The 110,568-nt window shown below is 66.3% G+C and carries 115 protein-coding genes, 3 tRNA genes and 1 riboswitch (2 of these 119 only partly in view); of the genes, 60 read left to right on the top strand and 58 right to left on the bottom strand.

Going from position 1 to position 110,568, the window contains the following annotated elements:
* On the bottom strand, positions 1-1,472 hold the 5' portion of the coding sequence (locus BXU08_RS01575; protein WP_150125603.1) for a potassium transporter Kup. The gene continues 454 nt to the left of window position 1, outside the view; 1,472 of the gene's 1,926 nt are visible here — the first part of the coding sequence; the start codon lies at positions 1,470-1,472; its stop codon lies off the left edge, out of view.
* Positions 1,473-1,867: 395 nt separating this feature from the next.
* Positions 1,868-2,338 (bottom strand): Lrp/AsnC family transcriptional regulator, encoded by a 471-nt coding sequence (locus BXU08_RS01570; RefSeq protein WP_077508073.1) that lies wholly within the window; start codon positions 2,336-2,338, stop codon positions 1,868-1,870.
* Between the two features lie 138 nt (positions 2,339-2,476).
* On the opposite strand from BXU08_RS01570, the gene ald reads away from it, so the two are divergent.
* On the top strand, positions 2,477-3,583 hold the full coding sequence (gene ald / locus BXU08_RS01565; protein WP_077508072.1) for an alanine dehydrogenase: 1,107 nt from the start codon (positions 2,477-2,479) through the stop codon (positions 3,581-3,583).
* A gap of 167 nt (positions 3,584-3,750) precedes the next feature.
* On the opposite strand, the gene BXU08_RS01560 is transcribed toward ald, so the two are convergent.
* From BXU08_RS01560 to ccmC, 8 genes are all read right to left on the bottom strand, one after another.
* Positions 3,751-4,041 (bottom strand): hypothetical protein, encoded by a 291-nt coding sequence (locus BXU08_RS01560; protein ID WP_150125378.1) that lies wholly within the window; start codon positions 4,039-4,041, stop codon positions 3,751-3,753.
* A 167-nt stretch (positions 4,042-4,208) separates the two neighbouring features.
* Positions 4,209-4,862 (bottom strand): cytochrome c biogenesis factor-like protein, encoded by a 654-nt coding sequence (locus BXU08_RS01555; RefSeq protein WP_150125377.1) that lies wholly within the window; start codon positions 4,860-4,862, stop codon positions 4,209-4,211.
* On the bottom strand, positions 4,859-5,263 hold the full coding sequence (locus BXU08_RS01550) for a cytochrome c-type biogenesis protein (protein ID WP_077508066.1): 405 nt from the start codon (positions 5,261-5,263) through the stop codon (positions 4,859-4,861). The genes BXU08_RS01555 and BXU08_RS01550 overlap by 4 nt, the downstream gene beginning before the upstream one ends.
* Before the next feature lie 116 nt (positions 5,264-5,379).
* Positions 5,380-5,904, bottom strand: a complete 525-nt coding sequence (locus tag BXU08_RS01545; protein ID WP_077508064.1) for a redoxin family protein — start codon at positions 5,902-5,904, stop codon at positions 5,380-5,382.
* Positions 5,901-7,835 carry a heme lyase CcmF/NrfE family subunit gene (locus BXU08_RS01540; RefSeq protein ID WP_077508062.1) on the bottom strand — a complete coding sequence of 645 codons (1,935 nt, stop codon included), beginning with the start codon at positions 7,833-7,835 and terminating at the stop codon, positions 5,901-5,903. Before BXU08_RS01540 ends, BXU08_RS01545 begins: the two co-directional genes overlap by 4 nt.
* Complete coding sequence (gene ccmE / locus BXU08_RS01535; RefSeq protein ID WP_077508060.1) at positions 7,832-8,266, bottom strand: cytochrome c maturation protein CcmE; 435 nt, start codon at positions 8,264-8,266, stop codon at positions 7,832-7,834. Before ccmE ends, BXU08_RS01540 begins: the two co-directional genes overlap by 4 nt.
* Entirely contained in the window at positions 8,263-8,394 is a 132-nt protein-coding gene (gene ccmD / locus BXU08_RS19445; RefSeq protein ID WP_150125376.1) for a heme exporter protein CcmD, read from the bottom strand. Before ccmD ends, ccmE begins: the two co-directional genes overlap by 4 nt.
* Positions 8,391-9,110: a heme ABC transporter permease CcmC gene (gene ccmC, locus BXU08_RS01530; RefSeq protein WP_171982382.1), complete on the bottom strand. Its 720-nt coding sequence runs from the start codon at positions 9,108-9,110 to the stop codon at positions 8,391-8,393. Before ccmC ends, ccmD begins: the two co-directional genes overlap by 4 nt.
* A gap of 210 nt (positions 9,111-9,320) precedes the next feature.
* Here ccmC and BXU08_RS01525 point away from each other — a divergent pair, with 210 nt between their 5' ends.
* Complete coding sequence (locus BXU08_RS01525) at positions 9,321-10,151, top strand: alpha/beta fold hydrolase (protein WP_171982381.1); 831 nt, start codon at positions 9,321-9,323, stop codon at positions 10,149-10,151.
* 144 nt (positions 10,152-10,295) lie between these two features.
* On the opposite strand, the gene BXU08_RS01520 is transcribed toward BXU08_RS01525, so the two are convergent.
* The 5 genes from BXU08_RS01520 to BXU08_RS01500 are packed head-to-tail and all read right to left on the bottom strand — an operon-like array spanning position 10,296 to position 12,092.
* A complete protein-coding gene (locus BXU08_RS01520) occupies positions 10,296-10,664 on the bottom strand; it encodes a DUF1801 domain-containing protein (protein WP_077508058.1) in 369 nt (122 codons plus the stop codon).
* Between the two features lie 14 nt (positions 10,665-10,678).
* A complete protein-coding gene (locus BXU08_RS01515; RefSeq protein ID WP_077511884.1) occupies positions 10,679-11,092 on the bottom strand; it encodes a DUF1801 domain-containing protein in 414 nt (137 codons plus the stop codon).
* Positions 11,092-11,307, bottom strand: a complete 216-nt coding sequence (locus tag BXU08_RS01510) for a hypothetical protein (RefSeq protein ID WP_077508055.1) — start codon at positions 11,305-11,307, stop codon at positions 11,092-11,094. Before BXU08_RS01510 ends, BXU08_RS01515 begins: the two co-directional genes overlap by 1 nt.
* Positions 11,308-11,331: 24 nt before the next feature.
* Positions 11,332-11,763 (bottom strand): SRPBCC domain-containing protein, encoded by a 432-nt coding sequence (locus BXU08_RS01505; RefSeq protein ID WP_077508052.1) that lies wholly within the window; start codon positions 11,761-11,763, stop codon positions 11,332-11,334.
* A complete protein-coding gene (locus BXU08_RS01500) occupies positions 11,760-12,092 on the bottom strand; it encodes a helix-turn-helix transcriptional regulator (RefSeq protein ID WP_077508049.1) in 333 nt (110 codons plus the stop codon). The genes BXU08_RS01505 and BXU08_RS01500 overlap by 4 nt, the downstream gene beginning before the upstream one ends.
* Before the next feature lie 143 nt (positions 12,093-12,235).
* Here BXU08_RS01500 and BXU08_RS19705 point away from each other — a divergent pair, with 143 nt between their 5' ends.
* Together BXU08_RS19705 and BXU08_RS01495 are read left to right on the top strand one after the other, a co-directional pair.
* Positions 12,236-12,412, top strand: coding sequence for a hypothetical protein (locus tag BXU08_RS19705; RefSeq protein ID WP_171982380.1), 177 nt, complete (start codon positions 12,236-12,238; stop codon positions 12,410-12,412).
* Positions 12,413-12,558: 146 nt separating this feature from the next.
* On the top strand, positions 12,559-14,496 hold the full coding sequence (locus tag BXU08_RS01495; RefSeq protein ID WP_253190467.1) for a S9 family peptidase: 1,938 nt from the start codon (positions 12,559-12,561) through the stop codon (positions 14,494-14,496).
* 110 nt (positions 14,497-14,606) lie between these two features.
* Here BXU08_RS01495 and BXU08_RS01490 read toward each other — a convergent pair whose 3' ends face one another.
* The 5 genes from BXU08_RS01490 to BXU08_RS01470 form a co-directional block, all read right to left on the bottom strand.
* Positions 14,607-15,464: a sigma-70 family RNA polymerase sigma factor gene (locus BXU08_RS01490; protein WP_077508046.1), complete on the bottom strand. Its 858-nt coding sequence runs from the start codon at positions 15,462-15,464 to the stop codon at positions 14,607-14,609.
* Positions 15,461-15,925 (bottom strand): carboxymuconolactone decarboxylase family protein, encoded by a 465-nt coding sequence (locus tag BXU08_RS01485; RefSeq protein ID WP_077508043.1) that lies wholly within the window; start codon positions 15,923-15,925, stop codon positions 15,461-15,463. Before BXU08_RS01485 ends, BXU08_RS01490 begins: the two co-directional genes overlap by 4 nt.
* A gap of 350 nt (positions 15,926-16,275) precedes the next feature.
* Positions 16,276-17,328: a Glu/Leu/Phe/Val dehydrogenase gene (locus BXU08_RS01480; protein ID WP_077511880.1), complete on the bottom strand. Its 1,053-nt coding sequence runs from the start codon at positions 17,326-17,328 to the stop codon at positions 16,276-16,278.
* Positions 17,329-17,352: 24 nt separating this feature from the next.
* Positions 17,353-17,429: transfer RNA gene (locus BXU08_RS01475), tRNA-His, on the bottom strand.
* A 17-nt stretch (positions 17,430-17,446) separates the two neighbouring features.
* Complete coding sequence (locus BXU08_RS01470; RefSeq protein WP_077508040.1) at positions 17,447-18,178, bottom strand: hypothetical protein; 732 nt, start codon at positions 18,176-18,178, stop codon at positions 17,447-17,449.
* A 110-nt stretch (positions 18,179-18,288) separates the two neighbouring features.
* On the opposite strand from BXU08_RS01470, the gene BXU08_RS01465 reads away from it, so the two are divergent.
* Positions 18,289-18,969, top strand: coding sequence for a 2OG-Fe(II) oxygenase (locus BXU08_RS01465; RefSeq protein ID WP_077508037.1), 681 nt, complete (start codon positions 18,289-18,291; stop codon positions 18,967-18,969).
* A gap of 60 nt (positions 18,970-19,029) precedes the next feature.
* Here the strand turns inward: BXU08_RS01465 and BXU08_RS01460 are convergent, their stop codons facing one another.
* The 7 genes from BXU08_RS01460 to lon form a co-directional block, all read right to left on the bottom strand.
* Positions 19,030-21,717, bottom strand: a complete 2,688-nt coding sequence (locus tag BXU08_RS01460; protein ID WP_077508035.1) for a TonB-dependent receptor domain-containing protein — start codon at positions 21,715-21,717, stop codon at positions 19,030-19,032.
* Positions 21,718-21,804: 87 nt separating this feature from the next.
* Positions 21,805-23,412, bottom strand: a complete 1,608-nt coding sequence (locus BXU08_RS01455; protein ID WP_253190466.1) for a hypothetical protein — start codon at positions 23,410-23,412, stop codon at positions 21,805-21,807.
* Positions 23,413-23,595: 183 nt separating this feature from the next.
* Entirely contained in the window at positions 23,596-25,278 is a 1,683-nt protein-coding gene (gene ybaL / locus BXU08_RS01450) for a YbaL family putative K(+) efflux transporter (RefSeq protein WP_077508032.1), read from the bottom strand.
* A 314-nt stretch (positions 25,279-25,592) separates the two neighbouring features.
* Positions 25,593-26,012: a hypothetical protein gene (locus BXU08_RS01445; protein WP_077508029.1), complete on the bottom strand. Its 420-nt coding sequence runs from the start codon at positions 26,010-26,012 to the stop codon at positions 25,593-25,595.
* Positions 26,013-26,097: 85 nt separating this feature from the next.
* Positions 26,098-26,172: transfer RNA gene (locus BXU08_RS01440), tRNA-Val, on the bottom strand.
* A 148-nt stretch (positions 26,173-26,320) separates the two neighbouring features.
* The gene (locus BXU08_RS01435) at positions 26,321-26,593 is read right to left on the bottom strand and encodes an HU family DNA-binding protein (protein ID WP_077511876.1); all 273 of its coding nucleotides are present in this window, start codon (positions 26,591-26,593) and stop codon (positions 26,321-26,323) included.
* A gap of 135 nt (positions 26,594-26,728) precedes the next feature.
* The gene (gene lon, locus BXU08_RS01430; RefSeq protein WP_077508026.1) at positions 26,729-29,125 is read right to left on the bottom strand and encodes an endopeptidase La; all 2,397 of its coding nucleotides are present in this window, start codon (positions 29,123-29,125) and stop codon (positions 26,729-26,731) included.
* A 161-nt stretch (positions 29,126-29,286) separates the two neighbouring features.
* Between lon and BXU08_RS01425 the strand changes: the two genes are divergently transcribed.
* Positions 29,287-31,005, top strand: coding sequence for a M1 family metallopeptidase (locus BXU08_RS01425; RefSeq protein ID WP_077508024.1), 1,719 nt, complete (start codon positions 29,287-29,289; stop codon positions 31,003-31,005).
* A 162-nt stretch (positions 31,006-31,167) separates the two neighbouring features.
* Here BXU08_RS01425 and BXU08_RS01420 read toward each other — a convergent pair whose 3' ends face one another.
* The 3 genes from BXU08_RS01420 to BXU08_RS01410 form a co-directional block, all read right to left on the bottom strand.
* Positions 31,168-31,767, bottom strand: coding sequence for a hypothetical protein (locus tag BXU08_RS01420; RefSeq protein ID WP_077508021.1), 600 nt, complete (start codon positions 31,765-31,767; stop codon positions 31,168-31,170).
* A gap of 124 nt (positions 31,768-31,891) precedes the next feature.
* A complete protein-coding gene (gene clpX / locus BXU08_RS01415; RefSeq protein WP_077508018.1) occupies positions 31,892-33,157 on the bottom strand; it encodes an ATP-dependent Clp protease ATP-binding subunit ClpX in 1,266 nt (421 codons plus the stop codon).
* Positions 33,158-33,303: 146 nt separating this feature from the next.
* Positions 33,304-33,957 carry an ATP-dependent Clp protease proteolytic subunit gene (locus BXU08_RS01410; RefSeq protein ID WP_077508015.1) on the bottom strand — a complete coding sequence of 218 codons (654 nt, stop codon included), beginning with the start codon at positions 33,955-33,957 and terminating at the stop codon, positions 33,304-33,306.
* Between the two features lie 397 nt (positions 33,958-34,354).
* Between BXU08_RS01410 and BXU08_RS01405 the strand changes: the two genes are divergently transcribed.
* Both BXU08_RS01405 and BXU08_RS01400 read left to right on the top strand, forming a co-directional pair.
* A complete protein-coding gene (locus BXU08_RS01405) occupies positions 34,355-35,386 on the top strand; it encodes an aldehyde reductase (protein ID WP_077508012.1) in 1,032 nt (343 codons plus the stop codon).
* A gap of 33 nt (positions 35,387-35,419) precedes the next feature.
* Positions 35,420-36,730, top strand: a complete 1,311-nt coding sequence (locus tag BXU08_RS01400) for a hypothetical protein (RefSeq protein ID WP_077508010.1) — start codon at positions 35,420-35,422, stop codon at positions 36,728-36,730.
* Here the strand turns inward: BXU08_RS01400 and BXU08_RS01395 are convergent.
* The 3 genes from BXU08_RS01395 to BXU08_RS01385 all read right to left on the bottom strand — a co-directional run bounded on the left by BXU08_RS01395 (position 36,720) and on the right by BXU08_RS01385 (position 39,793).
* Complete coding sequence (locus tag BXU08_RS01395) at positions 36,720-37,649, bottom strand: glycosyltransferase family 2 protein (protein ID WP_077508007.1); 930 nt, start codon at positions 37,647-37,649, stop codon at positions 36,720-36,722. The genes BXU08_RS01400 and BXU08_RS01395 overlap by 11 nt on opposite strands.
* Before the next feature lie 309 nt (positions 37,650-37,958).
* Positions 37,959-39,644, bottom strand: a complete 1,686-nt coding sequence (gene tig, locus BXU08_RS01390; protein WP_077508004.1) for a trigger factor — start codon at positions 39,642-39,644, stop codon at positions 37,959-37,961.
* A gap of 64 nt (positions 39,645-39,708) precedes the next feature.
* Positions 39,709-39,793, bottom strand: a tRNA-Leu gene (locus tag BXU08_RS01385).
* A gap of 109 nt (positions 39,794-39,902) precedes the next feature.
* Here BXU08_RS01385 and BXU08_RS01380 point away from each other — a divergent pair.
* The 3 genes from BXU08_RS01380 (at position 39,903) to BXU08_RS01370 (ending at position 41,103) form a co-directional block, all read left to right on the top strand.
* Entirely contained in the window at positions 39,903-40,088 is a 186-nt protein-coding gene (locus BXU08_RS01380) for a hypothetical protein (protein ID WP_077508001.1), read from the top strand.
* Positions 40,089-40,118: 30 nt separating this feature from the next.
* Positions 40,119-40,301, top strand: coding sequence for a hypothetical protein (locus tag BXU08_RS01375; RefSeq protein ID WP_077507998.1), 183 nt, complete (start codon positions 40,119-40,121; stop codon positions 40,299-40,301).
* An 82-nt stretch (positions 40,302-40,383) separates the two neighbouring features.
* Positions 40,384-41,103 carry a Crp/Fnr family transcriptional regulator gene (locus tag BXU08_RS01370; RefSeq protein WP_077511874.1) on the top strand — a complete coding sequence of 240 codons (720 nt, stop codon included), beginning with the start codon at positions 40,384-40,386 and terminating at the stop codon, positions 41,101-41,103.
* Here BXU08_RS01370 and BXU08_RS01365 read toward each other — a convergent pair.
* Genes BXU08_RS01365 through BXU08_RS01345 form a run of 6 tightly spaced genes read right to left on the bottom strand, consistent with a single transcriptional unit; the run spans position 41,100 to position 46,970 of the window.
* A complete protein-coding gene (locus BXU08_RS01365; RefSeq protein ID WP_077507995.1) occupies positions 41,100-41,708 on the bottom strand; it encodes a peptidylprolyl isomerase in 609 nt (202 codons plus the stop codon). The two genes, BXU08_RS01370 and BXU08_RS01365, sit on opposite strands and share 4 nt — an antisense overlap.
* Positions 41,709-41,731: 23 nt before the next feature.
* Positions 41,732-43,237: an Asp-tRNA(Asn)/Glu-tRNA(Gln) amidotransferase subunit GatB gene (gene gatB, locus BXU08_RS01360; protein WP_077507992.1), complete on the bottom strand. Its 1,506-nt coding sequence runs from the start codon at positions 43,235-43,237 to the stop codon at positions 41,732-41,734.
* On the bottom strand, positions 43,230-43,382 hold the full coding sequence (locus BXU08_RS19700; protein WP_171982378.1) for a hypothetical protein: 153 nt from the start codon (positions 43,380-43,382) through the stop codon (positions 43,230-43,232). Before BXU08_RS19700 ends, gatB begins: the two co-directional genes overlap by 8 nt.
* A gap of 1 nt (position 43,383) precedes the next feature.
* Positions 43,384-44,883 (bottom strand): Asp-tRNA(Asn)/Glu-tRNA(Gln) amidotransferase subunit GatA, encoded by a 1,500-nt coding sequence (gene gatA / locus BXU08_RS01355; RefSeq protein ID WP_077507989.1) that lies wholly within the window; start codon positions 44,881-44,883, stop codon positions 43,384-43,386.
* On the bottom strand, positions 44,880-45,167 hold the full coding sequence (gene gatC / locus BXU08_RS01350; RefSeq protein WP_077507986.1) for an Asp-tRNA(Asn)/Glu-tRNA(Gln) amidotransferase subunit GatC: 288 nt from the start codon (positions 45,165-45,167) through the stop codon (positions 44,880-44,882). The genes gatA and gatC overlap by 4 nt, the downstream gene beginning before the upstream one ends.
* A 42-nt stretch (positions 45,168-45,209) precedes the next feature.
* On the bottom strand, positions 45,210-46,970 hold the full coding sequence (locus BXU08_RS01345) for a DUF4153 domain-containing protein (RefSeq protein WP_077507984.1): 1,761 nt from the start codon (positions 46,968-46,970) through the stop codon (positions 45,210-45,212).
* Between the two features lie 140 nt (positions 46,971-47,110).
* Between BXU08_RS01345 and BXU08_RS01340 the strand changes: the two genes are divergently transcribed.
* The 6 genes from BXU08_RS01340 to BXU08_RS01315 all read left to right on the top strand — a co-directional run bounded on the left by BXU08_RS01340 (position 47,111) and on the right by BXU08_RS01315 (position 51,837).
* Positions 47,111-48,214, top strand: coding sequence for a DUF3089 domain-containing protein (locus BXU08_RS01340; RefSeq protein ID WP_077511872.1), 1,104 nt, complete (start codon positions 47,111-47,113; stop codon positions 48,212-48,214).
* Complete coding sequence (gene ruvX / locus BXU08_RS01335; RefSeq protein ID WP_077507981.1) at positions 48,211-48,672, top strand: Holliday junction resolvase RuvX; 462 nt, start codon at positions 48,211-48,213, stop codon at positions 48,670-48,672. The genes BXU08_RS01340 and ruvX overlap by 4 nt, the downstream gene beginning before the upstream one ends.
* Positions 48,673-48,749: 77 nt before the next feature.
* The gene (locus BXU08_RS01330) at positions 48,750-49,253 is read left to right on the top strand and encodes a hypothetical protein (protein WP_077507978.1); all 504 of its coding nucleotides are present in this window, start codon (positions 48,750-48,752) and stop codon (positions 49,251-49,253) included.
* Positions 49,246-49,578 (top strand): hypothetical protein, encoded by a 333-nt coding sequence (locus tag BXU08_RS01325; RefSeq protein ID WP_077507975.1) that lies wholly within the window; start codon positions 49,246-49,248, stop codon positions 49,576-49,578. The genes BXU08_RS01330 and BXU08_RS01325 overlap by 8 nt, the downstream gene beginning before the upstream one ends.
* A 52-nt stretch (positions 49,579-49,630) precedes the next feature.
* Positions 49,631-50,620 (top strand): aspartate carbamoyltransferase catalytic subunit, encoded by a 990-nt coding sequence (locus tag BXU08_RS01320; RefSeq protein ID WP_077507972.1) that lies wholly within the window; start codon positions 49,631-49,633, stop codon positions 50,618-50,620.
* The gene (locus tag BXU08_RS01315) at positions 50,617-51,837 is read left to right on the top strand and encodes a dihydroorotase family protein (RefSeq protein WP_077507970.1); all 1,221 of its coding nucleotides are present in this window, start codon (positions 50,617-50,619) and stop codon (positions 51,835-51,837) included. The genes BXU08_RS01320 and BXU08_RS01315 overlap by 4 nt, the downstream gene beginning before the upstream one ends.
* A 16-nt stretch (positions 51,838-51,853) precedes the next feature.
* On the opposite strand, the gene BXU08_RS01310 is transcribed toward BXU08_RS01315, so the two are convergent.
* The 4 genes from BXU08_RS01310 to BXU08_RS01295 form a co-directional block, all read right to left on the bottom strand.
* Positions 51,854-52,192: a hypothetical protein gene (locus BXU08_RS01310; RefSeq protein ID WP_077507967.1), complete on the bottom strand. Its 339-nt coding sequence runs from the start codon at positions 52,190-52,192 to the stop codon at positions 51,854-51,856.
* Between the two features lie 140 nt (positions 52,193-52,332).
* Positions 52,333-53,718 (bottom strand): SPOR domain-containing protein, encoded by a 1,386-nt coding sequence (locus BXU08_RS01305; RefSeq protein ID WP_077511870.1) that lies wholly within the window; start codon positions 53,716-53,718, stop codon positions 52,333-52,335.
* Positions 53,719-53,729: 11 nt separating this feature from the next.
* Positions 53,730-54,338, bottom strand: coding sequence for a hypothetical protein (locus tag BXU08_RS01300; RefSeq protein WP_077507964.1), 609 nt, complete (start codon positions 54,336-54,338; stop codon positions 53,730-53,732).
* An 11-nt stretch (positions 54,339-54,349) separates the two neighbouring features.
* The gene (locus BXU08_RS01295; RefSeq protein WP_077507961.1) at positions 54,350-55,063 is read right to left on the bottom strand and encodes a ParA family protein; all 714 of its coding nucleotides are present in this window, start codon (positions 55,061-55,063) and stop codon (positions 54,350-54,352) included.
* 178 nt (positions 55,064-55,241) lie between these two features.
* Here BXU08_RS01295 and BXU08_RS01290 point away from each other — a divergent pair, with 178 nt between their 5' ends.
* The 4 genes from BXU08_RS01290 (at position 55,242) to BXU08_RS01275 (ending at position 57,972) form a co-directional block, all read left to right on the top strand.
* Positions 55,242-56,195, top strand: coding sequence for an SPOR domain-containing protein (locus BXU08_RS01290; protein WP_253190465.1), 954 nt, complete (start codon positions 55,242-55,244; stop codon positions 56,193-56,195).
* 79 nt (positions 56,196-56,274) lie between these two features.
* Complete coding sequence (locus BXU08_RS01285; protein ID WP_077507955.1) at positions 56,275-57,069, top strand: MipA/OmpV family protein; 795 nt, start codon at positions 56,275-56,277, stop codon at positions 57,067-57,069.
* 18 nt (positions 57,070-57,087) lie between these two features.
* The gene (locus BXU08_RS01280; protein ID WP_077507952.1) at positions 57,088-57,522 is read left to right on the top strand and encodes a VOC family protein; all 435 of its coding nucleotides are present in this window, start codon (positions 57,088-57,090) and stop codon (positions 57,520-57,522) included.
* 48 nt (positions 57,523-57,570) lie between these two features.
* Positions 57,571-57,972 (top strand): hypothetical protein, encoded by a 402-nt coding sequence (locus BXU08_RS01275; protein WP_077507949.1) that lies wholly within the window; start codon positions 57,571-57,573, stop codon positions 57,970-57,972.
* 4 nt (positions 57,973-57,976) lie between these two features.
* On the opposite strand, the gene serB is transcribed toward BXU08_RS01275, so the two are convergent.
* The gene (gene serB / locus BXU08_RS01270) at positions 57,977-58,891 is read right to left on the bottom strand and encodes a phosphoserine phosphatase SerB (RefSeq protein ID WP_077507946.1); all 915 of its coding nucleotides are present in this window, start codon (positions 58,889-58,891) and stop codon (positions 57,977-57,979) included.
* Here serB and miaA point away from each other — a divergent pair.
* From miaA to BXU08_RS01240, 6 genes are all read left to right on the top strand, one after another.
* A complete protein-coding gene (gene miaA / locus BXU08_RS01265) occupies positions 58,884-59,810 on the top strand; it encodes a tRNA (adenosine(37)-N6)-dimethylallyltransferase MiaA (protein WP_150125371.1) in 927 nt (308 codons plus the stop codon). The two genes, serB and miaA, sit on opposite strands and share 8 nt — an antisense overlap.
* Positions 59,811-59,867: 57 nt before the next feature.
* Entirely contained in the window at positions 59,868-61,634 is a 1,767-nt protein-coding gene (locus tag BXU08_RS01260; RefSeq protein ID WP_290439635.1) for an acetolactate synthase 3 large subunit, read from the top strand.
* Positions 61,635-61,638: 4 nt separating this feature from the next.
* Positions 61,639-62,154 carry an acetolactate synthase small subunit gene (ilvN, locus tag BXU08_RS01255; protein ID WP_077507937.1) on the top strand — a complete coding sequence of 172 codons (516 nt, stop codon included), beginning with the start codon at positions 61,639-61,641 and terminating at the stop codon, positions 62,152-62,154.
* A 100-nt stretch (positions 62,155-62,254) separates the two neighbouring features.
* On the top strand, positions 62,255-63,274 hold the full coding sequence (gene ilvC, locus BXU08_RS01250; protein ID WP_077507935.1) for a ketol-acid reductoisomerase: 1,020 nt from the start codon (positions 62,255-62,257) through the stop codon (positions 63,272-63,274).
* Positions 63,275-63,415: 141 nt separating this feature from the next.
* Positions 63,416-64,057 carry a YceI family protein gene (locus BXU08_RS01245; RefSeq protein WP_077507932.1) on the top strand — a complete coding sequence of 214 codons (642 nt, stop codon included), beginning with the start codon at positions 63,416-63,418 and terminating at the stop codon, positions 64,055-64,057.
* A gap of 188 nt (positions 64,058-64,245) precedes the next feature.
* Positions 64,246-64,848: a TMEM175 family protein gene (locus BXU08_RS01240; RefSeq protein ID WP_077507929.1), complete on the top strand. Its 603-nt coding sequence runs from the start codon at positions 64,246-64,248 to the stop codon at positions 64,846-64,848.
* 83 nt (positions 64,849-64,931) lie between these two features.
* On the opposite strand, the gene BXU08_RS01235 is transcribed toward BXU08_RS01240, so the two are convergent.
* Complete coding sequence (locus BXU08_RS01235; RefSeq protein WP_077507926.1) at positions 64,932-67,562, bottom strand: TonB-dependent receptor; 2,631 nt, start codon at positions 67,560-67,562, stop codon at positions 64,932-64,934.
* 230 nt (positions 67,563-67,792) lie between these two features.
* Between BXU08_RS01235 and folE the strand changes: the two genes are divergently transcribed.
* The 5 genes from folE to BXU08_RS01210 are packed head-to-tail and all read left to right on the top strand — an operon-like array spanning position 67,793 to position 71,703.
* Entirely contained in the window at positions 67,793-68,413 is a 621-nt protein-coding gene (gene folE, locus BXU08_RS01230; protein ID WP_077507923.1) for a GTP cyclohydrolase I FolE, read from the top strand.
* On the top strand, positions 68,413-69,177 hold the full coding sequence (locus BXU08_RS01225) for an SDR family oxidoreductase (RefSeq protein ID WP_077507920.1): 765 nt from the start codon (positions 68,413-68,415) through the stop codon (positions 69,175-69,177). The genes folE and BXU08_RS01225 overlap by 1 nt, the downstream gene beginning before the upstream one ends.
* Positions 69,170-69,523, top strand: coding sequence for a dihydroneopterin aldolase (locus tag BXU08_RS01220; protein ID WP_077507918.1), 354 nt, complete (start codon positions 69,170-69,172; stop codon positions 69,521-69,523). Before BXU08_RS01225 ends, BXU08_RS01220 begins: the two co-directional genes overlap by 8 nt.
* Before the next feature lie 24 nt (positions 69,524-69,547).
* The gene (locus BXU08_RS01215) at positions 69,548-70,537 is read left to right on the top strand and encodes a glycerophosphodiester phosphodiesterase family protein (RefSeq protein ID WP_077507915.1); all 990 of its coding nucleotides are present in this window, start codon (positions 69,548-69,550) and stop codon (positions 70,535-70,537) included.
* A gap of 38 nt (positions 70,538-70,575) precedes the next feature.
* On the top strand, positions 70,576-71,703 hold the full coding sequence (locus tag BXU08_RS01210; protein WP_077511868.1) for a zinc-binding dehydrogenase: 1,128 nt from the start codon (positions 70,576-70,578) through the stop codon (positions 71,701-71,703).
* Here the strand turns inward: BXU08_RS01210 and BXU08_RS01205 are convergent.
* On the bottom strand, positions 71,700-72,227 hold the full coding sequence (locus tag BXU08_RS01205; RefSeq protein ID WP_077507912.1) for an AAA family ATPase: 528 nt from the start codon (positions 72,225-72,227) through the stop codon (positions 71,700-71,702). The genes BXU08_RS01210 and BXU08_RS01205 overlap by 4 nt on opposite strands.
* 5 nt (positions 72,228-72,232) lie before the next feature.
* Positions 72,233-73,894 carry a 2-isopropylmalate synthase gene (gene leuA, locus BXU08_RS01200; protein WP_077507909.1) on the bottom strand — a complete coding sequence of 554 codons (1,662 nt, stop codon included), beginning with the start codon at positions 73,892-73,894 and terminating at the stop codon, positions 72,233-72,235.
* A gap of 266 nt (positions 73,895-74,160) precedes the next feature.
* Here leuA and BXU08_RS01195 point away from each other — a divergent pair, with 266 nt between their 5' ends.
* Positions 74,161-74,559 carry a BLUF domain-containing protein gene (locus tag BXU08_RS01195; RefSeq protein ID WP_077507906.1) on the top strand — a complete coding sequence of 133 codons (399 nt, stop codon included), beginning with the start codon at positions 74,161-74,163 and terminating at the stop codon, positions 74,557-74,559.
* Positions 74,560-74,565: 6 nt separating this feature from the next.
* On the opposite strand, the gene BXU08_RS01190 is transcribed toward BXU08_RS01195, so the two are convergent.
* A complete protein-coding gene (locus BXU08_RS01190; RefSeq protein WP_077507903.1) occupies positions 74,566-74,820 on the bottom strand; it encodes a hypothetical protein in 255 nt (84 codons plus the stop codon).
* 198 nt (positions 74,821-75,018) lie between these two features.
* Between BXU08_RS01190 and BXU08_RS01185 the strand changes: the two genes are divergently transcribed.
* From BXU08_RS01185 to BXU08_RS01165, 5 genes are all read left to right on the top strand, one after another.
* Positions 75,019-75,225, top strand: a complete 207-nt coding sequence (locus BXU08_RS01185; protein WP_077507900.1) for a DUF2945 domain-containing protein — start codon at positions 75,019-75,021, stop codon at positions 75,223-75,225.
* Positions 75,226-75,257: 32 nt separating this feature from the next.
* Positions 75,258-75,527 carry an SWIB/MDM2 domain-containing protein gene (locus BXU08_RS01180; RefSeq protein WP_077507897.1) on the top strand — a complete coding sequence of 90 codons (270 nt, stop codon included), beginning with the start codon at positions 75,258-75,260 and terminating at the stop codon, positions 75,525-75,527.
* A 350-nt stretch (positions 75,528-75,877) separates the two neighbouring features.
* Positions 75,878-76,057 (top strand): hypothetical protein, encoded by a 180-nt coding sequence (locus tag BXU08_RS01175; RefSeq protein ID WP_077507894.1) that lies wholly within the window; start codon positions 75,878-75,880, stop codon positions 76,055-76,057.
* A gap of 134 nt (positions 76,058-76,191) precedes the next feature.
* The gene (locus BXU08_RS01170) at positions 76,192-77,355 is read left to right on the top strand and encodes an NAD(P)/FAD-dependent oxidoreductase (protein ID WP_290439634.1); all 1,164 of its coding nucleotides are present in this window, start codon (positions 76,192-76,194) and stop codon (positions 77,353-77,355) included.
* Positions 77,356-77,649: 294 nt separating this feature from the next.
* Complete coding sequence (locus tag BXU08_RS01165; RefSeq protein WP_077507889.1) at positions 77,650-79,041, top strand: methyl-accepting chemotaxis protein; 1,392 nt, start codon at positions 77,650-77,652, stop codon at positions 79,039-79,041.
* A 39-nt stretch (positions 79,042-79,080) separates the two neighbouring features.
* Here the strand turns inward: BXU08_RS01165 and BXU08_RS01160 are convergent, their stop codons facing one another.
* Entirely contained in the window at positions 79,081-79,482 is a 402-nt protein-coding gene (locus BXU08_RS01160) for a hypothetical protein (protein ID WP_171982377.1), read from the bottom strand.
* Between the two features lie 102 nt (positions 79,483-79,584).
* On the opposite strand from BXU08_RS01160, the gene BXU08_RS01155 reads away from it, so the two are divergent.
* The 3 genes from BXU08_RS01155 (at position 79,585) to BXU08_RS01145 (ending at position 82,342) form a co-directional block, all read left to right on the top strand.
* Positions 79,585-80,028 carry a VOC family protein gene (locus tag BXU08_RS01155; RefSeq protein WP_216352892.1) on the top strand — a complete coding sequence of 148 codons (444 nt, stop codon included), beginning with the start codon at positions 79,585-79,587 and terminating at the stop codon, positions 80,026-80,028.
* 80 nt (positions 80,029-80,108) lie between these two features.
* Positions 80,109-81,890, top strand: coding sequence for a DEAD/DEAH box helicase (locus tag BXU08_RS01150; protein WP_077507880.1), 1,782 nt, complete (start codon positions 80,109-80,111; stop codon positions 81,888-81,890).
* The gene (locus BXU08_RS01145; protein WP_077507877.1) at positions 81,887-82,342 is read left to right on the top strand and encodes a YaiI/YqxD family protein; all 456 of its coding nucleotides are present in this window, start codon (positions 81,887-81,889) and stop codon (positions 82,340-82,342) included. The genes BXU08_RS01150 and BXU08_RS01145 overlap by 4 nt, the downstream gene beginning before the upstream one ends.
* A gap of 64 nt (positions 82,343-82,406) precedes the next feature.
* On the opposite strand, the gene BXU08_RS01140 is transcribed toward BXU08_RS01145, so the two are convergent.
* The gene (locus tag BXU08_RS01140) at positions 82,407-84,374 is read right to left on the bottom strand and encodes an ATP-binding protein (protein WP_077507874.1); all 1,968 of its coding nucleotides are present in this window, start codon (positions 84,372-84,374) and stop codon (positions 82,407-82,409) included.
* A gap of 554 nt (positions 84,375-84,928) precedes the next feature.
* Here BXU08_RS01140 and BXU08_RS01135 point away from each other — a divergent pair.
* Positions 84,929-86,287: a M28 family metallopeptidase gene (locus BXU08_RS01135; protein ID WP_077507871.1), complete on the top strand. Its 1,359-nt coding sequence runs from the start codon at positions 84,929-84,931 to the stop codon at positions 86,285-86,287.
* Positions 86,287-86,517 carry a hypothetical protein gene (locus BXU08_RS01130; protein WP_077507868.1) on the top strand — a complete coding sequence of 77 codons (231 nt, stop codon included), beginning with the start codon at positions 86,287-86,289 and terminating at the stop codon, positions 86,515-86,517. The genes BXU08_RS01135 and BXU08_RS01130 overlap by 1 nt, the downstream gene beginning before the upstream one ends.
* Before the next feature lie 40 nt (positions 86,518-86,557).
* Here the strand turns inward: BXU08_RS01130 and metE are convergent, their stop codons facing one another.
* Entirely contained in the window at positions 86,558-88,846 is a 2,289-nt protein-coding gene (metE, locus tag BXU08_RS01125; RefSeq protein ID WP_077507865.1) for a 5-methyltetrahydropteroyltriglutamate--homocysteine S-methyltransferase, read from the bottom strand.
* 106 nt (positions 88,847-88,952) lie between these two features.
* Positions 88,953-89,155, bottom strand: a riboswitch (cobalamin riboswitch).
* A gap of 54 nt (positions 89,156-89,209) precedes the next feature.
* Positions 89,210-90,385, bottom strand: coding sequence for a mandelate racemase/muconate lactonizing enzyme family protein (locus BXU08_RS01120; RefSeq protein ID WP_077507863.1), 1,176 nt, complete (start codon positions 90,383-90,385; stop codon positions 89,210-89,212).
* Positions 90,386-90,506: 121 nt separating this feature from the next.
* Here BXU08_RS01120 and BXU08_RS01115 point away from each other — a divergent pair, with 121 nt between their 5' ends.
* A complete protein-coding gene (locus BXU08_RS01115) occupies positions 90,507-91,337 on the top strand; it encodes an IclR family transcriptional regulator (RefSeq protein ID WP_077507860.1) in 831 nt (276 codons plus the stop codon).
* 40 nt (positions 91,338-91,377) lie between these two features.
* Here BXU08_RS01115 and BXU08_RS01110 read toward each other — a convergent pair whose 3' ends face one another.
* The 5 genes from BXU08_RS01110 to BXU08_RS01090 form a co-directional block, all read right to left on the bottom strand.
* Complete coding sequence (locus BXU08_RS01110) at positions 91,378-92,277, bottom strand: dihydrodipicolinate synthase family protein (protein WP_077507857.1); 900 nt, start codon at positions 92,275-92,277, stop codon at positions 91,378-91,380.
* Positions 92,278-92,311: 34 nt separating this feature from the next.
* The gene (locus BXU08_RS01105) at positions 92,312-95,026 is read right to left on the bottom strand and encodes a TonB-dependent receptor (RefSeq protein ID WP_077507854.1); all 2,715 of its coding nucleotides are present in this window, start codon (positions 95,024-95,026) and stop codon (positions 92,312-92,314) included.
* Positions 95,027-95,186: 160 nt separating this feature from the next.
* Positions 95,187-95,921, bottom strand: coding sequence for an SDR family NAD(P)-dependent oxidoreductase (locus tag BXU08_RS01100; protein ID WP_077507851.1), 735 nt, complete (start codon positions 95,919-95,921; stop codon positions 95,187-95,189).
* Complete coding sequence (locus BXU08_RS01095) at positions 95,918-96,829, bottom strand: 2-dehydro-3-deoxygalactonokinase (RefSeq protein ID WP_077507849.1); 912 nt, start codon at positions 96,827-96,829, stop codon at positions 95,918-95,920. Before BXU08_RS01095 ends, BXU08_RS01100 begins: the two co-directional genes overlap by 4 nt.
* Positions 96,826-98,070, bottom strand: coding sequence for an MFS transporter (locus BXU08_RS01090; protein ID WP_077507846.1), 1,245 nt, complete (start codon positions 98,068-98,070; stop codon positions 96,826-96,828). The genes BXU08_RS01095 and BXU08_RS01090 overlap by 4 nt, the downstream gene beginning before the upstream one ends.
* Positions 98,071-98,158: 88 nt before the next feature.
* On the opposite strand from BXU08_RS01090, the gene BXU08_RS01085 reads away from it, so the two are divergent.
* The gene (locus BXU08_RS01085; RefSeq protein WP_171982376.1) at positions 98,159-99,043 is read left to right on the top strand and encodes an SMP-30/gluconolactonase/LRE family protein; all 885 of its coding nucleotides are present in this window, start codon (positions 98,159-98,161) and stop codon (positions 99,041-99,043) included.
* Between the two features lie 154 nt (positions 99,044-99,197).
* Here the strand turns inward: BXU08_RS01085 and BXU08_RS01080 are convergent, their stop codons facing one another.
* A complete protein-coding gene (locus tag BXU08_RS01080) occupies positions 99,198-100,157 on the bottom strand; it encodes an alpha/beta hydrolase (protein ID WP_077507841.1) in 960 nt (319 codons plus the stop codon).
* A 185-nt stretch (positions 100,158-100,342) separates the two neighbouring features.
* Here BXU08_RS01080 and BXU08_RS01075 point away from each other — a divergent pair, with 185 nt between their 5' ends.
* The 15 genes from BXU08_RS01075 to BXU08_RS01025 form a co-directional block, all read left to right on the top strand.
* Entirely contained in the window at positions 100,343-100,849 is a 507-nt protein-coding gene (locus BXU08_RS01075) for an RNA polymerase sigma factor (protein ID WP_171982375.1), read from the top strand.
* On the top strand, positions 100,839-101,453 hold the full coding sequence (locus BXU08_RS01070; protein ID WP_077507835.1) for a hypothetical protein: 615 nt from the start codon (positions 100,839-100,841) through the stop codon (positions 101,451-101,453). Before BXU08_RS01075 ends, BXU08_RS01070 begins: the two co-directional genes overlap by 11 nt.
* Before the next feature lie 242 nt (positions 101,454-101,695).
* Positions 101,696-101,836: a hypothetical protein gene (locus tag BXU08_RS19695; protein WP_171982374.1), complete on the top strand. Its 141-nt coding sequence runs from the start codon at positions 101,696-101,698 to the stop codon at positions 101,834-101,836.
* 147 nt (positions 101,837-101,983) lie between these two features.
* Complete coding sequence (locus BXU08_RS01065) at positions 101,984-102,961, top strand: hypothetical protein (protein WP_077507832.1); 978 nt, start codon at positions 101,984-101,986, stop codon at positions 102,959-102,961.
* Entirely contained in the window at positions 102,949-103,875 is a 927-nt protein-coding gene (locus BXU08_RS01060; protein ID WP_077507829.1) for a hypothetical protein, read from the top strand. The genes BXU08_RS01065 and BXU08_RS01060 overlap by 13 nt, the downstream gene beginning before the upstream one ends.
* A 12-nt stretch (positions 103,876-103,887) precedes the next feature.
* On the top strand, positions 103,888-104,382 hold the full coding sequence (locus BXU08_RS01055; RefSeq protein WP_077507826.1) for a hypothetical protein: 495 nt from the start codon (positions 103,888-103,890) through the stop codon (positions 104,380-104,382).
* A gap of 85 nt (positions 104,383-104,467) precedes the next feature.
* On the top strand, positions 104,468-104,620 hold the full coding sequence (locus tag BXU08_RS19690; protein ID WP_171982373.1) for a hypothetical protein: 153 nt from the start codon (positions 104,468-104,470) through the stop codon (positions 104,618-104,620).
* Positions 104,621-104,643: 23 nt separating this feature from the next.
* Positions 104,644-104,796 (top strand): hypothetical protein, encoded by a 153-nt coding sequence (locus BXU08_RS19685; RefSeq protein WP_171982372.1) that lies wholly within the window; start codon positions 104,644-104,646, stop codon positions 104,794-104,796.
* Positions 104,797-104,865: 69 nt separating this feature from the next.
* Positions 104,866-104,997, top strand: coding sequence for a hypothetical protein (locus BXU08_RS20435; protein ID WP_290439633.1), 132 nt, complete (start codon positions 104,866-104,868; stop codon positions 104,995-104,997).
* A 67-nt stretch (positions 104,998-105,064) separates the two neighbouring features.
* Positions 105,065-106,045, top strand: coding sequence for a HEAT repeat domain-containing protein (locus tag BXU08_RS01045; protein WP_077507820.1), 981 nt, complete (start codon positions 105,065-105,067; stop codon positions 106,043-106,045).
* 28 nt (positions 106,046-106,073) lie between these two features.
* Positions 106,074-106,991 carry a transposase gene (locus tag BXU08_RS19440; RefSeq protein WP_150125369.1) on the top strand — a complete coding sequence of 306 codons (918 nt, stop codon included), beginning with the start codon at positions 106,074-106,076 and terminating at the stop codon, positions 106,989-106,991.
* On the top strand, positions 106,988-108,781 hold the full coding sequence (locus BXU08_RS01040) for an ABC transporter ATP-binding protein (RefSeq protein ID WP_150125368.1): 1,794 nt from the start codon (positions 106,988-106,990) through the stop codon (positions 108,779-108,781). Before BXU08_RS19440 ends, BXU08_RS01040 begins: the two co-directional genes overlap by 4 nt.
* Positions 108,778-109,269, top strand: coding sequence for a hypothetical protein (locus BXU08_RS01035; protein WP_077507814.1), 492 nt, complete (start codon positions 108,778-108,780; stop codon positions 109,267-109,269). The genes BXU08_RS01040 and BXU08_RS01035 overlap by 4 nt, the downstream gene beginning before the upstream one ends.
* A complete protein-coding gene (locus BXU08_RS01030) occupies positions 109,266-110,312 on the top strand; it encodes an efflux RND transporter periplasmic adaptor subunit (RefSeq protein ID WP_077507811.1) in 1,047 nt (348 codons plus the stop codon). Before BXU08_RS01035 ends, BXU08_RS01030 begins: the two co-directional genes overlap by 4 nt.
* A 5-nt stretch (positions 110,313-110,317) precedes the next feature.
* Positions 110,318-110,568, top strand: partial view of an ABC transporter ATP-binding protein gene (locus BXU08_RS01025; protein ID WP_077511866.1) — the 5' end (the start) only. Its footprint extends 457 nt past the window's final position; only the first 251 of its 708 coding nucleotides appear in the window; it begins with the start codon at positions 110,318-110,320; its stop codon lies off the right edge, out of view.

Below are 110,568 nucleotides of genomic sequence, written 5' to 3'. Positions count from 1 at the left end.
CGGGTGGCGGCGATCGCCGCCGATTCGATGAAAATCTTGATCGGCATCGCGCTCTCGCGCAGCCGCTCGATCATCAGCTTGCGTCCCTTGGCCCAGGTGGTCAGCAGCGTGAACACGATCAGGCCCACCAGCAACGGGAACCAGCCGCCATCGGGCACCTTGGTCAGGTTCGCGGCGAAATAGGCGAGGTCGACGGTGAAGAACAAGGCGAGCAGCGGCAGCGCATAGCGCTTCTTCCAGTTCCACAGCCCGAACAGCACCACCGCGAGCAGGCAATTGTCGATCAGCATCGCGCCGGTGACGGCAATGCCATAGGCCGCGGTCAGGTTCGACGAGGTCTGGAACGACAGCACGAGCAGGATGACCATCGTCATCAGCGCCCAGTTGATCGTCGGAATATAGATTTGCCCGGCAGTCGAGGCGCTGGTGTGCTCGATCCGCAGCCGCGGCACGAAGCCCAGCTGGATCGCCTGCTGGGTCACCGAGAAGGCGCCCGAGATCACTGCCTGCGAGGCGATGATCGCCGCCATCGTCGCCAGGATCACCAGCGGCAGCTGCAGGCCCTCCGGCGCGAGCATGTAGAAGGGGCTGGTCAGCGCGCTGGCGCCTTCGCGCATAAGAAGCGCGCCCTGCCCCATGTAATTGAGGATCAGCGCGGGCAGCACGAACCACAGCCACGAGACGCGGATCGGCTTGCGGCCGAAATGCCCCATATCGGCGTACAGCGCCTCGGCACCCGTCACCGCCAGCACCACCGAGCCCAGCGCCAGGAACGCTGCCAGCGGATCGACGGCGAAGAACTGCACCGCATGCGTCGGCAGCAATGCCCACAGGATTTCCGGCGTGTGGACGAAGCTGAGCACTCCCAGCGTTGCGATCACCAGGAAATAGAGCATCATGATCGGGCCGAAAAAGGTGCCCACCCGGGCCGTGCCGGTGCGCTGGATCGAGAACAGCAGAACCAGGATCACCACCGCGATCGGAATCACCAGATTGGCGAAGCCCGGTGCGGCGATCGCAAGCCCCTCGACGGCCGACAGCACCGACACCGCCGGCGTGATCATCGAGTCGCCATAGAAGAGTGCAGTGGCGAACACGCCGAGCAACACGATCCCCTGCGTCCAGCGCTTCTGGTTCGCGCTGCGCGAGATCAGGGCGAGCAACGCCAAACTGCCGCCCTCGCCCTTGTTGTCGGCGCGCATGATCACGGTGACGTATTTGAGCGTCACCACCACCATCATCGACCAGAACATCAGGCTGATCACGCCCATGATGTGGACGGTATCGAGGTCGAGCTTGTGATGCCCGGCAAAGGTCTCGCGGAAAGCGTAGAGCGGGCTGGTGCCGATATCGCCGAAGACGATGCCGATCGCACCGATCGCAAGCTTCCACGTCGCGTCTGCGGCATGGCCGTGCGCGCCGTGCGGCTCGTCGGGCTGCGGGAGGTGTTCAGCCTGCCCGCTTGCGGAGATGTTCACTGTCGCGGCAACTGCGCTAGGAAAGAAACGGACCTGGTCATGCGACCTGTGTTCTCGTCAAGAAAAGTGGCGGGCCGTTAGCACGTGCAGCAATCGCTAGCAACGGCAGGCCGGTCCGCACAGATGGTTATGCCTGCGCAGACGCGCAAGTACGGCACCTAGTTCCCGAGGATGAGAGCCCAGCAAGCTATCGAGGCGAGGCTTTCGCAGCGGGGCGCATTGCGACCGCGAAGGTCACACCAGTGTCACACTGTCGCGCATACTTCAGCGGCGGCAGGGCCCGGCGGAAAATCGGGAAAGTTCAGCCCGACGCGAGTTCACAGCAGGCGAAATCCTACATTTCAAGCGGTTGGTCAGGCCCCCAGACGCTCTCAGTAGGGTGGAGGCCCTTAGCGCGGCGCCGCGAACAGCGCGTCGGCCTCGCTGCGAGTCGGCACTGCGCGCAGCACGAAGCTCGAATTGATCGTCACTACCCCCGGCAACCGTCCGAGATGCTCGCGGTGGAGTCGTTCATAATCGTCCAGATCCTGCGCCAGGATCTTGAGCCGATAGTCCTGCCCGCCCGAAACCAGCGCGCATTCGACCACGCCGTCAATCTCCGCCACCGCACGCTCGAACTTGGCGAGATCCTCCTCGATCTGGGTTCCCAGCGTGATGTCGACCAGTGCGGTGATCCGGAAGCCAAGCCGGCGATGCCCCAGCCGCGCGCCATAGCCGGTGATGTGCCCCGACGTTTCCAGCGCCTGGATCCGCCGCGTGCACGCCGATTGCGACAGTCCGATCTGCGCCGCGACCTGGCTCACCGGCGCGCGCGCATCCGCCGCTAGCAGCTTGAGGATGGCGCCATCGATCCTGTCCATGATGCATGATTCTCCCGCTTTGCAGTCCAATACCGCATTTCCATGCACGTCATCTACGTTTCAGCGACGTTCTTTGCAGAGATTTGCGCCGGTATCTTGCGTTACTATCCACGCAACAACAGATTCTGGAGAGCTGCCATGCGCATCGGTGTTCCCAAGGAAATCAAGAACCACGAATATCGCGTCGGCCTGACGCCCGCATCGGTCGCCGAGCTGGTCGCCGCCGGCCATGACGTGCTGGTCGAGACGCAAGCCGGTATGGGTATCGACTTCGCCGACGAGGCGTACACCAAAGTCGGTGCGAAGATTGCCGCCGACGCCGCCGCGGTGTTCGCCGGATCGGACATGATCGTGAAGGTCAAGGAGCCTCAGCCGCAGGAAATCGCGCTGCTCGAGCCGCGCCACACGCTGTTCACCTATCTTCACCTCGCCGCCGACAAGCCGCAGGCCGAGGGCCTGATGGCCTCCGGCGCGACCTGCATCGCCTATGAGACGGTGACCTCGCACTCCGGCGCGCTCCCCCTGCTCAAGCCGATGTCCGAAGTCGCCGGCCGCATGTCGGTCCAGGTCGCCTCGCACTATCTCGAAAAGGAACAGGGCGGCCGCGGCGAGCTGCTCGGCGGCGTCCCCGGCGTCGCGCCGTGCAAGGTCGCGATCCTCGGCGGCGGCGTCTCCGGGATCAACGCCGCGCAGATGGCAGTCGGCCAGCGCGCCGACGTGACGATCTACGACATCAACAACGAGCGCCTTGCCGAGCTCGACATGCATTTCGGCAGTCAGATCAAGACCGCCTATGCCAGCAAGGCGGCGATTGCCGAGGCGGTCGCGCGCTCGCAGGTCGTGATCGGCGCGGTGCTCGTCCCCGGCGCGGCGGCGCCCAAGCTGGTCAGCCGCGACATGCTCAAGACGATGATGCGCGGCTCGGTGCTGGTCGACATCGCGATCGACCAGGGCGGCTGCTTCGAGACGTCGAAGGCGACGACGCATGACGACCCCGTCTACGAAATCGACGGCGTGATCCATTATTGCGTCGCCAACATGCCCGGCGCAGTCGCGCGCACCTCGGCCTTCGCGCTCAACAACGCGACCCTGCCCTTCGTCCTGCGCATCGCCAACCACGGCGCCGAAGCCGCGATGAAGGCCGACAAGCATCTCGCCAACGGCCTCAACGTCTACAAGGGCAAGATCGCGTTCAAGGCCGTCGCCGACGACCTCGACCTGCCATACGAGGCATGGACGGGCTGACCTCTAAATCCCCCTCCCTTCCAAGGAGGGGCGAGGGGTGGGTAAGAAAGGTCGGGCTCGATGCCCGGCCTTTTCTTTATGTCCACGCAGGCGGTTGGGCTCGCCGACGCTCGCACCCACCCCCAGCCCCTCCCCTGCAGGGAGGCGAGCCAGGAAGGCTAGCCGCCTCAAGCGATCATCGAGGCCCCGCTGGCGCCGTGATTGGCGTAGCATTCGTCGACTGCGTCGTGGATCTTCGAATTGACCAGCGAGCACGGCGCCCAGAACGGCTTGTCGGTCACCTGGAGTTGCAGCACCTGGCTCGACGCGTCGTAGTTCCAGCTTACGGTAAAGCCGTGCGAACTCGTCGATCCCGAATCGCTGCCGATCTCGACGCCGTAACTGGATGCCTTGGACTTGCAGCAATTCCAGACATCCGCCGTCACATTGGCGAAGGATTGCATCCCGCATGCACTCATCGTCCCACTCCCATGTCATATGGACCACGGACCGGGCGACCTTCGAGATTTTTTCTTGAGTCCGACTACAGGCGTATCCGTCGAACGCGATTCGCTCAACGCCCTTTATCTCGGATGAGCCGAAACCTGCTCCGGATCGACTTGAATTCGTCCCAAAAGCGCGCGCCCTATTCGGCGGGAGTCTTGCGCTCCTGCGCCGCCTTCGATTCCAAAAGTCGATCGAGCAGGAACAGCCGCACTACCAGCTGGTCCCGATAGCTCGCCTTGGCCGGCGTCAGCGCAACCGCCTTCGCCCAATAGGGCCGGGCTTCGGCGAACTTGCCCTCGCGGATCAGCGCCAGGCCATAGAAGAACGGCGGCCCGGGGTGCTGCGGCGCCAGCTGGAGCGCGCGATCGAAGGCGTATTTCGCCGCCGGCGAGACCTGGTTGCCGTCATTCTCCGCCAGCTTGACCCCGAGCCATGCCCAGGCCCCGGCGTCGCCGTTCGCCTGCCGCACCGTCAGGATCATCGCACGCACCGCGGTATCCGGCGCGCCCGCCCGCGTCATCGCGTCGGCACGCGCGAACGAGGCCCAGGTGAAGTTGAACCGCCCGAACATCGCATCGCGGATCTCGACGACGTTCGGATCGATCTCGCCGGGCTTGCTGGCCGCCACCACCGGATGCCCGGCCAGCCTGGGGCTGCCTTGCCAGGCGTAGCCCGCCGCCCCCAGCATCAGCGCCGTCGCCGCCACCGTCCACAGCTTGCGCGGGAAGCCCGTCAGCCACAACAGCAGCCCCGCACCGAGCGCCAGCAGGCCAAGCATCCCCCAGCCCATCATGCCTTGCGCTTCCCGAATGCGCGCCGCGCGACCAGCCCGCCGACGATCAGCAGCACCAGCGGCGCGATCCATAACGGCGCGGTGACCCAGCTCAGCGGCGGATCGTAGGTGACATAGTCGCCATAGCGCTGGACCAGCCATTTGCGGATGTCGCCCGGGCTCTCCCCCGCCGCGACGCGCTGGCGCACCAGCGCGCGCATGTCGCCCGCCATCTCGGCGTCACTGTCGGCGATCGACTGGCCCTGGCAGACGAGGCAGCGCAGCGTGTCCATCAGCGCCTTGGCCTGCGCTTCCTGCGCGGGATCTGCGAGCTGGGTATAAGCGAGGTCGGCTGGCGGAAGTTTGGAATCGGCCAGTGCGGGAGCCGTCGTTGCAAGCACGAACCCTAAAGCTATCGTCACCCCGGCCTTGTGCCGGGGTCCACCGCGCGGCTTGGCAGCAGACAAGCGGCGAGAGGCCCTCGCCCATGACACCGTGGATCCCGGAACAAGTCCGGGATGACGCAAGGAGAAAAGGCTCACTTCGCCTTCCTCAGCTCGGCGAGCAGCATAGGCACATGCTCGGCACGGATGTCGCCGATATGCTGATAGGCGATCTGCCCTGCGGTATCGATCACGAAGGTTTCTGGCACCCCTGACGAGCCCAGCGCCAGTTGCGCCGCGCTCGCCTTGTCGTCGCCGATCCGCGCATAGGGATCGCCGTGCTGCGCCAGGAAATTCTGCACCGCCGCGGGCGTATCGCGGATCGCGATCGCGTCGATCTCGGCGCCCGCCGCCTTGAGCTTGAGCAGTTGCGGCGCCTCCGCGATGCACGGGATGCACCAGCTCGCGAATATGTTGAGCAGCCGCGGCTTGCCCTTCAATTCGGCGGTAGCGATCCCCGGCTTGCCCGGCAGCAGCGCCGGCAGCGCAAGCGCGGGCAGCGGCTTGCCGACCATCGCCGATCGGATCGTCCGGTCGCCCGGCTTGATCAGCCCGCCCGCGACGAGCGCGAACACCAGCGCGAACAGCGCCAGCGGTGCCCAGATCAGCAGCCGCCTCACGAATAGGCCTCCGTCTCGGCATCACGCCGCTCGCGCCGCACTCGGCCGATCAGCGCGAGCAATCCGCCCAGTGCGATCAGTCCGCCGCCCAGCCAGATGAAGGTCACGAACGGCTTCCACCACAGCCGGATCTGCCAGCGGCCCTGGTCGTCGCCCTGGCCGAGGATGGTGTAGAGCTGCCCGTCGAGCAGCGTGGTGATCGCGGCTTCGTTAGTGGTGGTCGGCGGGGTGCTGAAGAAGCGTTGCTGCGGCAACAGCTCGAACATCTTGCTTTCGCCGCGCCGCACCTGCAGCCGCGCCTCCAGCGCCGACCAGTTCGGCCCGATCTGCGGGCGTATCTCGGCCAGCGTCACGCGGAACGGCCCGACCGTGACGTTCTGCCCGACCTGGATCGCCGCTAGCCGCTCGACCTTGAACGCGCTGTCCGCGGCCATCCCGGCGATGCTGGTCGCGACGCCGAGATGCGCGATTACCATTCCCCAGACGTGGAGCGGCGTGCGGCGCAAATTCCGCCGCGCGACCGGCGCCACGCTCGCCGCTGCCAGCCCGACCGAGAGCGCAATCGCCACTACCGACGTGAAGTGCGCGCCGCGCGCCAGTGCGAAGAGCAATGCGAAGGCGAGACCCGCCGCGGCGGTCGGCACCAGCGCGCGCTTGGCCAACGCGTTCCAATTGTCGCGCCGCCAGCGCAGCAGCGGCCCCGCCGCAGTCGCCACGACCAGCGCAAGCGCCACTGGCACCAATGCCTTGTTGAAGAACGGCGCGCCGATCGAAAGCTGCACCCCCGCGGCCTGCGCCGCGAGGGGATAGAGCGTCCCGATGAACACCACGCCGAGAATGACCGTGAGCAACAGGTTGTTGAGCACCAGCGCGCCTTCGCGGCTCACCAGCTGGAAGGTCGAACCCTGGGTGACCGTGCCGACGCGCGCGCCGAACAATGCCAGCGCCCCGCCGATATAGATGCCGAGCAAGGCGAGGATGAAGGTGCCCCGCGTCGGATCGACCGCGAAGGCATGGACGCTCACCAGGATGCCCGATCGTACCAGGAACGTCCCGAGCATCGACATCGCGAACGCCACCAGCGCCAGCATCAGCGTCCAGGCACGCAAGCCGTCGCGCGTCGCCAGCACGGTCACCGAATGGAGCAGTGCCGTCGCCGCCAGCCAGGGCATCAGCGATGCATTCTCGACCGGGTCCCAGAACCACCAGCCGCCCCAGCCGAGCTCGTAATACGCCCAATAGGAACCCGCAGTGATCCCGATCGTCAGGAAGATCCACGCGCCGAGCACCCAGGGCCGCATCGCCTTGGCGAACGCCGGCCCGACATCGCGCATCACCAGCGCCCCCACTGCGAAGCTGAACGCCACCGACAGCCCGACATAGCCGAGGTAGAGCGTCGGCGGGTGAAAGGCCAAACCCGGATCCTGGAGCAGCGGATTGAGCCCCTGCCCGTCCGGCGCCGCCGGATTGAGCCGCACGAACGGGTTCGAGGCGAAGGCGAGGAAGGCGTAGAAGCCCAGCCCGATCGCCGCCTGCGCACCCAAGGTTGCCGCCAGCGTTCCCGCCGCCAGCCGCCGCTCGAATGCCGCCACGCCCGCGCCCGCCACCGCGAGCACGGTGACCCAGAGCAGCATCGAGCCCTCATGATTCCCCCAGGCGCCCGACACCTTGTAGATCAGGGGCTTGAGCGAATGGCTGTTGGCCGCGACCAGCTCGACCGACATGTCGCTGCGCACGAACAGCGCGATCAGCAGCGCGAACGAGAGCAGCGCCAGCAGGCCCTGCACCAAAGCGATCCGCCGCAGCGCCGTCATCAGCGTGCCGACATTGGGGTTCGCGCCATGCTTCGCCGCGCCCCAGGCGACCATCAGCTGGACGAGCGCGAACGCCGCTGCCAGCCACAAGGCCGCAAGCCCTGCCTCGGCGATCATTTGTCCAGCGTCTCGGTCTTGTGCATCTTGCCGGCGACTTGCGGCGGCATGTAGCGCTCGTCATGCTTGGCGAGCAGATTGTCGGCAGTGAAGCTGCCATCGGGGTTGAACTTGCCCTCGGCAACCACGCCCGAGCCTTCCTTGAACAGATCGGGCGCAACGCCGCGGAACGCCACCGGCACGTTCGCCTTACCGTCGGTCACCACGAAGGCGATCGAGACTCCGTCGGGCTGGCGCACGATCGAGTTCGCCGCGACCATGCCGCCCAGCCGGACCGCCTTGTCAGTCGGCACCGGCTTCCCCGCCACGTCGCCGGGCGCATAGAAAAACGCCGCCTGGTCCTCCAGCGCCGAGAGCGCGAGCCCCGCCGCGCCGGCGACTGCGCCCAGGGCGAGCAGCCCGAGCACGAGCCGTTGATGCTTGGCCTTCATCGCTCGCGCCTCAGCGAATCCGCGGCCGCCTCGGCACGCCGCATCGACAGCCAGGCCCAGCCTGCCAGCCCGCCGGTCCCCACCAGGGTCACGACATACGCCGCGGTCACGAACGCCCAGTGATTCATTGCGCCGCCATCCGCTTCATCCGCGCCTCGACCTTTTGCGTCGCGAGCATCGCGCGCATCCGCATCAGCACCACGCCCACGAAGAACAATGTCGATCCGCCGATCGTGAAGAACAGCGGCCACAACATCGTGCTGTCGATGCTGGAGCTGGTCAGCCCGATGCTCTGGCCTTGGTGCAGCGTGTTCCACCACACTACCGAATAGCGCACGATCGGCAGCAGCACCGATCCCGCTACGCCGAACAACGCAGGTATGCGCCCGTCGCCGCCGCGATCGGCGTCAGCACGGGCAAGCGCGATATAGGCGATGTAGACGAAGAACAGCAGCAGCATGCTGGTCAGCCGCCCGTCCCATTCCCACCAGGTGCCCCAGGTCGGCCGCCCCCAAATCGAACCAGTGATCAGGCAAAGTGCGGCGAACACCGCCCCGACCGGCGCCGTCGCGCGCGCGGCGATGGCAGCAAGCGGATGCCGCCAGATCAGATAGCCCAGACTCGCGAACGCCACCCCGCTCCATCCCGCCATCCCCAGCCAGGCGGCGGGGACATGGATGTAGAGGATGCGCACGCTTTCCTTCTGGAGATAGTCCGCCGGAGTCTGCGTCAGCCCGCCCCAGGCGCCGAACAACGCAAGCGCCACGCCCGCCCAGAACAGGACCGGCGTCAGCGGGCGCGCGATCTTGAGGAAGCGCGTGGGGTTGGCGAGTGCGTGGATCACGGTGCTTGGCAGCCAATAGCGGGGTTCGCGCAGGGAATCTACGCCGGGCTGCTTTCCCCGCGCGACCGGTTGCACGCTTTGCGCTTGCGCAAAGTCACCGCTGTCATGATGGTTTCGCCACCGGAACGTAAGCACGGTACGCGGCCAGGGGACGGGCTTGCGGACATATGCCTGCCTTCCCCGGTCGCACCTCTAGCAAGGATCAAGGCCATGCCTTTCATCACAACCAGCGACGGCACCGAGATTTTCTACAAGGACTGGGGCGCCAAGGACGCGACGCCGATCGTCTTCCATCACGGCTGGCCGCTTTCGGCGGACGATTGGGACGCGCAGCTGATGTTCTTCCTCGCCGAAGGCTATCGCGTGATCGCGCATGACCGCCGCGGGCATGGCCGATCAACCCAGACCGACACCGGCAACGAGATGGACACATATGCCGCGGACCTGATCGAACTCGCCGCGGCGCTCGATCTCAAGGGCGCGATCCATGTCGGCCATTCCACCGGCGGCGGCGAAGTCGCGCATTATGTCGCCCGTGCCGAGGCGGGCCGCGTCGCCAAGGCCGTGCTGATCGGCGCGGTCCCGCCGATCATGGTCCAATCCGAGTCGAACCCCGGCGGCCTGCCGATCGAAGTGTTCGACGGCTTCCGCGCCCAGACCGCCAGCAACCGCGCGCAGTTCTTCCTCGATGTCGCCAGCGGCCCGTTCTACGGCTTCAACCGCGAAGGCGCGGACGTGAAGCAGGGCGTGATCGACAATTGGGTGCGCCAGGGCATGACCGGCGGCGCCAAGGCACATTACGACTGCATCAAGGCCTTTTCCGAGACCGACTTCACAGACGATCTCAAGACGATCGACGTCCCCGTGCTGCTCCTCCACGGCGAGGATGACCAGATCGTCCCGATCGCCGATTCGGCGCTGCTCGGCATCAAACTGCTCAAGCATGGCTCGATCAAGACCTATCCCGGCCTGCCCCACGGCATGGCCACGACGCATCCCGACATCATCAACGCCGACCTGCTGGCGTTCATCAAAGGGTAAACCTCCTATAAATCCCCCCTCGCGAAGCGGGGGAGGTGGCGCCGAAGGCGACGGAGGGGGCTTGGCCGCATCTACATCGCTCGCGGAGATGCCCCCTCCACCGCTTCGCGGTCCCCCTCCCGCTGCGCGGAGGAGGATTTGGGATCATCCCGTCAGATTATGCGCCACCGCCGCCCGGAACAGCGCCTTGAGCCCCTCTTCGTCGAGCACATCGCCCTCGAAGAAATCGATCGCCCGCCGGACATTCCCGTCGAGGCTCGAATTGAACAGCCCCTTGGGATCCGCCAGAGCCGCGCCCTTGGCAAAGGTCATCTTGACCGACTTCTTGTAGCTCTCGCCGGTGAACAGCAGGCCGCCATGATACCAGGCGGGAACGCGCCACTTCCATTCCTCGGTGACTTCGGGATCGGCTTCGTGGATCAGCGCACGCAGCTTCGCCAGCGTCGCGCCCCGCCAGTCGCCCAGCTCCGCGATCCGCGCGTCGATCAATTCGGACGGCGTCTTGTCGCTCATGACATCCTCCTCGTTCAGGGAATCCAGCCCGGCAGCGCTGCCGCCTGCCGGATCCAGTCCGCCAGTCGCGCCTCATCCAGCGCGTCATCCTCATGGATATGAAAATACCGAACCTCGGGATCCTTCGACGCGACCGGCGGCAGTGGCTCCAGCCCGCCGCCATTGAAGAAGGACAGCTTGACGTATTTGTTGAAGCAATGGACGCCGAGGAACCAGCTCTTGCCGTCCACGCCATAGAGCGGCGAGTTCCACTTCACTGCCTTGCGGACCTCCGGCACCGTCCGCTCGACCAGCGCGTCGAGCTGCTCGCCCACGCCGCGCTTCCACTCGGGCATCGCTGCGATATAGGCCTGCACCGGCGCATCGCCGTCGGCCTTGGCGATCTGCGGATTGCCGCCCGACAGCAGCACCGGTTCCTTCTTCGCCATCACGCCCGCGCCTTCCGCCACCTGACCGCATAGGGCAGCACGAACAGATACAGCCCGCTCGCCAGCAACAGGATCAGCGGCACCAGTGCCAGCAGCCCCAGCCACGCCGCGGGCTGCCCGCCGGTGCTCATCGCAACGATATAGGTCATCACCCCCAGCGTGAAGGCGATCGACAGCCAGCGATGGCCCTGGCGTACCCACAGACTAAACCGCATCGCATCCTCCTCTCGAAAATCCGTTCAATCGGCCCTTCCGGTGACCTGTTCGAGCTGGTCGAAGAACTTCCTCCAGCCGGCATGCGCGCCGCCATAGGCCTGCTTCTGGCTCGGCCCGAAGCCCGCCTGTTCCATCCGCAAATGCGTGCCCGTGGGCGTCGGCGTCAGCGTGAAGGTCACCACGCTTTCCAGCGCATAGGCGGGATCGTCATTGGCGAAGTTCCAGGTGTAGGAAAGCGTCCGCAGCGGCTCGACTTCGAGCACTTCGCAATCGAGCACCCCGCCCCAATCGCCGCGCAGCTTGAACTGGTGGCCGACCACCGGCGCGAAGTCGTTCTTCATCAGCCACTCTTCCATCAGGTGCGGCTGGGTAAGCGCCCGCCACAGCCTTTCCGGCGGATGCGCGATCTCGCGCTCGACGACGACGGTGCGCTTCTCCGGCACGGCTTCGCTCATTGGTCCATCCTTTTCAGCAGATCCTCGAGATCGTCGAACCGCCGCTCCCAGAACCCGGCCATCTGCCCGGTCCAGTCGATCAGCGGTGCCAGTGCGCCGGGATGCGCGGTGTAGTGCGTCTGCCGCCCGGCATGGCGATCGGTCACCAGCCCTGCCTCGCGCAGCACCCCGAGATGCTTCGACACTGCCGGCTGCGACACGCCGGCATGCGCGGTCAGCGCCCCCACCGTCTGCTCGCCGTCCCGGCACAGCCGCTCGAACAGCGCCCGCCGAGTCGGATCGGCGAGCGTCTTGAACAGCAGATCGGGACCAAGTGGCGTCATACCCATAACTCGCTGGCTATCAATCATCTCATAACCACCGGGTTATGCATCCGTCAACCCCGACAAAGAGCGTTAACCGCGCAAACCCCGCTGGACAGCGCGACACCCCGCATCCAGCGTATGGCCAGGAGTCGAAGGAGCATCGCGACATGACCGAAGGCCAGGATCCGCGCACCGCCGCCGCGGTCACCGCCATGTCGCTCGACCTTGCCGAACTGATGGCGACGATCGAACAGGTCCGCGCCCAGCTTCAGCGGGTAAAGGCCGAGCTGATCTGTGCCCAGCTCGATGCGGCCGAAGCCGCGCCCCACGCGACTCCCCAATAACGCGAACCATTTCCGCGCCGGCGCTGAAAAACCGAAGCACACCTACTTGATGTCGAACTGAAAACAGCTAGCATTTGCCCATAGTTCTTGGGGGAATTTCGTACATGTTCGGACGTTTGGGGGCAGCCCTGCTTGCCGCATCGTGCTTGTCTACGCCTGCCCTGGCGCAATCCGATCTCGCGATACGCTTCGGCGCGCGCGAGGCGGTCCAGCAGATCAGCGTGTCGCCCGATGGCGAGCGCATCGTGTTCATCCAGCCTTCGGAAACCCGCGCCGCTGTGGCGATGGTCGCCGATCTCGCCAAGGGCCAGGTCAAGCCGGTGCTGCGCTCGACCGGCAATCCCGATCGCCTGACCAGCTGCCACTGGGCCAGTAACACCCGCCTGATCTGCAATGTCTACATGATCCAGGACATCGGCCAGAAGCTCGGCTTCACGCGGCTCGTGTCGGTCAACGCCGACGGCAGCGACATCAAGCAGCTGAGCGCACGCGGCGGCGTCCGCGCGCTCAGCCTCGCCATGTCCGGCGGAAGCATCATCGATTGGGGCCCCGAGGGTTCGGTGGGCTCGGTGCTGATGACGCGCACCTTCGTTCCCGAGGAAACGACTGGCACGCGGCTCGCCAGCTCCAAGCAGGGACTCGGCGTGGAGCTGGTCGATGCCACCAGCCTCAAGCGCCGCACGATCGAGGAGCCGCGCCTCGACGCCGTCGACTATGTCAGCGACGGTACCGGCACGGTCCGGGTCATGGGCATCCAGGCGGCGCGGACCTCGGGCTATACCGGCAACACCATCAAATACAGCTATCGCGTGCCCGGCAAGCGCGGCTGGGACGATCTCGGCGAATTGCGGTTCGAGCCGAGCGGCGCGATTTCCGGCTTCAATCCCTATGCCGTCGATCGCACCAGCAACCTGCTCTACGGCTTCGACGATCGGGACGGCCGTCGCGCGCTGTTCAGCATCGCGCTCGACGAAGCGAAGACGCGCAGCCTCGTCTTCGCGCACCCGCAGGTCGACGTCGACGGGCTCGTCCGGATCGGCCGCCAGCAGCGCGTGGTCGGCGTGAGCTACGCCACCGACAAGCGCCAGACCGAATTCTTCGATCCCGAGCTTCTTCGCCTGCGCAATGCGCTGGGCAAGGCATTGCCCGGCAAGCCGATGGTGACCTTTGTCGATGGCACCGCCGACGAAAAGAAGCTGCTGCTGTTCGCCGGCGGCGACAGCGATCCCGGCACCTATTATCTCTACGACAAGGCCAGCCGGAAGCTCGAGGAAGTCACCCCGGCCCGCCCGCAGCTGGGCGCGATCAAGCTGGCGAGCGTCAAGCCGATCGAGTTTCCCGCGGCGGACGGCACGCGCATTCCGGGCTATCTGACGCTGCCGGCCGGGAGCGACGGCAAGAACCTCCCCGCGATCGTCATACCCCATGGCGGCCCGGGCGCGCGCGACGAATGGGGCTTCGACTGGCTTGCCCAGTTCTTCGCCGCCCGCGGCTTCGCGGTGCTCCAGCCCAATTTCCGCGGCTCCACTGGCTATGGCGACGCGTGGTTCCAGAAGAACGGTTTCCAGTCGTGGAAGACCGCCGTAGGCGACGTCAACGATGCCGGACGATGGCTCGCCGGCCAGGGCATCGCCAGGCCGGGCAAGCTCGCGATCCTCGGCTGGTCCTATGGCGGCTATGCCGCGCTGCAATCCTCGGTCCTCGATCCCGATCTGTTCAAGGCCGTCGTCGCGATCGCCCCGGTCACCGATCTCGAGGCGCTCCGCGAGGAATCCCGCAACTTCACCAACTTCAAGCTGGTCGACGCCTTTATCGGCCATGGCGACCATGTCCGCACCGGCTCCCCCGCGCGCAATGTCGAGCGGATCAAGGCGCCGGTGCTGCTGTTCCACGGCGACCAGGACCTCAATGTCGGCGTCGCCGAATCGCGGCTTATGGCTCGCAAGCTCAAGGACGCCGGCGGCAAGGTCGAACTGGTCGAGTTCGCCGGGCTCGACCACCAGCTTAACGACGACAAGGCCCGCACGACGATGCTCGATCGCTCGGACCAGTTCCTGCGCACCGCTCTGGGCATCACGCCCTGATGGAGCGTTGAGGTAGATCTCCCATCCGTCGCCCCGAACGTGTTTCAGGGTGACGGATTGTGGAAGCGGCTTCCATCACTGGCGGGCACTATCGGCCGCACGCTTGGCTGCTAATGCACTGCCTCCAGATGCCGCAGCTTGTCCGGATTGCGCATGATGTAGATCCCGACGATCTTGCCGTCGTCGATCGCCAGCGCGGTGGTCTGCAGCACTCCGCCCGGTTCGCGCGTCACGAAGCCGGGCAGCCCGTTGATCATCCCCCAGCGCTCCACCCGGGACATTTCCTTCGCGAAGAAGCGCGCCAGCGAGCCGTGCAGCTTCATCACGTCCGCGATCCCCAGGATCGGCCGCAGCCCGGCGTGAACCTTGCCGCCGCCGTCCGAATAGACCGAGACATCGTCGGCGAGCAGCCCGCGCAGCGTACCCATGTCGCCGCTGCGCGAAGCCTGGAAGAACGCCGCGGCAATCTCCAGCCCGCGCGCCTTCGGCGTGTCGAATCGCGGCCGCTCCGCCCGGACATGCGTCCGCGCCCGGCTGGCGAGCTGCCGCGTCGCGGCGGTATCGCGCCCGATCGTCTCGGCGATCTCGTCGAACGGCACGCCGAACACGTCGTGGAGCAGGAATGCCGCGCGCTCGAGCGGGGTCAGCCGCTCGAGCGCCAGCATCAGCGGCAGCGTGACGTCGTCGGCTTCCTCCTCCTCTTCGACCACCGGCTCGGGCAGCCACGGCCCGACATAGGTCTCGCGCCGTGCCCGCGCCGATTTGAGCTGGTCGAGGCACAGCCGCGTCACCACCCGGCGCAGGAACGCCTCGGGCTCGCGGATCGCGGCGCGATCGGCGCCCATCCAGCGCAGGAACGCGTCCTGCACCACGTCCTCGGCATCCGCGACCGAACCGAGCATGCGATAGGCAATGCGGTTCAGCCGCGGACGCAGCGGATCGAACGATGCGGCCCCGTTGTCGCTCATGCCGCCTGTTGCGTGTGCGCGGGCCGACCCCCGTAGAACAGGTCGCACGCCACGGCGATGCGGTTCCACCCGTTGATCGCGTTGATCATCAGCGTCAGCTCCACTTGCTCCTCGGGCGTGAATTCGGCCGCCAGCGCATCATAGGTAGCCTGCGGCGCCCGCTCGCTGAATACCAGCGTCAGCGCATCGGTCCACGCCAGCGCCGCCCGTTCGCGCGGCGAGAATACCGGCGCCTCGTGCCAGGCGCTCAGCAGATAGATGCGCTGCTCGGTCTCGCCTGCCTTCCGGGCATCGGCAGTGTGCATGTTCAGGCAGTTCGCGCAGCCATTGATCTGCGAAGCGCGGATCTTGACGAGTTCGAGCAGCGAATGCTCGAGCGACGGCGCGATCTGGAGCGACATGTCGAGCCACGCCTGCATTGCGGCGGGTGCTACGGCGAAGGGGTCGAGGCGTTGAGTCATCGTCAGTCTCCTTTGGGTTCTGGAGACATGACGAGGCGGCGCCTGCGGATGTGACATGGAAGGCGAATATTCTCCGTTGTCACCCCGGCCTTGTGCCGGGGTCCACTGCGGCGCTGCTTCAGCCGCTTGTCACCTTACTTCCGCACAAGGCGGGAGTGACGTGCGGAGGGGTGACGCGCACTTCTTCAAATGTAGGATTTCACGCGGTAGCTTGAGGTTGCTCTTTGAACCGTCGAACGCAAAAGCCCCATCGCAAACGCAAGAACATTACGTCCACAAGCAACTAAATTGCCGATTCACCGTAAAAACAGTGAAACTTGGCCTACCGAATCCAACAGCGGACCCGCGAATTACCCCCGTCCGATCAGCCGCTGTGCGATCCGATCGGCGACTTCGCTCTCCGGATCGCCCGTGCGGTCGCTCTCGTCCCACACTTCGATCAGCCGCGTCGGGATCTTGTCGACCCGGCTCTGGACCTCGGCCATGTTGCCCTGCCCCAGATATTCGAGCCCGACATTGATGATGCCGCCCGCGTTAATGACGTAATCGGGCGCATAGAGGATACCGCGGTCGTGCAGCCGAGCGCCGTCCGCGCGAGTCGCCAGCTGGTTGTTCGCGCCGCCCGCGACCACCTTGGCCTTGATCTGCGGGATACTCTGCTCGGTCAGGATTGCGCCCAGCGCGTTCGGGCTGAACAGATCGGTGTCGAGCGTCAGGATCACGCCGGCATCGACTGCCTCCGCACCCAGTTCGGCCGCAAGCGCCTTGGCCCGTTCGGCATTGACGTCGGCGAGCACCAGCTTCGCGCCGTCCTTCGCCAGCAGTCGGGCAAGCCCACCGCCGACCGAGCCTACGCCCTGGATCGCGACGCGCACCCCGGCCATCGAATCGTCGCCGAGCCCGCGCTTCGCCGCTGCCTTGACGCCCAGATAGACGCCGCGCGCCGTGATTGGGCCGGGATCGCCGCCCGCGCCGCCTTCAGCCACCGGCAGCCCCGAGACGTGTCGTGTCTGAGTGGCGACGACCTTCATCCGCGCTTCGGACATGCCGACATCCTCGGCCGTGACGTATTTGCCGCTGAGCGACTCGACCGCGCGGCCGAATGCCTCGAGCTGCGCATTGGTCACGGTCGCGCCCGGCTCGCTTGCCAGGATCACGCCCTTGCCGCCGCCAAGCGGCAGGTTCGCCATCGCGTTCTTGTAGCTCATCCCGCGCGAGAGGCGCAGCGCGTCGGTGATCGCCGCATCCGAATCGGCATAGTGCCAGAAGCGCACCCCGCCTGCTGCCGGCCCGAGCGCAGTCGAGTGGACCGCGATGACCGCGCTCAACCCGCTTGCACGGTCGGTGAACAGGTGGAGACCTTCGTGGTCGTCGTAATCGGGGAAGCCCCAGTCGGTGGTCACACGCAACATCCGCTATCGGGGGAATGGGGCGACCGACGGGACTTGAACCCGCAACTTCCGGCATCACAAGCCGACGCTCTAACCAATTGAACTACGGTCGCCACGAACGAATGCGCGCTTAGCGGGGGCTTTCGCGAAGCGCAAGATCATTGCGTGAGACGCCGGCGGCATCCTCCGGCGCGATCATTCCGTCGCGCGCCAGCGCCCGCGCCGCCGAGGCGAAATTCGGGGCGGAAAGATAGGCATGCCGCGCGAGCAGCGGCGCGTCGGCACCGTCATAGATCAGCCGCCGCATCGCCGGATCGATCTCGACGCCCTCGAATATCCGCACGGGCGCGCCCTGCCCGCTTCCGCCGCATGCCTCGCAGCCCGGCGCCGACCACAGGATCGCGCCCGGATCGAGCCCGAGCAGCGCGGCACGCGATCCGAACGCCTGCACCGGCCGGCGGCAGTCGCGGCACAGCCCCGGCGCGATTCGCTGCGCGATCACCAGCCGCAGCGCGGCGGCCAGCGCGAACCGGTCATTGGCCAGCCGCCGTAATGTCAGCAGTGTGCCCACTGCGTCGCCGCTGTCGAACCAGCCGAGCACCAGTCCGTGATCCGCCGCTTCGACCACGCGATTGGCGGCGATCCGGTCGGCGATCGCCCCGCCGAGCGTTATGCCATATTGCCGGTGCAGCGCCGCCGCGGTCGCCTCGGCATCGGGTCCGGTGATGGCAATCAGACCGGTCAGCCGCCCCGCGGCACGCTCGATCGCCACCCGTAGCCGCGCAGGCACGCCGAGTCCGTCCAGCAGATCGCGCTCCGGGACCGGCGGCACTTCGGCTTCGAACTGGGTGTCGAGGACCATAGCATCCCGCCTGCCCGCGCAATGTGACGGCTTGCTTGCGCTTTTGTGACGCCCGTACGTTTGGCACGCGGCACTGGCGAAATGCGGCGCGATTTGGCAGAATCGGCACAATGCAGACTCTCGCCAACACGCCGTCCGCCGTGCCCAACTTCGGTGCCGGGCATCCGTCCGAGCCGGTGATCGAGCACATGACGCGCCAGCCCGGCATCCAGCGCGTGCCGAACCTCAAGGTCGCGATGTTCATCGGCAAGAGGTTCCTCGAGCCCGAGCTCTGCCAGCTGCTGATGCTCCAGATCGACGCCAAGCGGCGCCCGTCGACGATCGCCGACGCGAATGGCGACTATGCCTTCCGCACCAGCGAGACCTGCGACCTCGATCCGAACGATGCGATGGTGATGGAGCTCAAGCGCCGCATCACCGCGCTCACCGGGATCGATCCTGCGCATGGCGAACCGATGCAGGGCCAGCGCTACGAAGTGGGCCAGGAGTTCAAGGCGCACACCGATTATTTCGAGCCGTCGGGCGCGGACTATGAGAGATATTGCAGCGTCTCGGGCCAGCGCACCTGGACGGTGATGCTCTATCTGAACGAAGTCGAGGCCGGCGGCGTGACGCGCTTCAAGGCGATCGACAAGATGGTCGATCCCGAAGCCGGCAAGGTGCTCGCCTGGAACAACCTGCGCGCCAACGGCACGCCCAACCCCTCCACCATCCACCACGCGATGAAAGTCCGCGCGGGGACGAAATACGTCATCACCCAATGGTATCGCGAGCGGCCCTGGGGCTGGTGACGCAGAAAGGGCCCCGGCGGGCATTTGCCCTGCCGGAGCCCGCTCCCCCTTGTCCGCGGATCAGAACCGGGTGCTGAGCCCGATCGAGAAGGTACGGCCGAGATCATAGGTGTTCGTGTCGGCGATACCGGTAGTGCCACCATAATCCTGGAACTCGACGAATCGCGTGCCGGTGAGGTTGCGGCCCTCAAGCTTGAGCTCCCACTCGCCGCCCAGCACGTTGAAGCCCTGGCGCAGCACGAAGTCGAGGCGCACGCCCGGCTTCTCGACGATCGGCGGCAGGCCACCGCCCGACAACAGGCCGCGCGCGACGATACGGTCGCTGGCATAGTTGAACAGGAAGGTCAGCTGCGAAAGCTTGGTGGTGTCCTCGATGCCGAGCTGCAGGTTCACCAGATGGTCCGACTGGCCGACCAGCGGCAGGCCCGAGACGAACACCTGGTTGGCCGGGCGCGTCACCGAGGCCGGGTTGATCGGATCGCGGATCAGCTCGTTGCCGGCGAACACTTCGGAGTGGGTGTAGGTGTAGTTGGCGATGAGGACGAGGCGGCGCGTCGTGAACAGCTCGTTGTTGATGAAATCGAGCGGAACGTACTTCTGGAGCTCGATTTCGCCGCCATACAGCTGCGCTTCGGGCGCGTTGGCGAAGTTGATCTGGGTGGTGTTGCTGCCCGCCACTTGGAAGCTCACCGTCTCGATCGGATCCTCGATCTTCTTGAAGAAGCCCGCCGCGGTGATGCGCTGGTCCTTGCCGAAGAACCATTCGTAGCGCGCTTCGAGGTTGGTCAGCTTGGAGTCGGTGAGGAACGGGTTGCCGTAGAAGACGCGATCCGAGTCGAAGTCGAGATACTGCTGCGGCGCGAGCTCGCGGAACTGCGGGCGGGCGATCGTCTTCGACGCATTTAGGCGCCACTGCATGTCCGCCGCGAAGTTCCAGGTCAGCGTCGCCGCGGGCAGCCAATAGCCGTTGCTGAGCACCGTTGCGGGCAGGTTGTCGGTCGGCACCACGCTCTGGTCGGCAGTCTCGTAGCGCACGCCGGCAGTCATCCGAATACCGTCGGTAAGCTCGCCTTCGAGCTGGACATAGCCGGCATGCGTCGTCAGCGCGGCGTCATAGGCGCGCGCGCCCTGGCTGGTCGTCGACGGCCGCAGCACAATGCCGTTGGTCTGCAGCGTATAGTCCGAGAGCAGGAAGTCCGGGCGCATCTGCGAATAGGGATCGGGCAGCGCCGCGCCGCCCGGCATCACATAGTCGAACGTATAGCGGTACGACGAGCGATCGGTGTCCTGATAGGCATAGCCCGCCTGCAGGCTGAACGGCCGGCCCAGGTTGAGGTCATAGGCGAAGTCGATGCCGCCCGCCCACAGATCCTCGTTGAGGTCGCTGAACGCGACGGTGGCATAGGAGCCGCCGTTCAGCGTGTTGCGATAATCCTTGATCCCCGCGTCGTAGAGATAGCGGAACGCGCGCTCGTACGGCGACTTGCGCTTGGTGTTGGCATAGGCGCCGCGCACATCGATATCGAGATCGCCGAAATCGAACTCGCCGACGAACTGGCTGGTGAACAGCTGGCGTTCGAACCAGTTGGTGTTCTGCTCCATCACCGGCGCCTTGCCGTCGATCGGCGATTCGAAATTCTCCGCGGTGCCGGCGCCCAGGCGGCCCTGCTTGAGCGTGTCGTGGATGTAGAGGTTGGTCAGCCGGATGCGGTGCTCGCCGAATTCAGCGCCGAAGCCGAGCAGGCCGTTGACCAGCGCGCGGTGATCCGTGGTGACCCGGCGAAACGTGGTCGAGGGGATGCTGCGGACGCCTGCGACCGCATCGCGGGTGCGCCAGGTGTTGCTGATCCCGCCGCCGGCAATCACGCCGAGCCGGGCGCCGCCGACATCGGTCGACGCACCCATGCTGAGCTCGCCCGAGAAATTGGGCGGAATGTGATAATTCTCGAAGAGGACCGTCGTCTCGGCGTTGGTCAGATTGATCGCCTGGCTGGTCGGGATCGTCGTACGATCGGCGCCGGCTTGGAGGATGAAGTCGGGCGTGTTACGCGTACCAGAGTCATAGCCGAGCCAGTCGTGCTTGCCGCCGTCATAGGTGTAGCCGAGCTCGCTGGTCGTCTCCATGTCGAAGCCGACCGAGGCACCGATCGCGAGGAACGCCTTGTCCGGCACCGCCTTGGTCGTGAGGTTGATCACGCCGCCGCCGAATTCGCCGGGATAATTGGCCGAGAAGGTCTTCTGGACCAGCGACGATCCGATCACGCTGGTCGGGAAGATGTCGAGCGGCACCACGCGGCGCAGCGGCTCGGGGCTCGGCAGCGGCAGGCCGTTGAGCAGCGACAGCGAATAGCGGTCGCCCAGGCCGCGGACATAGACATAACCGTTGCCGACCACGCTGAGGCCGGTGACGCGCTGGAGCGCGCCGGCGATGTCGCCTTCGCCGGTCCGCGCAATGTCTTCGGCGGAGAGCACCGAAACCACTTGCGGCGTGCTGCGCACCACATTGGGAATGTTGCGGCCGATGACGACGATGTCGCCATATTCCTCGCCGCCGGCGCCCGGAGTCGAAATCTCGACTTCCTGCTGCTCCGGCTGGCCGGTGTCCTGCGAAGTCTCGGGTGCTGCCTGCGCCGCCGGCGGCGGGCTGGCGGCCTGGGGCGAGGCGTCAGCCGTCTGCGCGAGCGCGGCCGGCGCAACGAGGCACGTCGTAATGGCCAGGAGGCTGGCGAAGGCGAGCTGATTCTTCATCGGGGTATCCGCTGTTTGGGTATCGGCATGGAAAAAGGCCCGGGGACGACGGCCATGCCGCCGTCCCCGCTGCCCGCAGTCCCAGTCTTAGAAGGCAGTGCAGTTGCCACTGGTCGTGCCGAAGGTCGCCCGGTTGGAATTGCAGGTCCAACCCTGGAACCAGGTGTCGGTCGGGCCGCTGACCGCGCCGATGTACGCGGTGTTGATCAGGAATGCCGAACCCGACGGATTGAGCGTCGAGGCGTTGAACGGCGTCACTGCCGCGGCGCCGGTGCCGGGGTAGAAGCCGTTGGTCAGCGCGTTCGCCGCCGTGCCGTTGGTCACGTTGCCCGTGCTCGGTGCGTCGGTGAAGAGCGCAGCCTGTTCGGCGTTGGTGATCGTCTGGCCGTTGACGGCGTTCTCACGGCTCAGCGCAGTGCCGCAGGCGAAGTAGATCGAGTTGAAGCGCGGCGGGCCCTGGTCCTGCAGCGCGGCGTTAGCGGCGCGGATGGTGCCGCGGTCGGCAGTGCCGGCTTCGGTAACCAGGCAGTTGCCCGGCGTGAAGAGGATCGAGTTGACCAGCGTCAGGTCGGCCGAGCCGCGCAAGCGGATCGCCGCCAGCGGGTTGCTGGTGCTGGTGTTGGTCTGGATCAGCGTCGCGTTGGCAATGCGGCCGAAGGTGCGCGGCAGCGCGTCTTCGGGGTTGGCGCCGGTGGCCGGAGCGAAGCTCGAGTCGATTTCCAGCGAGTAGGTGTCGGTGGTGGTCAGGCCCGGCTTCTGCGCAGTGATCAGGAACTGGACGAGGCCGCGCCAACCCACATCGAAATCGAAGCCGTCGTCATCTGCGCCGGTGATGACCAGATGGCGTGCCTGCGCGGTGCCGCCGAACACTTCGATGCCGTCGTCCGAGCTGTTGTGGACCTGGACGTGATCGATCGTGGTGCCGGTGCCGACGCCGGCGAGCGTCAGGCCCTGAAGCTCGTTGTTCGGGCTGATGACGGTGCCCGAATAGCGGATCTGGACGTACTGGAAGACGCCCGACGTGTCGCCAGGCGCGTTGCCGCCGTACAATGCGTTGCCGGTGCCTTCGACGACGCTCTCGCAGGTCGTGCTGGTTCCCGCGGCGTCATTGGCGCCAGCGATGCAGTTGGCGACCGGCGAACGGCCGGCGAGGATCACGCCGCCCCACAGGCCCTGGCTCTCGTCCGTGGTGGTGCCGGCAAGGTTCTGCTGCGCGGTGAAGATGATCGGCGCGGTGGCGGTGCCTTGCGCATTGATCGTCGAGCCGCGGTTGACGATCAGGAAGTCGTTGTCGGCGTTGGTGGTGTTGGCGAACAGCACCGCGCCTGCGCCGATCGTCAGCGAGCCGGCCGAGCCGATCAGGCCCTGCGAACCGCGATCGGTGCCGACATCGACGCGGCCGTTGATCTCATAAGCGACGCCCGGAGCGGCAGCCTTGCTCGGCAGGGTCAGATTGCTGACCAGCGTCGGCAAGCGGCAGATGCGATACGCGCCGATCGTGCCGACATCGGTGAGCGCCTGGCCGGTGCCGGTCGGGCACGAAGCTGCGGGCGTTCCGGGAGTGGGCGTCGGGGTCGGGCTTACGGTCGGAGTCGGCGTGGGTGCCGGGGCCGGCGGAAACGCGCCTTCGCCGGGAGAAGCGACGCTGCTCGCGCCATCGCATGCTGCGAGGCTGAGCGCGGCGCAGCTCGTCAAGAGGACAAGGCTAAGGCGGTTAATGCTGACCATAAGATCTCCGTTCCGGCGGAATGCCGGTGTGCGCGGGTTCGAAACTTGTGCGGGATCGACTCGGCTTAACCCCCGTCGGCCGCAGCGCCGCGCTAGGCGGGCTGCGTGACGGGAGTGTTGGAGAACGGAGAATCTTTGGAGACTGTTTCGTTACGTTGGTGTGACAATGGCTCCGGGCGCGTCCGATACGTTGCTCGCGGGCGCCATCGTGGCGGAGAGCTTCATCATCCGGTTGGCGAGTTCGCGTTCGCCCATGACCACATGGTCGACGCCAACGCGCGTGAGATAATCCACTTCATCCTGCGAGTGCGCGCGCGCGATCACCGGAAGATCGGGGTTGAGGATGCGGGCGTGCTGGAGGATCGCGCCGCCTTCAAAGCCGGCGGGAATAGCGATGAGCAGCTTGCTCGCGCTGCCGATGCCCGCGGCTACCAGCGTCCGCGCCTCGAGCGCATTGCCTTCGATCACCGTTACGCCCTCTTCGCGCGCACGGCGCACCACGTCGCCCTGGTCCTCGATGACGATGAACGCCTTGCCGCGCTGCTTGAATTCGGCGCCGATCATGCTCCCGACCCGGCCATAGCCAACGAGGATGATATGTCCCGCCGGCATCTGGGCAGGGGTGATCGGCCCGCGCTCGGGCTCGTCGACGGCGCCGTGCCGGCCAGCGGTCAGCGAGAACAGGAACGGATTGAGGAAGATCGAGATCATCGCGCCCGCCAGGATCACGTCGCGAGCCGCGGCAGGGAGAATCTGCAATTCGGTGCCGAGGCTGGCGAGGATGAACGAGAATTCGCCGATCTGCGCCAGGCTCGCGGCAACCGTCAGCCCGGTCTGGCGCGGATAGCCATAGGCGTGGACGATCAGATAGGCGGCCAGCGACTTGCCGAAGATGATGATCGCCACGGTGCCGAGCAGCGCAAGCGGTTGCTGGATCACCACCGCCGGATTGAACAACATCCCCACCGAGACGAAGAACAGCACCGCGAATGCATCGCGCAGCGGCAGCGTTTCTTCGGTCGCGCGGCGGCTGAGCGAGGTCTCGCCCAGTATCATGCCGGCGAAGAACGCCCCGAGCGCGAACGACACGTCGAACGCGATCGCCGCGCCGAACGCCACGCCCAGCGCGATCGCCAGCACCGCGAGGCGGAACAGCTCGCGCGATCCCGTCGCCACCACCCATTGCAGCGCCCACGGAATGACGCGCCGCCCGACGATCAGCATCAGCGCCATGAACCCGGCGACCTTGAGGAAAGTCGCGAGCAACGGCTGGAGGATCGATGCGCTGCCCGATTCGGCGGCGCCCGACATGATCCCCGCCAGCACCGGCAGCAGCACGAGCGCGAGGACCATCACCAGGTCCTCGACGATCAGCCAGCCCACTGCGATGCGGCCGCGCTCGGTCTGGACGATGTCGCGCCCCTGCAGCGCGCGCAGCAGCACCACCGTACTGGCGACCGACAACGCCAAGCCGAATACGAACCCGGCGAGCAGTCCCCAGCCGACCAGCCATGCCAGCCCCATGCCCATCGCAGTGGCGACGGCGATCTGCACGATCGCGCCGGGCACGGCGATCCGGCGCACCGACAACAGATCGCGCAGCGAGAAATGCAACCCGACGCCAAACATCAGCAGGATCACGCCGATCTCGGCGAGTTCATTGGCCAGGCTGGCATTGGCGACGAAGCCGGGGGTGAACGGCCCGACCATCACGCCCGCCAGCAAATAGCCGGCGATCGGCGAAACCTTCAGGCGATGGGCAATGGCGCCCATCACGAAGGCCACGACTAGGCCTGCGACAATGGTGGCGATCAGCGGGGTGTGATGCAGCATCGACTCTCCAGATTGAAATGATATGGGCGCCGGAGCCGGCGGGAGGGAGAACCTGCCGGCCCCGTCGCCCGGGGGTCAGGCCGAAGCCATCCCCACCGCTGCGGCCAAGATACCGGCAGCGCCGGCGATCCCGCCCCAGACAGCGAGCGCGAACCACCAGGGTGGCCGCTTGCCCGTTTTCTTCTTCATGGCGATCTCCTTCCGGAAGCGCGCAGTCGCAGCTTCCCGTTCAGAGAGAGAACGATGCGGCGGGAAGACCGTTGCCAGTCGACGGCGGCACCGGTGAGAAGCGCTGGAATCGCGCCTCTATCGGGTCAGGCGAGCGGCGGTCCCCGCGCCCAGGGCAATGCCCGGACCGGCGCAGCAAGCCGCGCCGTGGCGGCACGCGCTATCCAATTGCCTTCGGCACGCGTCGGTGGCGCAAGCATCGCCATTGCCGCCGGAAAGACGGCCGAAGGCTGGACGACAGGCGTGTCGCCGGCATCGCGCCGCAGCAGGCGCTTGACCAGCATCCGCGCCTGCGGCGCCTTGGCCTGGAGCGCGACGCTGGTGGTAGCGGGATTGAACGCGGAGCCTTGCGCGGCGGTGTGCGGCAAACCGGCTGGAACCACCGCGCAGACGAGCACGGTGAAGACGGCCACCCACGCAACCGCCGCCAGCCGCAAGGGACGGGCAATCCGCCCGGCCAAGCTGCTGAAAACGCTGAAGCGCACGGGATCGGATGCAGTCGCCATGCCGGGACCAACCTAGCAGGCGGGGCCTTCACGGTAAACCGCAGGCAGCAAAAAGCCCGCCGATCGCAGACCGGCGGGCTCTACATGGTGGGCGCGGCAAGGATTGAACTTGCGACCCCACCCGTGTGAAGGGTGTGCTCTACCACTGAGCTACGCGCCCATTCGCCTTACGGCGGAAACGGGAAGCGGGCCTTTAAGCGGCGACAAACGCGCTGTCCAGCCCGATTTGGGACCCATGACAGGGACTTGAACCCTGCAAATGTCAGCCTTGCGGCTCCACCCCCGCCGACCGGGTCAGGGCCATAAGATCAGTTGACCGAATCCTTGAGGCCCTTGCCGGCCTTGAACTTGGGCTGGTTCGACGCCTTGATCGTCATTTCCTCGCCGGTGCGGGGATTGCGGCCCGTCGATGCCTTGCGCTTGCTCACCGAGAACGTGCCGAAGCCGACGAGGCGAACCTCATCACCCTTCTTGAGCGCAGTCGAGATCGCGTCGAACACGGCCTCGACGGCCTTGGTGGCGTCGCCCTTGCCGAGGCCCGAGGTGTCGGCGACCGTCCCGATCAGCTCTTGCTTGTTCATGCTGGTGGATTCCCCCTGAGTGAGTTCGTCGAAAAATGAGTCGCGGCGCGGCAGGCCGAGTGCGCCAGTCAGCACGCGACCGCCACCGCTGTCAAACCCCCGGCGGCGGTTTACGTGCCAAAAAGCGACGCGCGATCAATGATGAACGGCGTCGCCGATCCCCGGTACATGCACCGGCGGCTGGGCCGCAAGCTCGTCGGCATCGGTCCAATCGATCGCCGTGAGCGGCTCGGTCAGCGCGCGCCGCAGCACTTCGTCGACATGCGCGACCGGGATGATCTCGAGGCCCTCGCGGATGTTCTTGGGAATCTCGGCGAGATCCTTCTCATTCTCCTGCGGGATCAGCACGGTCTTGATGCCACCGCGCAATGCGGCGAGCAGCTTCTCCTTGAGCCCGCCGATCGGCAGCACCCTGCCCCTCAGCGTGACTTCGCCGGTCATCGCGATGTCGCGGCGCACGGGCACCCCGGTCATCGTCGAAACGATCGCGGTGACGAGGCCAATACCTGCCGACGGACCGTCCTTAGGGACGGCACCTTCGGGCAGATGGACGTGGACATCCTTCCGCGCGAACAGGCTTGGCTTGATTCCGTAGCTCGGGCTGCGCGCCTTGACGAAGCTGAACGCGGCCTCGACCGATTCCTTCATCACATCGCCCAGCTTGCCGGTGGTCTTGATCGCGCCCTTGCCCTGCACGGTCACGCTCTCGATCGTCAGCAGCTCACCGCCGACTTCGGTCCAGGCGAGGCCGGTCACCGCACCGATCTGGTTCTCCTCCTCGCCCAGGCCGTGGCGATACTTCTGCACCCCGGCGTATTCGTGGAGGTTGTCCGGCGTGATCGTGACGCTGGTTTCCTTACCCTCAAGGATTTTCCGGAGCGCCTTCCGGTTGAGCTTGGCGATCTCACGCTCGAGCGTGCGGACGCCGGCCTCTCGCGTGTACTTCTGGATCAGCGCGCGCAGGCCCTCGGTGGTGAGGGTGAACTCGCCTTCCTTCAGCCCGTGCGCCTCGATCTGCTTCTCGACCAGATGGCGCTCGGCGATCTCAACCTTCTCGTCCTCGGTATAGCCTTCGAGCCGGATGATCTCCATGCGGTCGAGCAACGGCTGGGGCAGGTTGAGCGAGTTGGCCGTGCACACGAACATCACGTCCGAAAGATCGATGTCGATCTCCAGATAATGGTCGTTGAACTTGTTGTTCTGCTCCGGATCGAGAACCTCAAGCAGCGCCGAGGCAGGATCGCCGCGGAAATCCTGACCGAGCTTGTCGATCTCATCGAGCAAAAACAGCGGGTTCGATGTGCCGGCCTTTTTGAGGTTGGTCACGATCTTGCCCGGCAGCGAGCCGATATAGGTCCGGCGATGGCCGCGGATCTCGGCCTCGTCGCGCACGCCGCCCAGCGACTGGCGGATGAACTCGCGACCGGTCGCCTTGGCGATCGACTTGCCGAGCGAGGTCTTGCCGACGCCAGGAGGGCCGACGAGGCACAGGATCGGGCCCTTGAGCTTGTTAGTGCGCGCCTGGACGGCGAGATACTCGACGATCCGGTCCTTGACCTTTTCCAGAGCATAATGGTCCTGGTCGAGCACGCCCTGCGCCTCGGCGATGTCCTTCTTGAGCTTCGACTTCTTGCCCCAGGGCAAGCCCAGCAGCACGTCGAGATAATTGCGTACAACGGTGGCCTCGGCCGACATCGGCGCCATCGTCTTGAGCTTCTTGAGCTCCGACGTCGCCTTGGTACGCGCCTCCTTGCTCAGCTTGAGCGTGGCGATCTTCTGGGTCAGCTCGGCGATCTCGTCGCCGTCGCCTTCATCGCCCTCGTTACCGAGCTCGCGCTGGATCGCCTTCAACTGCTCGTTGAGGTAATATTCGCGCTGGGTCTTCTCCATCTGGCGCTTCACGCGGCTGCGGATCTTCTTTTCGACCTGCAGCACGCCGAGCTCGCCCTCCATGAAGGCGAACACCATTTCCAGGCGCTTTTGGGGATCCTTTTCGACGAGCAGCGACTGCTTGTCGGCAACCTTGACTGCGATGTTGGCGGCAACCGCATCGGCGAGGCGCGAGGCGTCCTCCAGCTCGGCGAGCTGGACCGCGGTCTCGGCGGGCAGCTTGCGGTTGAGCTTGGCGTAATTCTCGAACTGATCGACCACCGAGCGCATCAGCGCCTGGAGCTCGGGGCCTTCGACTTCGGCCTCGGCCACCGGCGATACGGTCGCGGTGAGGAACGCGCCCGATTCGTCGACGGTCTCGAGCGCGCCGCGCTCCTTGCCGGCGACGAGCACGCGCACGGTGCCATCGGGCAGCTTGAGCAGCTGCAGCACTTCGGCCGAGACGCCGGTGTCGTAGAGGTCCTCGCGGCCGGGATCATCCTCGGCGGGATCGAGCTGGGCGACGAGGAAAATCTCCTTGTCGTCCGCCATCGCGGCTTCGAGCGCGGCGACCGACTTGTCGCGTCCCACGAAGAGCGGCACGATCATGTGCGGGAAGACGACGATGTCGCGAAGCGGCAGGACGGGATAGGACTGCTTCATGGATACTCCTGGGCCCGAGCGGCCCTTACTTTCCACTATATATGGGGCCTGCGCCAGCCGCATCAATCGTCGCATATTGATTGGTTGTGGACCAATGCCGCGGATGGCGCGGCGCACGCTTTGGCGATAACCCGTTACCATCACCTGTCTTCCAGCGCCCAATGGAGGTTCCCATCATCACGCGCTTCCTGATCGCCGCTTCCACACTCGCGCTGAGCGCCGTTCCCGCCCTCGCCCAGGTCAAGCCCGGGGAGCCGCCGATCACGGCGCTGACCGAAGCCTCTGGCGGGCCGATCGAGCCTGAACGCGCCGCGCTGCGGCTAGACCATGTCGACCTAGCGATCGAAGTGTTTCCCGAAACGCAGCGGCTCACCGGCACTGCGACGCTGACGCTGGTCACCTCGGCATCGCAGCACCGGCTGCTGATCGATCTAGACAAGAACCTTCCGGTGAGCGCGATCACTATCGACGGCACCGCCCTGCTCCGCACCAGCTGGTCCAACCCCGAGGGGAGGCTCGCGATCACGCTGGCCAAGCCGCTTGCGGCGGGCGCCCGGACGGTGGTGAAGCTCGCTTATGGCGGCACCCCACATGTCGCGGTGCGCGCGCCGTGGGACGACGGCATGGTCTGGGCAAAGACGCCCGGCGGCAGTCCGTGGATCGCCACCACTGCACAGGGCTATGGCTGCGACCTGTTCTGGCCGTGCCTCGACTTCCCGGCCGGCGAGCCTGCCAAGGTCGATCTGCATATCACTGTTCCCGTCGGGCTTTCCGCACCGTCGAACGGGGTGCTCCAGAAGATCGACAAGCTCCCCGACGGACGTTCGACCTGGCATTGGCAGGCGCGCAGCCCGAACCCCTATCTGATCGCGCTCAACATCGGGCCGTATCACGAGATCACGGGGACCTATTCCAGCCGCTTCGGCAACAAATTCCCGATGACCTATTGGCACCTCGCTGGCCGCGAGGCGAAGGCCAAGGGGCTGTTCGCCGAGTTCGCGCCGACCGTGGATTTCTTCGAGGCCAATGTCGGCCCCTATCCCTGGTCCGACGAGAAGCTGGGCGTTGTCGAGACGCCGCATCTCGGCATGGAGCACCAGACGATCAACGCGTACGGTAACAACTACAAGAAGACGCCAGACGGCTTCGACTGGCTGTTCCAGCACGAACTGGCGCACGAGTGGTTCGGCAACCAGATGTCGGCGTCCAACTGGGACGATTTCTGGCTGCACGAAGGCTATGGCCAGTACATGCAGCCACTCTACGGCCGCTGGCGCGAAGGCGAGGCGCGCTACGCCGCGATGATGGAGGTCTATCGCAACCAGATCACCAACCAGGCGCCGATCGTCTCGGGCAAGGTCAAGACCTCCGACGACGTCTATGAGGCGGACAAGGGCGGCCCGGGCGGCGACATCTATGTCAAGGGCGCCTGGGTGCTCCACACGCTGCGCAACCTGATCGGCGATGCGGCCTTCAACGAAGCGACTGCGCGGCTCGTCTATGGCCGCCCCGATCCCAAGCCGGGCAATTTTCAGCCACGCTTCGCGACGACGCCCGAATATGTCGAGATCGTCAACAAGGTGGCGGGCAAGGACCTGACCTGGTTCTTCGACGTCTATCTGCGCGAGGCGGCGCTGCCCGAGCTGATCGAGTCGCGGGCGGACGACCGGCTGACGCTGCGCTGGAAAACGCCGGGAGATCGCCCGTTCCCGCTTCCCGTCGAAGTTCAGGTCGACGGCAAGGTCGAGACGGTGGCGATGACTGGCGGCACGGGCAGCATCGCCGTGCCCGCCGGCGCGCATGTCGTGCTCGATCCCAATTCGCGTATCCTCAAGCGTTCTCTGGCGGTCGAGGCCTATCAGGCGCAGCAAAGGCGCTGACCTCCCCTTCCTGCAAGGGAGGGGACTAGGGGGTGGGCGTGTCTGCGCGCCCAAAAAACCGTTAGTCCAGAACGAAAGCGCCGAGCAGGGCATCAAGACCTGCCCGCCGCTAAACCCACCGCTGCCCCCTCCCTGCAAGCAGGGAGGGAAAAAGAAGATTGTTCAGCTCACCGGCCGGAGCACCCGCGCCAGGACGTAGGCGAAAGCGACCTGCCACGGCGTGTAGATCTTGAGCGGCTGTGCCAGGTCGCTGGCGAACGAGTCGCTGCTCGCGCCGGTGGTGAGGTAGAGATAGAGGCAGAAGCTGCCGACTGCGCCGAGCAGCACCGTGCCGAACGCCTCGAAGGTCAGGCTGGAACCCTTGCGCAGCAGTCCGAAGATCGCCGCGAGCAAGAGGCACCCGCCGCCGCCCACTGCGCCGCCGACGAAGCCGCGCAGAAAGCCGACGCCGTCCGCGCTCATGCCACTGACGGTCATCAGCGCGACATAGTGCATCAGGGTGAAGCCGAGGAAGAACACCAGCGCCTTGACGGCGCCGCGGTGCCGGCGCTCGTGCCAGACGAACGGCAGGCCGAACAGCGGGGTAATCCACACGGCACCGCCGTCTATATGGAAGTAGAGCACCAGTGCCAGCCCAACCACGTACAAGACGTGGCCAAGTACCAGCCATTTGAAAGTTTCCAAGGCGGCAGGGTTCAGCGCCAGGTCGAACGGCGAATGATAGTCACGCTCGTCGTCGTCGAGGATGGCAATATCGGACATACGTCACCTCCATCTCGTCTTCACTGACGGGGAAGGTGCGCCTTGGGTCCGAGTCGGTCCAAACGAAAACGGCCGGAAAGAGGACTTTCCGGCCGCTTATGCAGTGTTTGGGCAACAGGAAGGATCAGGCGGCGCTGCCGGTCTTTTCCTTCTTGGCGTAGATGCGGACCGGGTCCTTGCGGCCCTCGACCACGTCCTTGTCGATCATCACTTCGTCGACGCCGTCCATGCCGGGCAGGTCGAACATCGTATCGAGCAGGATCGCCTCGAGGATCGAGCGGAGCCCGCGGGCGCCGGTCTTGCGCTCGATCGCCTTCTTGGCGATCGCGATCAGCGCGTCCTCGTTGAAGCTGAGCTTGACACCCTCCATGTCGAACAGCTTCTGATACTGCTTGACCAGGGCATTCTTCGGCTCGGTCAGGATCTTGATCAGCGCATCGACGTCGAGATCCTCGAGCGTCGCGATCACCGGGAGACGGCCGACGAATTCGGGGATCAGGCCGAACTTGAGCAGATCCTCCGGCTCGGTCGACCGCAGCAGCTCGCCCGTACGGCGCTCTTCCGGCGCCGCGACATAGGCGCCGAAGCCGATCGACTTGCCCTGGAGACGATCGCCGATGATCTTCTCAAGGCCCGAGAATGCGCCGCCGCAGATGAACAGGATGTTGGTCGTATCGACCTGGAGGAACTCCTGTTGCGGATGCTTGCGCCCGCCCTGCGGCGGAACGCTGGCAGTCGTGCCTTCCATCAGCTTGAGCAGCGCCTGCTGGACGCCCTCGCCCGACACGTCGCGGGTGATCGAGGGGTTCTCGGCCTTGCGGCTGATCTTGTCGATCTCGTCGATGTACACGATGCCGCGCTGCGCCCGCTCGACGTTGTAGTCGGAGGCCTGGAGCAGCTTGAGGATGATGTTCTCGACATCCTCGCCGACATAGCCGGCTTCGGTGAGCGTCGTGGCATCGGCCATGGTGAAGGGCACGTCGAGGATGCGCGCCAGCGTCTGGGCGAGCAGCGTCTTGCCGCAGCCGGTGGGGCCGACGAGCAGGATGTTCGACTTGGCGAGCTCGACATCGGCACCCTTGGCGCCGTGGTTGAGCCGCTTGTAATGATTGTGCACCGCCACCGAGAGCACGCGCTTGGCCTGCTTCTGGCCGATCACGTAATCGTCGAGCACGTCGCAGATTTCCTGCGGCGTGGGGACGCCACCGTCCTTCTTCGAAACGAGAGCCGACTTGGTCTCTTCGCGGATGATGTCGTTGCAGAGCTCGACGCATTCGTCGCAGATGAAGACGGTCGGTCCGGCGATGAGCTTGCGGACCTCGTGCTGCGACTTTCCGCAGAACGAGCAGTAAAGCGTGCTCTTGGAGTCGCCGCCGCTGAGCTTGGTCATTAAATCCATCCTTTACGCGCCGGACGCGTAGCCACTACCCGCCATCCTACACGCGGGTTCCCGTCCGGCAATCCATAAACCACCCAAGGAAAGCAGTTTTACGCCGTCCGTGGGACTCGCCCGCGGACGGCTATAATCCAATAATCTTAAGCAGCTGCAGCGTCGTCGGTCGGCTGCGGCCGCTTGTCGTAAACTTCATCGACTACGCCGAACGCCTTGGCTTCGTCGGCCTCGAAGAAGCTGTCGCGATCCATGACCTGCTCGATCCGCTCGATCGGCTGGCCGGTATACTTGGCATACAGGGCATTCATCCGCGCGCGAATACGGAGAATCTCCTTAGCCTGGATCTCGATGTCCGACGCCATGCCCTGCGCGCCGCCCGAAGGCTGGTGCAGCATGATGCGGGCGTTGGTCAGCGCGACGCGGAGGCCCGGCTCGCCCGACGCGAGCAGGAAGCTGCCCATCGACGCGGCCTGGCCGATGCACACCGTGCCGACGCGCGGACGGATATATTGCATCGTGTCGTGGATCGCCATGCCGGCAGTCACCACGCCACCCGGCGAATTGATGTACATCCAGATGTCCTTCTTCGGGTTCTCGGACTCGAGGAAGAGCAGCTGTGCGGTGATGACCGAGGCCATATGGTCCTCGACACCGCCGGTGACGAAGATGATCCGCTCACGGAGCAGGCGCGAATAGATGTCGAAGCTGCGCTCGCCGCGGCTCGACTGTTCGATGACGATCGGAACGAGACCGCCGGTAACGGGATCAATGGTCATCTGACCGGAAAGCGGATGCATGCGGGGTTTTTCTCTTTGGATGGTTGCCCAGACGCCCAACATCGGCGCTCGGGCTGCGTGGCGCAAGGGGGGATCGCGGTAAACCGCCGATGGGCGAACCTGACGAAATTGACGGAAAACGCGGTTTTGAACGGGGACCTCTCTCCCAGGCCGCCGCGCGAAGCGACACCGACGCGACACTGACGCGGCACCTTGGCGACACCCACGCTCACGGAAGCGACACCTTCGCGACTGGAACGCGCCACCTTGGCGACACCCGCGCGACAGCGACGCGCCGACCCGGCGACACGCTCGCGGCAGGCGTCCAGTGAGAGAGGATCGAACCTGGGCATAGGCGGAGCGCAGCACGCCAAATCCAACATTGCAAGGCGGCTCCCCCGCACCCACATCGTTACGCATGAGCAAGGTTCTCGTCACCGGCGGCTCCGGCTTCGTCGGCAGCCATGTGATCCTCCAGCTGCTGGCGGCGGGACATGACGTGCGCACCACGGTGCGCAGCCTGGCGCGTGAGGCCGAGGTTCGCGCGACGCTGGCGGCGGCGGGCACGGAAGCGGGCGATCGCCTCGCCTTCTTCGCCGCCGATCTCGAAAAGGACGAAGGCTGGGCGCTGGCCGTGGCGGGCTGCGACTATGTCCACCACGTCGCCTCCCCCTTCCCGCCCGCCCAGCCCAAGGACGCCGACGAGTTGATCCGGCCCGCGCGCGAAGGCACGCTGCGGGTGCTCCGCGCCGCGCGCGATGCCGGGGTCAAGCGCGTCGTCGTCACCTCTTCCTTCGCGGCGATCGGCTATGGCCATGGCCCGCAGGACGCGCCCTATACCGAAGCCGACTGGACCGACCCCGATGGCCCCGCGGTCCAGCCCTATATGAAGTCCAAGACGCTCGCCGAGCGCGCGGCATGGGATTTCATCGCCCGCGAAGGCAACGGCCTGGAGCTGGCGGTGGTCAACCCGGTCGGCATCTTCGGCCCGGCGCTGAACGGCGATCTTTCGACGTCGATCTTCCTCGTCCAGTCGATGCTTCGGGGAAAGATGCCCGGCACGCCGCGGCTCTATCTCGGCGTAGTCGATGTCCGCGATGTCGCCGATCTCCATCTGCGCGCGATGACCGACCCCGCCGCGGCGGGCGAGCGCTTCCTCGCGGTCGCCGGCGAGGCGGTGTCGTTCCACCAGATGGCGACGGTGCTGCGCGAGCGGCTGGGGCCGGTGGCAGCGAAGGTGCCGAAGCGCGAGCTGCCCGACTGGCTGATCCGCCTGCTGGCCATCTTCAACCCGCTGGCGCGCGAAGCCGTGCCGCGGCTGGGGATCAAGGCCAGCGCAAGCAACGACAAGGCGCGCCGCGTGCTCGGCTGGACGCCGCGCTCCAACGAGGAAGCGATCGTCGCCAGTGGCGAGAGCCTGATCCGGCTTGGGCTGGCCGGTCTCCGCTAGGAAATATCCATACAGTTACGCTAGCAGCGTGACATGGGCTCGCGCGAAACCGCATCCGAGGAACGCCGCTTCCTGCTGCTCGCGCTGATCGCCGGGCTGGCGATCCGGCTGGCCTGGCTGCACGCGGTCCATGGCAGCATCACCGGCTTTGTCGGCGCCGGCGAAGCGACGCGCGCCGCGCTCGCGCTGGTCCGAACCGGCAGCTTCGCGGACGCCTTTTACCAGGGCTATGGCCCCACGGCGCACTTGCTTCCGGTGAACCCCACGATCGCGGCGGCGCTGATGTGGCTGTTCGGAATCGACACGCCTGCCGCCAACCTGGCGCTGCTTGCCTGGTCGCTCGTCCAGGTCTTCGGCGCGATCCTGCTGTTGCGCTGCGTCTTCGTGCGACTGGGCGCCGATCCGCTCACGGTGCGCTGGGGCACTGCGCTGCTCCTGCTGGTTACGCCGTTCGTTTCGCAGGAAGTCGTCGATTTCCGCTATTGGGAAGGCGCGATGGCAGTCTGCCTGATGTGCCTGAACCTGTTGCTGCTGCTGCGTGTCGCGGAGCGCGGCGGAATAACCGCGCGGACGATCCTGATCGTCGCGATCCTCGGCGCGGCCACCTTCTTCGTCTCGCCGCCGGTGGGCATCGCAGCCTATGCCTGTTGGGGAATATATGCGCTGCGCCGCCTGACCCTCGCCCGGATTGCCATGTTGGCAGCCGCCTCGGGCACGGCGCTGGCCGTGCTCCTGGCGCCCTGGGCGCTGCGCAACGCCGAGGCGCTGGGCACCCCGGTCCTGCTCCGCAGCAATTTCGGGCTCGAATTCGCGCTCGCCAACCACCCGGCGGCATTGTCGGACGCGCCGCGCGAGCAGGTTTTCGCCGACCGCCTGCTCGAGATCCATCCCTATCACAGCCCGGCCGCGCGAGCCGCATTGCGCGAGGCCGGCGGCGAAGTGCCCTATGCCCGCGCGCTCGGCGCCCGGACCTGGTCGTGGATCGCCGACAATCCGACCGGCTTCGCCCGGCTATGGCTGCGGCATCTGGGAGAATTCTTCTTTCCCCGAAGCTGGCAGATGTACTTCACCGGCTGGGAAGACATGCGCGACGCACGCGCGATCACCATCAGCCTGATCCACCTGCTCGGGCTGGCGGGACTGGCATTCGGAATATGGCGGCGGCGAGCCGGCTACGGGATGCTGGCGCTCACTGTCGGGCTGGTCGCGCTGCCCTATGCGCTCGTCCAGCCGGTTCCGCGCTATTCGTGGCTGGTCCACGGCGTGCTCGCGTTCCTCGCAGTCGAGGCGGTGCTCGGAATGCTTCACCACCTGCGAGGGCAACGCGCGAAGCTCAGTCGCTGAACGGCCCCGGCTGCGCCAGATAGGCCAGCCGCCGCATCTCGCGCCGGCCACGCACCACCGTGTCGAGGATCAGCCCGGTGAACAAGTTGAGGAAGGCGAGGATCATCAGCCCCGTCGCCAGGATCGCAGTCGGGAAGCGCGGCACCAGCCCGGTCTGGAGATAGGTGATGCCCAGCGGCACGGCGAGGAGCACCGCCATGATCGCGAACACGGTGGCGATGAACCCGAAGAACAGCATCGGCCGCTCGATCCGATAGAGCACGGCGATCGTCTTCGCGATGCGGAAGCCGTCGCGATAGGTGTTGAGCTTCGACGCCGAGCCCTCGGGCCGCGCGAAATAGCGGGTCTCGGCCTCGCCGACCGGCATCTTGAGTTCGAGCGCGTGGACGCTGATCTCGGTCTCGATCTCGAAGCCCGCCGACAGCACCGGGAAGCTTTTGACGAAGCGGCGCGAGAAGACGCGATAGCCCGAGAAGATGTCGGTGAAACTGCGGCCGAACAGCTGCGAAAGCAGCCCGGTCATCGCGCGATTGCCGAGGACATGGCCGCGGCGATAGGCTTCGGCCGCCTCATGGACCCGCGTGCCGACGACCATGTCGAGGCCCTCGCTGGTCAGCCGTGCGACCATCGCAGGTGCGGCGGCGGGATCATAGGTCGCGTCGCCATCGGCCATCACATAGATGTCGGCATCGACATCGGCGAACATGCGGCGGACGACATTGCCCTTGCCCTGCATCCGCTCGCTGCGGACCACGGCGCCGGCTTCGCGCGCGACTTCGATCGTGCGGTCGCTGCTGTTGTTGTCGTAGACATAGATCGCAGCGGCAGGGAACACCGCGCGAAAGCCGGCAATCGTCTGCGCGATCGCGGCTTCTTCGTTGTAGCAGGGGAGAAGGACGGCAATGCGCGGTTCGCTCATGATGCTGCCTTAGAGCCGAAACGATATCAGTTCGATAATTTTGTGTCGCATGCGTCATCACGGCGAAAGCCGGATTCTAATGCCACGGGAGTTCGCATGCCGCGGGAGATCCCAGCGTTCGCCGGGATGACGAGACCTCGATAAGCAAAGGCCCGCCCTCCCAGACGGAGAACGGACCTCACTATTTCCGTCACCCCGGCCTTGTGCCGGGGTTCACCGAGAGGCTGGCGGAAATGCTCAAGCCTCTGGTCTGACGCCAGGATGCACCGTGGACCCCGGCACAAGGCCGGGGTGACGGTGATGGCCAGATCAGCCTTCCTTCTTCTTCGCCGGCGCCTTCTTGGCGGGCTTGGCCGCAGCCTCTTCCGCTGCTTCGGCCTTGGCTGCAGGCGCCTTCTTGGTCGCGGCCTTCTTCACCGGCTCGGCCTCGACGAGTTCGTCGCCGGGGGCTGCGGGCTCGATATCGGCGGCTTCGACCTTCTTGGGCTTGGCGGCCTTCTTGGCGGGCTCTTCGGCCGCGGCTTCCTCAGCCTTGGGCTCGGCCTTGGCCTTCTTCGCGGGCTTGGCGTCAGCCTCGTCGGCAGCCGGCTTCTTGGCGGCAGTCCTCTTGGCCTTGGGCTTGTGGTTGTCGTGATCGTGATGATGCGTGCCGGTGTCGAAGCCCTCGTCGCTCTCGATCGCGGCTTCGAGCTCTTCGCGAGTCACTTCGCGGTCGCTGATCTCGGCCTTGTCGAACAGATAGTCGACGACCTTGTCCTCGAACAGCGGCGCGCGCAGCTGGGCGGCCGCCATCGGCTCCTGCTGGACATATTGCATGAAACGCTGGCGATCCTCGGGACCGTATTGCTGCGCGGCCTGCGCGATCAGGCGGCTCATTTCCTGCTGCGAGACTTCGACGCCGTTGGCGGTGCCGATCTCGGAGAGGAGCAGGCCGAGGCGCACGCGGCGCTCGGCGATCTTGAAGTAATCGTCGCGCTCCGACTCGAGCTCGGCGAGCGCGGCGGCCGGATCGGCCTCATGCTCGGTCTCGTGGACGAGCTGGTGCCAGATCTGCTGGAACTCGGCGTCGACCATCGACGGCGGCACCGGGAAATCATGGCCCGCGGCGAGCTGGTCGAGCAGCTTGCGCTTCATATAGGTGCGGGTCAGGCCATTGAGCTGCTGCTCGATCTGGCCCTTGAGCAGTCCCTTGAGCTGCTCGAGATCCTGCAGGCCGAGCGCCTTGGCGAAATCGTCGTCGATCTTGGTCTCGCCCGACGTCTTCACTGCAGTGATCTTGAGGTCGAAGGTCGCGGGCTTGCCGGCGAGATCCTTCGAGCCGTAATCCTCCGGGAAGGTGACGTTGATCGTCTTCTCGTCGCCGGTCTTCACGCCGACCAGCTGGTCCTCGAAGCCCGGGATCAGGCGGCCCGAGCCGATCTCGACTGCCATGCCCTCGCCGGTGCCGCCCTCGAAGGCGACGCCATCGGCAGTCTTGCCGACGAAGTCCATCGTCACCTGGTCACCGGTCGCTGCCTTGTGCTTGGCCGGGGCATCGTCCCAGCCCTTCTGGTTGCTGGCGAGCTGGGTGAGCTGCTCGTCGATCGCGGCGTCGTCGGCCGGAACGGTCAGGCGCTCGAGCTTGAGGCCCTCGATCGACGGCGTCGGCACGTCGGGGAGCACTTCGAGCTCGATCTTGATCTCGGCATCGCCGCCGGGGGCATAGTCGCCCTCGAGGCTCACCGACGGCTGCATCGCGGGACGCAGCTTGTGGTCGACGAGCAGCTTCTGCACGCCTTCCTGGATCGAATTGTTGAGCGCGTCCTGCGCAATCGCCTCGCCGTGCATCTTGCGCACGAGGTTGGCGGGAACCTTGCCGGGGCGGAAGCCGGGCATGCGGACCTGCGGGGCGACCCGCTTCACTTCGGCATCGACCTTCTTGTCGATGTCCTTGGCGGTGATCTTGAGCGTGTAGGCGCGCTTGAGGCCCTCGTTCAACGTCTCGACAGTCTGCATCAGTTCAGCTTCCAAAAAGAATGAGATCGCGGCGCCGGGACGCTGATCAAAGAGCGACGGTGCCTGGTGCGGGCGAAGGGACTCGAACCCCCACACCTTTCGATACCAGAACCTAAATCTGGCGCGTCTACCAGTTCCGCCACGCCCGCAGGGGCACCGCCGGTCGGCGGGCTCTATAGCAGTCGTGGGGCCGGGAGCAAGTCGCGAAGCAACGCCTGGCGCCGCCCGGCGTTGAGCATGCGAAAAGGAGAGACTTCCATGCCCGTCGAACCCCCGATCCCCGGCGCTCCCGAGCCCGCGCCTGCCGAGACCCCTGGCACGCCGCAGCCCGGCCAGCCGACCACACCGCCCCCCGAATATGCGCCGCCCGGCCCCGATGTCGACGTCCCCGATCTCCAGCCCGGCACCGATCCGGGCATCGCGCCGGGCCAGCCCGTGGCCTGACGCCGCGCTCACCAACACAGGAGAAAAAACATGGCCGATACCAACGACAAGGATCCGCGCTCCGATCTGGAGCAGGCAGTGGAATCGCGCGCAGACGAGGCCGATGGGGCCGGCGGCGGAGCCGACAGCTCGCCGCTGGAACCCACCGGCGTGCCCGACGGCGTCGCCGGGACCGCGGGCGAGGTCAAGAATCAGGATCGCGCCCAGCAATAGGCGCCGCATCGTTCGATTGTGATCGCTTTGCCGTCCGGCCCTGCGCTATGATCCCGGACGAATGGCCGTCCGGGAGGGGCGCATGATCGAAAAGCACCTGATGAAGCTGCGCGTGCGCGACACGATCAGCGCCGAAGAGGAAGCCGCGCTGCGCGCAGCGATCGGCGAAGTGATCCATTATGGCGCCGATCAGACCTTCGTCACGGCGGGGCAGGAGCTCAGCAACTCCACCCTGCTGATCGAAGGGCTGATCTGCCGCTACAAGGATCTGAGCGACGGCCAGCGCCAGATCACGGCGCTCCACGTCGCCGGCGACTTCCCCGACCTGCACAGCTTCACGCTCAAATATCTCGACCACAACATCATGACGCTGACGCCGTGCAAGGTGGTCCAGGTGCCGCACGCAAGGCTGCAGGCGATCACCGAGCAGCATCCGCACCTCACGCGGATGCTGTGGTTCGCGACCAATCTCGACGCGGCGATCCACCGCGAATGGGAAGTCTCGCTCGGCCGGCGCAGTGCGTTAGAACGCACCGCGCACCTGTTATGCGAGCTTCAGGTGCGTCTGGGCATCGTCGGCCTATCCACCGAGCGCGAATACGCGCTGCCGATCACCCAGACCGATCTCGCCGAATGCCTCGGCCTCACGTCGGTCCACGTCAATCGCGTGCTCAAGGAATTGCGCGAGCGCGGGCTGGTCGAATTCCGCGGCGGCAAGGTGACGATCGGCGACCTTGCCGAACTCCAGCGCGTCGGCGAGTTCGACCCCGCCTATCTCTACCTCGTCCGGCGCCCGCGCTAGGGCGCCACCCGCCGTACCGTCAGCACCTTGACCGGCGTCTCCGGAATCTCGCCCTTGAAGCTGCCCTGCAGCGTCTTGGTCGGCGACACTGGCGCGTCGAAGACCTTGAGGACGACGTCCATCCCCTCGATCACGCGGGCGAAGGCGGCATAGCCGAGATTGTCGCCGGGCTTGGCGGGATCGGCATCGAACGACGGCTGGTCGCCGAGCATGATCGTGAACTCGCCGCGCGCGGTGCCGGGCGCCAGCCGCGGCATCGAGAGCGTGCCGTCGAGATGCTTGATGCCCGTGGCGCTGGTCGGTTCGTGCCTGACCGGCGGGTACATCTTCGCCGGCGCATTCTGCACGCCCAGCTGGACGAAGCCGAAGCGATCGGCGACCTTGACCGTGCGGTAGAAGACGATCCCGTCGAGCCGCTTCGAGTCGACATAGCGCAGGAAGTTCTTCGCGCTGACCGGCGCCTTGTCGGCATAGACTTCGACGACGAAGCGGCCGGCGGCAGTCTCGAACGCGACGCGCGGATTGGCAGGCGGCGTCGGTGCGCTCTGGGCGAGCGCCGCAACGGGCAGCAGGAGCGCAAGAGCCAGTAAGAGCCGCCGAACCATTCAACCCTCCAGACGTATCGCCCTCAGCCCGCCAGCGCCTTCCTGAGCAGCTCGTTGACCACCGCGGGGTTGGCCTTGCCCGCCATCGCCTTCATCGTCTGGCCAACGAAGAAGCCGAACAGCGCTTCCTTGCCGCCGCGATATTGCTCGAGCTGGCCGGGGTTCTTCGCCAGCACCTCGGCGATCACTGCCTCGATCGCGCCGGTGTCGCTAGTCTGCTTGAGCCCGCGCTCCTCGACGATCTTGCCCGCCGGGTCGCCGGTCTCCAGCATGATCTCGAACACCTGCTTGGCGAGCGGCCCCGATAGCGTGCCGTCGGCGGCGAGCGCGAGCAGCTCGGCGCCCTGCTCCGGGCTGACCGGGCTGGTGTCCAGATCCTTGCCGAGCCGGTTCAGCGCACCGAACAGGTCCGAGATCAGCCAGTTGGCCGCGGCGCGCGCGACTTCCTGCTCGCCCTTCTTCTGGACGCGCGCACTCTCGGCGACCAGCGCCTCGAACCAGCGCGCAGCATCGGCATCGGCAGTGAGCACCGCGGCGTTGTACGCGGTCAGCCCCAGCTCGCTCTCATAGCGGCGGCGCTTGGCGTCGGGCAGCTCGGGCAGGCTCGCCCGGCACGCGTCGAGGAACGCGTCGTCGAGTTCGAGCGGGAGCAGATCGGGATCGGGGAAGTAGCGGTAATCGTGCGCGTCTTCCTTCGAGCGCATCGAGCGCGTCTCGCCGCGATCGGGATCGAACAGCCGGGTTTCCTGGACGATCTTGCCGCCGCTCTCGAGCACTTCGACCTGGCGCCGCGCCTCGATCTCCACCGTCTGCATGACGAAGCGGACCGAGTTGACGTTCTTGGTCTCGGTGCGCGTGCCGAATTCCTCACCGGGCTTGCGCACCGAGACGTTGACGTCGGCGCGCATCGAGCCCTGGTCCATATTGCCGTCGCACGACCCGACATAGCGCAGGATCGAGCGCAGCTTGGCAAGGTACGCGCCAGCCTCTGCAGGCGAGCGCATGTCGGGCTTGGACACGATCTCCATCAGCGCGACGCCGGCGCGATTGAGATCGACGTACGAACGCGTCGGATGCTGGTCGTGCATCAGCTTGCCGGCGTCCTGCTCGATATGGATGCGCTCGATCCCGATCGTCTTGGTGAACGCCTCGGGATCCTTCTCGTCGAGGCTGACTTCGATCTGCCCCTCGCCGACGATCGGGTGGAAGAGCTGGCTGATCTGATAGCCCTGCGGAAGATCGGCGTAGAAGTAATTCTTCCGGTCGAACCGCGAATATTTGTTGATCACCGCGCCGATCGCCATGCCGGTGCGCACTGCCTGGCGAACGCACTCCTTGTTGAGCGTCGGCAGCATGCCCGGCATCGCCGCGTCGATCAGCGACACCTGGCTGTTGGGCTCGGCGCCGAATTCGGTCGCGGCGCCGGAGAACAGCTTGGCGTTGGAGGTGACCTGGGCATGGACTTCGAGGCCGATAACGACCTCCCATTCGCCGGTGTCACCCTGGATGCGGTAGCTTGTCTCAGCCATAGTCAATCAGTCCGTTTCGCTTTGCGCGCGTTTTCTTCCGCGCCCTGGCTGACTTTCTTTTGCTACGCTCCTTCCAGAGATCATAGCAGAGCCAGCCGAAGAATTCGCCGATCGCGCTCACCACGAACTCGATCAGCAACCCCATATTACCACCAGCTCTCCGGCCGTGCCGTAAACCCGGCGCGCTGCTCGATCGCCAGCCCGGCGTTGAGCACGCCCTGCTCGTCGAGCGGCTTGCCGATGATCTGGAGACCCAGCGGCAGCCCGCCCTTGTCGAGCCCGCCCGGCACCGACATCGCCGGCAGGCCCGCAAGCGAGCTCGGCACGGTGAACACGTCGTTGAGATACATCGCCAGCGGATCGGCCGACTTCTCGCCCAGCGCAAACGCTGCGCTCGGCGCGGTCGGGGTCAGCAGCAGGTCGCAATAGGCCCAGGCATTCTCGAAATCGCGCGCGATCAAGGTCCGGACCTTCTGCGCCTGAGTATAATAGGCGTCGTAGAAGCCCGCCGAGAGCACGTATGTCCCGATCAGGATGCGGCGCTTGACCTCGTCGCCGAAGCCGGCGGCGCGGGTGGCGGCATACATGTCCTGGAGGTTCTGGCCCTCGGCCAGCTCGCGCAGCCCGTACCGCACGCCGTCATAGCGCGCGAGGTTGGACGAGGCTTCGGCCGGCGCGATGATGTAATAGGCCGGCAGCGCGTATTTGGTGTGCGGAAGCGACACTTCGACGATCTCGGCGCCGGCATCCTTGAGCCAGTCGATGCCCTGCTGCCACAGCGCCTCGATCTCGGCGGGCATGCCGTCGACACGATATTCCTTGGGAATGCCGATCTTCTTGCCGTGGAGGCTACCGGAGAGATTGTCCTCCCATTTGGGCACCGGCAGATCGAGCGAAGTCGAATCCTTGGGATCGAAGCCGGCCATGTTCTCGAGCAGGATCGCGCAGTCCTGGACAGAGCGTGCCATCGGCCCAGCCTGGTCGAGCGACGAGGCGAAGGCGACCACGCCCCAGCGCGAGCAGCGGCCATAGGTCGGCTTGATGCCCGAGATGCCGGTGAACGCCGCGGGCTGGCGGATCGAGCCGCCGGTGTCGGTGCCGGTGGCACCGGGCACCAGCCGCGCCGCGATCGCCGCCGAGCTGCCGCCCGACGAGCCGCCGGGCGCGAGCGGAGCGTTGTCGCCGCCGCCGCGCCGCCACGGCGAGATCACGTTGCCGAAATAGCTGGTCTCGTTCGACGAGCCCATCGCGAACTGATCGAGGTTGAGCTTGCCGAGCATGCCCGCGCCGGCGCCCCACAGCCGGCCGGAAACCGTCGATTCATAGACGGGCTTGAAGCCTTCTAGGATGTGGCTCGCCGCGGTGGTCTGGACGCCCTTGGTGGCGAACAGGTCCTTCATGCCGATCGGCACGCCGGCCAGCGGCTTGAGCGTCTCGCCCGCCGCGCGTGCGGCATCGGCTTCCTTGGCCGCGGCGATGGCGTGGTCGGGGGTCTCGACGATGAACGCGTTGAGCGCCTTCGCCTTGCTCACCTTGACGACGAACGCATCGGCCACTTCGCGCGCCGAGAACGTGCCCAGCCGGATGCCGTCGCGCAGCTGCGCGATGCCGAGATCGGTGACGTCCGAAGAATTGGGGGGGCTCATTCGACCACCTTCGGCACGGTGAAGAAGCCGTGCTCGCCCTGCGGCGCGTTCTGGAGGACGGCGTCGCGCTGGCCGCCTTCGGTGACCACGTCCTCGCGCAGGCGCAGCGTGTTGGGGATGACCGCAGTCATCGGATCGACATTCGCAGTGTCGACCTCGCCCAATTGCTCGATCCAGCCGAGGATGTTGTTGAGCTCTGGCGCAAGGCGCTCGGCATCGGCATCGCTGATTGCGATCCGGGCGAGGCTGGCCACCTTCTTCACGGTTGCAGTGTCTACGGACATGAAGGCGCGGCTAGCATCCGCGCCCCTGCCCTTCAAGCGCTGCTATTCGAACGGCTCGCCCACCGGCACCCCGCCGACGAAGATCTGGCGCCGCGGAAGCGTGCGAACTTCGATTGCGCCGGCCGCATAGCCGGTGTGGAGCGCGCCCGTATCGACGGGCTTGCGTTCCAGCGCATGTGACGGCTTCCACTCGGCGCCGACCAGCACGAAGCGCGACGCATCGCCGCAGGTATAGAAACGGCTCGATGCCTCTCCCGCCTCGGGCTTCGGATAGCAGCTTTCCTGGAGCAGGAATGCCTCATGCGAGTCGCGCATCAACAGGCTGCAGCGCGCCTTGTAGCTGCACATGCCCTGCCGCGCGATCGCGTCGCGGAGCCCTTCCGGCATCACGGTACCCTGCGGCAGCATGCGGACGTTTGCCGCGACTTCGCGCCGGCTCTTGTCGAGCTGATCGCCTTGCTCGACGTCCCACCGCCCCTTGGCCTTCGCCACTTCGGTCGCCTTTGCCCGAACAACCGCATTTGCCGAACCCTGCAGCTTCTTGAGCGCTGCGCGACCAGGCGCGCCGAAATCGAATGCCAGCGCGCGCCAGTCGAACTGCTCGGGGGTCACCTTGCCCGATTCGAGTCGCGAAACCTGATCGCGCGTCGAGATCGCGTTGAAGCTCACCACCGGCGTCGCGAGCACCAGCGCGACGCCGCACACCGTGAACGCCAGCGCGAGGTTCATCGGACGCACCCGCGCCGCCCAATCGCGCCGTCCGCGTACCAATGCCACCAGATAAGCCGCGCCCCACAGGCAGGCGAGCGCGACGAACACGATCGCCCAGAGCCGTTCGGGGGTGAAGCCATATTGGCCGGTGCGCAGCGAGATCGCGATCGTGGCAAGCACCGCCAGCGGCAGCATCACCGCCGCCAGCCCCATCGCGCCATAGCGCAGCAGCGGGAAGCGCCGCTCCTGCCCCGGCGCATTGCCGATCACGGCGTTGGCGAGGATCAGCGCGCCGACCACGCAGCACAGCAGGATCGGCGTAGTCGATTTGGTCGCGTCCCACAGCGCATTCAGCCCGGTAAAAGGCAGCGCCAGCACGAACAGCACCAACCCGACTGCGAGCACCGGCGCGAGCACTGCCAGCACCATCGCCACCACGCGCTGGAGCAGCCTCACCACCCCGTCATGCTCGCGCAGCAGCCCCAAAGCCGCGCCGAAGGCGAGCCCGATCAGCGCGCGCCAGAACCAGTTCTTCTCGAGCAGCTCCTTGAGGAAATCGAGCTTGATCAGGTCGAACAGCATGGCGAGCAGCCAGGCCAGCGCGAAGACGATCGCCACGAACACCCAGCATGCCACCCACAGCACGACATTGGTCCAGGCATGGTCGTGCACCGATTCGTACGGGAAGCGCCGCGCACCCTCGTCGCGCGCGGCCTGGAACAAGGGCGCCGCGATCGCCACCGCGAGCAACAGGCTCACCGTCCGCCAGCCTTCGCCGACGCTCCAATCCTCCGGCGAGCCGTTCCACGCGACGACGAGCGCGCCGACCAGCGCGAGCACCAGCGAGAAGATCAGCGATGCCCACCACAGCCGCCGCTCCAGCGTGAAGCCGATCAGCCCCGCCGCCAGCGTGATTCCGGTCAGCGCCGCGGCCTCCAGCGTCGAAAGATTGCCGCCATAGCCATTGCCGAGGATGAGATGCACCAGCAGCCCCGCCGCGAGCCCGATCGCGCCGAGGATCAGCGGGCGCGCCAGCCAATCCGGCGTTTCCCGTGCGGCGTCCCGCGGCGCGGCGTCCTGCGAAGTATCCATGCTTCCCCCTGATTGTCGGACGGCAGCATCTCCGCACCAACCTCCGGCGTCAACGCAGTTGCATCCGCTACAAGCGTGCGCCACGGGAAGGCGATAGCATCGCCGCCGGCTTATGCTGTATCGCACAACGGAGAGTGCGCTTGGCCCGGAAGTTCCTCTACCTGATCGCCGTCCTGATCGTGCTCGCGCTCGCCGCTGCCTTTGCCTATCGCTTCTATGGCGTGCAGCTGATGCGCCAGTTCATGGTCCCTGGCGGCGAGGTGGTGGCGCTGCCGCCGCCCGATCGCGCCGCCTATGCCCGCGCCGACATGTGGATCGCGCGGCCCGACAAGCCGGGCAACCCCGCGCTATGGACACCCGCGGGCTTCAAGGCGGCCGAGAAACCCCGGGCCGCGGTGTTCTTCATCCACCCGACGTCGTTCCTCGATACGCACAGCTGGAACGCCCCGCTCGACAATGAAGATGCCAACACCCGCGCGGCGCTATTCCTGCGCGGCCAGGCCAGCGCGTTCAATTCGGTCGGCGAGATCTGGGCGCCGCGCTACCGCCAGGCGACCTTCGGCGCGTTCCTGACCAGCAAGGCCAGCGCGCAGCAGGCGCTCGACTTCGCCTATCGCGATGTCCTTGCCGCCTTCGACGCGTTCGTCGCGCAAGCCGGCGACCGCCCGATCTTCCTCGCCGGACACAGCCAGGGCGCGCTGCATCTGTCGCGCCTGCTCGTCGATCGCGTCGCGGGCAAGCCCATCGCGAAGCGCATCGTCGCTGCCTATGTCGTCGGCTGGCCGGTCTCGGTCACCGCCGATCTGCCGAAGATGGGCCTGCCCGTCTGCACCGCGCCCGACCAGGCCGGCTGCATCCTTTCGTGGCAAAGCTTTTCCGAACCCGCCGATCCGGCGCTGATCGTCGATACGTTCGACGCCACCACCGGCTTCACCGGCCAGCCGCGGGCCGGCACGCCGATGGTCTGCACCAACCCGATCTCCGGCAAGCCCGACGATTCGGCGCCTGCGCTGGCCAATCTCGGCACGCTGATCCCCGACGTGAATTTCCAGTCGGCGCAGATGGTCACCGGCCGCGTCCCCGCACATTGCGAAGGCCGCGGCTTCCTGACGATCGGCAACGATCCGCCCGATTTCGGCCAGTATGTCCTGCCCGGCAACAACTATCACGTCTTCGACTACAGCCTGTTCTGGGCGAACGTCCGCCGGGACGCCGAGCGCCGGCTGGCGGCGTACAAGCAGTGATCACCACCGCCACTCCCGATTTCCGCGCCGCGCTCCCTGCCGGCGGGCGCCTGCTCGGGCTCGACGTGGGCACCAAGACGATCGGCACGGCGCTGTGCGATGCCGGCTGGAGCTTCGCCTCCCCCGCCACATTGGTTCGCCGCAGCAAGTTCACCAAGGACAAGGCCACCCTCGCCGAGCTGATCGCGAAGCAGCAGGTGAAGGGGCTGGTGGTCGGGCTGCCGCTCAACCTCGACGGCACCGATAGCCCGCGCACCCAATCGACTCGCGCCTTCGCCCGCAACCTCGACGACATGGGCTTGCCGACCCTGTTGTGGGACGAGCGCTGGTCGACCGTCGCCGTCGAGCGCACGCTGATCGAACAGGATTTCAGCCGCGCCCGCCGGGCCGAGATGATCGACAACATGGCCGCCGCGCATATCCTCCAGGCGGCGATCGACGCGCTGGTCAACGCCTGACCTTTGCGTAGATATGGGCGCGACGCCGCCCCGTCCGGCTGCTATCGTTGCTCCCTTGTTCGGGGGGGTAGTGCGAGATGACGGAGCGGATATTGCGCCTGACGTCGATCAGACGCTGGCTGGCGCTGCTGGCAGCCACGCTTGTTCTTGCCGCCTGCACGCCGATCATCGCGGGCTACAGCCTCCAGGCCTATACCAACGCTACCCAGCTCAAGGCAGAGACGCTGGCGCTGATCGCCATTTCCGGCGAGCCCTGGGCCGATCACGCCGCCGAGGCGCGCGCGCTCCAGACCAGGCTCGACGGCGCCTATGAATTCTCCGCCGGCACTGCCTATAACCAGGAAGCGACGGCGATGTGGGCGATCATCCGCGACCGTTCACAAGACGCGCTGCTCGGCAGCTTCTTCGTGCGCTGGAGCAAGGGCCCGACCGGCGAAGCCTATCGGACCCGCAAGCTCCGCCGCATCCGGCTGGCGTTCGACCGGCTGATCTGCCTGGAAGCCAACAAGAAGGAAAAGACCGCCTGCCCGGCAATGAATCCGGATGCCGCGGACGCCGCGACGGAGACAGGCAATGAGTAAGTTCGAGGCGTTTCTGGAAGCGGTCCTCACCGGCGCCGCCGATCTCGCGCGCGAAACGCTGGGCGACGTGCCGCAGCAGGCGCTGGACGATACCAGCGAGTTTCTCGACTTCGCCAAGGGCGAACTCAAGGGCATGACCCGCGAGCTGGAGAGCGGCGAACTCTCGCTCGACGAATTCGCCGAACTCGCCCGCGACCTGGAGCATCTGGCGAAGCTCGTCGCGCTGGGCGACCTTGGCATCCTCAAGACAAAGCTCGAGCGTTTCCGCGCCGGGCTGATCGACCTCGTCGTCAACAGCGCGCGAACGATCTTCCTGCCCGGTTGAGGCGGCGGCGCGGCTTGCCTGTTGCGCCGGCCGCGTCTAACCCGCCCCTTTAATGCAAGCTTCCGATCACAGCCCCGCGGCGCAGCTTCCCGGCCGCGCCGCCTTCCCGCACCGGCACCTGACCGGCATCGCCGGCCTCCAGCCGCACGAGATCGTCTTCCTGCTCGACGAGGCCGAGCAATGGGTCGAGGCGAACCGTACCCGCGCGAAGAGCGACAAAAGGCTCGAAGGCCTCACTCAGATCAACGCGTTCTTCGAGAATTCGACTCGGACTTTGCTGTCGTTCGAGATTGCCGGCAAGCGGCTCGGCGCCGATGTCGTCAACATGCACGCCGCCCAATCGAGCGTGAAGAAGGGCGAGACACTGATCGATACCGCGGTGACGCTCAATGCGATGCGCGCCGACGTGATCGTCATCCGCCACATGAGTTCGGGCGCAGTCGACCTGATCGCGCAGAAGGTCGATTGCCCGGTGCTCAACGCCGGCGACGGCTGGCACGAGCATCCCACGCAAGCGCTGCTCGACGCACTGACCATCCGCCGCCGCCGGGGCAGCGTTGCCGGGCAGCGCGTGGTGATCTGCGGCGACATCCTCCACAGCCGCGTCGCGCGCTCGAACATGCTGGCGCTGACCGCGCTCGCCGCCGAGGTCCGCGTCGTCGCGCCCTCGACCTTGATGCCCGCGGCGATCGAGCGGATGTACGTCCAGCCCTATACCGATTTCGACGCCGCGCTTGAAGGTGCCGACGTCGTGATGATGCTGCGCGTCCAGAACGAGCGGATGGCGGGCGGCTACATCCCTTCCACCCGCGAATTCCACATGCGCTACGGGCTCACGCCGGAGCGGCTGGCGCGCGCCAAGCCCGACGCGCTGGTGATGCATCCGGGGCCGATGAACCGCGGCGTCGAGATCGAATCGAGCGTCGCCGATCACCCGACGCGCAGCGCGATCACCGAGCAGGTGGAAATGGGCGTGGCGGTCCGCATGGCCTGTCTCGACGTGCTTACGCGCGCCGAGCGCGGCGTGGAGGGCTGGGCATGAAGAGGGCGTTCCTGAACGCGCAGCTGGTCTGCCCGGTCGCCGGCTGCAGCACCGGCGGACTGCTGGTCGAAGGCGACACGATCGCCGCGGTGGGCAGTTTCGAAGTGCCCGGCGACGCGCAGGTCGTCGATCTCGCCGGCAAGACGCTTGCCCCGGCGCTCATCGATCTCGGCGTGTTCGCCGTCGACAAGCCTGCCTGCCGCGCCGGCGGGATCGCGCGCGTCGGGCTGATGCCCGATCAGTCGCCGGTGCTCGACGATCCCGGCATCGTCCGCCGCGCCGCATTGTCGGGCAAGCCGGCGCTGTGGGTCCATCCGCTCGCCGCCGCGACGCGAGGCCTCGACGGCCAGGACCTGGGCGAGATGGCGATCAACACCTCCGCCGGCGCGCGCGCCGTCGCCACCGGCCGGCGCTGGATCGCGTCGTCGTCGACGATGCGCAAGGTGCTCGCCTATGCCCGCGATTGCGGCGTAGCAGTGGTCACCCATGCCGAGGATGGCGGACTGACCGACGGCGCTGTCGCGACCGAAGGCGAAACCGCGACGCGCCACGGCCTTCCCGCCGCCCCCGCCATCGCCGAAGCGCTGGCGGTCGGGCGCGACCTGATGCTCGCCGAGGAAACCGGCGCGCGCATCCATTTTCGCCAGGTCACCACCGCCGCGGCGTTCGACCTGATCCGCGCCGCCAGGCGCCGCGGCGTGCACGTCACCTGCGGCATCACGCCGGCGCACCTGCTGCTGTCCGACATCGCGATGAGCGATTTCCGCACCTTTGCCCATCTCTCCCCGCCGCTGCGCGGCGAAGGCGACCGTCAGGCGTCGCTGGCGGCAGTCAAGGACGGTACGATCGACGTGATCGCATCGGGCCATGATCCGCGCGGTCCCGAGGCGAAGCGCCTGCCCTTCAGCGATTCGGAACCCGGCATGTCGGGCGCCGAGACGCTGCTGGCACTGTCGCTCGGGCTGGTCCGCGACGGAGTGATCCCGATCGAGCGGCTGTTCGCGCTGCTCGCCGCCAATCCGGCCAAGATCCTCGGGCTGCAGACCGGCACGCTGGCCCCGGGCGCACCCGCCGACCTGATCGTGCTCGATCCCGGCGCGCCATGGCAGATCGAAGCCGAACGCATGGCGGCACGCGCCGGCAATACGCCGTTCGATCGCCTGCCGGTGCAAGGCAAGGTGCTCGCGCTCTACAAGGGGGGAACACCGGTCGAGTAGGACCGGCGCCCGGGCATTACCGGGTTGCGCGGCCGGGGAAATTCGATTTGGCCGCGCTCGAACCAAAGGTGCTTGTCCGATAATAGCCGGAGGCGGCCAGATAGGGCTGCCCCGCGCCTCGCTTGGACTTCGCCGCATACTGATATTTGGCGGGCATCCGCACCTTGGCGAGCGTCTTCTGCCATTGCGCGCCGGTCATGCAGATCTCGCCGCCGATCTTGTTCCCGGCCTTATCGCGCTTGGGCGCACACACGGTTCGTTGCTGATCCGCCGGCGACAGCGCCGTCTGGGCATATGCGGCCGCAGGGAGCGCAAGGGCGGCGGCGCAAGCGGCGGCAAGGGACAGACGAAGCATGTCAACTACTCCCCAAGATCGCGAAGAATCGAAGCTAAAGGCGCAAAGATGAACCGCAGATTACGCGTGCGCCCGTGACGCACAACGAAAAAGGCCGGAGCAATTGCCCCGGCCTTTCCCGTGACGAAATCTGTCGTAGTTCAGCGCGCGGCGACTTGGGTGCGCCCGCCGCTCTTGACCCATGCGGCGACGGCATCGCCGGCCTGGACGCGCACGAAGCATGCGCTGCCGCTGGCGCGAACCTGGCGGCACAGCGACGTCGCGTCGTCGCGGGTGTAGCCGCCGACCGACAGGCGATAGAAATTGCTGCCGCGGCTGGAGAATTGCATGCCCTGCGGAGTCTCGCCGCGAAGCGCGGAAACCTGGCGGGTATAGCGTGCCCAGCCATCGCGTGCGACGTCGGCATTGTCATACGCGCCGAGCTGGACATAGTAATTGCCGGGCTTTGCCTTCGCGGCAGCGGCCGGAACCGGCGCAACAGCGGCGGTTACCTTGGCAACGCGAACCGCTGGCTTGGCAGCGGGTGCGCGGACTGCCTGCGGGGCAGCACGGAACTGCTGGACCATTTCCGCGCGCGGGCCGAACACGATCTGCGGCCCGGTGCCGGCAACCTGCTGCGGCTCGGGCTGCGCTTCGGGCGCGGACACGGGTGCCGAAGCAACTTCGACGCCGGCCTCGGCGGCGACCTGCGCGGCCCCCTGGGGCACGCCGGGCATATAGGCATCGACCGGATCGGCGAGCGGCGCGGGAGCGACCGCCGCAACGGCGACGCCCGGCTGCTGGTTCAGCGCCAGCGCGATCGGCTGTCCGCCGTCCTGCACGGCTTGCACGTTGAGCAGCGAAGCGACCTGGTCATAGGCATTGGCCGGGCGCGCGAACTGCGCCCACTGGGTGAGCCGCGCCTGGAGCTGGTCGGGCGACACGTCCATCGACGCGACCTGGCCGGCTTCCTTCCAGCGCCCGGCGAGCGCAAAGCTCAGCGCGAGGTTCTGGCGGGTCTTGGCGGTTGCCGTCGCTTCGCGCGCGGCGGGGCCGAGAATATCGATCGCCGTCACCGGATCGCCGGCCAGCGCGAAGGCGAGCCCGCGATCGCTGGCGGGGATCGTCGCGGCATTGGCCTGCAGCGTCGAGCGTGCGCCGGCCCAGTCGCCATTGGCGACCTTGGCGAGCGCGAGGTTCAGCGCCACGCGGCCGTCCTGCGGATCCAGCGTCAGCGAGTCGTTCAGTGCCTGCGCCGCCGAAGTGAAGCGGCCCGACAGCAGATAGGCCTGGCCCAGCAGCGCGCGATAGCCGGCGTTGGTGGGATCGTTCGCCACTGCCGCCTCGGCATGCTGCACGGCTTCGCCGGCCTTGCGCTTGGCGATCGCCTTGGTCGCGGCCTTGGCTTCCGACGCGGCCTTCTTGGCGTTGACGCCCGAAGTCGCAAAGGCAGCGCTGGAAAAGCCCTGCGTCGCGACGCCGGTCACCGCCACACCGCCCAGAACGAGCGCCGATAGGCCGAACTTGATCATCTTGCGGCTATTCATGGTCTTGTCCTTCACCGACGGTCCTGTGCGGGGTCGATCTGGCTGGCGAGTGCGTCGATGCCCTCGAGTGTTTCCAGGAACTGGTCGAGCGCCTGGGTGACGAGTTGCTGCGCCGAGCGGCAAGTGATCGCCGATGCGAGGCGAAGCTTGAGATGGCGCTCCTGGTCGAGGCGCAGCGTGAACGCGGCCTTGGCCTTCTTGGCGACGACTTCGCGCACGACCTTGGCGAGCGTGGCTTCGGGCACCGCCGGCGCGTGCTTGAGCACAGGCTCGCGCTTCATCTTGCGCGCGGGAACCAGCACTTCCGGCTCGGGCTCGAATTCAACGGGAAGCTCGGCTTCGGGCTCGAATTCGGGCTGCGGCGCGGGCGCGGCAAGCTGCTCGTCCAGCGCCTCGATCTGGCGCAGGACTTCGGGCTTGGGCGCTTCGAAGCTGTGCTCGGCCGGTGCGGCATAGGGCGCGGGACGGAAGTCCTCGCCCATGTCGTTCCAGCCGAGATCTTCCTGCCCGCCGGTGTTCATCTGCAGGAAGCCCTGCGGACGCATTGCCGGACGCGCCTGGCCCTTGCGGGCAAGCAGGCTGGAGGAGAGCGAAGCAGTGGGTTTTGGGTTGCCGAACATCGCGACCTCCCTCAGCCGACCACGCGGCGGCCGAAGCCACCTGCGCGCGGTGCCTGGCCGAACTGGCTCGGCTGCGTCGGTGCCGCGAATACGGTACGGCGGAAATTCTTTTCGAGCCGGTCGTGGATATAGGCCCAGAGCCCGGCGACCTCACCGGCGGACTTGCCGCGCGGATCGGTTTCCATGACCGTGCGGCCATCGATCATCGACGAGGCGAAATCGGTACGGTGATGCAGCGTGATCGGCGCGACGGTGCCGTGCTGCGACAACGCGACTGCGGCTTCCGACGTGATCCGCGCCTTGGGCGTCGCGGCGTTGACCACGAAGATCAGCGGCTTGCCGGCGCGCTCGCACAGATCGACCGTGGCGCCGACGGCACGCAGATCGTGCGGCGAAGGACGCGTCGGGATGACGATCAGCTCGGCGACCTGGATCACGCTCTGGATCGCCATGGTGATGGCGGGGGGCGTGTCGATCACCGCCATGCGGAAGCCCTGCTGGCGCAGGACCTCGAGATCCGCCTGGAGCCGCGCGACCGTGGTCTGCGCGAACGCCGGATACTCGGTGTCGCGCTCGTTCCACCAGTCGGAGAGCGAACCCTGAGGGTCGATATCGATGAGAACGACGGGTCCGTGACCAGCCAGCTGTGCCTGCACCGCTAGGTGACCGGACAGCGTGGTCTTTCCAGAACCACCCTTCTGCGATGCCATCGCTAGAACGCGCATGAACCCCCTCGGAAACTCGATAAGTGCAGGCTTCCAGATGGCATAAGGGTAGATAAGAAGGGGTTAACGCGTTCGCCGGAGGACGCATTTTGGTTTCCGGGGAAGTAAGGATATGTTTGCCAGACCGGTGGTACGTGGCATTCGGATGTATCTCGCGAGGCGACGGAGCGTGTTCGGAATGAAGTCTTTGTGGATGGCCGGTCTGGCGAGTGCGCTGCTCGTGGCGCCCGCGTCTGCGCAGCGCGCGCCGGTCGCGGCGCAGGAAGACCCGGTCAAGGCCGGAGTCGACGCCTATGATCGTGGCGATTATCGCACCGCAGTCGAGAAATGGCGTCCCGAGGCCAATCGCGGCAATGCCGACGCGCAGTTCAACATGGGCCAGGCCTATAAGCTCGGCCGCGGCGTCCCTGCCGATTCCAAGCAAGCCGAAGCCTGGTATCGCAAGGCAGTGCTCCAGGGCCACGAACAGGCCGAGGGCTATTACGGCGTCACCCTGTTCGAGAACGGCAAGCGGTCCGAAGCGGTGCAGTGGCTCCAGCGCGCGGTCAGCCGCGACGATGCCCGTGCGCAATATATCCTCGGCATCATGCTGTTCAACGCCGACGGCGTACAGAAGGACTGGGTCCGCGCCTATGCGCTGATGGTCCGTTCGTCCGTGACCGGGCTCGACCCGGCGATCAAGGCGCGCGCGCAGATGGACCAGTTCATGCCGCTCGACGACCGTCAGAAGGGCCTCGCGCTCTCGCGTAAATACGAAGAGGAATTCAGTCGCGGCGGCAGGCCGCTCCCGCCGGTCGAAGTTGCGGAGGTCAATCGCCCCGTCCCGGTCGAAACGCGCCCTGCGCCGCCCGCCGTCAACCGCCCTGCTCCTCGGCCGGTTCAGTCCGCGCCCCAGCCCGCCCCGGCGGCACCCGCACGCGACGGCGGCTGGCGCGTCCAGCTCGGCGCGTTCGGCGACGCGAACAATGCCCGCAAGCTGTGGAGCCAGGTCGGCGGACGCTTCCCGGGCCGCCAGCCTTATTACGTCAAGGCAGGCGCGCTGACCAAGCTGCTGGTCGGCCCCTATGCCTCGCGCGCCACCGCGGCTTCTGCATGCGGCAGCGTCAAGCCGTGCGTGCCCGTCACCCGCTGAAATAGAGGCTTTTGGGCACCTTCAGCAATAAATCACTTCGCATGCGCAACAAAAGTCGAAAAGGCGCGTTTCGCGCCACATGATCAAAGCGCTCCTGGCTGCCGCCACCCTCCCCGCCCTCCTCCTCGCCACCGGCGCCTCCGCACAGGAGGAAAGCCCCGCCAAGGAGCCCCGCCGCTTCCGTGTCGCGCTGGGACCCCAGCTGCTGCCCAAATATCCCGGTTCCGAGGACCTGCTGATCGCACCCTTGTGGGACATCTCGCTGAGCCGCGGCGACACCCCGTTCGAATTCGAATCGGCCGACCAGAACGCCGACCTCACGGTGGTCGAGACCGGCGGTTTCTCGTTCGGTCCGGCCTTCGCGTTCGAAGGCAGCCGCCGCCGCAACGAGACCGATTTGCCGGTCGACGAAGTCGGCGTCTCGATCGAGGCCGGCGGCTTCGTCCAGGCATGGCTCGGTTCCTCGATCCGCGCGCGGGGCGAACTGCGCAAGGGCGTTTCCGGGCACAAGGCGCTGGTCGGCAATGTCAGCGTCGATTACGTCGCGCGCGACGGCGACAAATGGCTGTTCTCGCTCGGCCCGCGCATCTCGCTGTCGGACCGCAAATACCAGGAAGCCTATTTCGGCGTGAACGCAGCGGCGAGCGCGCGCACCGGCTTGACGCCCTATGCGCCCAGCGGTGGCCTGCATGCCGTGGGCGCTGCCGCGACGACGCTGTTCCAGTTCGACAAGAGCTGGGGCGTATATGGCTACGCCAAATATGACCGCCTCGTCTCGGATGCGGCGGATTCGCCGATCGTCCGCGCGATCGGTTCGCGCAACCAGCTTTCGGGCGGCGTCGCGCTGACCTTCACCTTTGGCGGCAACCGATAGGAAGACGGGAGCGGCACCATGGAAGCGCAGGAACTGCATCGCGGACGGCTGATCGATCATATCCAGCTCGTCGTTCGCGACCTTCCGGCAAGCCAGCGTTTCTATGAGGCCGTGTTCGACGTGCTCGGCGTCCCGATGGGCGGGATTGCCGAGGATTATTTCTGGGCCGACGAGCTGTTCGTCTCCACCGCCGACAGCCAGGCCGCGCAGGGCAAGCTGACCGGTCGCCACCACCTCGCCTTCCAGGCCAGGGGCCGCGGCGCAGTCGAGGCCTTCCACCGCGCCGGCATTGCCGCGGGCGGCAGCGACAATGGCGCGCCGGGCGAGCGGCCCTATCATCCGGGCTATTACGCCGCCTTCCTGCTCGATCCCGACGGCAACAATATCGAAGCCGTCTTCCACGGCCCGCACGAACGCAGCAGCGACTCGGTCAAGATCTCGTTCGAAAGCTGATCGATGCACGTCAGCGCAGGTTCAGGCAGACTGTGCTAGGGCACGCGCATGGCTAGTCTCATCAAAACGCTTCTCGTCGCCGCAAGCGTGATCGCGGCACCCGCCCTCGCCGCGCCGCGCGACACCCCCGAGGTCAAGCTGCAGAAGCTGCTCGCCGGCCGCGTCGCGGGCGAACCGGTGAGTTGCATCAGCCTTCCGCCCGGCAATTCCAGCCAGGTGATCGAAGGCAAGGCGATCGTCTACCGCGTCGGCTCCAGGCTCTATGTCAACACGCCGCGCTCGGGCGCCGAGTCGCTCAACGACGACGATATCCTGGTGGTGAAGATGACCGGCTCGCAGCTGTGCAGCATCGACACGATCAATCTCGTCGATCGCACGAGCGGCTTCCCGCGTGGCTTCGTGATCCTGGGCAAGTTCGTGCCCTATACGCGCGTCAAGCCGGCCCAGTAGCACCTCAGCCGTCGATCCATTCCGATCGGGCGATGCCCTGCGCATAGAGCAGGGCGGTCAGGTCGCCATGGTCGATCCGCGCGCCGGCCGCGGCCGCGACGATCGGCTTGGCGTGGTACGCCACGCCCAGCCCGGCCTGGCGGATCATCGCGAGGTCGTTCGCACCGTCGCCCACGGCCATGGACGCCTCGGCAGGCAGGCCCAGTTCGGCAAGCGCGCCCAGCAGCGTCGTCTCCTTGGTCGCGCTGTCGACGATCGGCTTGGTTACGGTGCCGGTGAGCCGCGCCTGGCCAATCTCGAGCACGTTTGCGATCACCCGATCGAAGCCGATCTCCGCACCCACCGGCTCGGCAAATCGCGTGAATCCGCCCGACACGAGGATCGTCGTCGCGCCGCGCGCCTTCATCGTCCGCACCAGCGTCTTCGCGCCCGGCATCAGCTTCACGCGCTCGGCCAGGCAGCGATCGATCGCACTTTCCTCGAGATCCTTGAGCAGCGCGACTCGCGCATCGAGCGCCGCGCCGAAATCGAGCTCGCCGCGCATCGCCCGCTCGGTGACTTCGGCGATCTGCGCCTTGATCCCGGCATAGTCGGCGAGTTCGTCGATGCATTCGACGGTGATCATCGTCGAATCCATGTCGGCGACGAGCAGCTTCTTCTCGCGTCCCTCGGCAGGTTGAATGACTATATCATAGCCCTGGAACATGTCGTCCAGCCACATATGACCTGCGGCTACGCCGTCGTTACGGGACACCGCACCGTCGAAATCCGGATCGCCGTCATAGAAGATATCGCATGCGGTCCCCTCCTCCAGCCACTTCGCCGTCGGCACTTGGCCGTTGAACCGCAGCAGCTCGCACGCATGCTGAATGTCTTCTTCTTTTAGCCGGCCGGCAGCTATGAATGTAGCAATGAACAAGGGTCACCTCCCGAAGGTCGCGCTCATCGCAGGGCCGACCGCGAGCGGCAAGTCCGCGCTCGCGCTGGCGTTGGCCGAAAAGCATCGCGGCACCGTGATCAATGCCGATTCGATGCAGGTCTATGCCGATCTGCGCATCCTCACCGCGCGTCCCACCGTGGACGAAGAATCGCGCGTCCCCCACCGCCTGTTCGGCCATATCGACGGCGCCGACTCCTATTCGGCCGCGCGCTGGGCGGCCGAAGCGCGCGCCGCGATCACCGAGGCGCAGCAGGACAGCCGCCTGCCCATCCTCGTCGGCGGGACCGGCCTGTACCTGCGCACGCTGCTGGAAGGCATCGCGCCGGTGCCCGAGATCGATCCCGACATCCGCCAGCAAGTCCGCGCACTGCCGGTCGCGCAGGCGCATGCCCTGCTCGCCGATGCGGACCCGGAAGCCGCCGCCCGGCTCGGCCCCGGCGACACCAGCCGCGTCTCGCGCGCACTCGAGGTGGTGCGCTCGACCGGCAAGCCCCTCGCCCATTGGCAGACGCGCCGGCTGGGCGGGATCGCGGATGAGATCCACCTCGCCCCCATCCTCCTGCTTCCCGACCGCGACTGGCTGGGCGAGCGCATCGATCGCCGCTTCGCCGACATGCTCGATCAGGGCCGCGCCGAGGCGACCGCGCTGCTCGCCCGCACCGATATTCCAGCCGACGCGCCGGTGCTCCGCGCGATCGGTGTGCCCGAACTGCGCGGATTGTTTGCGGGCGAGACCGATGTCGTGCAGGCTGCTACCGCAGGCGCGCTCGCCACGCGGCAATATGCCAAACGGCAGTACACCTGGTTCCGCCGGCAGACGCCGGAGGACTGGGAGCGCGTGAGCGAGACAGAAAAAAACGTTCGAATGACTAGAATTGAAACTAAATTACATCTATAACGCTTGACGAGCCATTTTCTTGCCACTAGCAGCGCCCTCCGGCGGTGCGATGGCGCATTGCAGCAAAAGGAGGCCCACGTGACCGAGAAGAGCGGAGCAGACATCCTGATCGAGGCGTTGAGCGACCTCGGTGTGGAGGTCATCTTCGGCTATCCTGGCGGCGCGGTGCTTCCGATTTACGATGCGATCTTCAAGCAGGATCGAATTAAACACATTCTCGTCCGGCATGAGCAGGCGGCGACGCATGCCGCCGAAGGCTATGCCCGCTCGACCGGCAAGCCCGGTGTCGTGCTCGTCACCTCGGGGCCCGGCGCGACCAACGCCGTCACCGGGATCACCGACGCGCTGATGGATTCGATCCCGATGGTCGTCATCACCGGCCAGGTTCCCACCGCCCTGATCGGCACCGACGCGTTCCAGGAAGCCGATACCGTCGGCATCACGCGGCACTGCACCAAGCATAATTACCTGGTGAAGGCGCCCGAGACGCTTGGCAGCATCATCCATGAGGCGTTCCACATCGCCACGTCGGGCCGCCCCGGTCCGGTGGTCGTGGACATCCCCAAGGACGTCCAGGTCGCGACGGCACGCTACGAAGCGCCCGGCCCGATCCAGCACAAGACCTATCGCCCGCAGACCCAGCCCGACGCGGCGAAGATCCAGGAAGCGGTCGACATGCTCGCCGCGGCCGAGCGCCCGATCTTCTATACCGGCGGCGGGATCATCAATTCGGGTCCCGAGGCGTCCAGGCTCCTGCGCGAGCTTGCGGCGATGACGGGCGCGCCGGTCACTTCGACGCTGATGGGGCTCGGCGCCCTGCCCGCTTCGTCGGACCAGTGGCTCGGCATGCTCGGCATGCACGGCACCTACGAAGCCAATTGGGCGATGAACAAGGCCGATCTGATCATCGCCTTCGGCGCGCGTTTCGACGATCGCGTCACCGGCCGGCTCGATGCGTTCGCGCCGCATGCGCGGAAGGTCCATATCGATATCGACCGGTCGAGCGTGAACAAGAATGTCCGCGTCGACCTGCCGATCATCGGCGATGTCGGCATCGCGCTGCGCGAAATGATCGATTGCTGGAACGCGCGTCAGCATCCCCGGCCCGATCTCACCGAATGGTGGGGCCGGATCAACGGCTGGCGCCAGACCCGCTGCCTCGATTTCGAGGACAGGCAGGACGTCATCATGCCGCAGCGCGCAATCCGTGCGCTGTGGGAGGCGACGCATGCCCGCAGTCCGATCATCACCACCGAAGTCGGCCAGCACCAGATGTGGGCTGCCCAGCATTTCGATTTCGAGGAGCCCAACAAGTGGCTCACCAGCGGCGGTCTGGGCACGATGGGCTATGGCCTGCCCGCCGCGATCGGCGCGCAACTCGGCAATCCCGACGCCCTGGTTATCGACATCGCGGGCGAAGCGAGCATCCAGATGAACATCCAGGAGCTTGCGACCGCTACGCAATATCGCCTGCCGGTGAAGATATTCATTCTCAACAATGAATATATGGGGATGGTCCGCCAGTGGCAGGAGCTGACCTATCAGTCGCGCTATTCGGAAAGCTATTCGGATACGCTGCCCGATTTCGTGAAGCTCGGCGAAGCCTATGGCTGGAAGGGCATCCGCATCGACGCGCGCGGCGATCTGGAGGACGGCATCCAGGCGATGCTCGACCATGACGGCCCGGTGATCGTCGATTGCCGCGTCGCGAAGCTCGCCAATTGCTTCCCGATGATCCCGTCGGGCGCCGCCCATACCGAAATGCTGCTCCAGGCCGCCGAAGTTTCCGGCGAAATGGACGACGAAGCCAAGGCACTGGTCTGATCCCATGCACATCAAGGAAGAGCAAAAAGAGCGGCACACGCTTGCCGTGATCGTCGATAACGAGCCGGGCATCCTCGCCCGGATCGCCGGGCTGTTCACTGCGCGCGGCTACAATATCGAAAGCCTCACCGTCTCGGAGATCACCGAGGACAATCGAATTAGTCGCATCACCATCGTGACATCGTCCTCGGCCGCGGTGATGGAGCAGATCATCGCGCAGCTCGAGCGGCTCGTGCCGGTGCACAAGGTGACCGACCTCACCGCCGCCGGCCCGCATGTCGAGCGCGAGCTCGCCCTGGTGAAGGTCGCAGGCACCGGCGACCACCGGATCGAGGCGCTGCGCCTCGCCGAGGTGTATCGTGCCCGCGTCGTCGATGCGACGATTTCGAGCTTCGTGTTCGAAGTCACCGGCGGCTCGGAGAAGCTCGACAAGTTCGTCGAGCTGATGCGCGAGCTCGGCCTGATCGAAGTCGCCCGCACCGGCGTCGTCGCCATTTCGCGCGGCAAGGAAGCCGCCTGAATTTTTCATCGCGTGCTCCTGCGAAAGCAGGAGCCCAGGGTCGAGTAACCCTGGACCCCTGCTTGCGCAGGGGCACATTCCAGAAAGGGACTGAACGAAAATGCGTGTCTACTACGATCGCGACGCCGATCTGAACCTGATCTCGGGCAAGAACATCGCCATCATCGGCTATGGTTCTCAGGGTCACGCCCACGCCCAGAACCTGCGCGACAGCGGCGTCCAGAATGTCGCGATCGCGCTACGCCCCGGCTCGGCATCGGCGAAGAAAGCCGAAGATGCCGGCTTCAAGGTGATGAGCAACAAGGATGCGGCCGGCTGGGCCGACATCCTGATGATCCTCGCCCCCGACGAGCATCAGGCCGCGATCTATGACGCCGACCTCAAGGGCAATCTCAAGCCCGGCGCGGCGCTGGCCTTCGCCCACGGCCTCAACGTCCATTTCGGCCTGATCGAGCCGCCCAAGGACATCGACGTGATCATGATCGCCCCCAAAGGTCCCGGCCACACCGTGCGCTCCGAATATGTTCGCGGCGGCGGCGTGCCTTGCCTGATCGCGATCCACCAGGACGCCAGCGGCAACGCGCATGACGTTGCGCTCGCTTATGCTTCGGGCGTCGGCGGCGGCCGTTCGGGCATCATCGAAACCAATTTCCGCGAGGAATGCGAGACCGACCTGTTCGGCGAGCAGGCCGTGCTGTGCGGCGGCGCCACGGCGCTGGTCCAGGCCGGGTTCGAAACGCTGGTCGAAGCCGGCTACGCCCCGGAAATGGCCTATTTCGAGTGCCTGCACGAGCTCAAGCTAATCGTCGACCTGATGTACGAGGGCGGCATCGCCAACATGCGCTACTCGATCTCGAACACCGCCGAATATGGTGACATCAAGACCGGCCCGCGCATCATCACCGAAGAGACCAAGAAGGAAATGAAGCGCGTCCTCGCCGACATCCAGTCGGGCCGCTTCGTCAAGGACTTCGTGCTCGACAACCGCGCCGGCCAGCCCGAACTCAAGGCCAGCCGCATCGCCGCCAAGCGCCACCAGATCGAAGAGGTCGGTGCCGAACTCCGCGCGATGATGCCGTGGATCGGCGCCAACAAGCTGGTGGACAAGGAAAAGAACTGACACCGGTTCGAAAATGATGAAGGGGCTGCGGACACCGGTCCGCGGCCCCTTTTCATTTGCGGAAACCGTCGGTTTCCATCTTGCCGTTTGACCGCCCTCCCAAAACGCCCGACACGCGGGTCTCCCAACCAGGAGATTCCCATGCGCGTCCGCTTCATCGCCCTCGCCGCCACGCTCGCCATCGCCACCCCGCTCGTCGCCCAGCAGGCGATGCAGACCCCCGGCGCCAAGGATCCCGCGCGCGTCGTCGCCGGCAGCTACAGCGCCGATCCCGGCCACACGCTGATCGCGTGGGAAGTCGATCACCTCGGCTTCACGCCCTATTTCGGGCTGTTCGGCGACATCACCGGCACGCTGGTGATCGATCCCAAGAATCCCGCCGCCGCCAAGGTCGACATCACCATTCCGGTCTCGAAAGTCACCACGGCCAGCGCCGGCCTGACTGCGCACCTGCTGCGCGCGCCCAAGGAAGCCGGCGGCAAGCCCGACTTCTTCGGCCCCGCCCCCGCCGACGCGCGCTTCGTCTCGACCAAGGTGGTCGTCGCCGGCGACAAGGCGAAGGTCACGGGCGACCTCACGCTCAACGGCATCAAGCGCCCGGTCACGCTCGACGTCGCCTTCTACGGCGCCGGCAAGACTCCGCAGCAGATGGGCGGCAAGGACAATATCGGCTTCGAGGCGACGACGACGATCCGCCGCAGCGATTTCGGCGTCACCATGGGCATCCCGATGGTCTCGGACGACGTGAAGCTCAAGATCGCCGCCGGCTTCACCAAGGACTGACGCAACTCTCTCCCTCTCCCCTTTAGGGGAGAGGGCCGGGGAGAGGGGCAAGCGCGGCAAACCCTAGACAGCCCCCGCTCCGCCCTCCTCCCCGCAAGCGGAAAGAGCGAGAAGTGAACCCTACTTAGGTTCAACTGGGAGCGTTTACGGTTTCGGCTAGATTCCCACCGAATTGCGGGAGCCCTCACATGGCCGAAGATTCCGAAGGCCGCGCCGGCGTCACGCGCGTCGAAGCCTATTCCGACGCCGTAATTGCGATCGTCGTCACGATCATGGTGCTCGAGATGCATGCGCCTGAGGAGCCCGGCTGGAGCCGGCTCGTCCCGCTCTGGCCGATCTTCACGGCCTATGCGCTCAGCTTCGCCTATGTCTCGATCTACTGGGTCAACCACCACCGGCTGTTCCACCACGCCCCGCGGGTAACCAACGGCCTGCTCTGGTCGAACATCGCGCTGATGTTCACGCTGTCACTGGTCCCGTTCGGCACCGATTATCTCGGCGAGCAGGTGTTCAGCCATGACGCGACCCTGGTCTATATGGGCATCATGCTGCTGCCCTCGGTCGCCTATATGTGGCTGCAGCGGACGATCCGTCGCACCGGCAGCCAATCGGAAGCGTCGCAGGCCTATCACCGCCTCGCACTGCGCAAGGGCCTGGCCGCGAGCGCGCTCTACGTCTCGGGCATCGCCCTCACCTTCGTCACCCCCGCGCTCGGCCTCGCCTGCGCGGCGCTCGTCGCGATCTTCTGGTGCCTGCCCGCCAGCGCGCTCGACCATCTTTTCGAGCGCTAGGAAAAGTCTCGGACCAAGCAGCCACAGCAACGAAAACGGCCGGAGCTCTCGCCCCGGCCGCCCCGTTTCCCGTCGATCGAGCCTCAGAAGCCGACGCGCACGCGCCCGCCGAAGAAGCGCGGCATGCCCGGATAGCCGGCATAGTTGCCGGTCTGCTCGGGCACGGCGAAGCCGGTGATGTAGTAGAATTGGTTGGTCAGGTTCTCGACGAAGAACTCGCCGCGCCACTTGCCGTCCGCCGAAGTCACGCCCACCGCAGCGTTGAGCAGCGGATAGCCCTGGTTGTAGATCGAGGTCCGCCCGGTCAGCGGGTTCGGATTGCTCGACGGGATGTTGACTTCGCTGTTGTAGCGCATGTCGAGATGGATCAGGCCGTTGATCCCGTCAGTCAGTCGCGGCGTCCAGGTGCCGGCAACCGTCACCGTATGCTCGGGCTGGTTGTTGAACTGCCGGCCTTCCTGGCCCTGCAGCGGCGTTCCGGTGAAGTCGTTGCCCCCGTCATAGCGGGCGCTGATCCAGCTATAGCCGAGCTGGAAGGTCAGGTCGCGCGCGGGGCGGATCGTCGATTCCATCTCCACGCCCTTGCTGATGCTCTTGGGCACGTTCTGGACGACGAAGTTGTTGCCCGCGAACACCAGCGACTGGAGGTTGTAGAAGTTCATGTAGAACGCGGCGACGTTCAGCGAGAATGCCCGGCTCGGGCTCGCCTTGAAGCCGATTTCATAGGCATCGACGGTCTCGGCGCCGAACTGCAGGTCAGAGCCCTGCGCGCCATTGCCGCCCAGCAGCCGCGAATCGAAGGTCGCCTGGTCGAGATTATAGCCGCCCGACTTATAGCCGTGATCGTAGCTGGCATAGGTCAGCAGCTTGTCCGACACCTTGAACGCCAGCTTGGCGGTGCCGGTGATCTCGTTGTCGGTGAAATCGTCCTGATAATTGCCGTTGAACTCGGTGTTCACCGCCGGATTGCAGCTGAGCAGGAACAGATTGTTATAGTTGGTCGCCCCCAGCGCGGCGCGAACCACCCCGAGATAGGTCTGCGCCGCGGCGCTGGTGTTGTAGAAGGTCGAGCACGCGCCGGTATTGTTGTTGATGCTCGCGGTCATGTCCTTGCTCTCGTGGTTCCAGCGCGCACCCAGCGTGAGCGACAGCTTGTCGGTCACGTTGATGATGTTGTGCGTGAACAGCGCGAAGGCATTGGTCTTGACGCGGAAATCGTCGGGATTGTTGCCCTGCCCCGGCAGGTTGCCCGGCAGAGGCGTGGTCAGCAGCGCCAGCAGCGCCGGATTGGCGGCCGCTGCCTGCTGCAGCCGCACGCCCGGCGCGATGAACGGATTCTGCAGGAACAGCAGCTGGCCGAGCAGCGGCTTCACATTGGCGGGCAGCGCCGGCCCGCCCTGCAACGCGGCGCCGAGCTGCGGCAGCGTCGGCACGCCATACGACCCGAAGAACTGGAAGCCCGATCCCGAGAAGATCGTGTCGACATAGGCATTGGCGTCGTTGCCGAGCTGCACCACGTCGCGCAGCTTGTTGCTCTCGTTCAGGTAGAAGCCGCCGATCAGCCAGTCGAGCTTGCCGCCGAACGCCGAGCCCTGCAGCCGGAGTTCCTGCGTGAAATCGGTGAGTTCGTTGCGATAGCCGTCGCGATAGGCACGATCGACGCCCGAAAAGTCGATGTCCTGGTTCCGCACCACCTGCCAGTTGCGATAGGCGGTGATCGAGGTCAGCTTGACGTCGCCGAGCTGCCAGCCGAGCTCGCCCGAAAAGCCCCAGTCCTTCACCTTCTCGGCATAGTCGCGGTTGGGCGACATCGCCTGGGTGCGATCGCTGCCCGGCCCGGTGTAGAGGCCGACCCGCCCGCGCGACGCCGCTACGCCCTGGATCACCGGGGCAAGGCTGCCGCGTGCCACCGACACCGCGCCGCAGCACTGCTCGTCGGTCTCGTAATAGTCGCCGATCAGGCGCAGCGTGATGTCGCCGCTGTCGAGCAGCGCCTGCCCGCGCACGTTCCAGCGATTGACGTCGTTGATCGCGCGGTCGCTGTTGGCATCGTTGATATAGCCGTCGCGCTTGCGATAGCCGCCGTCGACGCGCAGCGCGAGCGATTCACTCACCGGCCCGGTGAACGCGCCCCGCACGCCATAGGCGTTGTAGTTGCCGTACGTTCCCTCGACATAGCCATGCGTCTCGAACTGCGGCTGCGCCGTGAAGATGCTGAGCGCGCCGGCCGAGGTGTTGCGGCCGAACAGCGTGCCCTGCGGCCCGCGCAGCACCTCGACGCGCTCCAGCTCGGGAAGCTCGGAGATCGCCACGCCGGCACGCGCGCGGAACACGCCGTCGATGAACACGCCGACCGCGGGTTCGAACCCCGGGTTGTCGCCGCCGGTGGTGATGCCGCGAATGTAGATCGTGGTGCCGGTGGCCGAGGACTGGCCGGTCGAGCTCTGCAGCGACGGCGCCAGCTGCTCGAGGTCGCGGACATTCTCGACGCCGGCATTCTGGAGCAGCTCGGGCCCGATCGCAGTGATCGCGATCGGCACGTCCTGCACCGTCTCGTTGCGCCGCGTCGCGGTCACGACGATGTCGTTCGCGCCCTGATAGTCCTGCGTCATGGTCTCATCGACCGTCGGCGGCGTGCCGGCGTCCTGCGCAAAGGCGGGGGTCGTCGCGAGCAGGCCAAGTGCCGTTGCCGCGAGCAAATCGAGCTTCTTCATGGGATTGTTCCCCTCTCCTGTCGCCGCGCGGAGGATATCCGGTGTCGGCGTTGCTTTTATTACGCAGGCAACTAACGCTGCATTTCCGAAGCCGTCAACGGGGGTGGAGGGCGGAACTCCGCGGTTTCCCGCCGTTTTTTAAGAAGCGGTACGGATGGGCAACAGGTCCGTCGCGGCGGAATCCGCGCTGACGTAGCGTAAACTGGATCAAGGCGAGGAAGGACAGGCGGATGGCGGAAATTCACGATCCAGCGGAAGACGGCGATCTCGTCGCCGGCCCCGCCAAGATCGCCGTTCCGGACGATGTCGCCGACGCGATCCGCACGCTGATCCGCTGGTCGGGCGACGATCCCACGCGTGAGGGGCTGATCGACACGCCTGCCCGCGTCGCGCGCGCCTGGAAGGAATACTGCCAGGGCTATGACGAGGATCCAGCGCATCACCTCAACCGCGTGTTCGAGGAAGTCGGCGGCTATGACGATATCGTCCTGCTGACCGGCATCCCGTTCCAGTCGCATTGCGAGCACCACATGGCGCCGATCGCCGGCAAGGCATCGATCGCCTATCTGCCCAAGGACCGCGTCGTCGGCATCTCGAAGCTCGCCCGCGTGCTCCACGGCTTCGCCCGCCGCCTCCAGGTCCAGGAACGCCTCACCGCCCAGGTCGCCGACTGCATCTGGGAAAAGCTAAAACCCCAGGGCGTCGCCGTGGTGATCGAGGCAACCCATGGCTGCATGACCGCGCGCGGGGTGCGCACCCCCGGCGTCGGCATGGTCACCAGCCGGATGATGGGCGTGTTCCGCGAAGACGAGCGCAGCCGCCAGGAAGTGCTCAAGCTGATGGGCTATTGATGCGGGTGCTCGTCACCGGCGGCGCGAAGCGGATCGGCGCGGGGATCGCGCGCCGGCTCGCGCTGCGCGGCCATGGCGTGGCGATCCACCATCATAACGCCCCCGATGACGCCGCCGCACTGCGCGACGCAATCGCCGCGGCGGGCGGAACCGCCTGCATCGTCTCGGGCGAACTCGCCGACGCGGCCACCGCCCCGGCACTGATCGCCACCGCGCGCCAAGGCCTGGGCGGCCCTATCGACGGCCTGGTCAACAATGCCTCGCAATTCGCCTGGGACGCGCTGCCGCTCACAGACTTCGCGCTGCTCGACCAGCATTTCCGCATCAATTGCGGCGCCCCCGTCGCGCTCGCCTCGGCATTGGCGGCGCAAGACGATCTCGATGCCGGTGCGGTGGTCAATCTGCTTGACCAGAAGCTCGCCAACCTCAACCCCGACTTCCTCACCTACACGCTGAGCAAGGCCGCCCTCGCCGCCGCGACCGAAATGATGGCGCGCGCGCTCGCCCCGCGCATCCGCGTCAATGCCGTCTCGCCGGGCCTGACCCTGCCCAGCCTGGACCAGACGCCGGAGGAATTCTCCGAACATGCCCGCCAGAACCTGCTCCAGCGCCCCGTCGCGCTCGACGACATCGCCGCGACGGTCGAGCATCTGCTTACCTGCCGCAGCATCACCGGGCAGAACGTCTTCGTCGATTGCGGCCAGCGCTTCCTGCAGCGCGACGGCGACGTGATGTTCGAAGGCCGGACGCGCCCGCATGGCTGAGTACACGATCCTGCTCGAAGGGCTCGAATTGACGATGGGCCTGGGCATCCATCCGCACGAGCAGACGCCGCAGCGCGTCCAACTCAGCGTCGCGATGACGTGTCGATACCCTGCTCCGCCGGAAGACCGGATCGATGCAGTGGTGGACTACGACTTCCTGCGCAGTGAGATCCACGCCCTTGCCGCCACGCGCCACGTCGCACTGCAGGAAGTCCTTTGCGATCAGGTCGCCGCGCTCGCGCTGCGCGATCCGCGGGTAGTCGAGGTCCGCGTCCGCTCGACCAAGCTCGACATCTATCCCGACGCACGGATAGGTTGCGAGGTGGTGCGGCAGCGGGACGAATAGGCGCCGCCCGAGGGGAGCGCGGGGATGCGGAGACGGTGGCTTGCGGCAGGCGGAGCAGCGGCCCTACTGGCAGGCATCTACCTCGTAAACGCCTCCTGGCTGGCACCTCGGCCGACCGGCATTCCGGGCGTGCTGGCGCACCGCGGCGTGCACCAGACCTTCAACCATGTCGGGCTGAGGCAGAACGACTGCACTGCTTCGCGCATAGATCCGCCGACCAATCCCTATCTCGAAAACACCCTGCCCTCGATGGCTGCGAGCTTCGCGGCGGGTGCCACTGCGCTCGAACTCGACGTGCATCCGACCACCGATGGCGAATTTGCCGTGTTCCATGACTGGACGCTCGAATGCCGGACCGACGGCCGAGGCGTCACTCGCGACCAATCGATGGCCTATCTGAAAACCCTCGACGTCGGTCACGGCTATACCGCCGACCGCGGCAGAAGCTTTCCGTTCCGCGGCAAGGGCGTCGGACTGATGCCGACGCTCCACCAAGTGCTGACGGCGTTTGCGGGCAGGCAGTTCCTCATCAACATCAAGAGCAACGATGCCCTCGAGGCCGACCGATTGGTGGCCTATCTGAAGGCGCACGGCCATCCGACCGACCATCGGTTGCAGGTATATGCGGCCGAGCGGCCGATCCAACGACTGCAACAGCTTGCGCCGTATGCTCTGCTGCTCTCCGGGAAGCGCGGCAAGGCCTGTGCGATGCGCTATCTTCTGATCGGCTGGAGCGGGCATGTCCCCCGGGCCTGCCGCGGCAGCGTCATCGGCGTGCCGATAAACCTGCGCTGGGCCTATTGGGGCTGGCCCAACCGATTCCTCGCGCGGATGAAGGCGGCCGACGTCTCAGTGATGCTGACCGGTCCGATCGGCGAACATGGCTCGGGCGCGACCGGGCTGGAGCGCCCGGACCAGCTCGATGCGGTGCCCGCAGGATTTTCCGGCATGATCCTCACCGACGATATCGAGGTGATCGGTCCCGAAGTGCGGCGGCGCTGGCCGTCGCGCTGATCCTGTGCGAAGCGCTCGAAATGGATAAGGAGAGAATGATGGCCGAGAAGCTGACGGGACTCGAACTGCGCTCCACCGTCTCCAGCGATGCGCGGCTGACCCTGGCCCTCGAACCCGTCACGCTTGATCCGCCCGGCCCCGACGAAGTCGTCGTCCGGGTCGAGGCGACGCCGATCAACCCGTCCGACCTCGGCCTGCTGCTCGGCCCGGCCGATGTGGCGACGCTCGAAGCCGGCGGCACCGCGGATCGCCCCATTCTCACCGCCGCGATCCCGCAGGGACGGATGGGCGCGATGAAGCCGCGGCTCGATCAGTCGATGCCAGTCGGCAATGAAGGCGCCGGCACCGTCGTCGCGGCAGGCGCGAACGTCGAAAGACTGCTCGGCAAGAAGGTCGGAATGATCGGCGGCGCAATGTACGCCCAGTATCGCAAGCTCGCCGCGCGCGACTGCGTTCCGCTCCCCGAAGGCGCCAGTGCCGCCGACGGCGCATCGATGTTCGTCAATCCGCTGACCGCCCTCGCCTTCGTCGAGACATTGCGGATGGAGGGCCACAAGGCGCTGGTCCACACCGCCGCCGCTTCGAACCTCGGCCAGATGCTCAACCGCATCTGCATCGCCGACGGCGTGCCGCTGGTGAACATCGTCCGCAGCGACGCCCAGGCCGCGATCCTGCGGGAAATTGGCGCGAAGTACATCGTCGACAGCAGCGCCGGCGACTTCCGCGAGAGGCTTACCGACGCGATCGCCGAGACCGGCGCCACGCTCGCCTTCGACGCTATCGGCGGCGGCCGCCTCGTCAACGCGATCCTGCACGCGATGGAAGCCGCGGCCAGCCGCAATGCCACCGAATATAGCCGCTATGGCTCCTCGACCTTCAAGCAGGTCTATATCTATGGCGCGCTCGATCTGGGGCCGACCGAACTCGATCGCGGCTATGGCTTCGCCTGGGGCGTCAGCGGCTTCCTGCTCACCCCGTTCCTGATGAAGCTCGGCATGGAAGGCGCAATGCGCCTGCGCGCCCGCGTCGCCGCCGAACTCACCACCACCTTCGCCAGCAAATACACGGCGACGATCTCGCTCGCCGAAGTGCTCAAGCCCGAAATGGTGGCCGCCTATGCGAAGAAGGCGACCGGCGAGAAATATCTGATCGATCCGACGCGCTAGCCGAGCGTCGCCAGGACAAACGCCACTCGCGCCTCGACATCGGCCTTCGGCAGCTCATGCACCGTATAGCCGAGCGCCGGATACATCCGCGCAAGCCGGTCATATTCCGCCTCGGCATCGGCCAGATCGTGCAGCCGCTCGCTGTCGCCGGTCCAGATCTCCGGCCACGGCGGCACCAGGAAGACCGTGCGGTGATAGGGATGCGCACGCGCCAGCGGTTCGGCCACAACCTCTCCCGTCGCATGCTCGAGTGCCGCCGCGGCGTCGATCAGGCCGCGATCGAAAAACACCCAGCCCGGCATCGCCTCGGCAGCTTCGCGATCGGCGGTCGCCATCGCAATCGCGCGCCGCGCAAACGCCGCGAGATCGACCCAGGGCAGCGCAAGCCCGCCCCCTGCCCGCTCCTCGCGCACAATCCGTCGCCCCGGCTCCTCGACGGTCGCAAAGCCCCGCGCCGCCAGCGCCTCGATCAAGGTCGACTTGCCGCCGCCCGAGCACCCCGAGACGACGACGAAGCGGTTCAACCGACTCAGCCCGCCCGGTTCGCCGCGCTGAGCACCGCGCGCACCGAAGCCGTCGCGATGTCCGCATCGATGCCCACGCCGAACACCGTCCGCCCGTCCTGCGTCCGGCACTCGACATAGGCGGCCGCCTGCGCATCGGCGCCGTGGCCGATCGCGTGCTCGCTGTAGTCGACCACGTCGAGCGTCGGCCCCGTGGTGCCGGACAGCGCGTCGATCACGCCGGAGATCAGTCCGTTGCCGCGCCCGGAGATCGACTGTTCGACGCCGTCGATCGCGATCCGCCCGACGAACACCCGCTGCCCCGCCGCGCCCGATTCCTCGTAATCGACCAGGGCGATGCGATCGCTTTCGCCCGGCAGATAGACCGCTTCGAACTTCGCCCGGATGTCCGCGGCATTGAGCTCGCGGCTGGTCTCGTCGGCAAGCTGCTGGACGTGGCGCGAAAAGTCCGCCTGCATCCGCTTGGGCAGCTTCAATCCGCGGTCCTGTTCGAGCACCCAGGCGACGCCGCCCTTGCCCGATTGGGAATTCACGCGGATCACCGCTTCGTAATCGCGGCCGAGATCCTTGGGGTCGATCGGCAGATAGGGCACGTTCCAGAAGTCATCGTTACGCGCTTCCTGCGCCGCGAAGCCCTTCTTGATCGCGTCCTGATGGCTGCCCGAAAACGCCGTGAACACCAAGTCGCCGGCATAGGGCGTGCGCGGGTGGACGGGGATATTGGTGCAATAATTCACCGTGTTGACGATCTCGTCGATGTCCGAGAGGTCGAGCCCGGGATGGATACCCTGGGTGTACAGGTTGAGCGCCACGGTCACGAGGTCGCAATTGCCGGTGCGCTCGCCATTGCCGAGCAGGCAGCCCTCGACACGGTCGGCCCCCGCCATCAGCCCCAGCTCGGCGGCGGCGACGCCGGTGCCGCGGTCGTTATGCGTATGCAGGCTGATCACGATCGACTCGCGATTGCGGATGTTGCGCCCGAACCATTCGATCTGGTCGGCATAGATGTTGGGCGTGGCCGCCTCGACCGTCGCGGGCAGATTGAGGATCAGCGGCCGCTCGGGCGTCGGGCGCAGGATTTCCATCACCGCCTCGCAGACCTCGACCGAGAAATCGAGCTCGGCAGTCGAGAAGGTCTCCGGCGAATATTCGAAATGCCACTGCGTATCGGGCTGCCTGGCTGCTTCGTCGCGCAGCACCTTGGCGCCGGCGACTGCGATCGCCTTCACTTCCGCGCGCGTCATCCGGAACACCACGTCGCGCCATGCCGGCGAGACGGCGTTATAGAGGTGGACGATCGCCTGCCTGGCGCCCTTGACGCTCTGGAAGCTCGTCTCGATCAAATCCTGGCGCGACTGGGTGAGCACCTGGACGATCACGTCGTCGGGGATCTTCCCGTCGCGCACCAGCCCGGAGATGAAGTCGAATTCGGTCGCGCCCGCGCTGGGGAAACCGACTTCGATTTCCTTGACGCCCACCTTCACCAGCAGGTCGAAGAAGCGCTGCTTCTTCTCGCCGTCCATCGGATCGATCAGCGCCTGGTTGCCGTCGCGCATGTCGGTGGAGAGCCAGCGCGGCGGCTGGGTGATCGTCTTCGACGGCCATTGCCGGTCGGGCAGGTCCACCTGCGGGAAGGGACGGTATTTGACGCTAGGGTCGCGCAACATGGGGAAGCCTCTCAAGGGGTCGCGGCCGCGCATAGCGCGTGCCCGGTCATGCTAGAAGGTCTTGCTTTGGCCCAGGGCCATTTGCCCTTAGAGGCGTGCGCGTGACGCGGTCCGGCCCCTAAGGGCGGATAAGTCGCAGAAGGTGCAGCGCGTCGGTCACGGGCGGAATAATGGCGCGCCGCGCGCGGCTTGTCCACCGCTTCAAGAAAATCCTAATATTTGACCGGCATAGCCATGCCCTATCGTAAGACCGGCAAGGAAATCCCGTGCTTCAGCTCGTCTATGTCAGCAGCGTCAATCCGAATGCGCCAAGCGCCGATCCCACGGCGATCCTCGCCGCCTCGCGCGTCAACAACCAGCGCGACGGCATCACCGGCATGCTCTATTCGGACAAATCCCGCTTCCTCCAGGCACTCGAAGGCCCCGCGGACAAGGTCGAAGCCGCCTTTGCCCGGATCAAGGCCGACACGCGCCACCGCGCGATCGTCATATTGTCGAACCGCACGATCGACGCCCGCGAGTTCGGCGATTGGGAAATGGCGCATCGCACGCCCGGCGCCGACGCAGAGCTGTTCATCGCCCGGGTGAGCCGGCTCGCGGGCAATGCCGCCCCCGACGTGCGCGCAACCTTCGAAGGTTTCGCCAAAGTCCGCCGCGCAGCCTGACCAGGCTTATTCGGCCGCGTTGGCCGGCGCTTCCACATCCGCCGCCGCTTCGGCCGCGGTTTGCGTTTCGGCGACATTCTCGCCCGCGCTGTCGTTCGCAGCCTCGGGCGTCGCTTCGGTCACCGGGGTCTCGCTCGCCTTGGGGCTAGGCGTGGCGACGATCTCGGCCATTGGCGGCGTATCCGCATAATTGGTGCCGGTGGTCCCGCCACCGCCGCACCCGCCCAGCGCCAAAACTCCGCCCAACACCAGCAACCGCATTGCTTCCTCCCACGCGACCCAGGGGCTGATAGCATGCCGTCCGTCCCGCTTCTATCGCTCGCACCGCAGGAAAATCCGCGAAATCGAGCGGCATGCCCGGGTTTCGGCTGAGGCGAACCGCGAACGCGACGAAGTGTTGCAGCCGCGCAACCAACCCGTTTCGCGCGCGCTTACCATCTGAAAATACGGAGAATTTCTATGGCGAAGGTGCTCAAACGCGGCGACGAGGTCAGCTGGAAATCGCATGGAGGCACTGCCCATGGCAAAGTCGTCTCTAGACAGACGCGCGATACCACGATCAAAGGGCATCAGGTTCGTGCATCGGAGCACGAACCACAGTACATCGTCGAGAGCGACAACGGCGGGAAGGCTTCGCACAAGCCGGGGGCGCTGACGAAGGAATAGCCCGGAAACGGGTACGAACAGGAGAAGAGAGAATGGCCGAAACTAAAGCAGCAGGCGGAGCACGTGGTGGTATCGCCAAGCCGGTGACGCCGTCGCCGGAGCTGGCCGCGATCGTCGGCACCGCCGATCTGCCCCGCAGCGAGATCGTCAGCAAGATGTGGGATCACATCAAGAAGAACAACCTCCAGAACCCTGAGAACAAGCGGGAAATTCTGGCGGACGACAAGCTCGAGAAGATCTTCGGCACCAAGAAGGTGACGATGTTCGAAATGAACAAGCACATCTCGAAGCACGTCAAGTAAGGCTGCTGCCGGCCCAGGCCGGCGCGCCTGACGTAACAGCGGGGCGGGTCTCGAAAGAGGCCCGCCCCGTTCGCGTTTCAGCCGGGCGGTTCGGGCGCGTCTGCCGCCGCGTGGACTATGATGAACAAGGCTGCCGACATACGAGCGATCGGTCCCCGACTCATCCAGCGTAAAGACCAGCCCCCATCCGCGCACGATCGTCGTGTCCGTCCGCCGGCTGCCGGTCTTCCCCGCAGAAGATTTCACATCGGGCAGGCACGCCGCGATCAGCAAATGCATCGCGCCCTCCCCATGGAACTGGTCACGGCCTCGCGCGGATGGCATTGCACGCAACTGAACAGGAGACCCAGATGTCCGAGCGTTTCGAACGCCACCGCCAGCCCTGGCGCACCGACGAGCTTCAGAAGCTGCACACCCTCGCCAAGAAGGGCATGCCGCTGCGCGCGATCGCCAAGGCGCTCACCCGCAGCGAGGAATCAGTGAAGGAACGCGCCAAGCTCGACGGACTGAGCATCGCCAAGCTGCACTGAGACCATGCGCGCCGCTTTCTCCATTCGTCACCCCGGCCGTATGCCGGGGCCTCGACCGGACATGATGCTCAAACTTCTCTCCGGGCCGCACGGTGCCCCCCGGCACTTCAGCCGGGATGCTGCGTGAGGAGCAGGTGACCGATATATACGACGCGATCATCCTTGGCGGAGGCGCGGCCGGCCTGATGTGCGCCGCGGTCGCCGGGCAGCGCGGCCGGCGGGTGCTGCTGCTCGATCACGCCGATCAGGTCGGCAAGAAGATCCTGATCTCGGGCGGCGGCCGGTGCAACTTCACCAACATCCACACCGCGCCCGATCGCTACCTCTCGGCCAACCCGCATTTCGCCAAGTCGGCGCTGGGCCGCTACACGGCGCAGGACTTTATCGATCTGGTCGAGCGCCACCATATCGCCTGGCATGAGAAGACGCTTGGCCAGCTGTTCTGCGACGGCTCGGCGCGCCAGATCGTCGATATGCTGCTCGACGAATGCGCGCAGGGGAAGGTCGAGATCCGCACCGGCCGCAGCATCGGCGAAATCACCCATGCCGATGGCCGTTATCGCGTCGGCACCGACGAAGCGGCGGCGCTGGTCATCGCCACCGGCGGACCGTCGATCCCCAAGATGGGCGCCACCAGCTTCGCCTATGATCTCGCCCGCCATTTCGGGCTCAAGATAGTCGAGCCGCGCCCTGCGCTCGTTCCGCTGACCCTGCCGCCCGACCAGGCGCTGTTCCGCGAGCTTTCCGGCGTCTCGACCGATGTGGTCGCCCGCGCCGGCAAGGCCGCCTTTCCCGAAGCGGCGCTGTTCACCCATCGCGGCCTGTCCGGCCCGGCTATCCTGCAAATCTCCAGCTATTGGCGCCACGGCGAGCCGATCGCGATCGACTTCCTCCCCGGCCGCGCGCCCAGTTGGCTGGCCGAGGCCAAGCGCGCGCGCCCGCGCACCACGCTGCGCAAACTGCTCGCCGAAGCGCTGCCCGATCGCCTCGCCGAAACGCTCGCCGAGCAGCTCGCCTTGCCCGGCGACCTCGGCAACTTCACCGACCGCAAGCTCCAGGAGGCCGAACGTCGCCTCGCCGGCTGGTCCTTCCTGCCCAACGGCACCGAAGGCTTCGCCAAGGCCGAAGTCACGATCGGCGGCATCAGCACCGCCGATCTTTCGTCGCAGACGATGGCGGCACGCAAGGTTTCCGGTCTCTACGCGATCGGCGAAGCGGTGGACGTCACCGGCTGGCTTGGTGGGTATAATTTCCAATGGGCCTGGGCCAGCGGCCGGGCGGCGGCGGAGGCGATCTGAACCGTCGCAGCAACCGGTGCATACGATCCAGCAACACACCAGCAAACCGCACGCACCTTCGGCAGGGGCGCCGCAAGATTTAATAAATCATCCTGTCGTGTGGTTTCCGTAACGTCATCGACTGGTTCGATCATGGCCATCGGTAAAAGCACGTATTGAAATTCTGCGGAAACCCGAATGTTTCCGCGCTGTGTCCTATAACTTGGGTTAGGTTCCGCGGACGTAAGGTCCCCGGCGCCCAGGCTCCTCGGGTCGCAACTCCGCGGGGGCCACCCAAAGGAGGAGCATATCAAAATGGACTGGTTTCGGGCCACGGCGCCCATTCGTCTCAAGCTGCAGGTCGCGCGCAACGTGCTCCTCGGTGTCATGGTCGCCATCGCGCTGGTCGCGCTGTTCACCCCGACCATCGTCGGCGCGCCGCTCGTTGCGCTGATCATCGCCGGCGCAGCAGTGCAATGCGTCCGCTACAGCCGCGCCATCGCCGACCCCTATGTGTCCACCGTCGTCCGCATGGAAGCGCTCGCCGCCGGCGACCTGACCAGCCCGATCGAATTCACCGACTATAAGGATTGCGTCGGCCGCATGACCAAGGCGATGCTCAGCTTCCGCGACGCCGCGGTCGAGCAGAATCGCCTCACCGCCGAGCAGACCGAGGCCGTTCGCCGGCTGGGCACCAGCCTCGAGCGCCTGACCCAGGGCGACCTCACTGCCGAGATCGGCAATGATTTCCCCGCCAGCTATTCCGAGCTGCGCGACAATTTCAACGAAGCGCTGGGCTCGCTGCGCGGCCTGATCGGCTCGGTGATGGAGAGCGCGTCGACGATCCAGACCGGCTCGACCGAGATCGCCCAGGCATCCGAAGACCTCGCCCGCCGCACCGAAGCCAATGCCGCCAGCCTGGAGGAAACCTCGGCAGCGGTCACCCAGATGGACGGCCGCCTCAAGGCCACCGCCGCCTCCGCCGGCCGCACCGTGGAGCGTGCCGACGGCGCCATCGCCACTGTCGCCGGCGGCCGCGCCGTCGCCGACGAAGCGGTCCAGGCAATGAGCCGCGTCGCCGATGGTGCCAAGGGCATCGACAGCGTCATCGAAGGCCTCGACAAGATCGCGTTCCAGACCCGCGTTCTCGCGATGAACGCCGCGGTCGAAGCCGGCCGCGCCGGCGAAGCAGGCCGCGGCTTCGCCGTCGTCGCCGATCTCGTCTCGGCCCTCGCCATGCGCTCGGAGGAAGAAGCCGCTCGAGCCCGCGACCAGCTGACCGCCACCCAGACCGACATCGTCGCGGCCGTGGAAATGGTCCAGAAGGTCGATCACGCGCTCGCCGACATCTCGGGCGATGTGGGCGAAGTCCACACGCTGCTCGGCCAGATGGCCAGCGACAACCAGGCGCAGTCGACTGCGATCACCGAGATCAGCATCGCGATCGGGACGATGGACCAGTCCACGCAGCAGAACGCCGCGATGGTCGAGCAAACCTCCGCCGCCGCGCGCAACCTGACCAGCGAAGTCGCCGCGCTCGGCGAACAGGCATCGCGCTTCGACGTCGGCACGGCGACCCGCCCCGCCGCCGCGGTCCGCACCGCCCCGCCGTCGCGTCCGGCCAAGCCGCGCGGCTATGTCTCGCCGGTAAAGCCGCTTCCGGCGCCGGTCGCAGCAACCGCCAACAGCGACTGGGCATCCTTCTAAAGCCTGTCCCGGAGGCGTCGCGGCCCCGCGGCGCCTCCGCTATTTGCCGGGCAACCCCTGCGTGCGCTTCGCCACGATCGCGCTGCGCAGGGCCTCGGCCCGTATCCGCAGCATCGAAACCTCGGCCTCCGAATAGCCGCCACGGGCATAGCGCGCGCTCGATGCTTCGATCCGATGCCCCTCGCGGCGCAGCGCCCGCGCCTCGCTCCGGCTGAGCTGGCCCGACTCGCGCCCGTCGCGGATCTCTTCGCGAAGCCCGCCGACCTCGCGCGCGATCGACGCCCGCCGCGCTAGTGTCGGATCCGCCGCGGCGTCGCGCCGGATCTCGCCGCGGATCGACGGACTGGCACCCGAAAGCCCGCGCATCGATCCGGCGATCTGCGCCGAAGCCGGCATTGCGGTAAGCACGAGAAACCCTGTTCCGATCGCAAGCAAGCGCATGGCAACCTCCCGTTCGACGCCAGCCTCCCCCGCCCCGGCTGAACGCCCGCTTAATCCGCGGAACCGCCTCCGTACCGCGCCCGTTCCGCCCACATGCCACCGATGCAGCTCAAGCGCGGCCGCCTGATCGACCATCTCCAGCTGGTCGTCGCCGACCTTCCCGCCAGCCGGCGCTTCTACACCGCGGTGTTCGACGCGCTCGGCATCCCGGTCGAAGGCAGCGCCGAGGAGCATTTCTGGGCCGACGAGCTGTTCATCTCCTCCCCCGCCAGCCCCGAATCCGTCGGCAAGCGTACCGGCCGCGTCCACCTCGCCTTCCAGGCCACCGACCCTGCGATGGTCGATGCCTTCCACGCCGCCGGCCTCGCCGCGGGCGGCACCGACAACGGCCCGCCGGGCAAGCGGCCCAACTACCACCCCAATTATTACGCCGCCTTCGTCCTCGACCCCGACGGCAACAATATCGAGGCAGTCCATCACGGCCCCGCCCGCCGCTCCGCCGCCGCGGTTCAGATCGACATCGACCTCGACGGCGCCCATTATTGAGCGCTCCGCCTCAGGACTTCCCGCAGTTAACCCCGAATTAGCTTGCCCTTGCCGCCGCCCGAGCCCATGTGCGCGGTTCCATGGAATTCCAGAACCTCCCCGCGCTTCTTTCCGAAGCGCTCGCAGCGCGTGGCTATGCCGCGCCGACCCCGGTGCAAGCCGCCGTCCTCGAACCCGAAGCCCAGGGCCGCGACCTCGTCGTCTCCGCGCAGACCGGCTCCGGCAAGACCGTGGCCTTCGGCCTCGCAATGGCCGGCGACCTGCTCGGCGAGGACGGCCGCGTCGTCCCTGCCCGCGCCCCGCTCGCCCTGATCATCGCCCCCACCCGCGAACTCGCGCTCCAAGTCAGCCGCGAGCTGATGTGGCTGTTCGGCCAGACCGGCGCGCGCATCGCCACCTGCGTCGGCGGCATGGATGCCTCGAAGGAGCGCCGCCAGCTCAGCCACGGCGCGCACATCGTCGTCGGCACCCCCGGCCGCCTGCGCGACCATCTCGAACGCGGCGCGCTCGACCTTTCGGACCTCCGCGCCGCCGTGCTCGACGAAGCCGACGAGATGCTCGACATGGGCTTCCGCGACGATCTCGAGCACATCCTCGACGCGACTCCCAACGGCCGCCGCACCCTGCTCTTCTCGGCGACGATGCCCAAGCCGATCGTCGCGCTCGCCCGCCGCTACCAGAAGGATGCGCTGCGCATCTCGACCGTCGGCGAGGATCGCGGCCATGGCGACATCGCCTATCAGGCCGTCACCATCTCGCCCTCGGACATCGAGCACGCCGTCATCAACCTGCTCCGCTTCCACGAAGCCGAGACCGCGATGCTGTTCTGCGCCACCCGCGACAATGTCCGCCACTTGCACGCCACCCTGGTCGAGCGCGGCTTCTCCGCCGTCGCGCTTTCCGGCGAGCACAGCCAGTCCGAGCGCAACCACGCGCTCCAGGCCCTGCGCGACCGCCGTGCCCGCGTCTGCGTCGCCACCGACGTCGCCGCGCGCGGCATCGATCTCCCCACGCTCAGCCTCGTCATCCATGTCGAGCTTCCGCGCGACGCCGAGGCGCTCCAGCACCGTTCGGGCCGCACCGGCCGCGCCGGCAAGAAGGGCACCGCCGTCCTCCTGGTCCCCTATCCGCGCCGCCGCCGCGTCGAGATGATGCTGCGCGGCGCGCGCATCGAGGCCGAGTGGATCGACGCCCCGACGCCCGAGGCGATCCGCGCGAATGATCGCGAGCGGCTCCTCGCCGCCCTGCTCGCCCCCGTCGAGACCGACGAGGAAGATGCCGCCCTCGCCGAGCGCCTGCTCGCCGAGAAGTCGCCGCAGGAGATCGCCGCCGCGCTCGTCCACGCCCATCGCGCCGCGATGCCGCAGCCCGAGGAAATGATCGAGCAGAGCGCCGACGGCCGCCGCGCCGCGCAGCAGGACCGCCACCGTCCCGGCTTCGACGACATCGCCTGGTTCCACATGGACATCGGCCGACGCCAGAACGCCGATCCGCGCTGGGTCCTGCCGCTGATCTGCCGCCGCGGCCACATCACCAAGAACGAGATCGGCGCGATCCGCATCGGCCCGAACGAGACCTTCTTCCAGGTGCCCAGCGCGATCGCTGCCAAGTTCGCCGCCGCCGTCGCCCGCACCACCGAAGGCGAAGAGGATGTCCGCATCGAGCCGTCGCGTGACGGTCCGCCGCCACAGGGCGCCCGCGGCGCGCATCAGGGCGGCGGTGGCCGTCCCTCGCACCACAGCGGCCCGCGTCCCCCGCACCAGGGCGAAGGCCGCCCGCCGCAGCGCCGCGACCCGAGCCGGCCTGCGTCCGCGCCGCACAAGGCCAAGCCCTATCAGCGCAAGGGTCCGCCGCAGCGGTGAGCTGCCGGATCCTCGTCGACGCCGATGCGTGCCCGGTGAAGGAGGAGATCTACAAGGTCGCCTTCCGCCACGAAGTGCCGGTGACGATCGTCAGCAACCAGCACCTCCGCGTGCCCGCGCACCCGCTGCTCAGCCGCGTGGTGGTGAGCGACGGCTTCGACGCTGCCGACGACTGGATCGCCGAACAGTCCGCCCCCGGCGCGATCGTGATCACCGCCGACATATTGCTGGCCGACCGCGCGCTGAAGGCCGGCGCGCGCGTCCTCTCCCCCACCGGCAAGCCCTTCACCACCAGCTCGATCGGCGGCGCCATCGCCACACGGGCCATCATGGCGGATTTGCGCGCCGGCGGTGACCAGCTGGGCGGCCCGAAGCCCTTCGCGCCGGCGGATCGCTCGCGGTTTTTGCAGGCGCTGGATACGGCGGTGGTGGCGGTGAAGCGGGGCGGTTAGCGGCGTTTGGACCTTCGAAGGAATGAGTGGCAAGTCGCGACTGCCCACCTCGCAATCAGGATCACTATTCGTATTTCTCACGTTGATGATCGGCGGCCGTGACAGGCTCGTTTAGCGAATACACCAATTCTGAAAGCACGATAAGATCACAGAGCTTTGCGCCTGATTCTATATCTGTCAGAACGTGAGTGACACCATGATACTGCCGCTGATCAAAATTTTCGGGGACTAGCAGTGAGGTAATGCCATAGCGCTCCTGGTATGACTCTCCAGTTTCCCAGCATATGCACAGATTGACGTCATTTATATTTTTGTCCTGACTGTCGAAATCTTCTATAAGCCCGTCTAGTGAAAACTTGTATTCAAGCACCTGGGGGTCAGTAACCCTGCCATGCAGCGCCTCTGCGATTTCATCGGACACACCAAGCGGGTTTAACTCCGAGTCATACACATAGATTTCTTTCTCAAGATCGAATACAATCTTGAATAAACCGTCGTATGTAAATCGCTCGTTGGTAGACATTACTCTAATGCCTCTAATAACTCCCCCCGCTATCAACTGATTGAAAAGAGCGATAACGTCCTGCTCTCGGGTCGGCGTAGAAGTAATTGACACTCGCTCAGTGGGCTTGAAGAAATGCTCACTGGTCAATGTTAGCGGCATCGCCTCCTCGTGAGCCAGCATCTCCTTCTTCCAATCATTTATTTTCATTTCACGAACAAGGTCTGGAGCGACACCCGTGTTCGCCTTGAGAAGGTGCCGAAGTTTAACTAGATGGCTCTCAGTTATCGCCCTGGCTACACTCTTAGCAAAGTCCGTAAGTTCTCGATGGAAGCCTTTCCGCCCCATGTCCGGAGAGTAATTTTCAAAATGCACGAGAAAATGTAGCTGATTTTGGCGGCCAATATTCCGTGTGAGAGGAATAATAATGGGCTCGCCCTGCGGCATATTGTTTGCCGCGAGCTGAATACCACTACTCAAGACTCGATACCCTGACCGAAGCTCAAGCGACTCGTTAAATCTTGTCCATAGTTTCGCTGTATAACCAAACTCCACCGCCACCGTAGGACCATAGCGGCTTAATATTTCCTTCTCCTCGGCATCAAGCGATGAACCCACAAGCTGAGAAAGCTCATCAGCCGTCCAGCTATCATAAACAAAGTCTAGGTTGCGGAATTTATCAGGCAAAGCCCTACCAGCGCCATACTTCTCAAACAAAGCTGTAGCAGTTGCCTCTACATCTCTAACGCGCGCAACCTTGTTAGCGCTTTTATGAAGCCACAGGTAGGCTGTTCCTGTAGGTCGAACTAAGCTCTCTTTTCCTTCCGAAATAACAGTAATGCTAATCGCCACCTCAGGGTCGGCGATTATTGATCCAAGACCTGTCTTAACAGCCAGAATTTTTGCCCATTTTTCGGCACTGTTGGCTTTTATCCAATCGAGACGACGAGGATGGGTATTGTCATCGAACCGCACTGTAATCGAAACGCCGCGGTCGTTGTGATCATAGATCGTATCTGCTTTAGCCGATTCATCTGGTTCAATTTTTGGGTTCCCGCTCGCGCCGCCGTCACGCAGCCAGTTCCTCGCTCCTGTTATGCGGCCTGACGCCTCGAACCCAGGGACGCGCGTTGATATGCGCATATAGTTGAACCCGTAGGCAACGTAGGTAGCCCCTACACCTTTGTGTCCGCGGGTTTTGCCCGATTTGAATGAGAAATTTGGCGCCAAAAACTGCTCGAACTTTTCTTTGTCGAGGCCAATGCCGTTGTCGGTAACTGTTAGGGCGTTGCCGTCCAGGTCGATCTTGATATCGATCGCCGGCTTGTAGGTCGTCGAGCCTGCGGCGCGCTCCTGCTGGGCTCGCGCCTCCACGGCATCAAGCGCGTTCTGTATGAGCTCGGCAAAGGGATCGTACCAGCCTACGTAGGAAGACAGAATATTTTCGATCTCGCGCTTAAGCGCGCCGATGGCCGCATCGCTGATTTTTGAGCTTTTGAATTCCAGCGGATCAAACGGCGTGAATGTCATGGTGTCTTCCCAGATTTCCGCGCCAGTACGCTACTGGTTGGCTCTTCCTGATTCCCTATAGTATCAGCAAGGCGCCAAATGCGAGCCCTAGCTGAACCCTGGCTACGACCTTAACGCTGCTACTTGTTCATCCTTGCAATGTAGGATTTCGCCTGCTTGCCTCGGGCGGTCGGCCTTGCCGTCGGCGCTCGGGGACCCTCGAATTGATCCAGTTCGCAACATCCGGCCAACACGCATCGCGCACGCCTGCGGCTCCAGTGTCGCCACGCCGGCGCGTGGATGTCGCGTCGATGCCGCGTGCGTGTCGCGTGCCTGTAGCCTGGGCGTCGCGTTGGTGTCCGCAGGTGTCGCGTCGCAGTCGCGTCGGCGTCACCCGACTTAACTCCGCAAATACGGTTATCGTTGTATTTCAACAGGATAGCGAGCCAGCATCGCCCGCAAAACCGCGTTTTCCGTCAACTTCGTCAACCAAATCGCCCCTCGCCGCCTGCGCGCCGTTGCCCTCCGCGCCGCGCCTTTCTAAGCTCCGCGGAACTTCCAATCACCGGGGCACTATGCACAAGCTGAAGACCATCCTCCTCGCCGGCGCGCTGGCGACCGGCCTGACCACGCCCGCCTTCGCCCAGCGCGCCCCCGCGGCGATCACCCCCGAGCATGTCCGCGCGCATGTCGATGTCCTTGCCGGCCCCGGGCTGCGCGGCCGCGGCAGCGCGACGCCCGACGAGGCCGCGGCGGCCGCCTATGTCGCGGCGATGTTCCGCGGCTATGGGCTCGCCATGGCCCCGGGGATGACGGCCTATACCCAGCCGATCGACATCGTCACCCTGCGGCTGGACGGCGCGGCGGTGCTCACCGCGAACGGCACCCCCGTCGATGCCCCGATGCTCTTCTCGTCGAACGGCCAGCCGGTCCGCGGCAAGCTGACTGCCTTTGCCGGCAGCGATCCGGCGCAGCTTCCCGCGGCGGACATCGTCATCGTCACGGGGGCGGAGGTCAACGGGCTCCAGTTCGCCAACCGCGTCGATCCGTCCAAGGTCAAGCTCGTCATCGTCCGCGCCACCGAACAGGTCCGCAACACCTATGAGCGGATCGGCGGCCGCCCCCGCCTGCCGCGCTATATCAAGGGCGAGACGCCGCGCCCCCGCCCGACCCTGCTGGCGCTCAACGACGCCGCGTTCGACAAGCTCGCCGCGCAGGACGGCGCCGAGATCGCGCTCGAACTGCCCGGGCTGGTCGAGCAGGCGCAGGTCACCACCAATGCGCTCGGCTATATCCCCGGCACCGATCCCAGTGCGGGCGTGCTGCTCGTCACGGCGCATCTCGACCATCTCGGCGTCCGCCCCGATGGCAAGGTGATGTACGGCGCCAATGACGACGCCTCGGGCACCGCCGCGGTGCTCGAACTGGCGCGGACGCTGGCGGGCAGGAAGCATCGCCGCGGCCTGTTGTTCGTCGCTTATGGCAGCGAGGAATCGGGCGGCTTCGGCGCGCGCTGGTTCGCCGAGCATCCCCCGGTGCCGCTGTCGGACATCGTCGCCAATCTCGAGATCGAGATGATCGGCCAGCAGGATCCCAAGCTCCCCGCGGGCACGATGATGATGACCGGGTTCGAGCGCTCGACCTTCGGCGAGACGCTCAAGGCGCACGGCGCGTTGGTCACCACCGATCCGTACCCCGAGCAGAACTTCTTCCAGCGCTCGGACAATTATGCGTTGGCGCTCAAGGGCGTGGTCGCGCACACCGTATCGGGCTGGGCGACGGTGCCGACCTATCACACGCCCGAGGATACGATCGACAAGCTCGACTTGCCCTTCATGGCCCGCGCGATCCAGTCGCTGGTCGCCCCGCTGCGCAGCCTGGCGGACAGCAAGGCGAAGCCCGAATGGAAGCCGGGCGGCCGCCCGAACGAGTGATGACCGCGCTCGAACTCCAGGACCTGCTGGTGACCGCGCTGGTCCGCAAGGCCGGCGGCAGCAAGCGCGACTGGCGCGCGGCGCTGGGCAAGATCCGCGTCTACAGCGCCGAGACGCACCCGCATTGCAACTGGTCGGTCGCCCCCTCGGGCAGCAACGGCGAGAATGCGATCATCGAGCGCCTGCTCGACGATGTCCGCGGCCGGCACCCGCTGGTGAGGGCAAAATGAGACCGGCGCGCAGAGCCCAACCCCTGCGCGCCGGCCCGTCTCACGCCGCGGCGCGCAACGTCCGCGCCGCGGCGACCATCGCTTCGATCGCGGGCGTCACTTCGGCCCATTTCCGCGTCTTGAGCCCGCAATCGGGGTTCACCCACAGCTGGTCGGGCCGCAGGTGCAGCTGGGCGAGCTGCATCAGCGCCACCATCTCTTCCTCGCCGGGCACCCGCGGCGCGTGGATGTCGTATACCCCGGGCCCGATCGCGCCGGGATAGCGATAGGCGGCAAAGCCCTCCAGCAGCTCCATCTGCGAGCGGGCGGTCTCGATCGAGATGACATCGGCGTCCATCGCCCCGATCGCGGGCAGGATGTCGTTGAACTCCGAATAGCACATATGGGTGTGGATCTGGGTCGCGTCGCCCACCCCCGCCGCGGAGAGCCGGAAGCTGTCCACCGCCCAGTCGAGATAGGCCTGCCAGTCGCGGCGGCGCAGCGGCAGCCCTTCGCGCAGCGCCGCTTCGTCGATCTGGATCGCCTTGCACCCCGCCGCTTCGAGGTCGATCACCTCGTCGCGGATGGCGAGCGCGATCTGCCTGCACGAGTCGGCTCGCGGTTGGTCGTCGCGGACGAAGGACCAGTTGAGGATCGTCACCGGCCCGGTGAGCATGCCCTTGACCGGCTTGTCCGTCAGGCTCTGGGCATAGCGCCACCACTCTACGGTCATCGGCGTCGGCCGCGAGACATCGCCGTACAGGATCGGCGGCCGCACGCAGCGCGAGCCATAGCTCTGCACCCAGCCGTTCACCGTGAACGCGAAGCCCGACAGCTTCTCGCCGAAATACTGGACCATGTCGTTGCGCTCGAACTCGCCATGGACGAGCATGTCGAGCCCCACTTCCTCCTGCCAGGCAATCGCCCGCGCGGTCTCCTCCCGCAGGAAAGTCTCGTAAGCGGCCGCATCGAGCTCGCCACGGTTGAACCGCGCACGGGCATTGCGAACCTCGGCAGTCTGTGGGAACGAACCGATCGTCGTCGTCGGATAGGCCGGCAAGTCGAGCACCGCAGCCTGCGCGGCAAGCCGCTCGGCAATGTCCGACGCGCGCGCATGCATCTCCGCGGTGATCGCCGCCACGCGCTCGCCGACCGCGGCATTGTGCACCCGCGGCGAGGCCTTGCGATTGGCCGCCGCCCGCGATGCCTCGGCGAGCTCCCCGGCGACGCTGTCGCGCCCCTCGTTGAGCGCACGCTTGAGCAGCGTCAGCTCCTCGACCTTCTGCACCGCAAAGGCGAGCCATTGCGTGACCTCGGCATCGAGCTTCTTCTCCAGCGCCAGGTCGACCGGCACATGGAGCAGCGAGCAGGACGGCGCGAGCACCAGGTCGCGCGTCGCGGCGATCGGCTCGATCCGCGCCAGCAGCGCGTCGAGATCGGCACGCCAGACATTGCGCCCGTCGATCACTCCCAGCGACAGCAGCAGCCCCCTGGGCGCCGCCTTGAGCAGCGGATCGAGCTGTTCGGGCGCGCGGACCAGATCGACATGCAGCCCGGCCACGGGCAGCGCCGCCGCGAACGACAGATTGTCGCCCAGCCCACCGAAATAGGTGCTCAGCATCAGCTTGGGTCCGCAGCGCGACAGCTTGGCATAGGCCCGGGTCAGCGCCCGCCGCTGCTTCTCGTCGAGATCGAGTACGAGCACCGGCTCGTCGATCTGCACCCATTCCGCGCCGGCCTGGGCGAGATGCCCGAGGATCACCGAATAGAGCCCCAGCACTTCGTCGAGCGCGTCGAACGGATCGACATCGCGGCCCTTGGCGAGGCTCAGCCAGGTCACCGGCCCGAGCAGCACAGGCCGCGTCTCATATCCCTGCGCCTTGGCCTCGCGATATTCCTCGATCACCTTGAGCCGGTTGAGCGCAAGCTTCTGCCCCGCGACGAGCTCGGGCACGAGATAATGGTAATTGGTGTCGAACCACTTGGTCATTTCGCACGCAGTGACGCTGCCGTGGCCACAGCCATCGTCATGATCTCCGGTGGTCCCGCGTGCCATCGCGAAATAGGTCGCGAGATCCGCCTCGCCATCGGCACTGCGGTAGCGCTCGGGAATCGCGCCGAGCATCACGCTGGTGTCGAGCACATGATCGTAAAGCGAGAAGTCGTTAGAGGGCAGCCAGTCGGCACCGAGCGCCTTTTGCCGCGCCCAGGCGGCGGTGCGCAGCCCGGAGGCGGCGTCGAGAAGCTCGGCCTTCGTGGCCTTGCCACTCCAATATGCCTCGAGCGCGTGCTTGAGCTCGCGCCGCGGCCCGATGCGCGGAAAACCCAGTGTTGCAACAGTGACGGTCATGCTCTTCAACCCCGAAGAAAGGCGGAAGGCTTGGACCAGACACGAGCACACGCTCCGGGACGGCCCGCAGCGACATGCAAGCGGCCAGCCCGGGCACCCCGCCGGTGGACGTTATCGCGTCGAAGGCAGGTCTCCTGGCTCGCGGGTCACAGCTGACGGTCCGTCTTCCCAAGGCAAGCCTCAGTGACATCGTGGACCACAGCTCACCGCTTACAGTTGCGGGGGCAGCGCCGGTATTTCACCGGCTTCCCGTCTTAGCTTCGACGCAGGGCACGCCCCGGCCGAAGAACCTTGACCCGCGCTGGATCGCACCACGCGCCGGCCCCGTCAAGCAAGATATAAAGATCTCTTTATATGATGCGTTCAGCTGAGCTGGGTCGCATTGGCCCAGAAGCGCTCGTTGGGTTCGACGCCCAACCCCGGACCCTCGGGAATCGCGAAATAGCCCGCCTCGCATTCTAGCCTGCCCGTCATCAGCGAAGCCGAATGCGGGAAGATGCTGTGCTGATATTCGTGCCACGGCAGGTTGGTCAGCGTCGCCGAGGCATGAAGGCTGGCGGCGGCGAAGATTCCCGCGCCGATCGTGGCGTGCGGAATGACCTGCGCGTGGAAGGCCTGGGCAAGCTGCGACATGCGCATGAATTGGGTGACGCCGGTATGTCCCATCTCCGGCTGCACGATCCCCACGGCACGCCGCTCCAGCCTAGCGCGGGCGTCATAGACGGTGCGCCACTCCTCGCCCGCAGCGACGGGGATCGGCGAATGCGCGGCGATGTCGGCGAGCCCGGCGACATCCTCGGTCTTGCACGGCGCCTCGATGAACCGCAGGTCATAGGGCCGTAGCCGCTCGATCAGCGCGATCGCGTCGGCGGGCGAATACATCCAGTGGCAGTCGAGCATCAGCGCGACATCGGGGCCCAGTGCCTCGCGCAATGCCGCAATCTCCTGGACCAGGCTGCCATAGGTCACCACTGCGGCGATCTTGACCGCGCCGAAGCCCTGATCGACGAAGCTCCTTGCCAGCGCGACCCGTTCGTCGAGCGTCTTGCGCGGCAGCCCCGAAATATACGCCGGAATGCGATCGTGATGCCGCCCGCCGAGAAGCTGGTTCAACGGCAATCCGGTCAGCTTGCCGAACAGGTCCCACAGCGCGATGTCGACCGCGGCGATCGCGTCGAGCCAGAAGCCGCCGGTATAGCCGCGCACGCGCATCAGATCGTAGAGGTCGTCCCAGATCGCCTGCACGTCATAGGGCGTGCGTCCGGCGACGAACGGCGCGATCAGGTCCTCGATCAGCGCGTGCAGCGCCTTGGGCGCGACCAGGCCATAAGTCTCGCCCCAGCCGACCAGCCCCGATTCGAGCGTGACGCGCACCACCAGCGAACGCATCTCGACCGGATAGACGGTGCGGTTGCCGCGGCGCACGATATAGCCGCGCGTGTTGACCGCTTCGCCAGGGCCGAGCGCGCCGAGGTAGGTCGCCTCCTGCGGGATCTTCACCGAAAACACGTCGATCGAGCGAATGCGATTGTCGGGCACTTGGGCTCCCCTCTCCTGGTTGCAGACAGCCTAGGCCCATGAAGCTTTTATAGCAACGACAAAGCTGCAGTGTTTCGCATCGCCGTGGACGCTCGCGCGGACAACGGCTAGCATACCCCCTATGACAGCAACACCTCCCGGTCCCGCGGCGGACGAGCGTGCGAAGCGCGGGCGCGCCAAGGCAGGCGCACAGCCCAACCAGAGCCTGATCGATGGCATCACCGTCCTCCAGGCGCTCGCCATCTCGCGCGATCCGGTCGGCTGCCGCGAAGTAGCGCGGCGCGTCGGCATGGAGACCACGCGCGTCAATCGCCTGCTCAAGACGCTCGCCTATCTCGGTATCGCGCGGCAGACGTCCGACCGCAAATACCGCGCCGGCGCGGGGATGACCGTGCTCGCCGCGCAGAGCCTGTTCGCTTCGGGGCTGCTGCGCCGATCGCTGCCGGCGCTCGAGGAGCTGCGCCGCTTCGGCCATACCGTCGCGATGGGCGTGCGCTGGCGCGACAATGTCAGTTACCTGTTCCACGCGCCGCCCAACATGCCCGCCAACGACGCGCTCGGCCGCATCGGTCTCTATCCCGCTACGCGCGGCGGCATCGGCATGGCGCTGCTCGCCGCGATCGAGGACGACGAAGTCGCCGAAGTCTATGGCAGCGATCCGATCCCGGGCTATGACGACCTGCCCCATCTGCTCGCCGCGCTGGATGGCGTGCGCGCACAGGGATTTGCCCGTCTCAAGGTCAAGGAATCGCCCGAACAGCATACCGTCGCGGTAACCGTCGGCACGACTGCCTTCGCGGCGATCGGCCTGTCGGGCTGGATTCCCGAGCCGGCGATGCCCGAGCTGCTCGACGCCCTGCGCGCCGCCGCGGTCAAGATCGAGCAGAGCGGCGACGAAACAGGCTCGACTGCCCCGGCAGAGACGATCCTGGACTATCGCATCGCGGTATAACTGCGCAAATTCCCCTCCCTGCAAAGGGAGGGGGAAGCACTTACGCCAGCTTCGCCTCCAGCCGCCCGAGCAGCACTGCCAGCTCCGTCAGATCGGCGGCGTCGAACGCCGGCCCCGGCGCCCGCGTATAGGCCGAATCGATCACGCCGCGGCTGCGCAGGATTTCCTTGGTAAGCCGCCAGCGGAACACTGCCTGCACCATCAGGATCGGCAGCATCGCCTCATAGACGCGCCGCACTTCCTCCGCGTCGCCGCGCCGATGCGCCGCCATTAGCGCGACATGCGCCTCGGGGGTCTCGGCAGCCGGCATCGTACCTACTGCACCGCGACCGAGCTCATCGACGATATAGCGACCGCCCGCACCGCCGAACACGCCCGCCAGTCGCGCGTCGCCTTCCTCCAGCAGCGCAGTGATGCGCTGGCCGCACGGCATATTCTCTTCCTTGACCCAGGCAATCGCATCGGTGTGCGAGACGATGTGGAGCACGTCGGCGGGATCGAGGCCCAGCCCCATCGGCGCCGGCGCGTTCTGGAGCATCAGCGGCAGCCCTGCGCGCGCGCCCAGTGCCGAGTAGAAACCGGCCAGCGCATCCAGGTCGCGCCCGACGGCCCTGGGTGTCATTACCATCGCCGCGCTGGCGCCCGCCGCCGCACCGGCGCCGAGCAGCGCGGCGCTGTCCTCCACCGTATCGGCGCTCGCCCCGACGATGAAGCCGATGCGCCCGCGCACCGCGCCGCCGACCACGGCGATCAGCCGCTTGCGCTCGTCGAGCGAGAGCTGGTCATATTCGCTCGCCAGCCCGGGGAACACCACGCCGTCCGCACCTGCGGCGACCACATAGTCGACCACCGCGACAAGTCCGCCTTCATCGATCGTGCCATCTTCGTGGAAGATCGTCGGCAGCACCGGAAACACGCCGCCGAGCGTCGCAATCGTCATGTTGATTCCTTCTTTATGATGCGACGATGCGCGTTCAGAACTTGAAATTGACCCCGGCCGAAAAGCGCCGTCCCTGCATCGCGTAGAGCGACGTCGCCTCGGGGGTTTCGGTGTATTTCTGCTGGACCTCGTCGGTGAGGTTGGTCGCGTCGGCGTAGATCGTGAACTTGGCGAATTCGTAGCGGATCGACGCGTCGATCGTGCGATTGGGCGCGAAGAAGATCGCCGTCGCACCGGCACCGACGCTGTCGAAATATTTGTCGCGATAATTGTACGCGACCCGGGCACCGAACCCGTCCTTTTCGAAATAGCCGACCAGATTATAGTTGAGCTTGGAGAGCCCCTCGAGCGGCAGCGCGGCGCCGCGTCGGTCGGTGAGCGCCGTGGTGCTGTCGATATAGGAGAGGTTGGCAACCAGGCCGAAGCCGTCGAACGGCGCGGGCAGGAAGTAGAACGGCGTCTGGAAGAGGACCTCGACGCCCTTCACCTTGCCGCCGTCCGCATTGTACGGCCGGGTGATCAGGAAGCCCTGCCCCAGCGGATCCGGCGCGACTTCGCCCGGCGGCACTTCATAGGCTGCGCGGCGGACGATGAAGGTCTTCACGTCCTTGTAAAACGCGCCGACGGTGAGTGCCGCGCCCGGCGCGAAATACCATTCCAGCGACGCATCGACCTGGTCGGCGCGGATCGGCTGAAGCTCGGGATTGCCTGCGGAGCCGTTATACGGAGTCAGGCGATTGAGCGTCAGGTTGGGCGAAAGATCGATCGTGTCCGGCAGGCCCAGCACCTTCGCCGCGCCCGCGCGCAGCAACAGCCGGTCGGTCAGTTCGAGCTTGAGCGCCGCGCTCGGCAGCCAGTCGACGAAGCGGCTCTTGGAGAGCAGCGGATCGACCAGCCCGCTGGCACGCTTGACCGAACCGCGCGCGACCCGCTCGATGTCCGAATAGCGCACGCCGATGTTGCCCGACAGCGGCATCGCGCCGAGATCGGTCGTGAAATTGGCCTTGGCATAGGCCGCCATCGTCTTTTCGGTTACGCTGAAGCTCTGCAGCGGATCGACCACGCGGGCTCCGCAGGCCGCGGCCGAGGCGATTGCCTCGCACGCCAGCCCGTCGATGTTGCGCGGTAGCGCCGCAACATAGCGCGTGACGAAATCGCCCGCATCGCCGCCCAGCAACCCGTTATAATCGCGCACGCCGTAGTAGCTCGAATTGCCTGCGCTCGCGAGAAAGGTGTTCGCCGGCGTCGTCCCGGCAAAGGCAGCCTGGCGGAAGGTCGACGTCCGTTCGGCGTTGAGCGCGGCATAGCGCACCCCGGTGTCGATCGACGAGAGGAACCCGCCCTGCGGCTTGAAGCTGAAATCGACGCGCCCCGCATTTTCGCGGGCATGCGTCGTGATGAAATTGTCGAAGATGTTCGAATAGCGGAATAGGCCGGGGTTGGTGAGATCCAACCCCGTCGGTTGCGACACCGAGGGGACGCCGCCATCGTTGAGATCGAAGGCGAAGTTATATTTGGCGACCGACGTCAGCCGCAAATAGGTCTGGGTGCTGTCGAGCGTCGCGTCCGAATAGTTGAATTCGGGGCGCACGCTGAAGCGGCCGTCGTCGGTGCTCCACTTGAAGCCGATCGCCCCGCTCACCGTATCGCTGGTGACCTTGAGCGCCTCGGCATTGGTCTGCGCGACCTGGCGGATCGTGCCCGCGGAAAGAATCTCGTTGGGCGACATGGTATAGCTGACATAGTCGGCCGCGCTGGTGCTGAGCGGCACCGAGAACCAGTCGCGGTCGCGCTGCGTGTCGAGGTGCGAATAGACTGCGTCGCCATAGAATTCGAGATTGGGCGCCGGGCGCCACTGGAAGCCCAGGCTGCCGCCGATCTGCTCGCGCGTCTCTTCTAGATTCTGGAAGCGCAGGTCGTTGATGTAAAGCCCGGGCACGCCGTCGCCATTGGGATCGTTGGCGCGCGGATTGGCTCCGGTGTTAAACGCCGCGGTGATCGGGGTGTAGCCGGTGAACGAATTGAACGACTGGTCGGTGATCGGCTTGCGCGAATAGGTGATGTTCGCGACGATGCCGAAGGTCTTGTCGGCAAAGCTGTCCGAAAACAGCGCCGAGGCGTCATAGCCGAAGCGATCGGCCTGGTCCGAATAGACGCCCGACGCCGACATCGCGATCACCCGGTCGCCGCTGCCGTCCAGCGGCTTGCGCGTGATGATGTCGACCGTGCCGCTGAGCGAGCCTTCGTTGCGGTCGGCGCCCTGCAGCTTGATGACGTCGAGCCGGCTGATCAGCTCGGCCGGGAACAGCGAAAGGGGGCCGTAATCGGAGTCTGCGACCGCATCGGCATTGCGTCCGCGGCCACTCGGATTGACCAGGGTGCGGCCATTGACCTCGGTGCGGTTCTGACGGAGCCCGCGGATCGACACGCTGGTGCCGACGCCGAGCGCGCGGCGGATCTGCACGCCCGAGACGCGCTGGAGCGATTCCGCGATCGTGGTGTCGGGAAGCTTGGCGACGTCGGTCGCGACGATCGAATCGACGAACTGGGTGCTCTCGCGCTTGACCGCGAGACCCTGCTCAAGGCTGCGGCGAATGCCGGTGACGACGATATCGCCCTCGACCTGATCGGCTTCCGCCGACGCCGCCTGCTCGGCCGAATCCTGCGCCGGCTCAGCCTGCTGCGCCCAAGCCGGTCCTGCCGCCACCAGCGCAAACGCGCCCACGCCGCCCAACAGCCACGCCTTCATGCAATCCTCCCGTTATCGTTCTTATGCGACAAGAGTGTTGCACATTTAGCTACATGTCAAGCGCCAAGAATTGTCAGGATACTACCCATCGGGGAGATAGAACGCCCAAAACCCTCGCGCCGAGCAACGCGAAGACCCTGCGTAACGTTGCTTTATGTGCTTACCGACGCGTGACCGCAGCGCCGCCATCAACCAGATAGTCACCGCCGGTGATCCACCCCGCCTCCGCTGAACACAGGAAGGCCGCGAGGGCAGCGACATCCTCGGCGGTGCCCAGCCGGCCAAGCGGATGGCGCGTCACGTTCCGCATCCGCGCCGCTTCCGGATCGGGCTGGGAGTCGAACCCGCGCCGAAGCAGCGGCGTATCGATCGAAGCCGGGCGAATGGCATTGACGCGAACGCCGTCCGGCGCGAGCTCGAGCGCCAGCGTACGCGTGACGCTGTCGAGCGCCGCCTTGGACGCAGCATAAGCGGCGAGCCCCGGCGTCGCGAATGTCGAATTGATCGAAGAAATGAACAGGAAGGCCCCGGCACGGCGCGCCTGCATCGCCGGGGCGAAGGCCTGCGCCAGCGCGAACACCGCACCGACATTGACGGCGAACATGTCCCTCAGGAAGGCCGCGTCGGTCGCCATCGTCGCCCTGCTCTCGCCATTGGCGGCGGCGTGGACGACCACGCTCGGATAGATCCCCTGTGCCTCCAGCGCGACCGCCAGCGCAGGCACGGCGGCGGGATCGGCGAGGTCGGCCAGCACGGAGTCGCCGATCACTGCCTTGGTGCGATCGACGGCGATCACCCGCGCGCCTTCGGATGCGAACCGCCGCGCGATCGCGCCGCCGATCCCGCCCGCCGCACCGGTCACCAGCGCTATTTCGCCTGCATAGCGCCCACTCATGCCGCCTGCTCCCATGCCGGGCCGAGCAGCCGCGCAATCGCGGCGAACCCGCGCGCCATCGTCGCATCGGAATCGGCTTCCCGCGCAACACCGCCAAGCTGCACGATCGCCGCGCGAAACAGCGATGCTGCGGGCGCCGCGCCGATCACGCGCACGTCGGCCCCTCCCCCGATTTGCTCGCGAACGTCCGATCCGATCAGCACACCCCACAAATAGCTCGCGGCGGCCGCTTCGTGCAACGCGCCCAGCACGACAGCCGATCGCGCCGCGAACAGCAGCCGGGCAATCCCGCCTCCACCTGCGGCGCGGTGCACGCCCTTGGCAAACGCCTCCATGTCCTCCGGCGGCGGCGTCATCAGCGGCGCGAGGATGCTGTGCTCGGCGAGCAGCTGGTGAAGATCGACAGTCATCGACGTGCTGAATGATTGGACGCGTCCCGCACCCAGATCGAGCCACTTGCCGTGCATCCCCGGCACCGAGAGCAATTGCGCCCGCTCCTGCCCCAGCTCGGCGAGCACGCCCAGCGCCGCGATTTCCTCGCCGCGCAGCACGTCGGGATCGCCGAAGCGCGACGTGCAATGCAGCCCGGGTACGAAGGCGACGCGATGCGCGCCGATCCGATCCTCGACCACGCCGCGCGCAATCGCCTCTGCCCCCGCCGGACATGCCACGCGCGGCACTTCGCGCCAGCCCATCGCCGAACCGATCATGCCGCTCAGCAATATCCGTTCCGCCCCCTCGGCAAGGTGCGAGACGATCGCGTCGAGATGCGCGGCGATGCCCTCGCGGTCGAGATCCGCAAGGCGCACGGCCTCGCGATATTCGCCGAGGCTGGTCCCGTCAGGCGCCAGCAGCCGTGCACGCAGCTGCGTCGTCGCCCATTCGACGGCAATGAACGGCGCGCTCATGCCGCGGCCGCCACCGGCGCCGCGCGCCGCTGCGTCGTCGCGAAGAACGCCGCCGCCAGCCCGAGCGGATAGGCAATCGCGATCACCAGGAACATCGGGCGATACGTGATGCTCGCGACGAGCTGCCCGACCATATAGGTCGACAGGATCGTCACCAGCCCGGTGACCACCCCGGCGATTCCCATCACCCGGCCGACCTGATGCGGCGGATAGAGATCGACGAACAGGGCAGTCTGGTTGGTGACCCAGGCGGTGTGCCCGAAGGCGACCAGCGCGCCGAGCGCAAGGCTGATCGCGACGCTCGGCTCCAGCGCATTGAGCGCACCGAGCGGCGCGACCATTGCGACGGCCGCCATCGCGGCGACGCGCGCGCGTGCCGGACGCATGCCGCGGCGGATCAGCGCGCCCGAGGCGACCCCGCCGGCGATCGAGCCCAGCCCGGCCGCGGCATAGACGATCCAGCTCAGCCGCCCCATCTCGGCGATGGTCAGCCCGCGCTCCTCGGTCAGGTATTTGGGGAACCAGAACAAATAGAAGAACCACACCGGGTTCACCAGCGCGTTGGCCGTGGCGATGCCCCACACGCCGCGCGTCGCGAAAATCTCGCTCCACGCCGCAGATCCCGGCTCGGGATCGACGGGTTCGTCGATGCTGCGCACCGGCTTCTGCGCAGGGCGGTAGAGTGCCAGCCATGCCAGCAGCCACAATATCCCGACCGCGCCGGTCAGCCCGAAGGTGATTCTCCACCCGACCGAGAGCAGCAGCGCAGTGATCGCCAGCGGCGACAATGCGGCGCCGATATGCGCCGCCGCCGAATAGATGCCGATACCCAGCGCCTGCTCGCCCTTGGGAAACCATTCCTGGACAAGCTTTGCCGAGGCGATCCAGCCGCCCGCCTCCGCGATGCCGAGCACGAAGCGCGTCATCGCGAGCTGCCAGGGATCGTGCACCAGCCCCGATGCGGCGCTCGCCAGCGACCAGCCCGTCACCAGCACCGCCATCGCCCTGCCCGCGCCGAGCCGCGCGACGAGCCATGCGCTGATCAGCCCGCCGATCATATATGCCGCGAGGAATGCGTTGACCAACCAGGCGTAGCTGACGTCGTCGATGCCGAGGTCGCGCTGCACCACGCCCGCCATCAGTGCGAGCGTCTGCCGGTCGACATAGTTGAGCACCGCGGCAAGCGCGAGCATTCCCACGATCGTCCAGCGGAAACGCGATACAAGCGGCTCGATCGGCACGCAGCTCTCCCTTTTGCCCGGCCTGTGCTTGCCGGATCATGGCAAGCAGGCTAGCATATGTAGCGTTTATAGCAACAGGACTTTGCGCGTGCGCCCTCGCCTCTGGACCGACGACAATGCTGCGCCACGGCGGTACGACATCGATGCCGAACTGGGCGAATGTCCGTACTGGATCGCCGGGGCAAGCCGTCTCGCCTGGGTGGACATCGCCGGCCAACGCTATGCGACGCTCGATCCCGCGACCGGCGCCACCCAAACCCACCGCTTCCCCCACCGGGTCGGGTCCGCCGCACCGATCGATGCCGGGACTGCGATCCTCGCCACCGACGACGGGCTATATCGCTGGCGTCTGGATCGGCCCCTCGAACGCCTGCCCTCGCCCGACATGCGCGGCATCACCTTCAACGACGGCAAATGCGACTCCGCCGGCCGTTTCTGGATCGGCAGCCGCGCACGCGACGGGAGCAGCGGCGGCGGCACGCTGTTCAGGTTCGAAGGCGGCGTCGCGCCCGAGCCGATCGCCTCGGGGTTCGACGTCTGCAACGGCATGGGATGGAGCCCCGACGGCCGCTTCTTCTATCTGATCGATACCGTACCGCGGCACCTGTACCGTTTCCACTATGACGCCGCGCGCGGCGCGCTCGGGCACCGCGAACTATTGTCCGGCTTCGAAGGCGTGCCGGGCAAGCCCGACGGTCTCGCAGTCGATGCCGTGGGACGTATCTGGTGTGCGATGTGGGACGGCAGCGGGATCGTCATCCTCTCGCCCCAGGGCGTACCGATCGACTGGCTGCCGACGCCCTGCCCGCGCCCGACCAGTTGCGCGTTCGGCGACACCGATCTGCGCACGCTTTACGTCACCAGCGCCCGCATCGGCCTCAATCCGGACGATCCGGCGTTCGGCGCTTCCGGCGCGCTCCTCGCCTATCGCCTCGCAGTCGCGGGGCAACCGGTGGCGCGCTTCGCCGGCTAGGGTCTGGCCCCAGTTGGATACGATCGGGTGCGGCTGGGCTCGACCTTTGCGATTTTCCGCAGGGCCACGCTCCCGCTGGAACATGCGCGACAGTGTGACCCCAATGTGACCTTTGCTTTCGCAAACGCGCGCCCCGATCAGCCAGGGCCAAACGCTAGGCCAGCCGGTTGCGCCGCAGCCAGCGAAGCGCGAGCGTCGGCCATTCGGACATCGGCCACGAAGGATCGCCGCGCAGCCCCAGCCCGTGCGCACCATCCTGGAAGAGGTGAAGATCGACGGCGCCGCCGCTCGCGCGCACTGCCTCGAACAACAGCATCGTATGGCGCCAGGGCACCGTCCGGTCTGCGAGCGAATGAACGAGCATCAGCGGCGGCGACACGCTGGGAATAGTGCGCTCGAGCGACCAGGCATCGGCGTCGGCCTGCACAGGGTCCGTGCCGAGCAGCGCCCGCCGCGACGCGCTGTCGAACCCGGCCTGCATCGAGACCACCGGATAGAGCAGGACCGCGCCATCGGGACGCGTGACGAAGCGATCCGCCGCATCGACTGCGTCATAGCTCTGCTCATACACCCGCGTGCACAAACTGCCCGCCAGATGCCCGCCTGCCGAGCCGCCAAGCACCGCGACGCGCGCCGGATCGATCGACCAGCCGCCGCCGGCGCGGATCAGCCGCATCGCGCGCTGGGCGTCCTGGAACGCCACTTTGGGTCCGCTGCTCCAGCGGTCGCCGGGCAGCCGGTATCGCAACACGAACGCGGCGACACCTTGCGCGCGCGACCACCGCGCCGTCTCATAGCCTTCGCGATCGATGCCCACGCGCGTGTAGCCGCCGCCTGGAATGATCAGGATCGCCGCGCCATTGGGCTTTTCGGGCCGGAAATATGCGATGCTCGGCCGCTGCACCTGCTCGGCCACCCGATAGCGCAGCCCCAGCACGTCGACCTGGTCGATGACGCGCTCCGCCATCTTCCGCGTGGCAATGCCCGGCATTCGTCCTTCCGGCCATAGTGGGATCACCTTGTCCGGCTCGGCAGGATCGGCGGAGAAATCGAACGACTGCGGCGCGACCGCGGCCGTCATCGCAAGGAATGCCCGTCGGGAAGTCGCCAGCATCGTCTTTCTCCACGGTCACCCTCGCCGCGACGTGCCAAAAGCACGATGTTTCATTTATAGCAATACTTGCCCAAGCATGCTGAATAGCGCCGTAACCGCCAAATCCCGACAAGAACGCTTCCCTGTCGCAGCAGATCGCGTTAGGCCATTGAAAGTAACTGCTTGTCCGGGGGCGGGTAAACGTCTTGAGCCAGAGCGCTATAAGCTTTGACGACGTCATACGGTCCCACTCCGGGCTGCTTTCGCGCATAGCGCTGGCCTATGAAGCCGATCCCAGCCAGCGCGAGGATCTCAAGCAGGAGATAGTCCTCGCCGTATGGCGCGCGCTGCCGTCCTTTCGCGGCCAGTCTTCGCTCAAGACCTATGTCGCGAGCATTGCCCAGAAGCGCGCAGTGACGCACGTCTCGCGCCGCGTGCGAAGTCCTGTTACAGAGGAGTTGGACGAAGAGCTTCCCACTGCCGACCTGCAGCCCGACGAAGCGGCGATTGTCGCGGATCGACGGGCACGGCTGTTGGCGGCGATGCGCGAGTTGAGTGTGGCCCAGCGGGAGACGGCAACGCTGATGCTGGAAGGCTTCTCGTTCATCGAAATCGGCGAGACATTGGGGATCACCGCCAATGCCGCGATGCTCCGCTGCCAGCGGGCCAAGGCGTCGCTCGTCGAACATATGGGGGCGGCACATGGACGGTGAGTACGACGATCTCTCCGAGCTGTGGCGCGGCAGCGTCGCGCATCCGGCCGAAGAAGTGTCGGCAGCGTCGGAGCGGGCGCTGCGCCGCGCGCGCTGGATCGAACGCGCCGAATTGCTGGTCAGCGCCTGCCTGACCGTCTTCGTCGTCTTCGGCATCTGGCGGAAGTTCACTCTGGGATCTCTCGCAGTCGGCGTGATGATCGTCCTGCTGCTGCTCTGGTCGGCACGCACCCGCTATCGTCTCCGCCGCGTCGAATGGGGCGCCGACCAGCGCGATCGCGAAAGCTTCCTCGAAGGCCAGATCCGGCGATACCGCGCCCGCGTCCGCCGCACCTTGTTCGACATCACGCTGTTCGGGCCGGCGACCTTGCTCGGGATGCTGTTCGCGGTACTGAGCCAGCGCGACGGACGCCCGCTCGGCCCGCACCTGCTGGATACGCTGCTCAGCTGGTCGGCGGTGCTCGGCCTCGCGGTGCTCGCCGCCACGATTGCCTTCCTGATCTTCCGGCTGCGGCGCCAGCGCGCCGTCATTCGCCAGCTGTCCGATGTGCTCGCGGACCATCGGCGCGAAACTGCGATCGACCAGTTGATGCTCGGCCTTTGAAGGCGCCGCGCCGCTAAGTTCCGCCTTTCGAAAAATAATTCGAAATAGTGCGACAGGTTTTCTCCCGCAGTGAGACTAATTGATTGACGGCTTTGAACAGCCGTTCTCGTCGAAAGCCTCAGACGGACACCGGTCCGCCGAACGCGATATCACGCGATCGGCGAAGCGGAGACTTGTGCGCCGGGGGCCGCGATTTGGGAGGTACTGGCCGGTCCTGCCGGCTGCTTTTCGGGGGAACATCGATGACGAAGACCAGCAACGTACACGCTTCCGCTTTCACCCTCCGCACGCCGGTGGGCTTTTGCGGCCATGTCACCCGGCAGGAGGTCGGAGGACCGGTCTGCATCGGCGTGATTGTCGGCACCTACCTGATCGGCGGCTAGCCGATCGGCCGGGGGCGGTCGCCGCTCCCGGCCCGGCACCACGCCGGACGCTCGAACTTAAACGTCTGCATACAAGCCAGCCAATGATCCCGCCGCCGCCGACAACGGTGCGGTGTGCGCGGACCCGTGCCTGGCCTTGGAGGATGTATGATTTCCAGGCAGGAACTTCGGCACTATTTCACCCAGGCGCAGCGGCCCCGCGGCGGCGCGCTCCCCACCAGCCTGCCCGCGCACCACTGGCGCCTCCAGCCGGCGCTGGCTTCGCTCCACGCAGCGCTCGACGCACTCGTCGATCCAACCGCTGAAACCGTCCGCGAGTTGGTAGCGTCAGCCTTTGCCGACACCGACTGGATCGACGGCTGGATCGCGGCAATGGCGCAGGACGCGCTTCACGACGCCTATTTCGAGCCGCCGCTCGCGCCGACCAGCAACGGATTCCAGCGCGGCGTCGCCGTCTTCGCCCATCGCCACGTCAACATCGCGCTGAACAGCCTGCCGGTCGATGTGCTGGCGGCCAAGAAGATGCAGCGCAGCGGTCCCGCGGCGATCACCTTCACCGGTACCGTCTCGGTGCAGAAGTTCCTGCGCGCCGGCGGCGGCCTGCTCCGGATGTGGAGCGCGCCCGCAGTATCGGACAATTTCAGCCTCGACGATGGTCTGGCGTGCCGCCCGGCCGGGCATCGCGCGCTGGAAGACGGCGACATCCTGACGCTCGACGGGCGTACCCAGAGCTATGTCATCGAGCACGCCATCGCCGATATCGTCGTGCTTCAGGCCGAAATCCTGCTCGATCGCGCGCCGTTGCTGATCGAATATGATTCAGAGGATTTCACTGCCGTCGCCGCGTGCAGCACCAGCGACAATGCCTCGCGCAGCCAGATGCTGCTCTCCTTCCTCGCCACGCTGGGCCGCAGCGAGGACGATGCGGTGGTCGAGCCCTTCACGCATGACGACAGCTTCTTCCTGCGCTGGCACGCGACCACCGAGCTGTTCCGCCTGAACGAAGGCCGTGCCCGCGCGCGGCTCCACACGATGGCCGACGAAGATCCGCACCCCGATTTGCGCGCCGCGGCGAGAAACGCGCTGGGCGTACTCGCAACGGAGGCACGCGCATGCCACGCATAATCGAAACCGCCACGCAGCATCGCGCCGAGCTCGGCGAACTGGTCGAAGCGCTCGAGACCGGCCGGTTCGACGCGCGCGACGAGGATTGTTTCGCGTCGTTCGGCGACGGCCTCAAGGCGCTTGCCAACAATCGCGACTTCCTCGCCGACCTGATCGTCGCCGAGCTCAAGCAGCGCTGCCGCGATCAGAGCGCGCAGAATGTCTACGGCCCGCAGGTGGTGATCCTCCACCAGTCGCGCGACTTCTTCATCCGCGCCAATTTCTGGCCGTCCGAGGATGATCGGCTGCTCCAGGAGAATGGCCCCGAGGCGTTCTTCTATCACGTGCCGCACGACCATAATTTCTCGTTCCTGACCGCCGGCTACATGGGCCCGGGCTATTGGAGCGACTATTACGAATATGAGTATGACAGCTTCGCCGGCGCGATCGGCGACGAAGTCGACTTGCAGTTCGTCGAGCGGTCGCGGCTCGAGCAGGGCAAGATCATGCTCTACCGCGCACACCGCGATGTGCATGCGCAGCTGCCCGCCGACGAACTCTCCGTATCGCTCAACATCATGGAGCGCGCGCCGCATCTGAGCTTCCGCGACCAATATCGCTTCGATGCGACGGGCAAGACCGTCGCGGCGCATCTCACTCGCAGCGCGATCGAGCCGCTGCTGGCGCTGTGCGCGCAACTGGGCGGCGGCGATGGCCGCGATCTGGTCCAGTCCTATGCGGCGCACCACCCGAGCGACCGGATCCAGTTCAGCGCGATCACGGCGCTCGCCTCGTCCCAGGCCAGCCTGGAAGACCGGCTCGCGGTGTTCGAGCGCGGATCGCGCGACGCCAATCCGTTCATTGCCCGGATGGCCGCACGCCAATGCGCGGCGGTCGAGACCGGGCGTCCCTGGATCCAGAGATCTGTTCACTGAGGAGGTGCTGCGATGCTCGTGCATATCACCCTGCCCACCAACGCCCCGCTTCAGGCGACGGGCACCTGGGACACTGCGGAGGCGCCGCCGTCCGATTCCGAATGGTGCCGCCGCGTCGCGTCGGACATCGCCCGCTCGCGCAGCCTGCGCCGCCGCCTGCTGGCCGATTTCCAGATGGCGGACCCGGTGTGGGACATGCTGCTCGACCTGTATCTGTCCGAGCGCAAGGGCGTCCGCGTCTCGATCTCGGACCTTGCGCTGGCCGCCGGCGTACCACGCAGCACCGGCGTCCGCTGGGTCGGCACGCTGATCGAGGCAGGCACGCTCAGCAGCGAGCCCGACAGCTGCGACGGACGCCGCACCTGGGTCGAGCTCAGCCCCGAATCGCGCGCCGCGCTGGAGCATTATTTCCTCGAAGTGGCCCGCACGCTCGCACGCCTTCCCGGCGCATCGCGGAACTGGTCTCAAGTTGAGCGCAACAACAACCTCAGCGCATTGACTGTATAGTTGAATGGTCGCAACATCCAGTTGTCAGAAAGAGCTGACAAATCGACAGGCAAACGAGCTTAGGCTCAACAACTGGAGACTTAACATGAGCAACCATCAGGTACATAACTTGCCCTCCCTCGACTTCGAAGTCGGCATGCTCGTTGAACAGCGCGGAGAAGCCGTTATTTGCAGCCTCACCGCAGGCATTGCTTCGATTATCGGCGCGATCTTCTTCGCCGACGTCGACCAGCTCTAACATACTCTCAAAGGGGAAATTCCATGATCAACACCAACAATCTGCCCGCCCTGGACCTCGAAGTCGGCGCTCCCGGCTCGGCCCGTCACACCCCGGTCGTCGCTGGCCAGGTCATCGCCGGCATCATCATCGGCGTCGTGATCGCGGTCACCAACGACGCAATCAGCGCCGAATAACCGCTTGCGGGCGCGGCGGATTGCCGCGCCCGCAAACACTCTGCCGATCGGACAAGAAAGGAAATGACCATGACCGTGAACGTCGAAACCCTGCCGGCACTCGAGCTCGAAGTCGGTGCGCCCGGCTCGCTCAAGTGCAAGCCGGTCGTCACGGGCCTGATGGTGGTGCCGATCGGGCTGATCCTCGCGGTCTTCTACTGAGCAGGACCGCCTTTCCACTCTGGACGGGGCGAACCTTCGGGACCTCGATCGACATGAGGAAGATGACATGAAGAATCTCAAGGACATCATGGCGGTAGTGACGGCTCCCGAGTTCCGTCCCGGCCTGCTGGAAGACAACAAGCGCAGCGTCAGCTATTACAATGACGATCTCGGCTTCGGCGATCTCAAGCGAGTCCTGGCAGCAAACGAAGACATGACGCCGGCGGAAGTATTTCGCCTGTGCGACGTCTTCTTCACCGAGGACCGCATCCAGGCGATCGTTGCCGAAGAGCAGCGCTGCGCCGACCGCAATCCTTTTTACGGCTCGTCGTTCCAGCCGATCGGCGGCGAGTTCTTCGGCGGCATGGTGCTCGCCTCCACCGATCAGTTCACGGCGATGCTGCTGGCGCTCGACGGCTTCGAGATCGATCTCGCCAAGCAGCGTTATGGCGAGCGGCGCACGCTGACCTTCGGCGGCCAGGAGACCTATCTCAAATTCTTCCGCTCGCACGAATTTCCGCTGCAATCGTGGAAAATCCCGACCTTCGGCGACGACGACGACCTCCACACGCTCGACCTGCGCTTCGAGGAAGGGGAGCGGTTCGACTGCAAGGCCGGCGACGCGCTCCACTTCAAGGCGAACGAATCCTTCGAATATGCCGCGAAGGCCGGATCGCATGCGCTGGTGCTGCAGATCCAGATGTACCGCGGCGGCATGCCGATGGCGCTCGAGTTCGACTTCGATACGCGCCGCATGGTCGGCGCCAGCTCGCCCGCGCAGGAGCCGACGCGCCTGCAGATGCTCGCCACCGCGATGCGCCTGTTCGGCCGGCAGGACAGCTGCGACCAGCTCGAACGGCTGCTCGAACATCCCTCACACTATGTCCGCTGGCACACGATGCGGGAATATCTCGGGCTCAACCTCGAACGCGCATGGCCGCATCTCGAGCGCATGCGTGACCAGGATCCGCAGGCGGCGGTGCGCCGCGCCGCGCAGCGCACGATCGAAATGCTCAGCGACGAAATGCCGGCCATCGCGGCCGAATGACGCTCACCCACCGATAGGAGACGCCACCATGCCCCTAGTCATCGACTCTCCGCAGACCGACGCGATCGAGCTCGGCGAAATCATCGAATATCTGCACGACGAGAATATCGACACTTCGGATCACGATCAGATGATCGCCGCGGCGCCGATGCTCAAGCGGCTGAGCAACAACCGTACCTTCCTCGGCGACATGGCGCTCGACGAACTCAAGAAGCGTACCGGCATCGGCAACGGCTCGAACAACTACGGGCCACAGGTCATCATGCTCTACGCGCCGACCAAGCGTCAGCAGACCTTCTTCCTGCGCGCCAATTTCTGGCCGTCGTCAAACGACCACCTGTTGCGCGCCAGCGGGCCCGAGCAGTTCTTTTACCATCACCCGCATGACCATTCGTTCAACTTCCTGACCGTCGGTCATTTCGGCCCGGGCTACAGCAGCAACTATTACACCTATGATTACGAGGAAACCGCCGGCTATCCCGGCGAGCCGGTGGATCTCAAATTCGTCGAGAAGAGCTCGCTCAACGAGGGCAAGGTGATGCTCTACCGCGCCTGCTACGACATCCACGATCAGCTGCCGCCAGAGAGCATGTCGATCAGCCTCAACATCATGGAGCTAACCGTGCGCGGCAGCGTGGTCGATCAGTACGGCTTCGACGTCGAGCGCAACTTCGTCGGCAACATGATCAATCGCATGTCGATGTGTTCGCTGATGCCGATGGTCGCCCAGGTGGGCGGCGAGAACGCCCAGGACTATCTCATCGAAACGGCACGGTCGCATCTCTCGGAACGGGTGCGCTTCGCCGCGCTCAAGGCAATGGCCGCGAAGCAGCCGGACCTCGAGACCACGATGGAAGTGTTCCAGCAGGGTGCCCGAAGCGACAGCGCGCTGGTTGCAGGCTGGGCACAGCACAAGCTCACTCGCCTAGAGAGCCTGCGCGCGTGACCCGCGCGGCGCCCACCGACACCGCAGGCCCCAAAAAGGGGCCTGCGTCCTATGCCGACCTGTTCTCGGTATTGGGCCATGTCCGCATCGATCGCGCGGCTCTGTGCTTCGCGGCACTGCTGACCCTGGTGGAGGTGGGCGGCACGCTCGGCTTTCCGCTGCTCACCCGTACGATCGTCGACGGGTCGGGCGCAGTGTCGGTTTCCGGCGGTGTGTTCGGCCAGCCGGTGGTCGTGCAATTGGTCCTCGTCCTCCTCGCCGCCGCGGTCGCCGCGGCGGTGGCGCGCTATCTCACCAGCCGTTCGGGCCTCGCGCTCGGCGCGCGGCTGCGCAGCGCGGCGATCGAGCGGTTGGTGGCGGCCCCCGTCACCTATCTCGACGGCCTGGCGAGCGGTGAAGTGACCAGCCGCGTCATCAACGACACGAAGGCCGTCGCACAGCTCATCTCGCGCGAAAGCCTCAACGCCGGATCGGCCGTGCTGTTGCTGACCGGCGCCGCGGTGGTGCTGTTCTCGATGGACGGGGCGCTCGCCGGCATCCTGTTCGGGGTGATCGGCGCGGCGTTCCTCGCGATGCTTCCGGTGATGCTGACGATGGCGGCGGTAGCGTATCGCACCCAGGACGAGACCGCCAAGCTCAGCGGCCGCCTCACCCAGATCTTCGCCGAAATGCGGATGGTCAAGACCTTCGGCGCCGAGGAGCGCGAGCGCCGCCGGGCCGATACCGGCATTTCCGCGCTGTTCGCGCTCGGCTGCCGCTCCGCCCGAATCGAAGCTGCGCTCAGCCCGGTGATGACGCTGGCAGTGACGATCTCGCTGGTCACGATTCTCGCTTATGGCGGGATGCGCGTCGCCGCGGGAACGCTCTCTTCGGGCACGCTCACCGCCTTCCTGCTCTACATCTTCACCGTAGTCGGCCCCCTCGCCCAGCTGACGAGCTTCTTCTCGCAGCTCTCGGTCGCGCGCGGCGCCTCGACGCGGCTCGCCGAAGTGCTGCGCCTCGCCCCCGAATGGTCGGCGCCGCCCGCGCCGCGCACCGCCAGCCGCACGCCCAAGGCGCTGACCTTCGACGGTGTCCGGTTCAGCTATGGCGATCGCGTCGCGCTGTCGCTCGACACGCTTGTCTTCGCGCCGGGCAGCCGCACGGCGATCATCGGCCCCAGCGGCTCGGGCAAGTCGACGATGCTCGCACTGGTCGAGCGCTTCTATGCCCCCGACCAGGGCAGCATCCGCCACGGCGACGACAACATCACCGCGATCCCGTTGCGCGAATGGCGCGGCCGGATCGGCTATGTCGCGCAGACTTCGGCGATGCTCTCGGGCAGCGTCCGCGACAATCTGCTCTACGGGATCGACCGCCCCGTCGGCGAAGAGGCGATCGCCAGCGCACTCGCGCTGTCGCGGTCGGACGGGTTCGTCGCGGCACTGCCGCTCGGCCTCGACACCCAGGTCGGCGAGCGCGGCGCGCGGCTGTCGGGCGGCGAGCGCCAGCGGCTCGCCATTGCGCGGATGTTCCTGCGCGATCCCGAGATCCTGCTCCTCGACGAGGCCACGTCGAGCCTCGATGAGGAGAACGCCCATCTCGTCCTGCAGGGCCTCGAAGCGCTGATGCGCGGCCGCACCTGCATCCTCGTCACCCATCGCATGGCCGGGCTCGAGGCCATGGACCAGATCGTCGCGCTCGACGGAGGGGAAATCGTCGAGCGCGGCGCCCCCGAGGCCCTGTTGTCCGGCGCCGGCTTCTATCGCCGCCTCGTCCACCGCCAGTTCATTCAGGAGAAGTCCGCATGACCGCGCCTTTCACGCGTCCGGCCCGGGGAGCGACGCTCTCGGGCCTGGCGACGCACAAATGCACGCTGATCGGGTGGATGATCGGCTGGGCGTCGTTCACCTATGTGTCTGCGGCGGTGCGGTGGCTGCAGACCGGCGCCGAGACCGAAGTCCGCGGCATCCCCATGGCGGTGTTCACGGTGGCGGATAAGGTGCCGCCCTACGCCAAGATCGCTTTCGGCGCGCTGTTCCTGCTGCTCCTCTATGTCCTGCCGCGGCTGTCACTGCCCGGCGGGCGCGCTCCCACCGGGATGGTAGCCGGCCTCGTCGCCGCGGTCGCGGTGCTGTGCGCCGCGCCGTTCGACTATTTCGCCGCAACCAGCGGCAGCCTGCTGTGGAACGCGGGCGCTGTCGCCACCGCACCGCATCTGTTGTTGGGCGCGGGCGCGGGCCTGGTGTGGGCCGCCGCGCGGGCGCGCTGCGAGCGCAAGACGGAGGCAGACCAATGACCGCCACCGTCGCCGATCGCCTGCGCGAGCTCAAGCTCGACCGCGAGCCGATGCGGTCCGTGCCCAAGCCGGCGCCCGTCCTTCGCGCCGAGCGCAATGGCCGCCGTTCCATGCTCCCATTGCTCCTCACCGGCATGGCCAGCCTCGCGCTTGGCAGCGTTGCGACGGCAGCGCTGCTGGGCGGTGCCACGGGCACGGCGGCACCGGTCGCCGCCCCGCCCGCTCGACCGGCGCAACCCTCCGCCGATGCGCCGGTGGCGAGCTTGGTCGCCGCCGGCTTCGTCGTGCCTCAGCGCGGCGGCACCGTGGGGTCACAGGTCACCGGGCAGCTGCGCCAGGTCCTCGTCGCGGAGGGCGACCACGTCCAGGCCGGCCAGATCATCGCCCGCGTCGATAATTCGGACGCGCGCGCCGGACTCGACCGCGCGATCGCCGCCCAGGCCGAGGCCCGCCAGACCGTCGCCGCGCTGCGTCACCAGCATCGCCAGGCCGTCGCCACGCTCGCCCGCCGACAGGCGCTCAGCCAGCGCGGCTTCACCACCATGGCGGCGCTGGAGGAAAGTCAGGCCGAAAGCGGCATGCTGGGCGCGCGCATCGCCGCTGCCGAGGCCGCGCTCAGCGGCGCGGCGGCATCGGTACGCGCCGCGCATGTCATGCTCGATCGCTATGCGATCCGCGCGCCGTTCTCCGGCGTGGTGATCGAGAAGAATGCCGAAGTCGGCGAACTCGTCTCGCCGATCTCCGCGGGCGGCGGCTTCACCCGCACCGGCGTGGTCACCCTGGTGGATATGGCCAGCCTGCAGGTCGAGGCGGACGTCAACGAAGCCTATATCAGCGGCATTCGCTCGGGCCAGCGCGTGGTACTGACCTTCGATGCGCTTCCCGGCGAGCGGTTCGAGGCCGCGGTCGCCGCGATCGTCCCCTCGGCGGACCGCAACCGCGCCACGGTACGCGTCAACATCGCGTTCGTGCGCAGCGATCCGCGCATCCTCCCGCAAATGGCCGCCAAGGCGGCATTCCTTCCCACAGGAGACCGGTCGTGAACTTCATGCAGCGCGTTCCCGCCGCCGACACTCTCATCGACATCGTCGATCTCTCCAAAAGCTATCGCCGCGGCAACACCGAAGTGCCGATCTTCGATAAGCTCTCGCTGTCGATCGAGCGCGGCCGCTTCGTCGCGCTGATGGGTCCGTCGGGATCGGGCAAGACCACGCTGCTCAACATGCTCGCCGGCATCGATCGTCCGAACAGCGGGATGCTTGCCGTCGATGGCGAGCGGATCGACAGCTATAGCGAATC

It is taken from the genome of Sphingomonas sp. LM7, assembly GCF_002002925.1.
Classification (GTDB): domain Bacteria; phylum Pseudomonadota; class Alphaproteobacteria; order Sphingomonadales; family Sphingomonadaceae; genus Sphingomonas.
Note: the sequence above shows the minus strand (reverse complement) of the source record. Positions and strands in the feature narration are given on the sequence as shown.

Coding starts and splice junctions, on each gene's coding strand:
- gatC (WP_077507986.1), bottom strand. CDS start 45,167: ATGTCCGTAGACACTGCAACCGTGAAGAAGGTGGCCAGCCTCGCCCGG.
- BXU08_RS01515 (WP_077511884.1), bottom strand. CDS start 11,092: ATGGCGAAGAAGGAACCGGTGCTGCTGTCGGGCGGCAATCCGCAGATC.
- BXU08_RS01560 (WP_150125378.1), bottom strand. CDS start 4,041: ATGAGTGCATGCGGGATGCAATCCTTCGCCAATGTGACGGCGGATGTC.
- BXU08_RS01330 (WP_077507978.1), top strand. CDS start 48,750: ATGACGGAGCGGATATTGCGCCTGACGTCGATCAGACGCTGGCTGGCG.
- BXU08_RS01325 (WP_077507975.1), top strand. CDS start 49,246: ATGAGTAAGTTCGAGGCGTTTCTGGAAGCGGTCCTCACCGGCGCCGCC.
- BXU08_RS01470 (WP_077508040.1), bottom strand. CDS start 18,178: ATGGTCCTCGACACCCAGTTCGAAGCCGAAGTGCCGCCGGTCCCGGAG.
- BXU08_RS01030 (WP_077507811.1), top strand. CDS start 109,266: ATGACCGCCACCGTCGCCGATCGCCTGCGCGAGCTCAAGCTCGACCGC.
- BXU08_RS01290 (WP_253190465.1), top strand. CDS start 55,242: ATGAAGTCTTTGTGGATGGCCGGTCTGGCGAGTGCGCTGCTCGTGGCG.
- BXU08_RS01115 (WP_077507860.1), top strand. CDS start 90,507: ATGACAGCAACACCTCCCGGTCCCGCGGCGGACGAGCGTGCGAAGCGC.
- gatB (WP_077507992.1), bottom strand. CDS start 43,237: ATGGCTGAGACAAGCTACCGCATCCAGGGTGACACCGGCGAATGGGAG.
- BXU08_RS01100 (WP_077507851.1), bottom strand. CDS start 95,921: ATGAGTGGGCGCTATGCAGGCGAAATAGCGCTGGTGACCGGTGCGGCG.
- BXU08_RS01520 (WP_077508058.1), bottom strand. CDS start 10,664: ATGAGCGACAAGACGCCGTCCGAATTGATCGACGCGCGGATCGCGGAG.
- BXU08_RS01285 (WP_077507955.1), top strand. CDS start 56,275: ATGATCAAAGCGCTCCTGGCTGCCGCCACCCTCCCCGCCCTCCTCCTC.
- BXU08_RS01045 (WP_077507820.1), top strand. CDS start 105,065: ATGAAGAATCTCAAGGACATCATGGCGGTAGTGACGGCTCCCGAGTTC.
- ccmE (WP_077508060.1), bottom strand. CDS start 8,266: ATGAAGGCCAAGCATCAACGGCTCGTGCTCGGGCTGCTCGCCCTGGGC.
- tig (WP_077508004.1), bottom strand. CDS start 39,644: ATGCAGACTGTCGAGACGTTGAACGAGGGCCTCAAGCGCGCCTACACG.
- BXU08_RS01315 (WP_077507970.1), top strand. CDS start 50,617: ATGAAGAGGGCGTTCCTGAACGCGCAGCTGGTCTGCCCGGTCGCCGGC.
- BXU08_RS01500 (WP_077508049.1), bottom strand. CDS start 12,092: ATGGGTATGACGCCACTTGGTCCCGATCTGCTGTTCAAGACGCTCGCC.
- BXU08_RS01165 (WP_077507889.1), top strand. CDS start 77,650: ATGGACTGGTTTCGGGCCACGGCGCCCATTCGTCTCAAGCTGCAGGTC.
- BXU08_RS01370 (WP_077511874.1), top strand. CDS start 40,384: ATGATCGAAAAGCACCTGATGAAGCTGCGCGTGCGCGACACGATCAGC.
- BXU08_RS01380 (WP_077508001.1), top strand. CDS start 39,903: ATGCCCGTCGAACCCCCGATCCCCGGCGCTCCCGAGCCCGCGCCTGCC.
- BXU08_RS01240 (WP_077507929.1), top strand. CDS start 64,246: ATGGCCGAAGATTCCGAAGGCCGCGCCGGCGTCACGCGCGTCGAAGCC.
- BXU08_RS01060 (WP_077507829.1), top strand. CDS start 102,949: ATGCCACGCATAATCGAAACCGCCACGCAGCATCGCGCCGAGCTCGGC.
- BXU08_RS01405 (WP_077508012.1), top strand. CDS start 34,355: ATGAGCAAGGTTCTCGTCACCGGCGGCTCCGGCTTCGTCGGCAGCCAT.
- BXU08_RS01510 (WP_077508055.1), bottom strand. CDS start 11,307: ATGCGGTTTAGTCTGTGGGTACGCCAGGGCCATCGCTGGCTGTCGATC.
- BXU08_RS01150 (WP_077507880.1), top strand. CDS start 80,109: ATGGAATTCCAGAACCTCCCCGCGCTTCTTTCCGAAGCGCTCGCAGCG.
- ccmD (WP_150125376.1), bottom strand. CDS start 8,394: ATGAATCACTGGGCGTTCGTGACCGCGGCGTATGTCGTGACCCTGGTG.
- BXU08_RS19685 (WP_171982372.1), top strand. CDS start 104,644: ATGATCAACACCAACAATCTGCCCGCCCTGGACCTCGAAGTCGGCGCT.
- ybaL (WP_077508032.1), bottom strand. CDS start 25,278: ATGCTGCATCACACCCCGCTGATCGCCACCATTGTCGCAGGCCTAGTC.
- lon (WP_077508026.1), bottom strand. CDS start 29,125: ATGAAGCAGTCCTATCCCGTCCTGCCGCTTCGCGACATCGTCGTCTTC.
- BXU08_RS01175 (WP_077507894.1), top strand. CDS start 75,878: ATGTCCGAGCGTTTCGAACGCCACCGCCAGCCCTGGCGCACCGACGAG.
- BXU08_RS01105 (WP_077507854.1), bottom strand. CDS start 95,026: ATGAAGGCGTGGCTGTTGGGCGGCGTGGGCGCGTTTGCGCTGGTGGCG.
- clpX (WP_077508018.1), bottom strand. CDS start 33,157: ATGACCAAGCTCAGCGGCGGCGACTCCAAGAGCACGCTTTACTGCTCG.
- BXU08_RS01445 (WP_077508029.1), bottom strand. CDS start 26,012: ATGGCGACTGCATCCGATCCCGTGCGCTTCAGCGTTTTCAGCAGCTTG.
- BXU08_RS19705 (WP_171982380.1), top strand. CDS start 12,236: ATGACCGAAGGCCAGGATCCGCGCACCGCCGCCGCGGTCACCGCCATG.
- folE (WP_077507923.1), top strand. CDS start 67,793: ATGGCGGAAATTCACGATCCAGCGGAAGACGGCGATCTCGTCGCCGGC.
- BXU08_RS01190 (WP_077507903.1), bottom strand. CDS start 74,820: ATGCGGTTGCTGGTGTTGGGCGGAGTTTTGGCGCTGGGCGGGTGCGGC.
- BXU08_RS01395 (WP_077508007.1), bottom strand. CDS start 37,649: ATGAGCGAACCGCGCATTGCCGTCCTTCTCCCCTGCTACAACGAAGAA.
- BXU08_RS01275 (WP_077507949.1), top strand. CDS start 57,571: ATGGCTAGTCTCATCAAAACGCTTCTCGTCGCCGCAAGCGTGATCGCG.
- BXU08_RS01540 (WP_077508062.1), bottom strand. CDS start 7,835: ATGATCGCCGAGGCAGGGCTTGCGGCCTTGTGGCTGGCAGCGGCGTTC.
- BXU08_RS01185 (WP_077507900.1), top strand. CDS start 75,019: ATGGCGAAGGTGCTCAAACGCGGCGACGAGGTCAGCTGGAAATCGCAT.
- BXU08_RS01310 (WP_077507967.1), bottom strand. CDS start 52,192: ATGCTTCGTCTGTCCCTTGCCGCCGCTTGCGCCGCCGCCCTTGCGCTC.
- BXU08_RS01410 (WP_077508015.1), bottom strand. CDS start 33,957: ATGCATCCGCTTTCCGGTCAGATGACCATTGATCCCGTTACCGGCGGT.
- BXU08_RS01420 (WP_077508021.1), bottom strand. CDS start 31,767: ATGTCCGATATTGCCATCCTCGACGACGACGAGCGTGACTATCATTCG.
- ald (WP_077508072.1), top strand. CDS start 2,477: ATGCGCATCGGTGTTCCCAAGGAAATCAAGAACCACGAATATCGCGTC.
- BXU08_RS01035 (WP_077507814.1), top strand. CDS start 108,778: ATGACCGCGCCTTTCACGCGTCCGGCCCGGGGAGCGACGCTCTCGGGC.
- BXU08_RS01080 (WP_077507841.1), bottom strand. CDS start 100,157: ATGCTGGCGACTTCCCGACGGGCATTCCTTGCGATGACGGCCGCGGTC.
- BXU08_RS01435 (WP_077511876.1), bottom strand. CDS start 26,593: ATGAACAAGCAAGAGCTGATCGGGACGGTCGCCGACACCTCGGGCCTC.
- BXU08_RS01490 (WP_077508046.1), bottom strand. CDS start 15,464: ATGAGCGACAACGGGGCCGCATCGTTCGATCCGCTGCGTCCGCGGCTG.
- BXU08_RS01300 (WP_077507964.1), bottom strand. CDS start 54,338: ATGTTCGGCAACCCAAAACCCACTGCTTCGCTCTCCTCCAGCCTGCTT.
- BXU08_RS01555 (WP_150125377.1), bottom strand. CDS start 4,862: ATGATGGGCTGGGGGATGCTTGGCCTGCTGGCGCTCGGTGCGGGGCTG.
- ilvC (WP_077507935.1), top strand. CDS start 62,255: ATGCGTGTCTACTACGATCGCGACGCCGATCTGAACCTGATCTCGGGC.
- BXU08_RS01210 (WP_077511868.1), top strand. CDS start 70,576: ATGGCCGAGAAGCTGACGGGACTCGAACTGCGCTCCACCGTCTCCAGC.
- BXU08_RS01365 (WP_077507995.1), bottom strand. CDS start 41,708: ATGGTTCGGCGGCTCTTACTGGCTCTTGCGCTCCTGCTGCCCGTTGCG.
- BXU08_RS01160 (WP_171982377.1), bottom strand. CDS start 79,482: ATGCGCTTGCTTGCGATCGGAACAGGGTTTCTCGTGCTTACCGCAATG.
- BXU08_RS01130 (WP_077507868.1), top strand. CDS start 86,287: ATGACCGCGCTCGAACTCCAGGACCTGCTGGTGACCGCGCTGGTCCGC.
- BXU08_RS19695 (WP_171982374.1), top strand. CDS start 101,696: ATGACGAAGACCAGCAACGTACACGCTTCCGCTTTCACCCTCCGCACG.
- miaA (WP_150125371.1), top strand. CDS start 58,884: ATGAACAAGGGTCACCTCCCGAAGGTCGCGCTCATCGCAGGGCCGACC.
- BXU08_RS01070 (WP_077507835.1), top strand. CDS start 100,839: ATGGACGGTGAGTACGACGATCTCTCCGAGCTGTGGCGCGGCAGCGTC.
- BXU08_RS01525 (WP_171982381.1), top strand. CDS start 9,321: ATGCCTTTCATCACAACCAGCGACGGCACCGAGATTTTCTACAAGGAC.
- BXU08_RS01375 (WP_077507998.1), top strand. CDS start 40,119: ATGGCCGATACCAACGACAAGGATCCGCGCTCCGATCTGGAGCAGGCA.
- BXU08_RS01215 (WP_077507915.1), top strand. CDS start 69,548: ATGCGGAGACGGTGGCTTGCGGCAGGCGGAGCAGCGGCCCTACTGGCA.
- BXU08_RS01180 (WP_077507897.1), top strand. CDS start 75,258: ATGGCCGAAACTAAAGCAGCAGGCGGAGCACGTGGTGGTATCGCCAAG.
- BXU08_RS01095 (WP_077507849.1), bottom strand. CDS start 96,829: ATGAGCGCGCCGTTCATTGCCGTCGAATGGGCGACGACGCAGCTGCGT.
- BXU08_RS01065 (WP_077507832.1), top strand. CDS start 101,984: ATGATTTCCAGGCAGGAACTTCGGCACTATTTCACCCAGGCGCAGCGG.
- ilvN (WP_077507937.1), top strand. CDS start 61,639: ATGCACATCAAGGAAGAGCAAAAAGAGCGGCACACGCTTGCCGTGATC.
- BXU08_RS20435 (WP_290439633.1), top strand. CDS start 104,866: ATGACCGTGAACGTCGAAACCCTGCCGGCACTCGAGCTCGAAGTCGGT.
- BXU08_RS01295 (WP_077507961.1), bottom strand. CDS start 55,063: ATGCGCGTTCTAGCGATGGCATCGCAGAAGGGTGGTTCTGGAAAGACC.
- BXU08_RS19700 (WP_171982378.1), bottom strand. CDS start 43,382: ATGGGGTTGCTGATCGAGTTCGTGGTGAGCGCGATCGGCGAATTCTTC.
- BXU08_RS01140 (WP_077507874.1), bottom strand. CDS start 84,374: ATGACATTCACGCCGTTTGATCCGCTGGAATTCAAAAGCTCAAAAATC.
- BXU08_RS01465 (WP_077508037.1), top strand. CDS start 18,289: ATGCAGACTCTCGCCAACACGCCGTCCGCCGTGCCCAACTTCGGTGCC.
- BXU08_RS01110 (WP_077507857.1), bottom strand. CDS start 92,277: ATGACGATTGCGACGCTCGGCGGCGTGTTTCCGGTGCTGCCGACGATC.
- BXU08_RS01280 (WP_077507952.1), top strand. CDS start 57,088: ATGGAAGCGCAGGAACTGCATCGCGGACGGCTGATCGATCATATCCAG.
- BXU08_RS01345 (WP_077507984.1), bottom strand. CDS start 46,970: ATGGATACTTCGCAGGACGCCGCGCCGCGGGACGCCGCACGGGAAACG.
- BXU08_RS01570 (WP_077508073.1), bottom strand. CDS start 2,338: ATGGACAGGATCGATGGCGCCATCCTCAAGCTGCTAGCGGCGGATGCG.
- BXU08_RS01425 (WP_077508024.1), top strand. CDS start 29,287: ATGGAGGTTCCCATCATCACGCGCTTCCTGATCGCCGCTTCCACACTC.
- BXU08_RS01135 (WP_077507871.1), top strand. CDS start 84,929: ATGCACAAGCTGAAGACCATCCTCCTCGCCGGCGCGCTGGCGACCGGC.
- BXU08_RS19440 (WP_150125369.1), top strand. CDS start 106,074: ATGCCCCTAGTCATCGACTCTCCGCAGACCGACGCGATCGAGCTCGGC.
- gatA (WP_077507989.1), bottom strand. CDS start 44,883: ATGAGCCCCCCCAATTCTTCGGACGTCACCGATCTCGGCATCGCGCAG.
- BXU08_RS01505 (WP_077508052.1), bottom strand. CDS start 11,763: ATGAGCGAAGCCGTGCCGGAGAAGCGCACCGTCGTCGTCGAGCGCGAG.
- BXU08_RS19690 (WP_171982373.1), top strand. CDS start 104,468: ATGAGCAACCATCAGGTACATAACTTGCCCTCCCTCGACTTCGAAGTC.
- BXU08_RS01320 (WP_077507972.1), top strand. CDS start 49,631: ATGCAAGCTTCCGATCACAGCCCCGCGGCGCAGCTTCCCGGCCGCGCC.
- BXU08_RS01460 (WP_077508035.1), bottom strand. CDS start 21,717: ATGAAGAATCAGCTCGCCTTCGCCAGCCTCCTGGCCATTACGACGTGC.
- BXU08_RS01245 (WP_077507932.1), top strand. CDS start 63,416: ATGCGCGTCCGCTTCATCGCCCTCGCCGCCACGCTCGCCATCGCCACC.
- BXU08_RS01155 (WP_216352892.1), top strand. CDS start 79,585: ATGCAGCTCAAGCGCGGCCGCCTGATCGACCATCTCCAGCTGGTCGTC.
- BXU08_RS01485 (WP_077508043.1), bottom strand. CDS start 15,925: ATGACTCAACGCCTCGACCCCTTCGCCGTAGCACCCGCCGCAATGCAG.
- BXU08_RS01220 (WP_077507918.1), top strand. CDS start 69,170: ATGGCTGAGTACACGATCCTGCTCGAAGGGCTCGAATTGACGATGGGC.
- BXU08_RS01400 (WP_077508010.1), top strand. CDS start 35,420: ATGGGCTCGCGCGAAACCGCATCCGAGGAACGCCGCTTCCTGCTGCTC.
- BXU08_RS01235 (WP_077507926.1), bottom strand. CDS start 67,562: ATGAAGAAGCTCGATTTGCTCGCGGCAACGGCACTTGGCCTGCTCGCG.
- BXU08_RS01225 (WP_077507920.1), top strand. CDS start 68,413: ATGCGGGTGCTCGTCACCGGCGGCGCGAAGCGGATCGGCGCGGGGATC.
- metE (WP_077507865.1), bottom strand. CDS start 88,846: ATGACCGTCACTGTTGCAACACTGGGTTTTCCGCGCATCGGGCCGCGG.
- BXU08_RS01055 (WP_077507826.1), top strand. CDS start 103,888: ATGCTCGTGCATATCACCCTGCCCACCAACGCCCCGCTTCAGGCGACG.
- BXU08_RS01305 (WP_077511870.1), bottom strand. CDS start 53,718: ATGAATAGCCGCAAGATGATCAAGTTCGGCCTATCGGCGCTCGTTCTG.
- leuA (WP_077507909.1), bottom strand. CDS start 73,894: ATGTTGCGCGACCCTAGCGTCAAATACCGTCCCTTCCCGCAGGTGGAC.